Genomic DNA, 115,343 nt, shown 5'->3' with positions numbered 1-115,343 from the left:
ACGGGTGCGCTGGTCAGCACCCCGGCTCTCGGGAAGTCGCTCGCCGCGGCCCTCGGCGAGGCGCCCGCCGCCCTCATGCCCAAGCACGGGCTCGTCGCCGCCGGGCGCACCGTGGCGGCGGCCGTCATGCACGCCGTACTGCTCGAACGGGCCTGTGCCATCCAGCTCAGGGCCGAATCGGCCGGTCCTGTGTTCGTCCGCTCCGACGCCGCGGAGGCCCGCGCCAAGCGGGCCGAGTGCTGGCCCGACAGCCAGTTGGAAGCCGGATACCGCTATCTGGTCCGGCGGGCTGCCGGCACCCTGCCCTGAGCCCTGAGGGCCTGACGAGGAGCCCTTCCTGCTCGTCCCTGCCACTTACCCCCACCCCACTGATGAAGGAGCTCGCACCATGAGCGACCAGCACAACTCCGCCACCGCGACGACCGACTGGGTCAGCGTCTCCACCGCCGACGGGCCCATGCGCGTCTACGTGGCGCGACCCGCACAGCCCGCCGACCGGGCCGTGATCGTGCTCCAGGAGGCGTTCGGCGTCAACGACCACATCCAGGACATCGCCCGCCGCTACGCCGCCCGCGGTTTCCTCGCCCTGGCCCCCGACCTGTTCCACCGCAACGGCGTCGGCACCCTGGCGTACGAGCAGCACGCCGAGGCGATGCCGCTGATCGGTGCCATCGGACCGGACGCGATCGTCACCGACGTCGAGGCCGTCCTCGAGCACGTCGCGGAGCAGGAAGGCATCCCCACGTCTCGCACGGCGGTCAACGGTTTCTGCTTCGGCGGCCGGGCCGCTTTCACGGCGGCCACCGGTATCGGCGGTCTCGGCGCCACGGTCGTCTTCTACGGTCCCGGTATCGCCGCCGGCCCGCACGCGGTCGTGGACCGGGCCAAGAACATCGACGCTCCCATGCTGCTGCACGTCGGCTCCCAGGACCCCACCATTCCCGCCGAGCAGGTCTCGGCCATCGAGGGGGCCCTCACCGCCGCAGGAGTCGACTTCGAGAGCCACGTCTACGACGGCGCCGGGCACGCCTTCGCCTGCGACGCCCGCCCCCACATGTACGTGGAGGACAGCGCCCGTACCGCCTGGCAGCGCACCCACGCCTTCCTCGACAAGCACCTGCCTGCGGCCGTCTGACTCCCACCTTCCCGAACCATCCCGACGAAACAAGGACGTTTCATGGGCACCGTCACCGAAGTCATCGCGGTCGTCTGCTCCAACGAGCCCTCCCGCCTGGTCGAGCGCGACGAGCACCTCCTGCTCTCGCCCCCGCACCCCAACCCCTTCCCGGTGAAGCTGTGGAGGGACCACGAACCGCTGAGTGTGGTCCACTTCCCGGTCGAGTACGAGGCCGTGCCGTTCGCCCCGCCGCGGGGCGTCTTCGAGAGCGCTCAGGTGCGCGTCGAGTGGCAGACGATGGACAACCGCCAGCCCTTCTACCACCGCAACTGCGACGTCGACGAGATCTCCTATCAGATCGCCGGCGACCGGACGCTGATGACCGAACTCGGCGTCGTCGAGCACCGGCCGGGGGAGTTCTCCCGGTTGCCCCGTGGCGTTGCCCACGACAACTACGGGCGCCGCGAGAGCCATCTGCTCTTCTACACACCCGCCCCGGTCAGGGAGGAACGCGCCCCCGTCCGGCAGTCGGAAGCGGTCTTCCCCGCCTTCCCCGGCTGGGAGCCGGGGAAGATCAACGAGGCGGTCACCCAGTGCATGGGCAATCCCGGGCACGACATCACCGTCGCGCCCGTCGACGAACTGCGGCTGCTGGAGCAGGTGCACGCGGAGAAGGAGCGCCTCCAGGTCCTCACGGGTACGGACGAGGTCGGCATGACCTGGCTGTACCGCTCCGCCGGCTTCCGCCTCGGCACGGTCCGCCTGCGCCCCGGCGATCAGCGCGTCTACCGCCGCACCCTCGACGCCGACGAGATCCAGTACCAGGTCAGCGGGCGTCGCACCCTCGTCAGCCAGCGCGGCATCGTCGAGCTGGGGCCGGGCGACTTCGTCCGCATCCCGCTCGGCATCGCGCACACGAGCGTGTGCGGCGAGCAGAGCGACCACATCGCCCTGTACTCCGACCGTGAACTCCCGCAGATCGCCGGGACGACCAGGACCGCCGAACCGTACACCCCCGAACTCCTGGCCTCACTGCAGGCCTGAGCAGACGTAGGAGCCGCACATCATGACCGCCATGCTCGCCGCGCGCGCCCAGAAGGGCTCCGACGCGCTCCACCTGCACAAGATCGCCATCCCCGAGCCCGGGCCCCAGGACGTCCTGGTCAAGGTGGCCTCCGCCGGACTCGCCCCCGGCATGATGGCCCTGCTCGCCCAGGGGGCCTTCAAACACCTGCCGACCACACTCGGACATGAGGCCGCCGGCACGATCACCGCCGTCGGCAGCGAGGTCGACACAGTCACCACCGGCACCCGCGTGCGGGTGCACCCCAACCTCAACTGCCGTACCTGCGGCTACTGTCGCTCGGACCGGGACATGATGTGCCCGCAGCAGGCGATGATCGGGCACGCCGCGTTCGGCGACGTACCGATGCCGCTGTACGACCGCTATCACGACGGCGGTCTGGCCGAGTACATCCGCGTCCCGCACTGGCTCGTCGACCCGCTGCCCGACAACGTGTCCTTCGACGTCGGCGCCAAGGTCCACGATCTCGCCAACGCCGTACGCGCCCTCAAGTGCGCCGAACTGCCGCTGGGGGCCACCCTCGTGGTCACCGCCGCCACCGGCACGATGGGCACCGCCACCATCAAGCTGGCCCGGCACTTCGGCGTGTCCCGTCTGATCCTCGTCGGACGCAGTGCCGAACGGCTGGCCGCCGTCCGTCCGCTCGCCGGTGACGTCCGCACCGACGTCGTGGCGCTCGAAGAACTGCCCGCGAGCTGGGCCAAGGAGGGCGGGCTGACCCGTGCTCTGCGAGCCCTCGCCCCACAGGGAGCGGACGCGGTCCTCGACTTCGTACCGGACGGGCCGGCCACCTCCCAGGCGCTGGCCGCGCTCGCCACCGGCGGCACCCTCGTGCACATGGGCGCCAACCGCAGCCCGCTGATGCTCCCCATGATCGCCATCATGGTCAACTGCTGGCGCATCGTCGGCACCCGTGCCTGCACCCGCACGGACGCCCGTGAAGTCCTCACCCTGCTCGACCAGAACAGCCTCGACGCGGAGGACCTCATCACCCACCGTTACCCGCTCACCGAGGCGAACGAGGCAGTGGCCTCCATGCAGAGCCGGACCGAGCCGATATGGATGGCGGTGGTCAACCCGTGACGCCCGCGCGGCTTCCGGTACTCGTCGTGGGCGGCGGCCCTGTCGGCCTCACGGTCGCCAACCTCCTCGCGGCCCGCGGCGTTCCCCTCATCCTGGTGGAGCGCAACGCCTCCACCAGCGACGAGGCCAAGGCCATCAGCCTGGACGACGAGTCCCTGCGCACCCTGCAGACGGCCGGTCTCGCCGACAAGGTCCTGGAGATCGTCGTGCCCGGGACAGGCACCCGCTACTACGACCGCAAGGGCCGCCCCCTCTTCCACGCGCGTGGCCCGCAGCCCTACCGCCTCGGCTTCCCGTTCAAGAACCAGTTCGCTCAGCCCGAGCTGGAGAAGGTCCTCCTGGACGACCTGAAGTCCCGTCCCGAGGCCGATGTGCGGTTCTCCACCGAGTTGGTCACGGTGGAGGAAAGCCCCGACGGTACCGGCGTCATCGCCGCAGTGCGGACGCCCGGTGATTCCGAGGCCGAACTCCTCGAGGTCAGTTGGGTGCTGGCCTGCGACGGCGGACGCTCCACCGTGCGCGAACTCCGCGGCATCGGCATGACCGGCACCAGCCACCAGGAGGTCTGGCTGGTCGCCGACACCACCGGCGACCACCACGACGAGCGCTACGGCATGCACCACGGCACTCCCGACCGGCCCACCGTGATCGTGCCGGGCCGGGGCGGCCGCTGCCGCTACGAGTTCCTCCTCCAGCCCGGCGAGGGCGCGAAGGGAGACCGGCCCGAGTTCGAGACCCTGCACAAGCTCGTCGCGCCCTACCGCCCGCTCACCGAGGACCAGGTGGAGCGCTGCACGGCCTACACCTTCAACGCCGTCGTCGCCGACCGATGGCGTGACGGGCACGTCCTGCTGCTCGGCGACGCCGCGCACATGATGCCGCCCTTCGCCGGCCAGGGACTCAACTCCGGGATACGGGACGCCGCGAACCTCGCCTGGAAGATCGACGACGTGTGGCACGGCAGGGCCGGGGACAGCCTGCTCGACACCTATGAACCGGAGCGCCGTCCCCACGCCACGGCCATGGTCCGCTACTCCGAACGCCTCGGTGACGTCGTCATGACCACCGACCGGCGACGGGCACTGGTGCGGGACATCGCCGCCCGTACTCTGCTGCGTACGCCGCCGGGACGGCGCTACCTCACCGAGATGCGTTTCCGGCCCCACGCCCGGCACGAGGCCGGGCTCGTCGTGGGCGACCATGCTCTGACCGGTACGCAACTGCCGCAGCCGCGGGTCCTGGTACCGCCGAGTCTGCGCCCGCGGCTACTCGACGAGGTGCTCGGCGGGTCCTTCGCGCTGCTGGGCGTCGATGTCCCCGACGTGGCCTGGCGGCGTTTCGACGGGGCGCACTGGCCCGACGATGCCGTGGACATCAAGCGGATCGACGTTCTCCTGGGTGACCGGCTGCCGCCCGCGGCAGGAGCGCGCGAGGCCGTCGCGGACGCGGACGGTCACCTGGAGGAGGCGCTCGCGGCTGCCCGCAACCGGTTCGTCCTGGTCAAACCCGACCGCTACATCGCCGCAGTCATGGGACCCGGCGACATTCCCGCCGTTGCCGCGGCTCTGAGCAAGGAGACCATGTGACCACGCAAGGAGACCGAGTGACCACCCTCCCGACGTCCACGGCTGCTGTCTGGGTCCACGAACACGGTGGCCCCGAGCAACTGGTCCACGAACAGCGGCCGCTGCCGGCCCTCGGCCCCACCGACGTCCTGGTGTCGGTCGACAACGCTGCCGTCTCCGGGTGGGACCTGAAATACCGCCGCGGACTCCAGGCCGGCACGAAGCTGCCCGGCCGCAACCCCTTTCCCATGCCCCAGCAACTGGGACGTGAGGCCGCCGGGACCGTCGTCGCCACAGGGCCCGAAACCCAACTGCTGCACCCGGGAGACCGGGTCGTGGCCGTGGTCCACCCCGAGAACCCCTACGCGTCGGAGACCCACCGGGGCCTGGGCAACCTCTCCACCGGTATCGCGATCCCCGGCCACCAGACCCTGGGCTCCTACGCCGAATACGTGGTGCGGGACGAGCGTCTCTTCCTCCCGGTGCCCGACCACGTCGACCTGGAACAGGCCGGGGTCACCCTGTGGCCCTACGGCACCAGCCACCGCGTACTGCGTGACCGGCTGCGGGTCACCGCGGGGGACACTCTGCTCGTGACCGGAGCCGCCGGGCCGATGGGCCTGGCCACCATCCAGCTGGCCCGGATCTTCGGACTGCGTGTCATCGCGACCACCAGGCATGCCGAGCGAGCCGACAGCCTGCGGGCCACCTGCGGCACCGATGTCGAGGTCGTCGTCACCGAGGACCTCGGGGCCGCTGCCGAGGCCGTACGCGATCTCACCCACGGCCAGGGCGTCGACCATGCCGTCGACTACTCCACCAGCCGCGATCTGCTGCGCTTCGCCCTGGACGTCATCCGGCTCGGCGGCCGGCTCTGCCCGGCGGCCGGCGAGCAGAACCCGCCCGGCCCGATGCCGTTCACGGTCTTCGACCTCACCCGCCTGGAGGTCGACATCGTCGGCGTGCGCGGAGCCCGGCACGACGACGCCGTGCGCGTTCTGGCCCTCCTCGCCGACGGCCGACTGCAATCGCCGATCGCCGCGCGCTTCCCACTGGCGAAGGCTGCGGAGGCGCATGAACTCATGGAACAAGGAACCGACGTCGTCGGGCGCATCCTCCTCAAGCCCGGGGCCTGAAGCAGCGGGCCGGTGCTGAAGTCGGCACCGGCCACGCGCGCCATGCCGTTCTGACCGGACCGCCGTATCCGAGCCGGATCATCCCGCCCATGCTCCGTGATGGATGACGCCGTCCACGTCGCGAGCCTGCACGCCAGTGTCAGGTGTGGTCGCAGTCGCGGCAGATGCGGGGAATGCTGCTTCCGTCGGCGAGTTGGCTGCGGTGGTACACGAGGAAGCAGGCCGCACAGACGAATTCGTCGTCCAGTGCCGGGAGTACCCGGATGGCCAGCTCCTCGCCCGAGAGATCGGCGCCGGGCAGCTCGAGGCCCTCGGCGGCCTCGAACTCGTCGACGTCAATGGCGGAAGCGGATTTGGTGGTGCTCCGGGCCTTGAGCTCGTCGAGGTTGTCGATGACGCCGTCGTTGCGTGGGGCGTCGAAGTCGGTTGCCATGCCACCTTCTCTGTCTTGGCGCTTGCGGTGCTCGCGCATGCCTGTGGAGCATGCGCGAGCAGGGAGGTCGACGGTGATCCGTCAGGCGGGCTGGACGGTGATCGTGCAGAGCCTCTTGGTGGCCCGGGTCAGGGCCACGTACAGGTCCCTCTCTCCGCCGGGGCGGGCTGTGATGATCTCCTCGGGGCTCATGACGACGACCCCGTCGAACTCCAGCCCGCGCGCTTCGGATGCCGGCACGATGCGTGCGTGCTGGGCGATGCCCGCGGCTGTCAGCTCGCCCACCCTCGTGTCCGCGCAGATCACGCCGAGGAGTTCGCCCGGGTAGGCGGCGCTCTGGGCCCGAAGCTCCTGGGCGACGGTGGCGACCAGCCCGTCCACAGGTGTGGTCACGGTGCGAGGAGTCTCACCACGGCGCAGTGACCGTGTCGGCGTCTGGTCCGGTGCGATCCGCGCGAGCAGATCCCGCACACTGTCCAGGATTTCCTGCGTGGTGCGGTAACTGACGGTCAGGCTGTGCAGGTTGAACCGTGGGCCGACGTGCGGACTCAATGCCTCCTTCCAGTCGCATGCTGTCGCAACCGGGCCCGCCTGGGCGAAGTCGCCCACCAGGGTCATCGCCCTGGCCGGACAGCGGCGGACGATCATCCGCCACTGCATGGCGGTCAACTCCTGTGCCTCGTCGACGACGACGTGCCCGTACGTCCGCTCCGGCGGGCCGTCGATCAGGCTCGCCGCCTCGTCCAGCAGCGGCACATCGGCATCGGTCCACAGGTCGTCCGGGCCGCGCAGCAGGAGTGACCGCTCGTCCGTGGTCAGCAGGGGCAGATGCTCGGAGAGAGCGCCAGGGTCCGTCAGGAGAGCCCTCACGAGGTCACCGGGTACCAGTCGCGGCCACAGCACCTCTACGGCTCGGTCGACGCCGGCGTCGTCGAGGAGGTCGGCCCGGACGGCGTCCACGTCGAACTCGTCGGCCGGTCCCGAGTCGGCTGCGCCGTCGTGGCCGAGGTGGCGCAGGCCGGCGGCCGCGAATCGGTCGAGGTTCCTGCCCGTCAGCTGGGTGACCTCGGCATCGATCTGCTCCAGGAGATCGCTCATATCGCGTTCCAGCGTGTCGGTGACGGCGTCGACCAGGAGCTCCTTGAACACCTGGCGTGCGGGGTTGTGCCCCAGCTCGGTCGCCACGGCGGCGTCGCGTGCCGTGGCGACTCTCTCGCCCGGGAGGTGAACCAATTCCTGTCCGACCCGCACGGTGAAGTCGCCGTCCGGGGCTTGGTGGATGCGCAGCAGGCCGGCCAGAGCGTCTGCGAGGGCGGAACTGCCCTTGAGACGCGCCGCATCGAACGGCTCCACTGTTTCCGGGAACACTCCGGCCAGTTCCTGGCAGGTCGCCAGGACGACGTCGTTCTCGCCGAGCGAGGGCAGGACTTGGGAGATGTAGTCGAGAAACCGCGCGTTCGGCCCGACCACCAGCACACCCTGCTCGGCGGCCCGCGGGAACGCGTACAGGACATACGCCGCCCGGTGCAGGGCGACCACTGTCTTGCCTGTGCCGGGTCCGCCCTGCACCACCGTCACCCCGCGGTGTGCGGAGCGGACGATCTCGTCCTGCTCGGCCTGCAGTGTCGCGACGGCCGCTTGCATCCGACCCGTACGCCGTGCCGAAAGAGCCTCGGTCAACGGGCCGTCGCCCACTATGTCTTCGGCGGTGGGGGCGGAGCCGTCCAACAGTTCGTCGCTGACTGCGACAACCGTGCGCTCCTTCAGGCGCAGGTGCCGGCGCCGCCGCAGGTTCATCGGGTGAACCGGCGTAGCCTCGTAGAAGGGCCGCGCCGCGTTGGCGCGCCAGTCCACGAGCAGGGGCAGGTCGTCGTCCTCCGTCTGCAGTCCGATCCGTCCGATGCGCAGGGCGGTGCCGTCCGTCCAGTCGATGCGGCCGAAGACCAGCCCGTTCTCGGCGCCCTCCAGCCGGCCGATCTCCTTGGCCAGACGTTCAGCGGCAACCTCTCGCTCGTATGCCTCACCGGCACTCTCGGCCGGGGCCCTGAGCACCTCCGCCCGGTGTGCCCGTGTCTCGGAGAGCCGTTCGGTGAGCAGTTCGTACAAGGTGGACACATGAGTTCGTTCCAATTCGACCTGACGCACAGCGGGGTCGTTCACCTGCGACAACTGGGTGCTCCTCTCAATTCGATCCCCCACTTTGCGGTCGAAATTCCTGAAAAGTAAGTCTTGACTTATTTACATGGATCATGGCCCAAGAGAGAAAAGTGGGGCTTACCTGGGCAAATGCAGATACGCGTCTGACTGAGCCGCTTCCGTCACTCGTCGTTGAGGTAATCCCGCAGAACCTGCGAACGCGATGGGTGGCGCAGCTTGCTCATCGTCTTCGCTTCGAGCTGGCGGATACGTTCGCGGGTGACGCCGTAGATCTTTCCGATCTCCTCCAGCGTGCGCGGGCGGCCGCCGAAGAGGCCGTAGCGCAGGGAGATGATGCCGGCCTCGCGCGCGGTCATGTCGGCGAGGAGGCTCTTGATGGTTCGCTGGAGGAGGTCGAAGGTGACCGACTCCCAGGGCGAGGGCGAGTCGCTGTCCATGATGAGGTCGCCGAACTCGGTGTCGCCTTCGTCGGACAGTGCGATGTTGAAGGAGACGGGTTCCTTGGTGTAGGCGTTGAGTTCAGCCAGCCGTTCCACCGGGAGCTCCGCCTTCTCGGCCACTTCCTCCGGGGTGGGCTCGTGCCCGGTGTCGTGGAGCAGTTCGCGGCGGATCCGTGCCACACGGTTGATGATCTCGACGGTGTGGACCGGGATGCGGATGGTGCGGCTCTGGTCGGACAGGGCCCGGGTGACTGCCTGTTTGATCCACCAGGTCGCGTACGTGGAGAACTTGAAGCCCTTGGCGTAGTCGAACTTCTCCACGGCCCTGATCAGCCCGGTGTTGCCTTCCTGGATGAGGTCCAGGAACTGCAGTCCGCGTCCGGTGTAGCGCTTGGCGACGGAGACCACCAGGCGGAGGTTGGCCTCGGTGAGGTGGTTCTTCGCGCGGCGGCCGTCCTCGGCGAGAAGGCTCAGTTCCCGGCGGAAGTGCGGTTCCAGGCCGGGTTCTTCGGCTTCGGCGAGGAGATGCTCGGCGTACAGGCCGGCTTCGATGCGTTTGCCCAGGTCCACCTCCTGCTCGGCGGTCAGCAGCGGGACCTTGGCGATGAGCCGCAGGTAGTCCTTGACCTGGTCGACGGTGCCGCTGTCGGAGGAGAGCCGGGGCGCGGGGGCATCGCTCTCGTCGTGCTGCGCGAGCAGGAGCTCTTCCGGGTCCTGTACGTCCGTGGCGTTCACCTGTGCTCCAGCAGGGAGTTGAGGAACCGTCCGGTGTGCGACCGGGGTTGGGCCGAGACGTGTTCCGGGGTGTCTTCGGCGACGGCCGAACCGCCCCCGCAGGCCGCGCAGGGCACCTCGCGCAGGTACCCGGCGAACCGGTCCTGGCAGGCGAGTTGGAGCTGCCGTTCGGCACCGTGCAACACCATCTGCCGTACCCCGGGCCTGACGGCCAGCCGGTCCACGACCACGTCGATGGAGTGCTTCTTGCGCTTGTCCAGCTGCCCGAGAAATCGCCGCGCATATGCCGAAAGGGATTCAACATAACGTCGCTGACCTTCGACAAATATGGCGTCGAACGCCAGACTTGACTTTCCGGATCCGGACACCTCTGCGCATACGGTGAGCGCATCCCAAGGAAATTCTACGGACACGTCACGGAGATTGTGCCGGCGGGCACCCTTGACGACAATCCGATTTCTCACGGGGCCAACCGTAACACCGCAACTTCACTGGTTGGGGCCCCTGTTCAGCGTCGTGCAGGTGTGGGGAATATCGCCCTTGACAGAAGAGGTGGTCGCCTGCGCACGAAAACACGCATCCCGACGGAAAGAATGAGAAGGGCCCACGGGCATCGCTTGACTTCTCGCCGGCCGTGTGTGCAATTTCCCAGGGCGCGGTTGCGTACTTCCAGGACGGAGAGGACTTCCACAGTGTGAGGGAAGAGTTCGCCAAGTCTGGCTGGCGCGGGCGGCCATATGGTGCAATATGCTTGCCGTTGTGCCGTACTGCGCAACACTCGGAGCATGATTCGCTCACGTGCTGTTACTTCACTGGTTGGGCGAGTCCGTCCTGGAGGTCATTCATGTTCATTGCCACAGTTGTTGTCAGCTGTGTGCTCGCAGTCGCTTTGCTGGGCAGCGGCATTGCCAAGCTGACCGGTGATGCCGGCCAGACCGACTTGATGACCGAGGTCGGATTCCCTGCTGACCGGATGTGGATGCTCGGTGCATGTACTGTTGCCGGCGCCGTAGGTCTTCTTGTCGGGCTCTTCTGGTGGCCCATTGGCGTCGCGGCGGCTGTGGGAAGCCTGGCCTACTTCCTCGGCGCCCTCGGGTTCCATCTCAGGTCCCGGCGTCTCAACCAGTCGATGATCGGCGCTGTTTTCCTGACCGCCCTGTCGGTCGCCGCCCTGGCACTTCGTCTCGCGTCCGCCTGAGTGACCTTGCTTCGCAAGGCATGCGGGGGGACCGCGTTCCGTCGTCGCTGAAGTCCAGCATCATCCGCCACAGCAGCCGCCCCCGGTGGAAGGAAGATGGAGTGACCAGGTGCGGGGATGTCGCGATGAGGTGAGGACCGTGTCGCTGCACCCCCGTGTTCTCGGCGAGGCACTGGGGCAGACGGCCGAGGTTGCCGGCTGCCCGGTCAGTTGGCTGCCGTCTCTGTCCTGCAGTTCGCCGAGGCGCTGTCGGACCGTCAGGCCGCAGCCGCCGTCCGGGTCCGCATCGACTGGAAGTTCCTGCCGGGGCTGGAGCTGACGGATCCGGGGTTCGACCACTCCCCGCTGGGCGAGTTCCGCGATCGCGTCAGCAGCCGCACCGAGCCTCAACGGGCACCGGCTGAACCGGCTGGAGTTGACCGCTGAGCAACTGCGGGCCGCCCCCAACGCCTTGGCGTCCGCTGTCGGCGAGCACTTCGTCGACAGCGGCTACGTCAGCGCCGCGCTGTCGGCCGCCAGCCCCACCCTCCACCATGCAAGCCGGCCCTGGGCCCGCGCGAGGAACATGAAGCGTTACATGGCTGAGCACCATGCGCAGTTGCCTCAGCCCTGCATCGCCTCCCGCACGCACACGTTGCGGGTCTCACCGAGCCCCTCCACCACCGTCCGCAGGACCTGGCCCTCCTTGAGGTACACCTTGGGATCCCGTCCGTCACCGACTCCGCCGGGGGTCCCCGTGCAGATCAGGTCACCCGGCTGCAGCGTGATGATGTCGCTGAGGTAGGAGACGATGTCGGCGATACCGAACAGCAGGTCCGACGTGCGGGACCGTTGCATCACCTCGCCGTCCACCTCGCAGCGGATCTCCAAGTCCGGCTCCGCGCCCCCGAACTCGTCCGCCGTGACCAGCTCGGGGCCCACGGGCGTGGTCGCCTCGAAGGTCTTGCCGGCCAGGAACTCCCGCGTACGGCGCTGGTATTCGCGCACGGTCACGTCGTTGACGACCGTGTAGCCGGCGACGAAGTCCAGCCCCCTCTCCTTCGGGACGTGACGGGCCGCCCGGCCGATCACGAAGCCGAGTTCGGCTTCCCAGTCCACGCTGTCGCTGACCACGGGAAGCGTGACCGGGTCGTACGCCCCGATGAGCGATCCGTCGTACTTGGCGAACAGCGTCGGGTACTTGGGTGTGTCCCGCCCCATCTCCTTGATGTGCGTGGCGTAGTTCAGACCAAGGCAGATGATCTTGTTCGGGTGCGGCACCAGAGGAGCGAACTTGGCATCGGCGGCGTCGATGCGCTCGCCCTCGGCGTTCTCCGCCGTTCGCGTCCAGTCCTCGCCCGATCCGAGCAGGGCTCCCAGATCGGCGTACGGGAGCAGGGCGTAGGAGTCTCCGTCGCGTCGAGCCGCCCGCGTTCCGTCGCCCACTCGCAGAGTCGCAAGTCGCATGTGAGGTGCACCTCTTCCTTTATTGACCGATGCCAGACTCGATCGTACGCTAGTTGTGACATGCAGGATACATGTCCTGCAAAGTGAGACACTAGGAAATCCTAAGGGGTGGCAGCATGGCTATCACCGGACTCGGGCACACCGGGCTGTGGGTGTACGACCTGCCGAAGATGCGGGACTTCTACGAGCGCGTCATGGGGCTGGCCGTCACTGACGAGGACGAGGGCCTGGAGATCGTGTTCTTCAGTGCGCGGCCGGACGAGGAGCACCACGAGTTCGTGCTCCAGTCCGGGCGCACGTCTCCCATCGGCGACAAGCAGCAGCACCAGATCTCCTGGCGCGTGGAGTCCATCGAGGACCTGCGCGCCTTCCATCGGCGGTTTGAGGAGGAAGGCGTGAAGGTTCAGCAGGAGGTGACCCACGGCAACGCCTTCGGCATCTACTTCTTCGACCCCGAAGGCAATCGCAACGAGGTCTACCTGCGTATCGAGCGGGACGTGCGGCAGCCCTTCCGTAAGACCATCGACTTCAGCCTCTCCCCGGAGGAGATCTACGCGGAGGCTGAACGGCTGCTCAGCGACGGTGGCAGCGCCTACCAGCCGGTCAAGTAGTTCCCTCTGTCGACATCTTCCGGCCCCTGCTAAGTTTCCTGCATGTCAGGAAGTTCTTCTTGGAATACGGGAACTGGTCGAGAGCGTTCGGGTCGTAACTCAACTGCCGATCGGGCGCTGGACGTCCTGCTGATGTTCGACGACGACCGGCTCGTACTGCCCGCCGCCGAAGTTGCCTCCCGCCTCGGGGTTGCCCGGTCCACCGCCTACCGGTACCTGCAGAGCCTCACCGCGAACGGCTTCCTTGAAGAGAGCGGGGGTTCCGGCTTCCGGCTGGGGCCGCGCGTCATCGATCTCGCCCGACTCGCACGCAAGGGCGTCGGGCTGTCGGACCTGGCGCGGCCCGTCATGCGTCGGCTGGTCGAGCGCACCGGCATGCCGGTCCTGCTCACCCGCAGGGCCGGCTCCGCCGTCGTGTGCCTCGAACGCGAGGAAGCGGGCACAGCTCTGCGTCTCTCGTACGAGCGTGGGCAGGTGCTGTCCATCAATGCCGGGGCCGCCGCCTTGGCGCTGCTCGCCTGGGCTCCCGCGAAGGAACTCGACGAACTGCTGGCCGGGCCGCTGCCCCGCTACACCGACGCCACTCATGCCGATCCCGAGGAACTGCGCGCTCACCTTGCCGAGATACGGGAACAGGGCTATGCGGTGGGCCGCGGTGAACTGGACCCCGACGTTCTCGGTGTGGGCGCTCCGGTGAGAGGCGAGGGCGGTGCTGTCGTCGCCGCCCTGAGCATCGCAGCCTTCTCGCATCGCGTTCCGGACCGCGACATCCCGCTGTGCGTCGAGGCCGTGCGCGGCGCTGCAGAGGACCTCTCCACCCAGGCAGTGCGGATGGGGATCGGCTGAGCCGAGGACCTGCCGAGCTGGAGGGCTCGTCGAGGACGACGCTACCTGTCCGTCATCCGCTGCAGTCTGGCCTCCTCCTTGTCCAGCGCCCGTTGCGCTGTGGCGAGAACCGGCGAACTGTAGGTTCCGCGCGAGCGGGCGGTACCCAGCTGGGTTCGCTGTGCGTCCAGCGCAAGCAGGCACAGCTGTTGGTACTGCCGATGCAGCGGGTCTGCCCCGTCATCCGCCGCGTTGAGGTGATCGACGGCCAGGACATCGCTGTTGGCACTGAGGGCTCGCTCGACGGTGTCCGGGTCGAACGGCTTGCCGTCGGGGTCGGCGAGGCCGGGGCCGGCCAGCGCGGCGGCTCCGGCGGCGGCGAGTTGTGCGAACAGTTTCTGCTCTTCCTCGCGCAGCCGATCCTGGTCTTCACCGGGAACCTTCGCCACCCGGATGACCGTCGGCAGGGACAGGCCCTGGCACAGCAACGTGGTCACTGCGACGACGTAGGCGATCAGGACGAGTTGGGGGCGGTGCGGGGTGTCTTCGGGCAGGGTCTGCGCGGCGGCGACGGTGATCGCGCCGCGCATGCCAGCCCAGCCGAGCACGACGCCGCCGCGCCAGCCCAGGCTCTCGTTGAGGTGGAAGTCGAGGTCTGCCGCCACGCGCAGGACCCGCTCCCGCAGCCGTTCCTGACGGGCCGGTGTCAGGTGATCCGGCGGGGCCTGCTCGTCGAGCCGGGCGCGGAGCTCGTCCAGGCGTGGCTGCTTGGTGGCCGCTCGGCGCTCCTGGCTTCGAAGTCCCAGGACGAGCGGAGCCACGAAGATGATGCGCACGGCGATGACGAGCGCGGAGGCGGCCAGCCCGAGCAGGACCACGCTGCCCACGCTGGGGCCTGAGTCACTGGCTTCGTCGATCAGTGCCTTCAGGCTCAGGCCCATCAGCAGGAACAGTCCGCTCTCCAGCAGGAAGGCGACCGTCCGCCAGTTCACCGTTTCCGTGATCCGGTCCTGTACGCGCAGCCGCGCGGGACTCTGGTAGCCGGTCACCACGCCCGTGACCACGGTGGCCAGCAAGCCGGAGGCGTGCAATTCCTCGGCGGGCACGTACGCGATGAACGGTACGGCGAAGGACACCGCGGTACTGAGCACCGCGTCGTTCAGGCGGGCCTTGATGCGGACGTTCACATGACCGATCACCAGGCCGATGGCCACGGCGACCACCACGGAGTAGACGAAGCTTCCGGCGACGCTCCACAACGACACGGTCCCGGCCATGGCGGCCACCGCGGAGCGCAGCAGCACCAGCGAGGACGCGTCGTTGACGTGCCCTTCGCCTTCCAGCGTGGCCAGCAACCGGTGCGGCAGGCCCAGGCGCTTGCCCACGGAGGTGGCGGCCACCGCGTCGGTCGGGCTGATGACGGCGCCGAGCGCGAAGGCGACGGGCCAGCCGATGTCGGGGACGAGCGCGTGGAAGAAGACACCCGCCCCCAGCGTCGTGGCCACGACCAACCACACAGCCAGGGTGCTGATCGCTCTGAGGTTCCGCCGGAAGTCGTTGGCCGGCATGTTCACCGCCGCGGAGTACAGCAGCGGCGGCAGCACGCCGGCCAGGATCCACTCCGGTTCGACCGACACGTGGGGAACTCCGGGAACGAAGCTCAACGCCGCGCCCACGACGACGAGGCTGAGAGGTTCGGCCAGGCCCAGACGCTTGGAGAACATGGCGACAGCAACCATGCTGATGACGCCGACGACAGCTACGACGGTGGGTTCCACCTATCCTCCGCATCCCGTATGTGTAACGGTTGCATTTTGCGGCTCGTTCGCTCTTTTGGCTAATCTTCCGTCATGACGGAGCACCAGATCGGACGACGCGAGCGCAAGAAGGCACAGACCCGGAAGGCGCTGTCGGACAGTGCCGTGCGTCTGTTCATCGAGCGGGGCTACGACCAGGTGAGCCTGAAGGACGTGGCCGAGGCCGCGGATGTGGCGGTGAGCACCGTCTTCAAGCACTTCCCAGCGGGCAAAGAAGCCCTCATCTTCGACGAGGACGCCGACCGGGAGGCGGCCCTCGTCGCCGCGGTGCGTGAGCGGGACGCCGGACAGTCGATCCTCGATGCCCTGCGTGACTACCTCATCGCGCAAGGCGTGGAACGCACGGCCCACCCTGACTTCGCGCCCTTCCTCGCCCTCGTCGAGTCGACTCCGGCACTGAGCGATTACGCGCGCCGCATGTGGCGGCGTCACGAGGCCTCGCTGGCTGCGGCGATCGCCGAGGAGACGGGCGCATCGGCCGATGACATCGCCAGTCGGGCCTTGGCGCACTATGCGATCGAGGCGTTGTTCCTGGTCCGAGGCGACGGCTCTTCGGTCGAGGCGCAGATCAACACGGTCTTCGATCTGCTGCGACGGGGTTGGGGAGACCTCGGCAAGTAGCGCGGCGGCTCAGCCCTGTTGCAGGGCCCGACCGGATCTGGCCCTGCAACAGCGGGGTGGAGCGGGGGGTTACTGGCCCGCCGCTTCGTAGCGGCGCATCAGGGCGTCGAACTGGCGCGATCCGTCGGGTGAGACCGACAGATCGAGGTTGTCGGCGGACTCCTGGGCCAACTCGGTGGAGCGGGGGAACAGGGCCTTCTCGTATGCGGCCGTGGCGGTGGTGAAGTCGCCGTCGGCCGCGACGATGGCCAGGGCCAGCTCGGCCGCGTCGCGCATGGCGAGGTTGGCGCCTTCGCCGGCGAACGGGGACATCAGGTGGGCGGCGTCGCCCAGCAGCGTGACGCCGGGGGTGGGCTGCCAGGTGAGGCCGATGGGGAGCATGTAGATCGGCCGGGGCAGGATCACGTCGTCGCTGCGCAGGATGAGCTCCTGCAGCTGGGGTGCCCAGTCGGCGAAGTATCCGCGGATGGCTTCGCGAGCTTGGGCGGGCTGGTCGAACGGGATGCCGCTGGCGGTGGTGAGCCAGTCCTCGTCGCAGCGGAAGGCGACGTAGATGCGGATACGGCCGTCGCCGTTGCGCTGGGGCATGATGCCCTTGTCGTCCGCAAAAACGTACAAGGTGCCGTAGCCCACGAACGCGGAGATCTCCGGGTGGGCGTGGTCCGTGTCGGGGATGCCCAGTTCGATGAAACTCACGCCCGTGTACGAGGGGGTGGCGTCGGTCAGCAGCGGCCGCACGTGGGACCAGGCGCCGTCGGCGCCGACGAGAGTGTCGCACTGGGCTGTCGAGCCGTCGCTGAAGTGGAGCTCGTGGCGGCCGTCCTCCAGCGGCCGAACCTGCTTGAGGTGCTTGCCCCAGACGATGGAGTCGGGGTCGACGGAGTCCATCAGCACATCGCGCAGCGCGCTGCGGTCGACCTCGGGGCGGTCCATTTCCTCCTCGCCCGCGACCTCGTCGCGCAGCACGTCACCGTCCTTGGTGAGCAGGCGAAAGGACTGGCCTTCGGGCCGGGCGATGGCGAGGAACTCCCTCTCGAGGCGGGCCTGGTGCATGGCCCACTGCCCGGACTCGGGGTGCAGGTCGAGTGTGCCTCCCTGGCTGGGGCGCGCGTTGCGGGCGGCGTCGGCCTCGTAGAGGGTGACGCCGATCCCGTTGACCTGGAGGATCCGGGCGAGCGTCAGGCCGCCGAGGCCGGCGCCGACGATGGTGATGTGGGGCGTGGTCGTGTTCGCCATGACGTTCCTTGTTTCCTGTCGTGCGAGGGGAGCGGACGGATCAGTTGGCTGCCGGCGCCGTGGTCTTGGCGTGGGTGTCCTCGGACGGGGCGCGGCCGCCAAGGGGCACTTCCTTGATGAACCACGAGATGGCGAAGCCGACGGCGCAGATCACCGTGGTCGCAAGGAACACCTGTCCGATCCCTTGTGCGAAGGCGCTCAGGTACGAGTCCCGGTCGGCCGGGGAGTGTCCCTGCGTCGCCTGGGTGAAGATGGAGCCGAACACGGCCACACCGAGTGAGCCACCCAGGGTGCGGAAGAGAGTGGTGGCGGAGGACGCGGCGCCCATGTCCTTCAGCTCCACGCTGTTCTGGGCGACGGTCGTCGACAGTTGCATCGAGAAGCCGAGGCCCATGCCGAGCAGGCCCATGTAGATCCCGACCGGAAGGCGTCCGGTTCCCGCGTCGACGGTCGAGAGCAGTGCCGCGCCGAGGGTGAGGCAGATGGCGCCGAGGATGAAGAAGATCTTGTACTTGCCCGTATCGGACATCACCTTGCCCACGATCTGCGCGACGATGAGCAGCGGCAACATCATCGGTAGCAGGAGCAGACCCGACGAGGACGCCGACTGGCCTTGGACGGTCTGCTGGAACAGCGGCAGGTAGAGCACTGCGCCGAACATCACCACTCCGGTGACGAGGGCCGAGGCCGTCGCGAGAGTGAGGTTGCGGCTGCGGAAAAGCGTGAGCGGCAGTACGGGTTCCACCGTCCGGCGCTCGATGGCGATGAAGGCGGCGAGCGACACGGCGGCCACGGCGGCGAGACCGATGATCTGCGGGGAGACCCACGCATAGGTACTCCCGGCCCAGGTGGCCAGCAGAACCATGGAGGCGATCGTCATCGCCATGGTCAGGATTCCGGCGTAGTCGATCCGGACCTTCTGGCGCGTGGTCGCCGGCAGGGCGAGCGCCCACCAGCACCAGGCCAGGGACAGCAGCCCGAGGGGGATGTTGATGTAGAAGGCCCATCGCCAGCTCAGGTGATCGGCGATGACGCCTCCGAGGAGAGGGCCGCCGATCGTGCCGACGGCCATCGTCGTGGCGATCATGCCCTGGTAGCGCCCCCGCTCGCGCGGCGGCAGCATGGCGCCGATGAGCGCGAAGGCTCCGACGGTGATCCCGCCCGCGCCGAGTCCCTGCAGAGCCCGGAAGCCGATCAGCGTCGGCATCGACCACGCCGCTCCGGCGAGCAGCGACCCCGCGATGAACACTGCGATCGAGGCCAGGAATACGCCCTTGCGGCTGTAGAGATCACCGAGCTTGCCCCACACCGGCGTCGAGATGGCCGACATCAGGGTGTAGGCCGTCACGACCCAGGACATCTGGTCCAGGCCCCCGAGGTCGCGGACGATCGTCGGCATCGCCGTGCCGACGATCGCGTTGTCGAGCATGGCCAGCAGCATGGCCAGCAGGACGCCTGCGAGGACGAGGCGTATTGAGCGTTGCTGCTTGCTGCCGGGCACATCAACCGCGGTCATCACTGTCACCTCCGTGTGCGTGAGAAGCACCGACGAAGGTGCATCGCTTGCGAAAGTATAGCCATCACACTTTCGGAACGATTGCACTAAGCGGTGGGATGCCGGTCTCAGTGGCGTGGCACTTCGCTCGTGGGCGAGGTCCGTTGGCTCGATGTCTGTGGATGCAATGAAGTGATCAGCCCGCTGCGGGCTTCGGATTGTCATCCGGGTCGGCCAGGCCGGCGATCGACCAGCCGTGGCTCAGCAGGTCGAACAGCTCCCCGATGGCTGCGACGGGGTCGGCGCACCTGCGCGCGACGGCGGGGGTGTCCAGGGTGAAGCGGGCGAGGCCGGTGACGGCGACGGAATCGGCGGGAAGGCCGGTGGCCTCGGAGATGGCATCGCTCAGGGCCCTCTCGTGGCGCAACCACATGCGGTGCGCGTAGTCACGTAGTGCCGGAGTGGCCTCGATCAGGGTGAACAGGGGGTCGTTGGCGCGAAGGTGCGTGCGAGTGCGTATGAGGTGGTCGTGGAGCGCTTGCAGCACGGACTGTTCTTGGGGGCGGCTCCGCACGGCGTCCACCAGGGCGCTCTCGAGATCCTTGTCCTCCTCGAAGACCAGCGCCTCCTTGCTGGGGAAGTAGTTGAAGAGCGTGGTCAGAGAGACATCCGCAGCGTCCGCGACCTCCTTGACGCCCACATTGTCGAAGCCTCGCTCCGTGAACAACCGCAGTGCCGCACTGGCCAGCGCCTGCCGGGTCTGAGCCTTCTTCCGCTCGCGCCGGCCCGTCATCGTCTGAGTCACGGGATCCACCAACTCCAAGTACAAAGATTGAGTCGTTTAAGTGAACGACTGCAAAAAGCTAATTGTTCCACTTTTGCGGGTCGAGGTTGGGTGGGATCCGCCATCGGCTTAGGATGTCCTGCATGACAGGACGTAAGTCAGAAGACGCTGCTCCGGCGAGTCAGTACCGGGAGCGCAACTCGACCGCGGACCGGGCGCTGGACATCCTGGGGATGTTCTCGGAGGGCAAGCTGTCCGTTTCGGGTCAGGAGGTCGCCACGGCCCTGGGGACGGCACGCTCTACCGCCTACCGCTACCTGCAGAGTCTCGTCGGCAGCGGTTTCCTGGAGGAGGATCCGGGGGGCGGTTTCCGCCTGGGGCTGCGCGTTCTGGAACTGGCGCGCCTGGCCCGGCGAGGATACGGCCTCTCGGAGATCGCCCTGCCCGTGATGAGGGGTCTGTGTACCGAGGTCGGCGAGACGGTGCTGCTCACACGTCGCGCCGGAGGAGCCGCCATCTGTGTGGAGCGCTGCGAGGCGGAGCATCCGGTGCGGATCTCCTACGAGCGCGGCAGTGTGCTGCCGGCCAACGCCGGAGCCTCCGCCCTGGCGTTGCTCGCGTGGCTGCCCGAGGAGGAGTGCCGTGCGCTACTCGAGGGGCAACGACTGCAGCGGTTCACCGCACGCACCATGACGGATGTCGATGTGCTGATGGCGCGCCTTACGGAGATCCGCCGTGACGGGTACACCGTCAGCCGGGGTGAACTCGACGCGGACATCCTCGGTATCGCCGCTCCCGTGCGCGGATCCTCCGGTGCTGTGGTTGCCGCGTTGAGCGTGGCCGCGCTGGAACACCGGGTCCCCGACCGCCGGCTCGAGGAAGTGGTCGGAGCCGTGCGCGACGCTGCCGAGCTCATCAGCGGCCAGTTGGCGGTGACCGGCGACTGACCGGAGCGGCTACCACATCGCTCCGTGTCCTGCTTGGTGGGACGCATGCCTTGACTGTCAGGTCGATGGCTCTTAGTTTCAGAGTGATCAGGCATGCGCCGTGGCAGGACGCGGGATCGATCGTCATGCGTCGACTTGCTTGTGTACTGCCGGCGAGTAGCGATGGGGAGTTGCAATGGAGCAACGGGAAACCGGTCGGCTGTCGGTCGACATGGGCCGGTGCGAGGGCTACGGGATGTGCCAGCAGGCCGCCCCGGAGCTGTTGCACCTCAACGATGACGACGAACCAGTCATCGACGTGGCCGAGATCCCGCCGACGCAGAAGCCACTCGCTGATGCCGCGGTGCGCGCCTGCCCCGTAGCGGCTCTGAACATCTCCACCACTTCGGCACCGGCGTGACCGCGCGGCGCCACATCGTCGTCGCCGGGGCGTCGCAGGCCGGCTGCGCCTGCGCCGCCGCACTACGGGGCTTCGGCTTCGACGGTGAGATCACCCTGCTCGGTGACGAATCCCACCGGCCCTACACCCGGCCGCCGTTGTCGAAGGGCGTCCTGGTCGGTGCCGAACCCGACCACAGCGTCTTCCTGCCCGTCCTCGACGACGTCTCGATGCTCGGCGGTGTCGCCGCGGTCGGCCTCGATCGTTCGAAGAACGTCGTCGAGCTGGCAGGTCGTGAAAGCCTCCACTACGACGGTCTGGTCATAGCCACCGGCGCCCGCGCCCGCCGTCTCACCCATGGCGGACACAGCGAGCTCACTGTGCGCACCCTCGACGACGCCCTCGACCTGCGGCAGCGAATGGACGGCGCGCAGGAGGTCGTCGTGGCAGGTGGCGGCTTCCTCGGCATGGAGGTCGCTTCGTCGGCCGCAAGCCTCGGGAAGTCCGTCACCGTCGTCGACGGGGTCAGTCCGCTGGCCGGCCGTCTTGGCTCCCTGCTGTCCGGCATGGTGCTGACCGCAGCCGCGGAGCACGGTGTGCGGGTGCGTGTCGTCCCCGGTGGCGTCACTGTCGGGTTCAGCGACGGCACCCCCGACCGGCTGCTGTCGACCGACGGCTCGCTGCTCGCGGAAGGCGACATCGTCGTCACCGCGGTGGGCGACGTGCCCAACATGGAGTGGCTGCACGGCAGCGGCGTAGACCTCGACGGCGGAGTCGTGGTCGACGACGAGTGCCGAGTGGCTCCCGACATCGTCGGCGCCGGCGACGTGGTCTCCGTCCGCCGTGCCGACGGGCATTGTGTGCGCAGCCCGCACTGGTCGAACGCACTGTCACAAGCCAGGACCGCCGCGGCCACCTTGCTCGGCCTGAAGCCGGACGGCGGGGTGGCCGCCACCACCCCGCCGTTCTTCTGGACCGAGGCATTCGGCCTGAAGATCCGGCTGGCCGGTCACCTGCCTCCGGTCGGGGAGCCCACGGTCATCGACGGATCCATCGCCGACCGGCGTGTCCTGCTCGCCTGGCGTGCCTCCGGACAGACACACGGTTTTGGTACCGCGGCCGCGGTGAACTACCCCATGTCGGCGCCCAAACTCGCCAAAATCGCCCAGCAGGTGCTGGCTCACTGAAGGAGGCCGCAGTGCCCTCCCTTGCAACTTCGCCCCGCTCGGATGCCGACATCTTCTCCGAGAAGGTCATGGCCGATCCCTACCCCGTCTACCGTGAACTCCGCGACGCGGGACCGGTCGTCCACCTGGAACGATCCGACGTGTTCGCCGTCGCGCGCTACGAGGAGGCGCGCCATGTGCTCGGCGACTGGGAATCCTTCTCGTCCGCCGACGTCGCGCTGAACGAGCAGTTCAACCAGTACATCGGCGACGGCATTCTTCGCGCGGATCCGCCGCTGCACGACCAACTGCGCAACGTCCTGGCCGCCCGCCTGGCTCCCCGGGCGCTGCGCGATCTGGCACCCGACATCACCCGGCGCGCGGAGCTCCTCGTCGACCGCCTCGTCGCGAAGGGCTCCTTCGACGCGGTGACCGATCTCGCGCGCTGGTTCCCCGTCGAGGTCGTCGGCGACCTGATCGGTCTGCCGCGCGAGGGACGCGAGCGGCTGCTCCCCCTTCTCGACGCGAACTTCAACTGCTTCGGTCCGGAGAACGCCCGGACCCTGGCATCGGTCCCGCAGTTGCCCGAGCTGGCCGAGTACGTGATGACCAGTGCGACTCGCGGAGCACTGACCGAGGGCAGCATGGGCAAGGCGGTGTACGACGCCGTCGACGCCGGGGAGATCCCGGAGGCCGTCGCTCCATGGTTGGTGATGACCTATGTCACGGCCGGGATGGACACCACGGTGCACGCGATCGGCCACACCGTCTGGCTGCTGGCCGAGCACCCCGTCCAGTGGGACGCGTTGCGGGCGGACCCGGCCCTGGTCCCGCAGGCGTTCCGGGAGGTGGTGCGCTATGAGTCGTCGGTCCAGGTGTTCGGACGGACGGCGCGCGTCGACTGGAACATCGGAGACGTCACCGTGCCGGCCGGTTCCCGCCTGGCCGTTCTTTACGGATCCGCCAATCGCGACGAACGCAAATGGCCGGATGCCGACCGCTTCGACATCACGCGGAACAACCTCGATCACCTCGGCTTCGGCTACGGCCTGCACGGCTGTGCGGGGCAGGCGCTGGCCCGCCTGGAGGGCGAGGCGATCCTGCGGGCGCTGCTCCGCAGGGTGTCCCGCATCGAGGCCGGCGAGCCGGTCCGACACTTCAACAACATCCTGCGTGGCCTGGATTCGCTGCCGGTCACTGTCGTCACTGACTGAGTACGGAACGAGAGGCGACCTTCCCGGTGTGCCTCGGCCGCCTCGGGCGAGCATGCCCAGAGCTGAGTGTCTGGGCTGTCGGCCGTGCAAGAGGAGGATTCCATCCGTTCGTGGCCGAGCCGAACCCCTGCCTCGAGGTCCTGCCGGAGAGCAGGGGCTGCCCAGGCCGCGTGTCTGTCGGGCCGTAGGAATGCGGCCTTCGGACTGGTGGGGGTCTGGGGTCGGTGGCCGACGGGAGCGCCCGCCCAGGCGGCGGCATGTCCGGATGGCCAAGCCGCAGCGCGCCATACGGGGTGCTCGACGATCCCGGTATCGCCACCAGTGAGTTCATGCACGAGGCCGACGAGGCAGGCACGCTGCCGAAGGCCGTCCGACCCCAGCCCCCGGCACGGACCGCGCCGTGACCGCCGCCGGTACCACCCGGTCACGGTGACGACGCGACTTCGGCACTGGCGGGAGCACACGACCGAACTCAACGCGTCACTCCCGTCGGGCCCCGTGCCGTACGGACTGCTCGCCACCGGCATCAGAGCCACCCTCAGGCCGGTGGCGAACCGACGCAGGCCGCGTTGCAGGGCCTGGTGCACGGCGTCCGAGGGCGGATCCCTGTGTTGGCTGACGGCGCTATCGACCGTCGGTCGACGTCGTATTGTGCTCCCTGATCAGCCGCAGCGCGTCCTCGCGGTCGCGGCGGTCGAGCGCGTCGACCAAGTCGCGGTGGAGCTCATGCCGTTGGGCGATGTACTCACCCAACGGCTGCTCGCCACCCGGCAGCACCTCCAGGGTATGGGCCTCGATGAGGTCGAGCAGGTTCTTGTACAGCGAGCGCAGCAGCGCGTTCGGGCTGATCGCCGCGATGCGGGCGTGCAACTGCCAGTTGGCATGGACGAACGCGACCGGGTCGGCCGAATCGACCGCCGATGCCATGGCGTCGATCCGCAGGCGCAGCTCGGCGATGTCGGCCGGGGAGGCATGCCACAGGGCGTCTTCGATGAGGAGCGGGTCGAGGGCGTCACGGATGCGGACCGCGTCGCTGACGTCGGTCTGCTGGGCATCGAGGGCAAGGACGGAGTTGCCGAGCCGGACCATGGGCGACGGCTCCGCCTTGAAGATCCCGCCGCCGGGGCCCGGCCGCACGGTGACGAGGCCTCGGGACTGGAGCAGCCGCAGCGACTCGTTGAAGGTGCCGACCGAGACCGAGCACAGTCCCCGCAGCGCCTCCTTGGTGCCCAGCCGGGAGCCGGGTTCGGCCGCTTCCGCGAGCGCGCCAATACGCTCGGCGGCCTGCTCGGCCCGGCTTGGGGCGCCGGAGCGCGTGGCGTCGCGTGCGGGGTTCAAGACTCTCCCAGAGGGCTTCAGAGGCTTCGGATGAATTGATTATGGATGTTACCCCCGCTCACCCTTGACGTCACCGGTGACGGCGACGCAATATCAACGTAATCATCATGCTCAATTGGTCGGACTTGATCACGGAGCAGCTCCGATCCACCCGCACATGGAGTTCCCCATGCGTATCGCCAACCTCAACGGCCGACTGGCACTGATCTCCGACGGCCGCGCCGTCGACGTGGAGCGCGCCAGCGACGGGCGCTTCACCGCCGATCCTCAGGCCGTCTACGAGCGGTGGGACGAGTTCCGCGCCTGGGCCGCCGGTGCCACGCTCGCGGAGGGCGTCGCCTTCGACGCCACCGAGCTCGGATCCCCCGTGCCGGCGCCGCGCCAGCTGCTCGCCATCGGCCTCAACTACCGTGCGCACGCCTCGGAATCGGGCTTCGAGGCGCCTGAGGGCCTGCCGCCGGTCTTCACCAAGTTCGTCACCAGCATCACCGGCCCGGTCACCGAGGTCGCTCTCCCGAAGGACGGGCACACCGACTGGGAAGTGGAACTGGTCGTGGTGATCGGCGAGCGCGCGGAGCGCGTGTCCGAGTCCGACGCCTGGAACCATGTGGCCGGACTCGCCGTGGGCCAGGACATCTCCGAGCGTGTCTCCCAACTCGCCGGCCCCATCCCGCAGTTCAGCCTCGGCAAGTCCCTCCCCGGTTTCACGCCCATCGGGCCGTGGCTGGTGACTCCGGACGAGTTCGACAACCCCGACGACCTCGAACTGCGCTGCTCCATCAACGGCGAGGAGGTCCAGAAGGGCCGTACCGGCGACCTGATCTTCACCGTCCCCGCGCTGATCACGAAGCTCTCCGCCGTGCTGCCGCTGCTGCCCGGCGACGTGATCTTCACCGGCACCCCGGCCGGTGTGGGGCTGGGGCGCGAGCCGCAGCGCTGGCTGGCCCCCGGTGACGTCCTGGAATCCGCCATCGAGGGCATCGGCGAGCTGCGCCAGACCTTCGACGCCTGAGCCGAGCCGCCAGTACGGACGAAGGAGTCCCCGACATGGCACTGCACCGCCTGACCTCCATCACCATGGGGGTCCCGAACGTCGCCGAAACGGCCACGTACTACACGGATTTCGGCCTCACCCCCGACGGCGACGGCTGGTTCACCACACAGGACGCCGGACGCCAGCTGCACATCGTGCACGCTCCCACCCGCCGCCTGATCGAGGTGCGGGTCGGCGTCGACGACCCCGACGATCTGGCGGCCGCGGCCTCCCGGCTGGAGCGCATCGGAGTGCCGGGAGAGTCGAACGGCCCGTCGCTGACCGCGTACGACAAGGCCACCGGCGTGCGCGCCGTGCTGGAGATCGCGCCGCGCCTGGTCCAGCCGACCGTCCCCGCCACGCCGTACAACGGCCCCGGCCGCAGGGACCGTGTCGGCACGCGGGCCCCGGGCGTTCTGCGCTCCACCCCCGTCAGGCCGCGCAAGCTCGGGCACGCCGTGGTCGGCACCACCGACTTCGACGCCACCACCGCGTTCTTCCGCGACGGCCTCGGCTTCAAGGCAAGCGACTACATCAAGGACAACGGCGCATTCCTGCGCTGCTCCACCGACCACCACAACGTCCTCGTGCTCAAGGCGCCCGTCACCTTCCTGCACCACACGTCCTGGCAGGTCGACGACATCGACGACGTGGGGCGCGGCGCCACCGCGATGCTGGAGGGCCACCCCGAGCGCCACATCTGGGGCATGGGCCGCCACCACGCCGGATCCAACTTCTTCTGGTACCTCAAGGACCCGGCCGGCAACTTCTCCGAGTACTACTCCGACATGGACTGCGTCGTCGACGACCAGCTGTGGACCCCCGAAGTCCTCGAAGGCGCCAAGGGGCTGTTCAGCTGGGGCCCGCCGCCGCCCCCTTCCTTCCTCCACCCCGAGGACCTCGCCGCCCTCATGACCGGCACCCACAGTGCGGAGAGGTGACCCGATGACCAGACGCACAGAACCCAAGGCGCACACGTACGACGTGGCCGTCGTCGGCTTCGGGCCCGTCGGCCAGATGCTGTCCCTGCTCCTGGCCGGTGCCGGGCACGACGTCCTCGTACTCGAACGTTGGCCGGAGCCCTACGACCTGCCGCGCGCCGTGCACTTCGACGACGAGATCGGCCGGATCTTCCAGGCCGCCGGTGTCGGCGAGCAGGTCAGGGCCGTCACCGAGCCGGTGCCCGACCACTACGAGTGGCGCAACCGCGACGGCGACGCCCTGCTCCGCATCGACTGGTCCGGCACCGGCCCCTCCGGCTGGCCCACCGCCAACTTCTTCTCCCAGCCCGACCTGGAAGCCGTCCTCACCTCGGCGGTGGCAGAGCAGAGCGGCGTCACGCTGCTGCGCGGGCACGAGGTCGTCGCCCTGGACGAGGGCGACGACCACGCACGGATCACGGCGCGCACAGCCACCGGCGAGGCACGGACGTTCCAGGCCCGCTACGTCGTCGGCGCCGACGGGGCCAACAGTTTCGTGCGCTCCCACATGGGCACCACGGTCACCGACCTCGGCTACTTCTACGACTGGCTCATCATCGATGTCCTGCCGCAGGAGGCCGACGCCGTCTGGTCGCCGATGAACTGGCAGCTGTGCGACCCGAAACGGCCCACCACGATCGTCTCGGGCGGCCCCGGCAGGCGTCGCTGGGAGTTCATGCGCCTGCCCGGGGAAAGCGTCGAGGACCTCAACACCCTCGACACCGCCTGGAACCTGCTGGCGTCGTGGGGACGCACCCCGGACAACACCGTCATCGAGCGGCACGCCGTCTACACGTTCCAGGCCCGCTGGGCCGACACCTGGCGCGAGGGGCGGCTGCTGCTCGCCGGCGACGCCGCACACCAGATGCCGCCGTTCGCCGGGCAGGGCATGTGCTCCGGGCTGCGCGACGCGATCAATCTTGCCTGGAAGCTCGGCCTGGTCCTCGACGGCACCGCGTCGCCCGCCCTGCTGGACACCTACACGAGTGAGCGCCGCGCCCACGTCCAGCACGCCATCGGCATGTCGAGGGCTCTGGGTCAGGTCATCTGCGTCCCCGACGAACAGGAGGCCGCCCAGCGGGACGCCCGCATGATCGCCGCCGGGGCCGACCCGGCCCGGGTCCTGCCGGACATGCCCCCACCAGTACTCGGCGACGGTGTGCTGCAGCGTGGCCCGGACGGCGTCGGTCGAGCCGAAACCGTCGGACACCTCACCCCTCAGTACCGTATCGGGCGCCTGAGCGAGACCGCCCTGCTCGACGAGATCACCGGTGGCGGGTTCGTCATCCTGGCCGACGGCGATGCGGCGTGTGCCGAACTCGACTCCTCGGACCGGGAGTTCCTCGACCGCATCGGCGCGAGGGTCCTCCCGCTGTACTCCCCGGGCACCCCGGACGTGGAGTACACGGACATCGACGACGCCTACCTTCCGCACCTACGCGAGCACGCCCACGTCGCGGCCGTCATCCGGCCCGACTTCTACCTCTTCGGAGCGGCGGGGACACCCCTCGAACTCCACCGGATCATCGGCCAGTTGAGGGAACGCCTCCGTCTCCTCCCGCCCGGCACCACAAGCCTGCCGGCCGCCCCGCGCGAACAACTCGCCGCGGCGTCCGACAGCTGACCCGGCCCCACCCGGGATCACGTACCCCAGGGTCACGCACAAGGAAGACACACATGGACAAGACAGTGGCCACCGCCGAGGAGGCCGTCGCCGACATCGGTGACGGATCCTCCCTCGCCGTAGGGGGGTTCGGACTCTGTGGCATGCCCGAGACGCTGATCCGTGCGCTCCACGCGCAAGGGGCCGGCGCCCTGGAGGTCGTCTCCAACAACTGCGGCGTCGACGACCGCGGCCTCGGCATCCTGCTCACCGCCGGGCGCATCGCCCGAGTCACCGGCTCGTACGTGGGGGAGAACCAGGAGTTCGCCCGCCAGTACCTCAGTGGTGAGCTGGAAGTCGAGCTCACCCCGCAGGGCACCCTCGCCGAACGCCTGCGCGCGGGCGGCGCCGGCATCCCCGCCTTCTACACCCCGGCCGGCGTCGGTACCCAGGTCGCCGAGGGCGGACTGCCCTGGCGCCATGCCGCCGACGGGACCGTTGCCCTCGCCTCGCCGGCCAAGGAAGTTCGCGGTTTCAACGGCTCCTCCTACGTCCTGGAGCGCGGCATCACCACCGACTACGCCCTCGTACGCGCCGCGCGCGGCGACCGGCACGGCAACCTCGTCTTCGACAAGGCGGCCCGCAACTTCAACCCGCTCGTCGCCATGGCGGGCCGTGTCACGGTCGCCGAGGTCGAGGAGCTCGTGGAACCGGGTGAACTCGACCCGGCCGAGGTGCAGTTGCCGGGCGTGTTCGTCCAGCGGGTGCTGGCTCTGACCCCGGCGCAGACCGCCGACAAGCAGATCGAGAAGAGGACGGTGCGCGCCTGATGGCCTGGACCCGAGACGAAATGGCCGCACGTGCCGCCACCGAACTGCGCGACGGCGACTACGTCAACCTGGGCATCGGCCTACCGACCCTGGTGCCCAACCACGTGCCCGGCGACATCCACGTCGTCCTCCAGTCGGAGAACGGCATCCTCGGCGTCGGCCCGTACCCCGTCGAGGCCGATGTCGATCCGAACCTGATCAACGCGGGCAAGGAGACCGTCACGGTTCTGCCCGGTGCCTCGTACTTCGACTCCGCGCTCTCCTTCGGCATGATCCGCGGCGGCCACATCGACACCGCGATCCTCGGCGCCATGCAGGTCTCCGCAGGCGGCGACCTCGCCAACTGGATGATCCCCGGCAAGATGGTCAAGGGCATGGGCGGCGCCATGGACCTGGTGCACGGCGCCCGCCGCGTCATCGTGCTCATGGACCACACCGCCAAGGACGGCACCCCCAAGATCGTCCAGGAGTGCACGCTGCCGCTCACCGGCCGCGCCTGCGTCCACCGTGTCATCACCGACCTCGCTGTCATGGATGTGGGCGAAGAAGGCCTGGTCCTCGTCGAGACCGCGCCCGGTGTCACCGTCGAGAAGGTCATTGCCGCCACCGCTGCTCCACTGCGCGTGAGCGTGGGTGCCACCGCGCATCCCTGACTGCCCCCCTCGCAGCCTTGTGAGCATCGCCCCCAACTCCCACGGACGCACTGGCAACACCCCGCCGCCGGTGGGAAACCACGATCTCCGCCATGCCGAGCCAACCGAGCCTGGTGGCCATTCCGGCAAAGGCCGAGCAACGGAGGCGCCCGCTTCCTCTCTCCCCACCGATTCCCCCACCGAAATGAGGACGTTCATGCGTGCCGTGGTCATGGAGAAGTTCGGCGCCCCCTCTGTGCTGGTCCCGGCCGAGCTGCCGGTGCCCGAGCCAGGACCCGGACAGGTCCGGGTGCGTGTCGCGGCAGCGGGGGTCAACCCCATCGATGCCAGGATCCGCTCCGGCTCGATGAAGCACATGTTCCCCACCCCACTGCCCGCCGTGCTCGGTATGGACATCGCGGGCACCGTCGACGCCCTCGGCTCCGGCGTCACCGACTGGTCCGTCGGCCAGGAGGTACTCGGTTGGGCAGAGGGCGGCGGTTACGCCGAGTACGCCCTGGCCACGGCCGTGGTGGCCAAGCCCGGCGCCTTCAGCTGGGAGCAGGCCGCCGCGCTGCCCTCGGTGGGGGAGACCGCTCAGCGTGCTCTGCGGGTGCTGGCGCCCGAGCCGGGACAGACGCTGCTGGTACACGGGGCCTCCGGCGCGGTGGGAAGCCTGGTGGTCCAGCTCGCCAAGGCGCGCGGAATACGCGTGATCGGCACCGCGCGGGCGGAGAACCATGCCTACCTCACCGCCCTGGGCGCGGAGCCCGTCGCGTACGGTGAGGGGCTGGTCGACCGGGTGCGTGAGCTCTCGCCGCAGGGCGTGGACGCGGTGCTCGACGCGGCGGGAGCCGGTGTGCTGCCGGACTCTCTGAGGCTGTGTCCCGCTGAGCGCGTTCTCACCATCGCCGACATGACGTTCGCCGAACATGGAGTGCGCTTCTCCCGCGGCGGCGGCACCGAGGAACCCGATGTGGCCGCGCTCGGCGAAGCCGTACACCTTGTCGCGGCCGGAGAGCTGACGGTCCATGTGGCGGGTACCTACCCGTTGGCGGAGGCCGCGACCGCCCACCGGGACACGGAGAACGGCCATGCGCCCGGCAAGCTGATCCTGTTGCCCTGAGAGCTCCCCTGAGACGACGAGCCCGCCGGCAGGAGCGCCGGCGGGCTCGTCTCTTCCGTCTCCGTCCGCCGCTCCTTCTTGTCGCGTTGTGCCGATAGCGACTGCGGCAGTGCCTGGTGCCCGGAGTTGCGGGCCCTGGCCGGCGTGGCCTGCGGGACGGCACCGGCGCACGGCCATCACGTGCGCTTCGTGGCAGGCGTCCGGGCGGCAGCGCCTCAGCTGCCGCCCGGACGCCGCGCTCATGCCACGCAGATGCCTTCGACCGCTTCCTTGCTGAGCAGTTGTCGCGTGCAGTAGGTGCCGGGCGGGTAGTCCGACGCGATGGCCGCGAACTCGGGGGCGGTGACGGCCGCGAGGAGTGCGGAGGGGGATTCCCACACGGCCAGGTTGACGAGAGTGCGTCCGTCCCCGAGCGCCCTGTGCATCTGGGCGCCGATGCAGCCGGGCCGGGTCATCATGTACTCCGCGTGCAGCCGCCAGTGCTCGATGACCTCGTCCTGTGCGCCCGGCGGGACGACCAGGATGTCGAGGAGGGTGCAGGGGCCGCCGTCGAGGCCCACCTGGGTCGCGAAGTCCTGGCCGGGATCGAGTTCGGCGAAAGCGATGCTCGCCGGGTCCCTGGCATCGGATGTCATGCGACACACACTCCGGCCACCGCCACCTTGCGTACCAGGATCGGGTAGGCGAGGGAGCCGTCCGGGTAGAGCGTCAGCGTTTTCTGGAACTCCTCCTGCATGAACGCGTTCTTGAGGGAGGTCAGAGTCTCCCAGACGGCCACGTTCGTCAGGATGTGGCTGCCGCCGATGCCGCGGTGCAGCTGCGCGGAGATGAAGCCGGGCTGCGCCTTCATGACGAAGGAGTCCTGGCGCCAGACGTCGATGACCTTGTCGATCTGCCCTTCGGGGGCGAGGAAGGTGTTGATGATGGTGACGGGCTGTCCGTCGTCCGGGCCCATCAGCTGCCCCATGAACGGCGACGAGGGGTCGAGGTCCTTGAGCTCGATCATGTGAAATCCTTTGTTCAGGTGGCTAGTTGTTGTGGGTGTCGGTCATCAGTCCGGCCAGGTCGTCGGGCTTGATGAAGGACGGCGGCGGAGGCGGCCCCCAGTTGAACAGGCCCTTGGCGCCCTCGAAGACCTCCGGCTTCCACAGCTGGTCGTCGAGGATGCAGTCCAGGTCTGAGTAGTACTCGGAGAAGTTGCCGGCCGGGTCCTTCAGATACCAGAAGAAGTTGGACCCGGCGTGGTGCCGGCCAAGGCCCCACACATGCCGTTCGGGGTGGTCCTCCAGCATGGCCTTGGCACCTCGGCCGACCTCGTCCACGTCGTCGACCTGCCAGGAAGTGTGGTGCAGGAACGCCACTGGTGCGGAGAGCACGAGGACGTTGTGGTGGTCGGTGGAGCAGCGCAGGAAGGCGCCCACGTCGCCCATCAGGTCGGACACCTTGAAGCCGAGGCCGTCGCGGAAGAAACCGGTGGTGGCTTCGAAGTCGGTCGTGCCCAGGACCGCGTGACCCAGCTTCCGGGGCTGGACAGGTCCTTCGCGCAGGGTGCCGGGGGCGCGGGTTCCCCTGCGCTCGGTGCGGCCGGGGCCGTTGTAGGGGGTGGGCGGGGTCTCCGGCTGCGTGACGCGGGGCTCGACGCGAAGGACGGCGCGGACGCCGGTGATCTTCTCGTACGCGATGAGGGTGCCGGCCTCCTGCTGGGAGTGGATGCCGAGCCGGTCGAGCCGGGCGGCGACCTCGGCGAGGTCGTCGGGGGTGTCGACGCCGATGACGATCTCGACGAGGCGGCGGGTGGGCGTGTGGACGACGCGCAGCTGGCGCCCTCCGTCACGTGTGCTGAACCAGCCGTCCGACCCGGGGGTGAGCCCGAAGTCGGTGTAGTAGGCGGAGGTCTGGGTCGTGTTGGGGACTCCCATGACGATCGAGGACAGACGGTGCAGGGCCATTCGGAACTCCTGGACGCGGGAAGTGCGCGGGTGGGGGGTGGGCCGGGCCGGGCTCAGGCGCGGAAGGTCTGGCGCAGTTCGCCGATGCCCTGGACGTGGCTGACGAGGACGTCGCCGTCGGCGAGCCAGCGCTGCGGGGTGCGGCCCATCCCGACGCCCGCGGGGGTGCCGGTGAAGACGACGTCACCGGGGAACAGCGGGAGGATGGCCGACAGCCGGGCGATCAGGGCGGGCACGGAGAAGATGAGATCGCGGGTCCGGCCCTTCTGGACCTCTTCACCGTTGATCGAGCAGCCCAGTTCGAGGTCGTCGCTGTCTGCCAGAGCGTCAGGGGTGACCAGGTACGGGCCCATCGGGGAGAACCCCGGGAAGGACTTACCCAGGCCGAACTGGGGGGGGGCCGGACCGGTGAGTTGAGTGATGCGCTCGGAGATGTCCTGGCCCACGGTGAGGCCGGCGACGTACAACCAGGCGTCGTCCTCGCCGACCTGGTAGGCCGGCTCGCCGATGACGGCGACGAGTTCGACCTCCCAGTCCGTGTTTCCTCCCTCCGGCAACCGGACCTCGGTGATCGGCCCGGTGATGCTGGAGGCGTACTTGGTGAACACCGGCGGCAGGGTGTCGGGTACCTCGAAGCCGGACTCGGCGGCGTGCGCGCGGTAGTTGAGCCCCACCGCGAGCACCTGGCGCGGCGCGGGGGCGGGCGAGCCGAGGTCCTCGGCGGCGAAGGACCGACCGGCCGACAGGTCGGCACCGGCCGCCCACGCACGGAAGGCGCTCCAGCGCTCGTAGACGCCCTGGGGGTCGGGACCGAACCGGCCGTCGCTGGCCTGCTCGACGTCGACGGCGGTGCCGTCGTCCGTGATGATGACAAGACGCCCGGACAGATTGGCGGTACGCACGTGCTGCTCCTCTGGGGGATGGGGGTGCGGTGTGACCCGATCAGGTGACCTGGTCACACGAGGGGGGTGATCTTCTCGTCGATGCCGAGCAGGGCCTTGCCGTAGACCTCCATCGCGACGGTCGGCGCGGCGACCGCGTGGCGGCCGGCGGTGTTGGCGTCCCGCCAGATCCGCTGCAGGGGGTTGACCTCGGCGAAGGAGGCGGCACCGTGCACGCTGACGAGCGTGTTGATCGCTTCGAGCACGTTCTGGATGGCCCAGCCGGTGTCCGCGCGCACCCGGGCACGATCGGTGAAGTCGAGGTAGACACCGTCCTGTGCGGCCTGGTCGATCGACGCGGCGGCGCGCTCGGCGTGCAGCGTGGCGGTGTCGATCCGCAGAGCCGCCTCGGCGATCTGCATCTGCACGGCGACCGACTCGGCCTGGGTCTCGTAGAAGGTGTACGAGATCGGCTTGCGGGAGGCCTTCTCCGTCACGTACTTCAGCGCTGCCCGGCCCAGGCCCAGTTGGGGCCCGGCCAGGACGAGGGCGAGGACCGGGACGAAGGCCGAGCGCGACAGGACCTCGTCCGCGTGCTCCGTCGGGAAGTCGCCCTCGATGGCGGCGGGCACGGACATGACCCGGTGTTCGGGGACGAAGATGTCCTCGGCGATCAGGCAGTTGCTCGCGGTGCCCTTCATGCCCGCCACGAACCAGGTGTCCTCCAGGGAGAGGTGGGCGCGGGGCGCGAGGACCAGTCCCTGGTCGACCACGGTGCCGTTGTCGTCCGTGAGAGGTACGCCGAGCACGGCCCAGTCGGAGTGCGGGGAGCCGGAGTTGTAGTACCAGCGGCCCGAGACCTGCCAGCCGCCGTCGACCTTGGTCGACGTGGCGGTGGGGGTGAGCACGCCGGTGACCCGGGCGTCCGGGTTGGCGCCGAACACGTCGTCCTGGGCCTTGGAGGGGAAGAGGCTGGTGAGCCAGTTGCAGACGTTGACGAGGGCGACCACCCAGGAGGTGGAGCCGTCGCCCTCGGCCAGTGCGGCCGACACGTCGATCATCGTGCGCACGGACGTCTGGTGACCGCCGTACCGCTGGGGCGTGGCGAGCTTGAACAACCCGGCTTCGGCGATGGCGTCGATCACCGGGTCGGGCACCCGGCGGTCGGTCTCGGTGGCCGCGGCATGCTCGCGCAGCAGCGGCTGCAGGGACACGGCACGGGCGACGAGGTCTTCGTGAGTCGTCATCGGGGACGCTCTTTCTGTCGGACGGCGGGCTGTCGTGCGGCGGTACGGGAGTCCGGGGCCGGAGCAGGAGGGGAGTCAGCGTGCGAATGCGGCGACGTGTTCGCGGATGGTGTGGCGCGTGCGGTCGGCATAGGCCGAGTGGGTTCCGAAGGTGCGGTATCCGTAGACGAGCGGTGCCGCCTGAGTGGTCCTGGCATGCAGGACGGCGCCGAGCAGCAGCAGGTGATCACCGCCCTCCACGACGTCGCTCACCTCGCACGCCAGCCAGCCCGGCGCCGAGTCGAGGCGGGGCAGGCCGTGGTCGAAGTGCCAGTCCACGCCGGCGAACCGGTCGGCCCCACGGCGCGCGAACGTCACAGCAAGGTCGTCCTGGGCCTGGCCGAGCACGTTGACGCCGAAGCGTCCGGTCGTCGTGATGCGAGACAGGACTCCGGAAGCGCGGTCGAGAGCCACGGTGACCATGGGAGGCCGTAGCGACAGCGACGCGAAGGCACTGACCGTCGTGCCGTGGGGGAGACCCTCTGCCGTCGCGGTGACGACCGTGACCGGGGCGCAGACGCCTGCCATGAGATCACGGAACTCCTGCTGAGCAGGGGCGGCGACCATGTGGGATCTCCATTCATCATGATGATTATGGTGATGCTGCATGTTGGTTTCGCGGGACGTCAAGAGGTTGGGACGGTATTCGGCATGGTGAATTGGCCATGTTTGACGATGTTCGGTCAGAGGATGGAGGAGCTGTGACGGCACGGGGTGGGCGCGTTCGGCGTGGGGAGCGACGTGGCCGCTGCAGGCTGCACACCGCGCTGGTTGACACCCTCGACAAGCGCGACGAGGACGCCGTCATGTGGCTCGTCGCGGAACGCGACGGGACGGCCGTCGACCTGGATTGATTCCGGGATGTCGGCGGCCGCCGAAGCGACTGGGCGCACGTGTCTTGCATAGAAGGACCATTGTCCTATTTGATCGGTCGCGTGGCCAGAGTCCGGCACACATCCCTCACAGTGGAGGCGTCATGCCGCGGACCGAACCGAACCTGGAGCAGATCGAGGAAGCCGTCGTGGATCTTCTCCGTACGGAGGAGATCGCCACCCTGGCCGTCCTGGACGGACACGGGTCACCGTCCGCGTCCACGATGCACATCGCCGCCGACGGGCTGCGCGTCTACATGCACACCTTTGCCCGTACCCGCAAGCGCTCGGAGATGGTCGACGACGGGCGCGTCAGCTACGTCGTCAACCACCTCCCGCCAGGTGGCTACGACGATCGCTTCGAGACCCGCTCCCTCCAGATCAAGGGGCAGGCGACCCTGGTGGTCGAGCCGGACGAGCTCGCCTTGGCCGCACGACTCAGCCGCGAGCAGTTTCCGTGGGCTGCTGACTCGGGGATGTTCGACCACGTCAAGGGCCCGGAGGAAGGACAGCAGGCGTTCTTCCGCATCGACCCCGTTCAGGCCGTGTGGGCGGACCACCGGGTGGGGCTGATGTGGCGGGCGATCCTCGACTTCACCGCCGACGGCAGGAAGCTGTCCGCCATGCGGCCCTACGCGGAACTCTTCGCTCCCCAGGGCTGATGCCGGGCGGCGAGCCGGTGCCGGAGCGTAGCCCCATGGGTCTGTCGCGTTCGCGACCTGCGGGGTCTCTGTGCCGGGATCTCGCACGCTCCGTCTGTGTGGTGACCGGTGCGCCGCCACCCTGCATTGAGCCTGGGAATGAAGAGCGCTGGAACTCGCCGACCGTTGTGGCTCCTACTCGGACAGGCGCCGCAACGCCACGTACCCCGCAGGTCGACAGCGGCCCCCACCCGGGCCCGCATGGCTGCCGCGACAACGTGCGGCCTGTTGAGCATGTTCGCGATCCTGCCCCAGGAAGCCTCACGCTTACCTGGCCACATCCATGCTGCCGGCCCTCCAACTCATGTCACCGTTCGTGGACCCGAGGTGCTGCTGCGGACGACGAGGCGAGGTGTCATCGTCGTCTGCATGGCGCGGTCGCGGTGACCCTCGACCCGCTCGATGAGCATCTTCGCGGCGGCGGCCCCCATGGTGTGGCCGGCCTGGTCGACGCTGGTGAGCTGCACGGGCGTCAGTGCGGCGAGGGCGGTGTTGTTGTAGCCGGCGAGGGACAGGTCGTCCGGGACGGTCAGGCCCAGTTCGTGTGCCGCGCGATAGACGCCGAGAGCTGCGACGTCCGCGCCGGTCATGATGGCCGAGGGCGGCTCCGGGCTGGTCAGCAGGCGCATCCCTGCTTTGTAACCGCCGTCGTCGGAGTAGGCGGCGTGGAAGACCTGCGCCCGGTCCGCCAGGTCATGACGTTCCATCGCCTCCAGGTATCCCTCGGTCAGCACGATTTCGGGGGTGCGCTTCCACAGGCTCGACTTGGTTCCGGGCGACGCCACCAGGGCGATCCTGCGGTGGCCGAGGGATACGAGGTGGTCCACGACGAGCCCCGCTCCGATGCCGTCCGCGTCCACGACCGAGTCGTGGACGTCGGCGCTGTCGTGGTGGCCGATGACGACGGTGGGGGTCGTGGAGGCCATGGCGAGTACTTCGCTGCGCGGTGTGCCGGGGGCGATCAGGATCAGGCCGTCCATCTGACGGTCCGCCATGGCGCGGATGGTTCTGGCCTGGTTGTCCGCACCGAATCCGGCCGCCCCGATCAGCACGGTGTAGTCGCTGTCGTGCAACTGGTCGCGGATGCCCTCGAGGATGTCGGCGAAGAACGAGTTGCGGATGTTGTCCAGCAGGACGCCGATCGTGTAGGTACGACCTCGCATGCCGCGTGCGGCGGCGTGCGGCCGGTAGTCCAGCTCGGCCATGGCGGCCCGGACCCGCTCCTGCATGGCGGCGCTGACCCCGTAGGCGTTGCGCAGCACTCTGGAGACCACGGCGGTGGACACGCCGGCGTGCTGAGCCACATCTGTGATCGTCACGCGCTTCTTCGGCTTCGGCGCCGTACTCATGCCTGGCAACCCCCGAGTCTTCGGTCATCCGTATAACGGTCTCCATGATGGCATGTGCCAGCCGGATGGCCCGCAATTCTTTTCTGCGAGGTTACGGCCCCATGTCTTGACGGAGCAGTGGGTGGAGTGCAGTGTAGTCCCCACTTCTCATAGAGAACGTTCTCTAAAACTTCTCTTGTTCGGGCCCTCGGCCCTGGACCCTCCCCACCCAACACCTGAAGCGTCATTGCCCGAGAGGGAGCCAGCTGTGAACGTTGATTCGTCCCGTGCCGCCAGAGCACGGATCACCGGCCTGACCGCCAGCGCCGCCGCCGTGGTCGTGTTCGTCTCCGCATGTGGCGGCACGGGTGGAGGCTCCGCCTCGCCCAAGAACTTCAGCTATCTCACGAACGTCGAGAACACCACGGTGAAGACGGCCCTGGGTACGTTGTCGAAGGGTGCGTGCGCGGCGGAGAACAAGACGCTGCCGCTGAAGGTGGACACCGTCCCGCAGACGAGTCTGGACCAGAAGCTGCAGCTGCTGGCCGGCCAGAACGCCCTGCCGGTGCAGTTCGCGGCGGGGAACGCCCCGGCCCTGACCGATCAGCTCTACAAGTCCGGCAAGATCGCCGACCTGGAGAAGAAGCTGAAGGATCTTGGCGTCTACGACCAGATCGAGCCCTCCGCCGTCTCCACTATCAAGGCGCTCTACGGCGGCAAGCTCGAGGTGCTGCCGTACGAGTACAACATCGAGGGGATCTTCTACAACAAGAAGATCTTCAGCGACAACGGGCTGTCGGTGCCCGCCACTTGGGACGAGCTGGTGTCTGCCGCGGCCAAGCTGGAGTCGAAGGGCATTCAGCCGTTCTCCGCCTCCGGTCAGCAGGGCTGGCCGATCACCCGGCTGGTCAGCGGCTACCTGTACCGCAGCCTGGGCCCGGACGCGCTGAAGGACGTCGCCGACGGCAAGGCCAAGCTGACCGACCCGGCCTACGTCAAGGCAGCCCAGGAGGTCGCGGACCTGGGTAAGAAGGGCTACTTCGGCAAGGGCGTCGGGTCGATCGACTACGACACGTCGACGAACACGTTCCTCTCCGGCAAAGCCGCCATGTTCTACATGGGCAGTTGGGTGCTGACGAACATCGCCGACCCGAAGCAGAACAAGGTGGGCGCCGAGAGCATCGGCTTCATGCCCTTCCCCGCGGTGTCCGGCGGCAAGGGGTCCATCGACCAGTACCCGTCCAACGTCGGCCTGGCGATGACCTTGGGCGACAGGACCTTCGACAGCAAGGTCGGCAACTGGGTGAAGTGCATCGGCACGAACTACGGCAGCGTCGCGCTGAAGGACCAGGGTTCCATCTCGGGCTTCAAGGCCAATACGCCCGTCAAGGACCCGAACGAGCTGACCTCGCAGGTCCGCAAGACCATCGGCGACTCGAAGCAGAACGTGCTGTGGTTCGAGGCTCTGTTCGGCACCAAGGCCACGACCGTGAGTCAGACCAACGCGGCGAGCCTGCTGAGCGGCAGCATGAGCGCGGAGGACTTCATGCAGACCGTGCAGGACGCGCTGTCCAGTCAGTGAATCCGGCGCTGTCGGCTCAGGAGCACCGGACGCACCGCTCCTGAGCCGCCGCCTCACCCGACAGGCTCGGCTTCCCAAAGAAGTGGACACCACCCATGCACCGCGTACTCGGTGACCGCAGGGCCATCGCGATCCTGATAGGTCCCGCCCTCCTCGTCTACTCCCTCATCATGCTGATCCCGATGGTGTGGTCACTGGGCTACTCCTTCACCAAGGGCAACACCATCGACGGCTTCACCGGCAACGGCGTCGCCAACTTCACCCGCCTCTTCGACGACCCCGCTGTCGGCGACGCGCTCTGGTTCACGCTCAAGTACGCCGTCGTCGTGACCATCGGACAGGTCCTCGCCGGCTACCTGCTCGCCCTGCTGTACGTCTTCTTCCTCAAGCGCGCCTCCGCGCTCGTCCGCACCCTGGCGTTCTTCCCGGTCGTCCTGCCTACCGTGGCCGTCGGCCTGCTCTTCCAGAAGCTCTTCCAGGTCGCCCCGCAGACCGGCCCCGTCAACTCGCTGCTCAACGCCGTCGGCCTGGAGTCCATCGACTGGTTCGGCACGGCCGGACACGCCTTCTGGGTCCTGGTCATCATGGACGTCTGGCGGTCGATGGGCTTCTACGCCGTCCTGCTCTTCGCGGGCCTGGTCGACATCCCCGAGGAGGTCCTGGAGTCCGCCCGCCTGGACGGGGCCTCGGGGCTTCGGCTGGTTCGCCACATCGTGATGCCGCTGTCGTTCCCGGTGCTGATGTCGTCCCTGATCTTCAGCATCAACGGAACGCTGAAGGTCTTCGACTCCATCGTCGCCCTCACCAACGGCGGCCCCGGCAGCGGCACCACCCCGCTGACCCTCTACATGTTCCAGACGTCGTTCACGTACAGCGACTACGGCTACGGAAGCACCATCGCCCTGCTGCTGACCGTGGTGTGTCTGCTGGTGACCCTGGTCGTCTTCCGCATCTCGCGGCGCGACCTCACGAAGGGCTGAAGTCATGGCAGTCGACATGCCTCTCACGAGCACGGCGGCCCGGGGCAACCATGCGTCGGGCGACTCCCGGCCACGGCGTCGTCGCTCCGGACGGATCTGGGTAAAGCTCGTCCTCGGCCTACTGCTCGTCGTCGAGATCTACCCGCTGCTGTGGATGTTCCTGACCTCGCTCAAGTCCAACAGCGACTACCTGAACAACTCCACCTGGAGCCTGCCGACGACGTGGGAGTGGGGCAACTACAGCGAGGCCTGGAGCACCGGCCACATCGGCCTGTACGTCCGCAACAGCCTGCTGGCCGTTCTCCCCTCGCTCGCACTGATCCTCCTGCTCGGCACCGCGGCCGGATTCGCCCTGCAGATCATGGTCTGGAAGGGCCGCAGCCTCACCCTCCTCATCTTCCTCGCGGGCATCATGGTGCCCTCCCAGATGATCCTGCTGCCCCTGTTCACGGTCTACTTCCAGGCCGGGCTGTCGGGCACCCTGTGGCCGCTGATCCTCACCTACACCGGCACCGGCCTCCCCCTGACCGTGTTCATGATGGCCACGTACTACAAGACGGTGCCCCGCGAGCTGTTCGAGGCGGCCACCATCGACGGCGCCGGCATCCTGCGCGCCTTCTGGACCATCAGCATCCCCATGGTCCGCAACGCCATCCTGACCGTCGGCCTGGTGCAGTTCTTCTTCATCTGGAACGACCTGCTGATCGCGCTGACCTTCACCAACAACCAGGACCTGCGCACCATCCAGGTCGGCCTGCTCAACTTCACCGGTGACTTCGGCGCCACTCAGTACGGACCGCTGTTCGCGGCCATCTGCATCAACGTCTTCGGCACGCTCGTGATCTACCTGTTCCTGAACCAGAAGGTCATGAAGGGCCTGACCGGAGGGGCCGTCAAGGGCTGAACCCGCCCAACTCCCCGCCCTCTGCCGGTCGTTCCACCGCCCACATCACGGAAGGTTCCCCCCATTGATGTCCCTTCAGCCTGCCCCGGTGTCGTTCGAGCACCTGCCCGACGGCCTCGGTATCGGCGTCGCCGAACCGCGCCTGTCGTGGTCACTGCCGTCCGGCACGGGTGCTCAGGACGGGTACGAGATCGAGCTCGACCGCGACGGCCGAGTCCACCGCACGGGTCGCATCGACGGCGCAGACCAGGTCTTCGTCCCGTGGCCCGGCGAGCCCCTCGCCTCCCGCGAACGTGTCACCGTCCGGGTGCGGATGTGGACAGGGTCCGGGGAGCCGTCCGGGTGGAGCCCGCCCAGCGTCGTGGAGGCCGGCCTGCTGGAGCCGGCCGACTGGTCGGCCGTCCCGGTCGGAGCCCCCTGGCCCGAGAATCCGGACAGCGACCGCCGTCCGGCCCGCGTCCGCAAAGACTTCACCCTCGTACGACCCGTCGCGCGCGCCCGCCTCTACATCACCGCGCACGGCCTGTACGAGGCGGAACTCAACGGTCACCGGGTCGGCGACGACGCGCTGTCCCCCGGCTGGACCGTCTACGGCCATCGCCTGCGCTACTACACCTACGACGTGACCGACCACCTCACCGAGGGCGCCAACACCCTCGGCGCCTGGCTCGGCGACGGCTGGTACCGCGGCCTCCTCGGCTTCGACGGCGGCACCCGCAACATCTACGGCACCGACCAGTCCCTCATCGCCCAACTCGAAGTCACCCACGACGACGGCACCACCACCGTCATCGCCACCGACAGGTCGTGGACCGCCGCGTTCGGGCCGATCCTCACCAGCGGTCTGTACGAGGGCGAGACCTTCGACGCCCGCCTCGACGACCCCGACTGGGCGACCCCCCAAGGCATGGGGGGCGGCACTCCCGTCACCGTGGGAAGCCGCGACCCCCGAACCTTCGTGGCCCCGCAGGGACCTCCGGTGCGCTGCACCCAGGAGGTCGCCCCGGTAACGGTCACCCGCAAGGACGACGGCCGCCACCTGCTCGACTTCGGCCAGAACCTCGTCGGCCGACTGCGCATCACCGTCGACGGACCGGCGGGCACGACCATCACCCTGCGCCACGCGGAAGTCCTGGAGGACGGTGAACTGGCCACGCGCCCGCTGCGCGGAGCCCAGGCCACCGACACGTACATCCTCGCCGGCGACGGCCCCCGTACCTGGCAGCCGCGGTTCACCCTGCACGGCTTCCGCCATGCCGAGATCACCGGCTGGCCGGGCGACCTCGCCGAGGGCGCCGTCACCGCGCTGGTCCACCACACCGACATGCGCCGCACCGGCTGGTTCGAGTGCAGCGACGACCTGGTCAACCGCCTGCACGAGAACGTCGTCTGGAGCATGCGCGGCAACTTCGTCGACATCCCCACCGACTGTCCGGCCCGCGACGAACGCCTCGGCTGGACCGGCGACCTGCAGGTCTTCGCGCCCACCGCGAGCTTCCTCTACGACTGCGCGGGCATGCTCGACTCCTGGCTCGCCGACGTGGCGGTCGAGCAACTCCCCGACGGGACCGTGCCCTGGTACGTGCCGGTCATTCCCGGCGGCCCGCAGTGGACGCCCATCCAGCCGGGCGCCGCCTGGGGCGATGTCGCCGCTCTCACTCCCTGGGTGCTCTACCAACGCTTCGGTGACCGCGAACTGCTCCGCCGGCACTTCGCCACGGGCCGCGCCTGGGTCGACCTGATAGACCGGCTCGCCGGGCCCGATCGCCTGTGGGACTCCGGCTATCAGCTGGGGGACTGGCTCGACCCCAGCGCCCCGCCGGACGACCCGGCCGCCACCCGCACCGACCGCTACCTCGTGGCCACCGGCTACTTCGCCTGGTCCGCCCGTCATCTCGCCTGGTCGGCAGGGGAGTTGGGCGACACGGAGGCGGCGCAGCGGTACGGCACGCTGGCCGAGGAGGTCGCCCAGGCATTCCGCGGCCGCTACGTCCTGCCGTCGGGCCGCATGACGAGCGACAGCCCCACCGCGTACTCCGTCGCTCTGGCCTTCGGTCTGTTCGACGATCCCGCGCAGCGCCAGTACGCCGGTGACCGGCTCGCCGCCCTGGTCCTGGAGGACAACGCCCGCATCGCGACCGGCTTCGTGGGTACGCCGCTGATCTGCGACGCGCTCACCGACACCGGCCACCTCGACGTCGCCTACCGGCTCCTCACGCAGACCGAGTGCCCGTCGTGGCTCTACCCGGTCACCCAGGGGGCGACGACGATCTGGGAGCGCTGGGACAGCCTGCGCCCCGACGGCACCCTCAACCCCGGCGGGATGACCTCCTTCAACCACTACGCCCTCGGCGCCGTCGCCGACTGGCTGCACCGCGTCGTGGGCGGCATGTCCGCCACCTCGCCCGGCTACCGCACCATCGCCTTCCGGCCTCGCCCCGGTGGCGGCATCACCTGGGCCAACACCCGCCACGAGACCCCGTACGGCACGGCTGCCCTGTCCTGGGAACTGACCGCGGTCGGCATGACGGCCCGCGTCACGGTGCCCGAGGGATGCCGGGGGACGGTGGAACTCCCCGGCCGCGAGCCCCTGGACGTGGGCCCCGGCGATCACGTCGTCGACACCGGCGGCCTCCGCCGGGACGCCGCGTAGAGACCCGGTGCCGGGCCGACCTGACACGGCCCGGCACTGTTCCGGCCCACCGCTGAACCACGCCGCAGCACCCCCTGAGCACCTTCACCTCCCGTCCGAAGGAGTACGGAAGTAATGAATCGCTTCAGAGGTATGACCCGCCGTCAGCTCGTGACCGCCGCAGTGCTGGGTACCGCCGGCGCCATGGCCACCGGGACTCCCGCCTTCGGAGCCGCACGGACCGAGCGGACCGCCCAGCCGTGGCGCAACACCGCCAAGTCGCCGGACTGGCGTACCGATTCCCTGCTGTCGGCGATGACCCACGACGAGAAGGTCATCCTCGTCACCGCATCAGAAGTCGCCGACTCCGAGCCCCTTGCGTACCTGGGCATCCCGGCGATGACGCGCGTGGACGCCTCGGACGGCCTCCGCGGCGACACGGGCGTGACGGCCTTCCCCGCACCGAACGCACTGGCCGCCACCTTCGACACCACGCTCGCGGAGAGGTACGGGCGGGCGATCGGCGCCGAGGCCCGCGCCAAAGGCTGGAACGTCCTGCTCGGCCCGACCCTCGACATCGACCGCAACCCCCGCAACGGCCGTGAGCCGGAGTCATACGGCGAAGACCCCTTCCTCAACGGTGCGATGGGCGCCGCCGTGGCGAAGGGCTTCCAGAAGAACCACGTCATCGCCCAGCTCAAGCACTTCACCGTCTACAACCAGGAGGACGGCCGCAGCTCCCTGGATGTCAGGGTCTCCGAGCGGGCATTGCGCGAGGTGTACTACCCGGCCTTCGAGCAGACGATCCGTGAGGGCGGCGCACTCTCGGTCATGGGCTCGTACCCCAAGGTCAACGGCGTCCACGCCTGCGAGAACGAGCACATCATCACCGCGCTGAAGAGGGATCTCGGCCTCAAGGGGTACCTGGGCACCGACTACCTCCCGTCGGGTGACCGGGTGGAGGAGTTCAAGGCAGGTGTCGATTCCGGTGCGCTTGTTCCGGACACTCCGAAGGAGGCCTTCTCCGACGGCCGTATCCCCGAGGAGCGCACCCATGACGCGGCCCGCCGCATGCTGTACGCGCTCTTCGCCTCCGGCGCCTTCGACCACCCGCTGCCCGCACCAGCCGACGTCGTGACCACGCCCGAGCATCAGGCGCTGGCCCGCGTGACGGGGGAGCAGGCCACGGTGCTGCTCAAGAACCGTGGCGGCATCCTCCCGCTGTCCAGGCGGAAGACCGTCGCCGTGATCGGACCCGCGGGCAAGGACGCCATCACGGGTGTCGAGGGTTCCTCCTACGTCACCCCCGGCGACTTCACGACGGCCGTGGACGCGATCAAGGCCAAGACCGGTGCCGACCGCGTACTCGTCGCACAGGGCTCGTACGGCGACGTGGCGCTGCCGGTCATCCCCGCCGCGGTCTTCACCACCCCCGACGGACAGCCGGGGCTGCACGCCGAGTTCTTCGCCGGCGAAGCCTTCGAAGGCGACCCGCTCGCCACCACGACCACCCCGAACGTCGACTTCCGCGACGGCACCCCGGTCGACGGCCTGCCGGCCCAGTGGTCGGCCCGCTGGACCGGCACCATCACCCCGCCCACCACCGGCCTGGTGCGCTTCTCGACGCTGCTGTCCGGCGCGGCGAAGCTCGTCGTCGACGGGGCGACGGTCTTCGACGGCTCCCGCGCACTCTGGGACTTCTTCTTCGCGCCGCAGGAGTACACCGTCGGCGGTGTCACCCGCCTCACCGCCGGCCGGCCCGTCGAGATCACCGTGGAGTACTCCACCAAGGACGCCGGCTTCTTCGGCCCGAGCATGAAGCTGTGCTGGCAGCCCGACTCGCTCATCCCGGAGGCCGTCGAAGCGGCGAGGAAGGCGGACGTCGCCGTGGTGTTCGTCAACAACTTCGCCGGTGAGGGGGTGGACCGCGACAACCTGAACCTGCCCGGCGACCAGAACCAGCTCATCGAGGCCGTGGCCGCTGCGAACCCCGACACCGTCGTCGTACTCAACACCTCGGGCCCGATGCTGATGCCCTGGCTGGACAAGGTGAAGGGCGTCCTCCAGGCCTGGTACCAAGGCGCCGCGACCGGCACGAGTATCGCGCGCGTCCTGTACGGGGACGCCGAACCGGGCGGCCGCCTCCCGGTCACCTTCCCCGCCGACGAGGAGCAGGGCCCGTCCAGGTACACGGGCCCGAAGAGCGGCGGGGCAGGCACCATCACGTACGACGAAGGCATATACGTCGGCTACAAGTGGTACGACGAGAACCACCAGAAGCCGCGGTTCCCCTTCGGCTTCGGCCTGTCGTACACCTCCTTCGCGTACGACAGGCTGCGCGTTGAAGGCATTGATCTCGCCGACGGGCGGGACACCGCGACAGTCCGGGTCGAGGTGCGCAACACCGGGCGGCGCACGGGCTCCGACGTGGTGCAGGTCTACATCGGGCACCTGCCGACCAGGACGGCCACCCCGGAGAGGCAGTTGGCCGGCTTCGCCCGGGTGTACCTGAAGGCCGGGGAACGGGAGACTGTCAAGGTCGAGATCGACCGCCGCAGGCTCTCGTACTGGGACGAGTCCAAGAGCCGTTGGGCCACCCCGACCGGCAGGGTCCCTGTCCATGTCGGCCGCTCCGCCACCGACATCAAGCTCGCCGGCAGCATCACAGTCAACTAGCCCCTGGAGCGCCCCCACTTCCCGGGCCGGCCCCCACGTCACCGCCCTGTTCGGGCGCGGGTGCCGGCCGGAAGCTCGGGGAACGCCTCATCACGGGCGGCACGTCCGATGAGGGCATGAGCATGTGCTCTCAGGGCTCGCCCAGATCGAACATGCGCGCCCCGATCAGGCCACGCGCAGGAGGCGGGAAGCCGGATCGGCGTGCCCGCTCGGCGTGGTGGCCGGCGAACGGCCAGGACGGCGATGTCGTCGTGGCGGCGGTCGTCGCCGGCGAACGCGCGGGCGTCCTCGTGCAGTGCCTGGGGCAGTTCGGTGGGGGAGAGGTCGAGGTGCTTCGTCAGTCGCTCGTCGACCGGGTAGAACGTGCCGTCGGTAGCGCGGGTCTCGGTGAGGCCGTCGGTGGTCAGCAGCAGTGTCGAACCGGTCGGGAAGGCGAACCAGTCCACGGTCGCGGGTTCGGCGGCGAGTTCGGCGAGACCGAGCGGGACGCCGGAGCCCAGGAGAGGCGTGATGACGGTGCCGTCGTGCAACAAGTGGGGCGGAATGTGCCCGCAGTTGATGGCCTGGGCCTCGGTGCCGGAGTCGACGCCGATGATGAGCGCGGTGAGCGTGGGCTCCCGGTGGGCCGCCTCACGGAAGGCGCCGATGACGGCGAACGCGGCGCCCACGGCGGCCAGTCCCTCGCCCTGCACGTCGCCGATCAGTACCCGGGTGTACAGGAGGATCGGCTCGTCGGCGGCGACATCTACGACGTCGTCGACTCACCCTGGGTGTCTTGAGCGCCACGAGGCTGTCGCCGGCCTCATCAACGAGTACCGGCAAGCCGGCTGACGACAACCGGATCCCCGGCTCAGCACCAGTGAAGCCACTCCGAAGCGCTATGGGCGTCGAGCGCTGGACCCGCAGGAGGCACTCACGTGGCGGAGGACTCTTTGGCCAGCAGTGTCTGGGGGGCATACCGCAGCACGGTCTCGACCGCCTCGTGGCCCAGACGCCGAAGCAGCCGTGGGACGAAGTCCCTGCCGAGCACATCCATGCCCGGCCCGCCACCGTAGGAGATGAGCGAGGACTTGCGTCCGACGTCGGTCCCCAAGCAGATCTGGCCCAGTTTGCCTGCCTCGGCCATGCGCTCGATGAGGTCGAGGACAACCGAGTCCGGCCGGTACTTGATCCGCCCGATCGTGTCGTAGACGAGGTACGCGCCCCGGGCGATGAGGTCGAGGTGGAGTTCCGGATCGGGGTTGCGGTCGGTATGGGCCAGCAGGACCCGTCCGGCTGGGACGCCGTGCTTGTCCAGGAGGTCCAGCGCGGCGTGCGCGGCGGTCCCGATCTCGGTGTGCACCGCCACGGCCACTCCCGTGCTTCGGGCCGCCGCCGCTCCCGCGGCGAACCAGCGCTCCTCGTGGCGGTCGATCCGGTGGTACGAGGCTCCGAGTTTGATGATGCCGGCCTTGTGGGGGCTGGGTATGGGGCGCGGAAAGTCCCAGTCGTGACTGTCCATGCCGACCCGAAGGTCGTCCAGGAGTACGTCGAGAAGCGTCGCGTCGTCGGCGTGGCGGGCCCAGTGGAAGGCCGGATAGTGCGCGCTGCGGTGGAAGCCGGTCGCGGCGACGACGTGAATCCCGCTTGTGCGGGAGGCCTCGGCGAGTTGGCCTGGGCGGCGTCCCAGGCCGACCGGTGTCAGGTCGACGACGGTACGAATGCCGCTTGCCGCGACACGCAGGAGCTCGGCAGCCGCCTTGTCGGTGTCGAGGAACTCGTCACCGGGATTGACCGGGGTGCGCAGGAAGACGTGCTCGTGGGCATCCACCTCGCCGAGATCGTGAGCGGCGACAGGGCCCAGGACGGTCTCGACGACAGGCAAGGCTGTTTCTCCTTCGGGTACTGCCCTCTTCAGTCTTCGGTGCCCCTGCGAGGGAGTCCGGCACGCGACCGGCGGTCAGAGCCGAAACCGCTAGGCGAGTTCGATGTGGAACACGAACCGTGAACCCGCGTAGCGGGATTCGGTGAGTTCGACGGGTGTGCCGTCAGCGGTGGTGATCAGCCGGCGCTCGACGAAAATGGGCGCACCGATGGGCAGGTCCAGGAGGGCGGCGTCGTCTTCGGCGGCGATGGCCGCTATCTGCGTTCCGGTCGCGCGCGTGGGGGTCAAACCCTTGTCGGTGAGCGCCTGATGGAGCGAGCCACGGGCCAGATCCTCGCCCAACAGCCAGGCACAGGACGGTGGCAGTACGACGTTCTCGATCGCCATCGGCTGGTCGTCGGCCAACCGCAGCCGTCGTACGTGAACGACGTTGGACTGGGGCGCGAGCCTGAGCGCGGTGATCTCCTCCTGGCTGCCCACGCGCAGTTCACTCGTCAGGACGGTCGATGACACGGTCATGCCGCGCAGCGCCATCTCCTCGGTGAAGGAGCGCAGTTGGCCCATCTGGCGGTGGACCTGCGGTTCCCCGACGAAGGTGCCGACGCCGGAGATCCGGTAGATCACGCCTTCGGCGACCAGGCGCTGGGTCGCCTGCCTGACCGTCATCCGGCTGACTTGGAACAGGTCGCACAGTTCCGCGTCGGACTCGATCTGGTCTCCGGGGTTCAGTCCCGCGATCCGACTGCGGATGTGCCGTTCGACTGCTTCATGTCGCGGCATGGGCCGCCGAGCCACGTCTTCTCCTTTGTCTATACCGGTATACGCCTTGCAGCATAGGCCGTCCCTCGTCATGTGTCCACACCTGTCGCGCTCGGTCGGAACCGAAGATCAGCCAGTTCTGGTGCTTGACGTGATGCCGGTCGCCACCCTAGCGTCCGGCTTGTCTTACCTGTCTATACATACTCCGCCCCCTACTCAAATACATGGCCCGCATCGCGTCGGGCCAGTCTCTGCCCTCGCACCGAGAGGTTTCCGCACGTGCCATCGTGGATCCGTACCGCAGTCGGGATCGTCGAGCAGATTGCCGAGTCCCAGGCCGGCGCGATCGAGGCCGCGGCCCAGATCGCCGCCGGGTCGATCGCCGACGACGGCGTCGTCTACACCTTCGGCACCGGTCATTCGCGCATGCCGGTGGAGGAGTTCTTTCCCCGCTACGGCTCCTACCCCGGTTTCCAGCCGCTGGTGGAGCTCTCGATGACGTTCCACACCCAGGTGGTGGGGGCCAACGGACAGCGACAGGCGATGTTCATCGAGCGCGTCGAGGGGCTCGCCGACCAGATCCTGGCCAACTTCCGGCTGCGCCCTTCGGACAGCATGTTCATCTTCAGCGTCAGCGGACTCAACGCCGTCCCCATCGAAATGGCGATGGGCGCGAAGAAGGCCGGCCTGCCGGTCATCGCGGCCACGTCGCTGCAGGAGACGCACGCCGCCGAAGCGCGGCATCCGAGCGGATCCCGGCTCGCCGACCACGCCGATGTCGTGATCGATCTGGGCTCGCCGGTCGGCGACGCCATCTGCCAAGTCCCCGGCCTGGACGTTCCGGTCGGCCCGGTGAGTACCTTCACCGCGATCGCCGTGGTCAACGAGATCAAGGTCCGGGTCGCCGAGCTGCTGGCCGAACGGGGCGCCATGCCGCCGGTCATCACCAGTTCCCGCCTGGTCGGCGCGGACCGCAGCAACGAGTTGTTCGAGGGCGCCTACCTCGAGTTCGCCCGCCGCTCCGCCGCCGCTCTGCGCACCGCGGACGGTGCACGGTGAGGCGCCTGCTGGTGGCCGGAGCCCGGGGCGGGATCGGCGCCGCGTGCGTCAAGGCGGCGCGGGCCGCCGGTGCGCAGGTCTTCGAGGCCGACCGCGATACGTACGACATCACCGTGTCCGCGGGTGCCGATGCGGCGGTGGCGCGAGCAGCCGAGGCACTGGACGGTCTCGACGGCATCGTGCACGCGGTGGGTATGTCCGGCCGGCGTCTCGGCGACGGACCGGTGGACGAGTGCAGCGACGAGGCATGGCACGAAGTGCACCGGGTCGACCTCGACTCGGTGTTCTTTCTACTACGCGCCGGCCTGCGGCAGTTGTCCGGCTCGGGCGGGTCGATCGTCGTCATCGGCTCGGCCCTGGCGAGCACACTGGACGAGGACTTCCTCACCGCTGCCTACGCCAGCGCGAAGGGCGCCCTGGTCCCCCTGGTGCGCTCGGCCGCGTTCACCGGAGCTCCGAAGGGTGTGCGCGTCAACATCGTCGCGGCCGGCCTGGTGGACACCCCGATGGCCGCACGCGCCATGACCGATCCCGCGATCCAGGACCGGATGCCGCGGCTGATGCCGCTCGGTGCGCGGGCCTGCAGCCCCGACGAGATCGCCGACACCGCCCTGTGGCTGCTGTCGGACGCCTCCTCCCGCACGACCGGTGCGGTGGTCCCCGTAGACGGAGGGTGGCACCTGAGGTGAGCAGCGCATGCAACAGTCAGAGCGCACGCATCAGTCAGGCGGAGGCCGAGCGGCATCCGCTGCTGTGGGACGGCGATGTGGTGGTCGTCGGAGGCGGGTCGGCGGGCTCCGCTGCAGCCGTCGCGGCCGCCCGTCGGGGCGCTTCCACCCTGCTCGTGGAGGGCGCCGCTCACCTGGGCGGTACCGGGGCGAGCGTCCTGGACACCTTCTACGGCTTCTACGCGCCCGGCACGGGCGATCGCGTCGTCGGCGGCGTCGGCTGGGAGGTGTGCCAGACGCTCACCGATCGCAAGGCGGCCTTCGAACGCCCCAACACCTACGGTGCGGGCACCGGCATCACCTATGACCCCGAGACGCTCAAACTGGTGTGGGACGAACTCACCGGCTCTGCAGGGGTGCGGGTCCTGTTCCACGCCCGTGCGTCACGGGTGGTGATGGAGGGCGAGAACGTCCTCGGAGTGGTCGTCGAGACGGTCGCCGGCCCCGGGCACGTACGCGCCAGGGTGGTCGTCGACGCCAGCGGCGACGCCGACATCGCCTGGCGCGCGGGGGCGGCGCTGGAGCGGCCCGCGGAGGACCGCGTCGCACAACCGCTCACCCAGACCTTCCGGCTCGCCGGTGTCGACGCCGCGGCGACCCCGACGGTGGAGCTGCACCGCCTGATGGCCCTGCACGCGGACTCGGGAGCGTACGAGCTGCCCAGGCGTGAAGGGTCCGTCCACCGGACCACCGAACCCGGGGTCGTCCACACCAACGTGACCCGTGTGAGCGGCGTCGACCCGACCGACCCGTGGCAGCTTTCGGCAGCCGAGCAGGAGGGACGGCGTCAGATCGTCGAGTACACACGGTTCCTCAGAGAGCAGGTTCCGGGGTATGAAACGGCTTTCCTCATCGCGTCCGCACCGCGCATCGGTGTGCGGGAGAGCCGCCGCCTGATCGGCGAGTACGTCCTGGGCAGGGAAGACGTCCTGACGGCGCGCCAGTTCGAGGACGCCATCGCGCTCTGCGGCGCTCCGATCGAGGACCACTCCGCCGGGCAGAGGACGATCTGGCAGTACGTCGGCTCCGGTGACCAGACGCCCACCGGCCGCACCTACGGTGTGCCCTACCGATGCCTGCTCCCTCGCGGAGTCGACGCTCTGCTGGTCGCGGGCCGGTGTCTGTCGGCCACTCATGACGCCCACGCCTCGGTTCGTTCCATCGGACAGTGCATGGCGATGGGGCAGGCCGCGGGGACGGCGGCGGCGCTGACGGTCTCCGCCGGATCCCGGCCCCGCGATGTGGACGCAATCGAACTGCGTGAGCAACTCACGGCCGACGGCGCCCTGCTCGCACCTGGCTGAACCCACTTCTGACGTCAAAAGGCTAGACAGGTCGTCGGCCGCTGCCGTCGGCCCCAGTAGGGGCGCGGTTGCATCGAACCGAACAGCCAATCTTTCTGATTCTTTACGTCTCAACTGATTGACTGGACGATTTGCGCGGCCTAGCTTCCGATAAGTCTATACAGGCAGTACTGATCAGGGAGATCGCATGGTCGCGACCGGGATCGGTCCTCGCCCCCCAGATTCCGTCCTGGGGGTGGACATCGGGGGCACGAACATCAAATGGGTGCACCGTGCCAACGCGGCTGTCGTCGCGCGGGGCACGCTGCTCACCCCGGCCGCCGGGCCGGCGCAGGTCGCCGGGGCCATCGCCGAGATCGCCGCCGCGCGCACCGTCGAGGCCATCGGCGTAGCGCTGCCCGGCCATCTGAGCCCGGACCTGCGCTCCACCACCACCATCCCGAACATCGACGGCGACTGGCAGGGCTTTCCGCTGGCGGACACGCTCGAGCGTGCGACCGCGAATCCTGTCCTGCTGATGAACGACGCACGCGCGTTCGCCTCGGCGGAACTCGCTCTGGGCTCCGCGCGCGGCCACAGCGACGTGGTGTTCATGACCATGGGCACCGGGATAGGCGGTGCGATCGCCCTGGGCGGTACCGTCCTGCGTGGTCCCGGGGACAAGATCGGCGAGATCGGGCACATGACCGCCGCGCTCGGCGGTGACCGTTGCGGATGCGGGGCCCGTGGCTGCCTGGAGACGGTGGCGGGGGGCCGGGCGCTGGCGACCGCCTGGTCCCGGGCCCTCGCCTCTCGCGGGACCGGGAACGAGGACCGGTCGACCGGGAACCAGGACCGGTCGACCGGGAACCAGGACCGGTCGACCGGGAACCAGGACCGGTCGACCGGGAACCAGGACCGGTCGGCGACAGCCGAGGACCTGGTCCAAGCCGCCCGGTCGGGCGACACCACGGCCCGGAAGATCCTCGACACCGCCGCCACGGCCGTGGGCACGGCGCTGGGGAGCGTATTGGCCCAACTCGGCCTCTCGACCGTCGTCGTGGGCGGCGGCGTGGCGCCCGCCTTCGACATGATGCGGCCGGCCGTCGAGCAGGCCCTGCGTGACCGTCGGCTACTGATCGGGCCGGTGACGCTCCTCGCCGCCGCGCTCGGTCCGTACGCCGGCGCGATGGGGGCGGCCATGAACGCCACGGCGCAGCCCCTCGCCGCGCCTTCGGCACTGCCTCGGTTATCGGCGATCTGACGGCCTTTCGCACCCGTCGGCGGCCGTCACGCCCCGCGAACGGCCTTGCGTCCCCGTCGGCGGGCGCTCTCGTCCGGCGACGCTGCGGCGACACGGCTCCGTCCACCGAAGGCGTCCGTGCCCCTCGGCTCCATCGCCTCTCCTGCCAAGCCGCCTCCCCACGCGCCCCTCCGTAGCGCAGGATCCGGCGCTCTGCCCACCGGCCGTTGTCCTCCCCGCTCGGAGGCCGGTTTCCATCACGCCCATCCCAGGACGGTTTCCCGATGATCGACGCGTACGTCGACGACGGCCCGGTACAGAACGAACCGCGCCCCTCCGATCGGTCCGAGCACACCGTGCAACAGCAGTGGTGGCGCACGGCCGTCATCTACGAGGTGTACGTCCGTAGCTTCCTCGACAGCACCGGGGACGGCATCGGCGACCTGGCCGGTGTCCGTGCGGGCCTGCCGTACCTCAAGCGACTCGGTGTCGACGGCATCTGGCTCAACCCGTTCTATCCCTCGCCGCAGTACGACCACGGCTACGACGTCGCCGACTACTGCGACGTGGACCCGGTCTACGGAGACCTGACGGAGTTCGGCCGCCTGGTGGACGACGCGCACCGCCTGGGGTTCAAGGTCCTCATCGACATCGTCCCCAACCACTGCTCCAGCAAGCACCCTTGGTTCCTCCAGGCCCTGGCCCAGGGCCCGGACGGCCCGGCCAGATCCCGCTTCCACTTCGCCGATGGCCGTGGCACAGCCGGCGAACTGCCGCCCAACAACTGGCATTCCATGTTCGGCGGACCCGCCTGGACCCGGGTCACCGAGTCCGACGGGACGCCGGGCCAGTGGTACCTGCACCTGTTCGGGCCGGAGCAGCCCGACCTGAACTGGCGCAACCCCGAGGTCGGCGGCTACTTCGAGCAGGTGCTGCGGTTCTGGCTGGACCGCGGCGTCGACGGGTTCCGCATCGACGTGGCCACCGGCCTCTTCAAGCATCCCGAACTGCCGGACTCCCCGGACCCGGCAGCCGACGCGCGAGCCCGCGACACGGTCAACCCCCTGGCATGGAACCAGCCCGAGACGCACGGTGTCTGGCGCACTTGGCGCGCCGTCTGCGAGGAGTACACCGCGCGGGACGGCATCGACCGGCTGCTCGTCGGAGAGGTGTCCGTACGCACCCCGGCCGAGCAAGCCGCCTATGTCCGCCCGGACGAGCTCCATCAGGCGTTCTTCTTCCACATGCTGACGGCCCCGTGGGACGCCGCCACCTTCCGCCGGGTCATCCAGGACGCCCTGCGGGACATCGCCGACACCGGCTCGACCATCACCTGGGTGCTCAACAACCACGACCAGGTCCGCACCGTCACCCGCTACGCGGCCGCGGCCCGTGCTCGCGCCGCCGCGCTGCTGATGCTCTCGCTGCCCGGCGCCGCCTACATCTACCAGGGCGAGGAGCTCGGCCTGCCGGAGGTCGTCGACCTGCCGGACGAGGTGCTCACCGACCCGATCTTCTTCCGCAGCGGCAGCCGCGTGGGAATCCGCGACGGCTGCCGCGTACCACTGCCGTGGTCGGGGCACATGTCCCCGTTCGGTTTCACCTCGGGCGAAGGCATCGCCAAGCCGTGGCTGCCCCAGCCCGCCTGGTTCGGCGCGCACACCACCGAACGGCTCATGGCCGACCCCGGTTCCTTCTGGCACCTCTACCACGACGCGCTTCGGCTGCGTACGAGCCTGCCGTCGCTCGGCAACGGGACGCTGCGCTGGCTGGAGTCCCCGCCGCAGGTCCTGGCCTTCGTCCGTGGTGACGGGCTGGTGTGCGCCGTCAACTTCGGCGACGTCCCTTGTCCCGCCCCGGTCCCCGGCACGCCGCTGCTCGCGAGCGGGCCCTGCCCGCCCGGGACCCTCCCCGGATCCACCGCCGCCTGGTGGGCGGCCGACGGCCCCACGGGCTGACCCCGCTGTCCCTCCCCACAGGTTCCGTCCGTCGTCACATCTTCCGTTTCCGTCGCTACACGTTCCTTCCGTCTTTCACAAAGGAGTGACCCGATGAATGGCAGAGCGGCAGCACTGACGGCCGTGGCCGTCCTGGTGATGGGGGCCGCCGGGTGCGGCTCCTCGGACAACGACGCCGCCGGCACCCCGGCGACCACCGGTGCCGAGGACGCCTCCACGCTGACCCTGCCGAAGCTCGACGGGCAGGAGCTGCAGGTGGCCGGCGTCTGGACGGGCGCCGAGCAGAAGAACTTCCTCAAGGTACTGGCCCGGTTCGACAAGCTGACGGGAGCGAAGACCACCTTCGTGCCCACCGGCGACAACGTGTCGACCTTCGTCGGCAGCAAGATCCAGGGCGGCTCTCCGCCGGACGTGGCTCTGCTGCCCCAGCCCGGTGTGCTCCAGCAGTTCGCCAAGGCAGGCTGGCTCAAGCCGCTGCAACCGGCCGTGACCAAGGAGTTGGACCAGAACTACAGCCAGGCCTGGCGCGACCTGGGCACGTACAAGGACAAGCAGTACGGCGTGTTCTTCAAGGTCACCAACAAGTCCCTGTTCTGGTACAACACCGCGGCCTGGGAGCAGGCCGGACTGACCGAAACCCCCACCACCTGGGAGCAGTTGCTCAAGGACGGTCAGACACTCTCCGACTCCGGCACGCCTCCGTTCTCCATAGGCGGCGCCGACGGCTGGCTCGTCACCGACTGGTTCGAGAACATCTACCTCAGCCAGGCCGGCCCGGCCATGTACGACAAGTTGACGAAGCATCAGATCAAGTGGACCGACCCCTCGGTGACCAAGGCGCTGACCACGCTGGGCCAGATCTTCGGCAGGCCCGATCTGATGGCCGGAGGCACCCGGGGCGCGCTGCAGACCGACTTCCCGACCTCGGTCGGCCAGGTCTTCGCGAAGCCGCCCAAGGCCGCGCTGGTCTACGAGGGCGAGTTCATCGCGACCAACATCACGCAGGAGACCACGGCCAAGGTCGGCACCGACGCCAAGGTCTTCCCCTTCCCTGCCGTGGACGGCGGTAAGGCACCAGTGCTGAGCAGCGGCGACGTCGCGGTCGCCCTCAAGGACGGCGAAGGCGCACGGGCGCTGATGCGCTTCCTCGCCTCCCCGGAGGCGGCAGAGATCGCCGTTCAGCAGGGCGGTTTCCTGTCACCGAACAAGGCGGTCGACTTCTCCAACTACCGCGACGACACCGTACGGAACATCGCGAAGAACCTGATCAAGGCCGGTGACGACATCCGGTTCGACATGTCCGATCAGGCACCGGCCGCCTTCGGCGGAACAAAGGGGCAAGGAGAGTGGAAGGACCTGCAGGACTTCCTCGCCAAGCCCTCCGACGTCGCGGGCGCGCAGAAGCAGCTCGAAGCGGACGCCGCGAAGGCGTTCGCCAAGGCGGGCTGAGGCAGCCGTCATGTCACAGACTCTTTCTCCTCCGTCCCCCGCCGCCCCCGCGGCGGCGGGGGCCCCCGCCCGCCGCAGGACGAGGACACCCCGAGGCCGTAAGTGGATCGCGGCGTTGTTCCTGCTGCCCGCGCTGATCCTGCTCGGCGCGCTCGTGGTGTATCCGATCGTGTGGTCGGTGGTACGCAGTCTCTTCGGCCCCGACGGCTTCACCGACTTCGTCGGGCTGTCCAACTACACCGGTGTCTTCACCGACCACCAGACCCTCGTCGCCATCAAGAACAACGCGATCTGGGTCGTGGTCGCACCTGTCGCGGCCACCGGACTCGGCCTGATCTTCGCTGTGCTCACCGAGCGGATCCGCTGGGGCACCGCTTTCAAACTGGTCGTCTTCATGCCGATGGCCATCTCCATGCTGGCCGCCGGCATCATCTTCCGGCTGGTCTACGACCAGGACCCCGGCAAGGGCGTGGCCAACGCGGTGGCGACCGGCGTCCACGACACCTTCTTCAAGGCATCGGCATACCCCGGGGCCCATCCGAGGGTGGCGGGCCCCGGCAGCAGTCTGGCGGGCCCCGTCGGCGGCCCTTACACCGGCAAGTCCGTCAGCCCCGGTGACGGTCCGGCCGCGCTGGCTCTGGTCGGAGTGCAGCCCAGTACCCTGACCGGCGCGGCGCAGGCCGCCGCGCCGGGTTCGTGCCCGTCGGGCGCCTTGTGCGGCACGGTCTGGCTGGACTTCCAGCCGGGCGGCGGCACTCCCGGGAAGATCGACCGGGGAGAGAAGGCTCTGGCCGGCATTCGGGTCGAGGCTGTGCGCGACGGGCGCGTCATCGCCACGGCGACGGCCACCAAGGACGGCACATTCGCTCTGCCCGCTGCCCGTATCGGCGCCTCGCCGGTTCAACTGCGCCTGCCCGCGACGAACTTCACCGCCCAGTACGCGGGCGTCAACTGGCTCGGTCCGACCCTCGTCACCTGGTCGATCATCGGCGCCTACGTGTGGATGTGGACCGGCTTCGCCATGGTCCTGATCGCTGCCGGGCTGGCCGGGATCCCCAGGGAACTGCTGGAGGCCGCACGTGTCGACGGCGCGGGGGAGTGGCAGGTCTTCCGCCGCATCACGGTGCCGCTCCTGGCGCCCGTGCTGGGTGTCGTGCTGGTCACGCTGGTGATCAACGTGCTGAAGATCTTCGACCTGGTGTACGTCATCGCACCCGGCGCCAGCCAGCAGGACGCCAACGTGCTCGCCCTGCAGCTCTACCTGTCCTCCTTCGGCGGCGGCAACGACCAGGGCACCGGCAGCGCGCTCGCCGTACTCCTGCTCGCCCTGGTCGCGCCGGTCATGTTCCTCAACATCAAGCGGTTCCGAAAGGAGAAGTCACGGTGACATCCCTGCAGACCGCCCGGGCCCCGCAGACCGCGGCCCCAACCGCCTCCGGCCGCACGGCACCCGGCGCTGCCGCCCGTGCGGCACGCCGTATCGCCGGCGGATCCACACGGCTCGTCCTGCTGGCTGTCGCCCTCTTCTGGCTGCTGCCCACCGTCGGCCTGCTGTTGTCCTCGCTGCGCGGGCCGCTGGACATCCAGTCGTCCGGCTGGTGGACGGTCCTCACCAAGCCCGCGCAGCTGACCCTGCACAACTACACCAGCCTGTTGGACAACTCGACGATCACGCATTCGTTCCTGAACAGTCTGCTGATCACCGTCCCTGCCACGCTGCTGGTCGTGGTCGTCGGCTCACTCGCCGGATATGTCTTCGCGTGGGTCGAATTCCCGGGCCGGGACTGGGTTTTCCTGCTCATCGTCGGCCTGCTCGTGGTCCCCCTGCAGATCGCGCTGGTGCCCATCACCAGTCTGTTCGGGAAGCTCGGGATCTTCGGCAGCATCAGCAGCGTCGTCCTCTTCCACGTCGCTTTCGGCCTGCCGTTCGCGATCTTCCTTCTGCGGAACTTCTTCGCGGGTATCCCACGCGAACTGCTGGAGGCCGCCCGTCTCGACGGGGCGGGCGAGTTGTGGCTCTTCCTCCGAGTGGTGGTTCCGCTGGGCGGGCCCGCGATAGCTTCGCTCGGCATCTTCCAGTTCCTGTGGGTCTGGAACGACATGCTCGTCGCGCTCATCTTCGCCGACCCCGGCTCGGCCCCACTCACCGTGGCCCTGCAACAGCAGACCCGCCAATTCGGCACCAATATCGACGTCCTGTCCTCCGGCGCCTTCCTCTCCATGATCATCCCGCTGGTGGTTTTCTTCGCCTTCCAACGGCAGTTCGTCAACGGCGTCATGGCGGGAGCACTGAAGTAACCCGTGCCGCTCGAATTACCGATGAACGCGGCCGGCTCGGCCGCCGCAGCCTCTCCAACTCGGCGCGCTCGGCCTCCCGCAGACGTCCGCCAGGCGCCCGGCGAAGCGATCGGCCGCCGCCGACCCGTTGCGGCGGCAACGCGAGACCCAGCTGTGCAGCGTGCCGGGATTGACCCCGAGTTCCTCGGCGACCTCCGGGATCGGCTTCCCCGTCTCGGTACAAGTGCATGCCCACCACTGGCGCGATACGTTCGCCCACGAATGGAAACGGACCGCCGGCGACAGCGGCGATCTCATGCCGTTACCCGGTTGGGAGTTCGAGTACATGCTCCGGCTTGCCCGGCTTTCGGCCGAAGAGCGTCGACGCAACCGCCACGCTGGACACTGACCGCGAAGAACGACCCGTCGTACGCCGCTCATGGACCACCCAACTGGGGGTCAAGGGGGCGCAGGTTCAAATCCTGTCGTGCCGACGGTGCGAAGGGTCTTCGCAGGCGAGAGCCTGTGGGGGCCCTTTTCGTATGGGTCGTTTCCGATCTACGAGGTTGAGCATGCCGCGTATTGATCCGAAATGGTGGGTGTTCCGGGGCGTTGATCCCTGTGTGAATGAACTGGTGGGGGACGCACGGCAGTTGTTGCCGGCAGGCACCTGCGCCGGTGGGGACTGTCGTTTCAGCGGCCGGACGAGCGGGCTGTCGGACCGTCCCGCGCACGTCGAACCTCCGCAGCACTCCCCACGCGAGGCCGTTGAGCAGCAGGAATACAGAAGTCCGGCTGGAGTACCGAGCCAGCGCCCGGGAAGCCGTCACATCCCGGGCGCCGGCGTCGTCTCGGCGGTGTCAGGCGGCCCCGTCCGTCCCGTCGAGCACGGTCTCGGGGATCTGTACGTTGATGAGTTCCCCGGAGCGCGGGTCGACGGTGAGGCCGCGGCCGGGTCTGCGACCGCGCAGATGGGCGTGGGCCAGGCGAGCCCCGACGAAGTCGCCCTCCAGAATGCTCTGCGGGCCGAGGAGGACGCCCTTGCGGTGCCGTTTCAGGGCGCTGAGCCAGCCCATCGCGCCCGTCATGGTCTCCGCGGTGGCGGCGATGACGATGCCGATGCCGTGGTCTCTGCCGGACTGGGCCAGGGAGCGCAGGTTCTGGTCGATGTCCGGAAGGACGAACAGGTCGGCGTCGTCCACCATGACCACTCGGGGTCCGCTGCCGGCTTCCAGGGCCTCGGTGAACTCCTCGACCGTGGGCTCGGTCGCGGTGATCAGCCGTACTCCGGGATGGCTGCCGAGGGTGCGCAGCGGCGATTCGCGGGGAGCGAGGATCACCAGGCGGGTGCCGGCGGCGAGCAGCGAGACCGCCAGGGACGCCAGGGTGGTGCTGCGGCCGGAGCCGGGCGGGCCGACGACCGAGAAGGTCGGCGCGCCGGCCGCGAAGTCCACGCCCACGGGCGAGACGTCGTCGCCCCCGAGGCCCAGCAGGCCCCACATCGGGCGGCGGAACTCCTCCCCGACTTTGTCGTACGCGTCCGTGAAGGTCACCTTCACCGGCAGCGTGCCGATGCGGGCGGGCCTGCGGTCCGCGGGGAGTCCGGCGTCGCGCCGGGTCGCCTCGGCGCCGATCCGGCGCAGCGCCTCGGCCTGCTCCTGCCCGGCGGCACCGGGTGCGAGCAGCGCCACCTGGATCTCGGTACCGCCGTCGGAGGTCCAGCCGCGGCCGGGCTGGATGATGTCGGGCATGTCGCGCGAGCGCTTGCCGACGGCGTGGTAGTCGGTCCGGTCGTTCAGGCGCAGCAGCAGCTTGTTGTCGTTGAGCGCGGTGGCGCGTCCGGACAGCAGGGCGCGTTCGGAGGTGGCGACGACATGCAGGCCCGCGGCGGCGCCCTCTCTCAGCAGCCGGTTGAGCAACTCCACCAGGCGGCCGCCGTTGTGGTCGGCGACGGCCTCGATCAGTGCGTCCCAGCCGTCGATGAACAGCATGATGTGCGGCGGGCGGGCACCGGCACCGACGATCTCGCGCAGCTCGGTGAGGTTGCTCGCGTGGTGCTCGGTGAGGCGTTCCTGTCGCCGTTCCAGCTCCGCGTCGAGTCGGGCGAACAGCCGTTCCAGCCGCTCGATGTCACCACGGGGCACCACGGCACCGCAGTGCGGGAGCACGCCCAACGCCGTCAGCGCACCACCGGCGAAGTCGATGCCGTAGAGGTGGACGTCGGCGCTGGAATGGCCTTGGGCCAGGGCTCCGGCCATGCTGCGCAACACCTGGGAGCGGCCGGAGCGCGGGATTCCGATGACGTACAGATGGCCGAACTCGGCGAAGTCCAGGCGGACAGGCAGCTGTGCCTGTGCTTCGGGCAGGTCCGACAGGGCCCACGACACCGGGGCGAGGCGGGCGCTCCCGGACTCCTCGGGCTGCGGCAGGTCGTCGATCAGGACGTCCGTGCCGAGGGCCGGCAACCAGGGGCTGGGCTGGGGGGCGCACCCGATGAGCTGTGTCGCCTCGGACAGCGCCTCCACCAGCGCGTTGAGGTCGGTGGGGACGTCGTCGGCCGCCATGTCCGCCGAGGTCTCGCCGCCGGGCTCCGACTCGGACGTGCCGGGCAGGCCTGCGGCGCGGCCGAGGCGCTGCCAGTGGAGTTCGGTGCCCCATATGCGGGACTCCTCCACGGGCTGCTGCTCCTTGGTGTCCAGGGAGGGCTTCGCGCCGGGCAGGGGAGTGCTGGCGTAGGCGGTCTGGAAGGGTACGACGGTGCCGTGGCCGAGGCGGGCGAGCGCGCGGCCGGGGGTGGCCGCGGAGATGCTGACGGCGTCCTTGGTGTCGATGACGTCCTGGCTCTCGGAGGAGTCCGTGACCCGCAGCGCGATCCGTAGATTGGTGTTGGCCCGGATGTCGGAGTTGACCACTCCGGCCGGGCGCTGGGTGGCCAGGATCAGATGGATGCCCAGGGAACGGCCGCGCTGGGCGATGCTCACCAGGCCGGGGATGAAGTCCGGGATCTCCCGGTACAGGGTGGCGAACTCGTCGATGATGATCACCAGCCGGGGCATGGGCACCAGCTCGGGGCTGCGGCGGCGCATGCCCTGGTACTCGGGCAGGTCCTTGGCGCCGGCATCGGCCAGTATGTGCTCGCGTCTGGTGAGTTCGGCCGCCAGCGAGGTCAGCGCGCGCTGCACCAGATGGCTGTCGAGGTCGGTGACCATGCCCAGGGTGTGCGGCAGGTCCACGCAGTCCTTGAAGGCGCTGCCGCCCTTGTAGTCGACCAGGACGAACGTCAGCTCGTCCGGCCGGTTGACCGCGGCGAGCGCGGCCACGAAGGTCTGCAGCAGTTCGGACTTGCCGGATCCGGTGGTTCCCGCCACCAGGCCGTGCGGACCGTCCTTCACCAGGTCGAAGGCGACCGGTCCGTCATAGCCGGCGCCCAGCAGGACGCCGGTGGACGCCGGCCGCTGTGCCCAGCGGGCGGCGACGTGCTCGGCGCTCGGCTGTGGCAGACCGAGGAGTTCCAGCAGTCCCACCTTGGCGGGCAGACCCTCGGAGGCGTCCGGGGTGACGTCGCGGATCGGGGCGATGCCCCGGGCCACGCGCTCGCACCAGTCCGGCTCGACCAGGTCCGGCCGGATGTCGGGGACGTCGGGCTGTCCGGTGCGGCACAGGGTCAGCCGGTGGTTCTCGTGGCGGACCACGGCGCTGCACTCCTCCGGCAGGAGGCGTTCCTCCTGGTCGAGGCAGAGCGGGAAGATCCGGACGGCCGGGCCTTCCTTGAGGATCGAGACCACGCCGGGTACGTCACGCAGGCGCCGGGCGCCGTCCATCACCACCAGGACGTCAGGTTCGCTCAGCAGCGCCTTGCTCATGGTGGACTCGGCCGCCCGCTGGCGGGTGCGCAGGGTGGAGACCAGTTCGGCAACCCGGTTGGCCACCGTCTCCGGGTCGTTGCCGATCAGGGTGACGGCGCCGCCACGCGTGCCGGGCAGGCCGTCCCGGGAGTGGGGCAGCCAGCGCGCCCAGTGCCAGGAGTCCTGCGAGGCCTTGTCGGTGAGGATGACGATCCGCAGGTCGCGCGGGGTGTGCAGGACCGCGGCCTGGGCCGTCATCCAGCGGGCCAGGGCCTGGACCGGGCCGGTCGCGCCGGCCAGACCCACCACGCCGCTGTCGACCAGGTCCACGCCGACCGGGGCGTCCGGGATCGTCCAGTGCACGGCGGTGTGGTTGTCCTCGCGGGCGGTGTCGTCGATACCGAGCAGGGACGGCTGCGGTGCGGTGCCGATGCGCAGCGCCAGGTGGTCCGGGTCGCCGCGGCGCCGTTCCCACAGCCGGCGGCCGGGGCCGACCGCCCACAGCCCGGCCACCGCCGGGTCGGGCGCGCTGTCGGTGCGCAGCTGCCGCTCGGTGGCGATCTTCTGCCGGACGTCCTCCTCCAGCGAGGCGCGGCGCTGCCGGTAGACGCTGGACTTCTCCTCGTAGTCCTTGCGGGCCTGCCGTCGCCCGCTGACGTAGTTCGCGGCCATCAGCGCGGGCGACATGAACATGAAGATCAGATAGAAGTACGAGTTCATGAAAAGCATCATGGAGACGCCGAAGACCATCGGGGCGAGGGCCACCAGCAGCGGGATCGGCCTGCGCGCGGGAGGGTCGGGCGGTCCGGGCAGTCGGAACCGCTCGGGCGCCAGATGCGGCAGCATGCGCGGCGGCCGGTTGTAGTCCAGGCTGCCGCCGCCCTCGGACGGCACCACCGCGGCGTCCCTGGGGGTCGGCTCGGCCAGCCGCAGCAGATACTCGCCGACGGACAGCTCCGCACCGACGGACCAGAGCCCCCAGCCGTCGGGGAGTTCCGCGCTGCCGTCGGACACCTCCTCGGGCTCGGCGTCTTCCTCGTCCTGTTCCGCGAGCGGCAGCAGCGGGGTGTTGGGCCTGCCCCGGTGCTCCGGCGGCTCCGGTACGGACAGCCGCGCGGGGCCGCCCTCGGGGAGTTCCACGATGGCCGATCCGTCCGGGCGTACGGTCACCCGGATGCCCTCGCCCGGCATGCCCCGGCCTTCGAGCGGGACGGCCGCGTCCTGAAGCGGGCCGACGCCGTGGGTGCCGAGGCCGAGCGGGTACACCCGTCCGGCGTCCGGGCCGCCCACCACCTGGAGTTCCACCACCGGTGAGTGGTCCACCCGGTGCGGCTGCGGCATGGCGTCGCGCTCGGGGCCGTAGGCGGTGGGGGAGGGGGGCCGCGGGGCGCCGAGGGCGAGGACGCTGCCGTCCATGAGGCGGGTGGCGGCCAGCGGGGTGCCGGGGGCGAGGGGCTCGTCGCCCAGATAGCAGGCCGGGGCCGGTCCCGGGAGGGGCAGTGGCGTCCCGGTCTCGTCGGTGTCGCCCGTGCGCAGCTGGGCCAGGTGCGCGGCGACGTCCTCGACGGGGGTGCCGCCGGACGCGGAGAGCAGTACGTCCTGGCGGCCGGCGGGGTCGCCGTCGGCGACGGTGGTGATGAGGAGTTTCACGTCTCGCCTTGGGGGTGGTCCGGGGACGGGTGGTTGGAGGCGGTGTTCGCGGTGCGTTGTGGAGGGCGGGCGTCGGTTCAGGGCCCGGGGCCCGAAACCGACTTCAGGGGCTCGGGGGCTTGGGCCCCTCCTAGACGCCCGGGTCCTCTCGTGTGCCGGAGGAGGCCGCGGTGGTGCGGTCCCCGGCGGCGGTCGGTTCGGCGAGCAGGTCGGATCCGGCGATGGTCCGGGTGGGGGCCGTGGCCTGGAGGGTGGGCTCCGGCACCTCCTCCCGGAGGGCCTCGGCTTCCTCGAGTGCCCAGGTCTCCTCGAGTTCCCGCGGCCCGCGTTCCGGGATGCGGGGCCGCGGCGGAGTGGGTGCGCCCCGGCGCGGGGCCGATGCGCGGCGCAGCCGGCGGCGGTCCGCGCGGACGGCGGCGGCGACGGCTCTGCCCAGCGGAGCCGAGTCCGCGTCAAGGCCCAGCTCGGGCGCGACCACCCGGCCGCGTCCGTCGACCCGCAGGGCCCAGCTGTGGCCCGCCACCCGGCCGTCGGCCAGGCAGACGACGGCACCCGAGGCGGCGAGGGCGCTCAGCCGCCGCGCCTGCTCCGGGCCCGGGGCGGCACAGATGACCACGGTCGTGGCGGCGTGGCCGGACTCGTCGAACTCACCGCCCCCTCCGGTCTCCCGGTGCTCCTCGGCCGCCTCTTCCAGCTCCCGCAGGACGGTGTCGAGCCGCTCTCCCCGGTACTGCGGATGGACCCCGTCCGCGACGGTGACCGAGGCTCCGCTGCCGGGCCGGTCCAGCTGTGCGGCCAGCGCCTGGAGCAGCCGGGCCCGGGCGGCGGTGTCGCCCTCGACGGTGATCAGCCGTGGTCCGGCGGTCAGATCGAGGTGGACGCACGCGTCGTCCGCCATGCCGACCGCGACCGGCAGCGGACGGACGTGCGCACCGGCACGGGGCTGTGCGTGGGGCAGCGCGTCCTCCTCCGTCAGGGGAAGCTCCCAGCACTGCGGGCCTGCCTCGTCGGACGTCTCCCAGGGGGCGGGCGGTTCGGGCAGCGGGCGGGCGGCGATCTGCACGGCGGCGAGTCCGGGTTCCGTCCGTACGGTGTGGGGAACGGCCCCCGGGGCATCGGCCAGAGCTGCTGCCGCCGCGTCCAGCAGCCGTCGTACGAACAGGCCGCCCCGGGGGTCGGACAGTTGACGGGTCAGGGCGCGTACGCCGCGACGGTGGCGGCGGTAGGTGCGCAGCGGTTCGCCGAACGCCCGCCGGGTCAGGGTCAGTTCACGGCCGACGCCGCGCCGGAAACGCCGCCAGCCGCCCCGCTTGCGGATCACGTGCCGCAGCAGCAGAAAGAGCAGCAGCAGGACGACCACGGCCACGATGATGACCGTGAGCAGGGAGTCGTCGGGCTTCCCGAGCGCGATGACGGAGCCGTGAGCCGGGCCGGGGCTCGTCGCGGTCGCCCCGGTCATGCCGCTGCCAGGGTGTGCTCCGGGTGCCGGCGGCGCAGCTCCCGTATCGCGTGATGGGTCCGGGACTTCACCGTTCCTGGCGGAATGCCCAGGGCGTTGGCGGCGTCGGCACCGGTCCAGCCGAGGACGTAGACGTAGAAGAGCACTTCACGGTGGGGGTGCGAGAGCCGGGAGAGGGCGTGGACCATGAAGCGGCGCTGGACGGCCTGGCTCATCGGGTCCACGGGTTCGATGTGCTTGTCCAGCGAGTGTTCGTGCTGGATCTCGGTGTGCACCCGTTCGCGCCGGGACCAGTCGATCACCAGATTGTGTGCCACCCTCATCAGCCAGGCCCGGGACGGTGACCAGCCGGGGGGCTGGTTCGCGGTGTTCAACCAGGCGCGTACCAGGGTTTCCTGGACGAAGTCCTCGGCCCGCTGGCGGTCGCCCCGGATGAGGCTCGACACATAGCGCAGCAGGGGACCGTGGTGTTCCTCGTAGAGCCTGCGGATGGATCCGTCGTGGGAGGGCGGGGCCTCACCGGTGTCCGGAGCTCTCCCGGACACGTCGGTACTGGGCGTGGGCGTTCTCATAGTTCCCCCAGGGCCGGCATGGATCTTCTGAGCCGGTCCGGTCGGGCGCCGCGGCGGCGGCGTTGGCTGGGCAGGGCTGAGCACGGGTACCCGGGGTGGAACTCACGGTTCATGGGTGGAAGGTGAGGTTCCGCTGGGAGTCTATGAGCGGTTCTGAAGGTTTCAAGACTTTCTGAGAAGAACCTGAGGTTACTGATGAGGATGAAACCTTGCCGGTAGATGTCCTGGAGGAGTCACAGGCGGCTGACAGCCCTCGGACATTTGGGCACACCCCGGAAGCGGACAGGGGCGCCGGTCCGGGGGGAAGGACCGACGCCCCTGCACAAGGGATGCCGACGGAGGGGGAGTTGGGGGCCGGCATCCCGCTCTTGCGGATGGATCAGGTGGGGATGCCGCCCGCGATCTGCGAGTCGAGGTTGTTGACCGCGTTGCAGACGTCCCGGAACTGCTTGGAGAACTGCGTGATGTTGTTCACTGCCTCCGTCAACGACTTGTTGAAGTTCGCGTAGGACGTCTGCATCTTCGGGCTGGTGGCCGTCAGTAGCAGGCCGCCCTGGAGCAGGTTCTCGACCTCGGCCTGCAGCGAGGACAGCTGGGGGACGAGGGTGTCGCTGACCGCGGAGTCGAGCTTCTTGGCGGTGGCTTCGATTTCCTCGTCGTTGATGACGTTCTTGGGCATGGTGCACCTCGATCTCTGTTGATGGACCCGGCGGCGCCGGAAGAGCGCGCGGGAGCTTCGGGGCGGGGCGCCTGGGCGCCCGCGTGGGGGGTCAGCGCCAGTTCTCGCCGAGGGTTCCGAGAGGCGGTTCGGCGCTGCTGCGTTCGTGCTGGGTGACGGACTCCCTCAGGTACCAGCTGCCGTCCTCGGCGCGCTGCCAGATCTCCTGGATCTCGTTGCTGCCGTCGGCGACGAAGCGGGTCCCGGTGTTCTCGTTGGTGACGACCTTGGTGACGGAGCCGTCGGCGCCCGTGTAGTCGGTCCGGGTCACGCCCTCCTGCACCGTGGTCGTCGTCCCCGGAGCGGTGGAGCCGGAAGGATGGCCGCCCGCGTCGACCAACGGGTTCTCAACCGTGAGATACGCGGGGGGCCTGTCCAGCCGCTGCTGGGGATCCTCCTTGCCCGCAGCGGAGTTGAGGTACTCCTCCTTGTCCATGGTCAGTTCCCAGTCGCCGTCCGGGCGCTTGGTCCAGATCTGGAGGGTGTCCTGGCCGGTCCCGTCGGTGACGTAGCGCTTCATCCACCCGTCGGGCGACCCCTCGGGATCGGAGTCCATGTAGATCTTGGTGACGGAGCCGTCGGAGCTGCGGATCGTCGTCACGGAGTCACCGTCCCGCGTCAACTGGTGGTACGTCTCGGAGTAACTCAGCCCCGTGTTCTTGTTGGTGACGGTGGTCGTCGTCTCGACGGGGTCGCCGTTGCTGTCGACCTTGATCTCACCGTTCGCGTCGAGCTGGTACGACACCGTGGTGGTGCTGTTGGCGTCCTCGATGGTGTAGCCCTTGGGCACGAATGCCTCGTCGGGCAGATCGTCCAGCTGACCGCGCATTCCCCTGAGCCGGCCGACGTCGGCGTCGCGATCCGGATCCCACTCGCGCAGCTTGTCGTACTCCTCGCCGAAGCTGTCCTGGAGGTCCTGCTGCCGTTGCTGGACGGGCTTCTCCTCCTCGGTCAGCTCGGTCTGCGCCTTGTCGGTCTCCGACTGGTCGTCCCACAGCTCCTTCTGGCGGGCCTGGAGGTCCTCGGACTCCTGGTCCAGGGGGTCCAGCCGCGTCTGGAGGCCGGCGCGTTCGGCGTCGAGGGCGTCCTGCTTCCCGCTCAGGGCGTCCTCGACCTCCTTCTGCGTCGACCGCTCCAGGGCCCAGAGGTCCTTCTGCTTCTGCTGCAGTTCGTCCTGCCGTTCGGAGAGGGGCTGCTGGGCGCGACTCAGCGCATCCCGCTCGTCGTCGAGTTGCCGCTGCCGCTCGTTCAGCGGGTCGAACGCCTTCTCCTGATCGCGCTGTTCCGCCTCCAGGGCGTCCCACCGTGCCGCGAGCCCCTTGCCCTCGGACTCCCACAGGGCGTCCCGCTCCTTGCCCAGGGCGTCCTGCTTCCGCTGCCAGGCGTCGAGGTCCGCCTGGGTGGCATCGTCCTTGCTCAGCAGGGTCTCGCGTTCCCGCCAGAGGGCTTCCTGCCGTTCCTGGAGGGCGTCCTGCTTGCCGTCGTAGGCCTGCTGCTCCTGCTCGAGGGCGGTGACCTTCTTCTCCATGGCCGCGTCCTGCTCCGCGCGGAGGGCCTTCTCGTCCGCCCAGAGCTGCTGCTGCCTGCGCACGAGTTCCTCCTGCTGCTTCAGCAGGGGCTCCTGTTCCTTACGGAGGGCCTCGTAATCCTTCTGCAGCTCGTCGCGCGCGACCTGGAGCTTCTCCTCGCGCTGCCTGAGGAGTTCCTTCTCCTCCTGCCAGAGCTGCTGCTGCCTGGCCTGGAGTTCGTCCTGCTGCTTCAGCAGGGGTTCCCGCCTCCCGGCGAGCTCCTCCTGCTCCTTGTTGAGCTCTTCCTGTCTCTTCTGCTGGGCCGCGGTCTGTTCGTCGATCTTCCGCCGCTTCTCGACCAGGGCGTCCTGTTCCTTCTTCAGGCGCGCCTGCTGGGTCTTGTAGCGGGCCTCCAGTCTTCTGGCCTCGTCCGCGCGGAGTTTGCCGTCCAGCGCCTGCTTGCGTATCTCGTTCTGCCGGGTGGCCTCGTCGCGGACCTGGGACGTGACCTGCTGGGCCGCGCCGGCGGCGTGGGAGGCGTCCTGGTCGTAGAAGGCCTTGCCCGCCTTGTCGAGCAGGTTGCCGAGGTCGGTCATGGCCTGCCAGCCCTCTTTGAACGAGCCCTTCCAGGCGCCGTAGAAGTCCTCCAGCGCCTCGGCGGTCTCCCGGCGGGGGCCGATGTCACCGGCGGCGAACGTCTTGTCCGACTGCGAGGTGACGTCCAGTTCGTCGCGGAGGTGCCAAAGATGGCGGGCGAGGAAGGTCATCAGGTCGTAGTCGTAGGAGATGCGCACCATGTCTGCCGTCCTTCCTCGAAGCGGGCGGGTCCCGTGTCGGTGCCGAGCCGCCCTGTAGACGAGCAGTCGGGTCCGGATGGTTCAAAGAGATTTCGTCCGCACCCCGCTGACCGGCGAAAGCTGTGGCGTGTGCCACTTTCTTGAACTCTCGGCCCACCCCAGTACGTCTGCTTCCGGTACCCCAAGTCCCGGACCGCGTGGAGGACTCCTTGGCCACCTCCGACGAGTGGAGCAGAGTCGGATTCACCGGCAATCCGGTGACCGGGAATCCGAGCGTCGTCGAAAACGTCACCAATGAGCTGCGCGGCCTCGGCGATCTGGCCGGACGGGTCAGCAGCGGCCTCGACACCCTGCTGACCAAGGCCGAGGACGGGGGCTTCGAGGGGCGGACCGCGGACGCGCTGCGGACGTATGTCAAGGACGAGCTCAAGACGTTCATGGCGAACATCAACCGCTCGTTCGAGATGGCGGCCGACGCCACGGCCCGCTATGCGCGCGCCCTCGGGGACTCGCAGGACAGGGCCGAGAACGCCGCCGACACCGTCGCCGCGCTGGAGCGGGTCGGCGGTCAGCCGCTCGCCGAGAACGATCCGGAGCTGACCCGCGCCCGGGGCGAGGTGGACGCCGAGACCGACGTCATCCAGGCCGAGGCGAAGATCCTGGAGGACGCGCTGCACGAGGCGTCACGACTGGTGTCGCGGCCCGTGAAGAAGCCGAAGAAGAGCTTCTGGAAGCGGTTCGTGTCGACGTTCTTCAAGGTCCTGGAGATCGTCGCGCTGGTCATCACCCTCGTTGCGGCCGTCATCGGCGGCCCGTTGGGCCTGGTGGCCTTCGGACTGGGCGCGGTGCTCTTCGCCAAGGCCCTCGTCGACTACGCCACGGGCAACGGCAACGCGCTCAGCCTGGGCCTCGCCTTCCTCGGCATCCTGTTCCCCTCGACGAAGGGCCTCACCACCCTCGGCGGACTGGCCCGCATGGCCTCGGCGGGCACGAAGGCCCTCAGCGGCGCCCTCTCCGCGAGCGGGCGGCTGCTGTTCCGGGGCGGCAGGATGCTGTTCTCCTCCCCCGGCAGACTCCTGTCGCTGGCCGGACAGGGGCTGGCCAGGTTCGGCGGGGGGCTCGCCGGCCGGACCGCCAGCGGGTTCATGGCGCTGCCCCGGGTCCTCTCCAAGACGCCCGCGATGCTGGGGTCGGCCCTGCGGTTCATGGGTGGTTTCGCCCGGAGCACCTTCCGGCAGGGCTGGTCCTCGCTGACCCGCGACTTCGTCGAGTCGACCGCGTTCGTCGGCGGCAACACGGCCGGACGGCTCGGCGTCTTCACGGTCATGAGCCTGGGCCGGCTCACGATGACGGCGCTGCTGCCCATGCGGTACTCCGAGATCGCCCGGTTCGGCTACCGGGGCGCCTTCCGCATGGGGTTCATCGACCGAGGCCTGCACTTCACCTCGCGGCCCCTCGGCACACTCGGCAGGACGGGTTCCCTGGCCGGGGACCTCGCGGAGCTGACGGGGCGGAACCTCGACCGGGGCGGAAACCTTCGCCCGTTCGACGCCACGAACACCGACCGGCTCGCTGTCCCCGGGACCCCGGAGTTCAACGACACCCTCGATGAACTGGCCGAGATCTCGGTGACGCCGGTGGCGACGCCCCGTACCCCCGGATTCAGCTCCCTGACCGGCTCGGGCACCCCCCGGATGCCGGGCCGCCTCGACGACATGGGCGGCCGGCTGACCACCCTGGACACCCTGGACACGGTGGGGCTGCCGGTCGGCACGTTCCCCGGCGGACAGCGGCTCGGCATGCTGAACCCCGTGACCGGCCGGGTGGGCGACGACCTGATGCCCCCTCGGCTGCGCACCACGCTCACCGTGTCCGACCAGGTGGACGAGTTCGGCGTCCCCCTCACCCCCGGCTCTGCCACCACCCTGCTGCCGCCGCGCAGCACGGTCGACCAGCTGCGGGACCTCGACGAACTGACGGGCCTGGAGCGCACCGGGACCGGGCTGCTCAAGCCGCTCGACGATCTGACGGACCTGGCGGAACTGAGCCTCGACGGCAGGATCGGCGGGCTGACCGAGTTCCAGGTGCGGCAGATCCTGGACGGCGAGATCGACCTGGTGAACGTCGCGCCGGACGGGGTCGTCCTGCGTGTCGGGAAGACCGATCCGGTGGACGTCCGGGTGCAGTTGAAGGACGGGGTGAAGGTCGACGTCCTCGGCCCGGCCGACACCCGGGTCCCGACCTGGAACACGACGACCGGCACCGACCGCCTCGACGAGCTCGGGATCAGGCTCGACGACCTCACCAAGCTGATCCCCGACACCACCGACGGCTCCCGCGCCGCACGTGATCTGCTCGGCCTGGGACCGGCCCGGACGGACCTGACCTCCCCGGTCACCAAGAGCCCCGCCTTCACCCCGATGACCCTGCGGGACATCGTCACCGGCGGAACCACCGGCAAGCTCGCCACCGAACGCTTCCAGGCCTGGGTGCGCACCCAGGCCACCCAGCTGCAGCTGGACACCGCCGGGCGCAAGCTCTCCGAGATCGACGGACTGACCGACGTACCGCCGCTGGGCCGCGCCCGGGCCGAGCTGGATCTGAGCGCTGCGAAGATCGACTTCAACCAGGCCCGGAGCGCGTTCGACCGGCTCGGGATGAACCTGGACACCGTCCGCCGGGACATCACGGTGATGATGACCCGCGTGGACGGACCGGTGGGCGCCATGCCCACCGGTGAACTGCGGCTGCTCGACGACCTCGGGCGGCCCACCGGTCAGTGGATCACCATGGAGCCCGGGCCGACCGTCACCTGGGTGCTCAGGTCGGACGCCGGGATCGTCCCCGACGTCAAGGTGCAGATGGCCGACGGGGTCTTCACGGTCACCACCCCCGAGGGTGTCGTCACCCGATTCGGCGCCGACGGCCGTCCGGCGGTCCTCGGCGATCCCGGATCGGTCGCGCTTCCCCGGCTGCCGGGGACGGGCCTGGACGAGGTGGTGCTGCCCGCGCCACGCGAACTGGACCGGCTCGCCTTCGCCGCCGACCGCTCCGTCGACATCCAGGCCATCACGCCGGCGCCGGTGTGGCGCGCGACCGACGAGACGCTGTGGCGCATCGGCGGCAAGCGCCCCCTCGACCAGATCTTCAACGAGGGGTTCACCGTCCGCGACCCCCTGGAGACCAACCTGGACGTCATGGTCAGGACCGGCCAGCCCTCGGCGTTCGTGAGCACCACCACCGACCAGAACCTCATCTGGGACGGCATCTTCAAGTTCGAGATCGAGGCCTCCGGCGGGATCGACGTCGGCAAGAGCTTCGAACGCTCCATGGGCCCGGACGCCTGGCGGGCATCGGGCTGGGCGACGGAGAACGAGATCGCCTTCCCCGGCGGCATCGCCTCGGAGTTCATCCGTGGCGCGTACCGGATGGACGCCCAGCACAACCTCCTCGAATGGATCCCCAACCCCAACTTCGGGGGCAACAACCCCCTCCCCGAGCTGGCGGTGGATCTGAAGGGCGCAGGGGAAGGCACCTCGGGGATCAGCGCGCTGGACTTCCAGGGGCTGTCCCTCGACGACCAGCTGCGGCTGCTGGACCAGCTCGATCTGGGTGAGGCCAGGGCCTTCGACGACATCGGCTCCCTGAACGGGAGCAACGCCCTGGACGAGGTCGGAAGCCAGCTGGACGATCTCGGGTATCTCTCCGACGAGTTCCAGTTCGACCGCTTCGACGCGCCCGCGCCCCGGGCCGAGACCGTGCTGGTGGACCCGCAGGAGTTCCCCGGGGTGACCGGCTTCCGGACGGAGTGGCAGCGCACCCCGCTGGACGAGGGCGGGTTCATGTTCACCGACCAGGCCGGGGACATCCGGCTGGTGTTCGACGCCGGCGAGGTCCTCCGGTTCAGTGATGTGCGGCTCCCGATCGGCGACGGCTTCGTCCGCTTCGACGCCGACGCGGGGCCGGGGTCCCTGCCCCGGATCGTCGGGCAGGACGGAGTGCCGCTGCCCGGCGGTGCGACGATCGAGCCGGTCAGGGGCGCGCTGGGCGTGGTCACCGGTGTACGGGTGCAGTCTCTCGACGGCGCCTGGATCGGCCGGTTCGACCTGGACGGCACGCGGCTGTCCGAGCAGCTGACCCTGTCCGGCCCCGTCGGCGGGCCACTGACCGGGGCCTGGCTGACCACGACGTTCACACAACTGCCGGGCGGCGCGCAGTCGGCGACGTACCGGCTGACCGTGCCGGGGCTGGGTGACGGTGCCTTCAATGTCGTACGACTGGACGGGGATCTGGCCCAGCGGCTGCCCGGCGGGTTCTCGGTGACCGACACGGCGACCGGGGGGCGGTTCGTCCTCGACCGGGGCGGACGGTTCGTGGACCTTCCGGCGGAGGGGGCGTCGCCGATACGCCTGGACGTGTCCGGTGCGACGGTGCCGGACTCGACGGTGGACCTGTCCTCGACCCTCGACGACCTCGGCGACCTCGGTCGACTCGGCGATTCGAGCAGCCTCGGTGACCTGGGGCGCCTTGGCGAGTCGGGCGACCTCGGCGATGCCGCCCGACTCGGTGACCTGGGCGATGTCGGTGACCTCGGCCCCCTGGGTGAGCTCGGTGAGGTGGGCTCGCTGAACCGGCTTGCGCTCCCTGACCTGCCACGTACGGATCTCACGCAGCAGCCCGCCGGTTTCGACGCCCGGTTCGCGTCGACGCCGACCGACGGCGTCCCGACGCCGGTGAATCCGTCACGGTTCGACGGTGTGCGCCTGTCCGGGGCGGACGAGCTGGCGGATCTACGGCTGCGGGTCACGGAGTTCCCGGCGACCGATCTCGCGCCGGCGTCGTTCCGGATCGATGTGATGGACTTCGGTGCCCCGGGTGGTCCGGTGCGGCTGGAGAACGTGACGGTGACCCTCCGCGAGGGCGGTGGGCTGAGCATCACGGGTCCGCAGGGCGGCGTGCGCTGGCAGTTCGACGGGCTCGGGCAGCTGGAGTACCGGGAACTGCCGCTGACCGGCACCGACTTGGCGCTGCGCTTCACCGACGACGCGGTGAACCCGATGCCGAGGGTGGTCGGCCCGGACGGGGTGCCCGTCCAGGGTGCGACGCTCACGCCGGTCCGGGACGCGACCGGAACGCTGAGCGAGCTGACCGTGCGCGTGCCCGTGCCGGACACCGACGGGCTCACGGCGGTGTGGCGGTTCGAACCCGGCGGCGCCCTGCGCCAACAGGAGCTGCCGCTCACGCTGCCGGGCATCGACGGCCCGGCCGGCCTGGGCGTCAAGGTGACGATCACCCCCGGACCGGGCGGCACCATGACCAGGGTCCTCGAACTGACCGGGCCGTCGAACCTCACCGGTTCCTTCCGGCTGGGCCCGATGGACGGCTCACTCGCCGGACGGCTGCCGAACGGCATCACGGTCACCGACACCGTCACCGGCGCCCGCTTCCACTTCGACGCGAACCGCCGCCTCGCGATATGGGACGTACCCGCCCGGGACGGCTCCGGCTTCCTCCGCTTCACCGGGGACGCCGCGCCCGGCACCCCACCGGTACGGCTCGACGAACTCGGCGATCTCGGCGACTTTGCCGGCGACCTGGGCGACGTGGCAAGGATCTTCGACCGTACGCTCGACGAGGCGGGCGGCCTGCGTGGCCCCCTCGACGACCTCAACCGCCTGACGGGTCCGGACGCGCCTCGCACCGACGCGCTCCCGGCCCTGGACGAATTCGCCCCGGGGGAACGTGAGCTCTTCGACGACCTCTGGAACAGCGTGGTCCAGGACGTACGGACTCTGACCCCAGAGGAACTGAACCGCGTCTGGGGTCCCGACTCGCCGCGCACCGACACGCTCGCGGAACTCGACGACCTGTCGGACACCGAACTGGCGGACCTCCAGGCGCGCCTCGACAACATCAGGCGGATGGACGACGGGCCGCTGGGCGCGGACGAACCGCTTCGCGTCCCTCTGTCCGGTGTGGACGAACTGGCGGACTTCGACCTGCGGGTGACCCGCCTCCCGGCGACCGACGAGGCACCGCAGGGCTCGTACCGGCTCGACCTGACCGACCGCACGCCCGGCGGGACCGGACCGGTGCGCGCATCGGACTTCAGGGTCGAACTGCTCGACGACAGCGGCAGGTTCGCCGTCATCGACCCGACCGGTACCACCCGGTTCACGCTCGGGCCGGACGGCCGTTTCCTCGGGCGGGAGACCCTTCTCACCGTCGACGGACTGCCGGAGGGCATACGGCTCAATGCGACGGTCGTTCCCGGAGCGGACGGCACCGGGCGGATCGCGGTCGATCTGCTGGTCCCCTCCGGTGCCGCCGGCTCCGTCCGGTTCACCCCGACGACCGGCACGCTCGCTACCCGCCTGCCCGGCGGTTCCACCCTCACCGACACCATCACCGGCTCACGCTTCCACTTCGACCACACCGGCCGCCTCGCCCTCCGCGACCTGCCCGACCCGGACGGCTCCGGGTTCCTCCGCTTCACCGAGGGCGCGGGGCCCGACACCCCGCCCGTCCGGCTCGACGAATTCGGCGAGCTCGGCGACTTCGGCGGCGATCTGGGCGAACGCTTCCCGTTCGGCTCCATCCCGGAGAACGACGCCCTGGACGACGCCCTGGACACCATCGACCTCGCCCACGTGTTCGACCGTACGCTCGACGAGGCCTCGGGCATCCGCACGCTGCCCGACGGCGCACAGGTCGACCTGTCGGGCGTCGCCGGAGCCATGGACTTTCTGCGGGTCGCGCCCGACTCCCACGCGGTCCAGGCGCTCGGCCTGACCGGCCTCCAGCGCCTCGCCGACGACGCGACCGCCTCGCTCGACCGGTTCGGCCTGCGCCCGGAGCTGCTGAACGACCAGCTGCGGCAGATGACGGGTCAGGCCCGGCAGACGCTGCGGCAGCACGCAGTGACCACCCTCGGCGACTATCTCGACCTGCCGTTGGCGACCCGTCTCGACGACCTCCAGTCCGTGGCCCAGGGCGCCGGCGGCCGCGTCCTCGGCGACTTCACCGTCACCCCGACACCGCACGGCGGCCCCGGCGGCAGCCGCTACACCGTCCACCACAACCCGTCGGACATCACGCTGAGCTTCGGCCCGAACCGCGAACTCCGCTACCAGGAGGTGTTCCTCCGCGGCGGCCCGGAGGACCTGGACGGGCTGAAGATCGGCGTCACCGGCCGCTCGGCCGACGGCGGGCCGTGGACCCCCGGCTCGCTCGACTTCGTGGGCACCCGCACGGCCGACGGCTTCACCCTCACCCCCGGCACCGAACCGCGCGGCGGTCTCACCCTCACCGACGCGGCGGGCACGACCAGTTGGCACTACGGCCCCGAAGGCGTGCACACCCTGACGGACGTAAAGCTGCCCGGCGACCGGGGCGTCCTTCGCTTCGACGCCGACGTCCCCGGCGGCGTACCGCAGGTGCTGGACTCGGCGGGCCATCAACTTCCCGGGATGCGCGCCGAGTTGCTGGACGACGGCCGGATCGCGCTGGTCCCCACCGGAAAGGCGGCCCAACCGATGGAGCGGGCCGTCTTCAGCCGCACCGGCACGCTGCTGGAGGAGACGGTCGCCGTACGGATCAAGGGCGGAAAGGCCAACGGCGAATACTGGAAGATCGACCACGCCACCAGCACCGCCGTACGAGTCGACGCGTCAGGCACCCCGCTCACCGGGCGCTTCTCCACGGCCAAGATGGAGATGTCGGGAACCGGCCGGTTCAAACTGACCGGCGAGGGCAACGTGACCCTCTTCGAACGCGAGGTACTCGGCAACGGCAACGTCCTCCACATCGACCTGGACCGGGTCGGCCGGGCCCGCTGGACCGAGTTCGACCCGGCGGGGACCAGAGTGCGGGCCGGCGAGCGGATCTGGGACAGCGACCGGAGGACCATCCACGACACGCTCTCCTACCGCTGGGCCCCGGTGGACGTCCTCGACGTACGGACGTACACCAAGGCCGTCGACGGCGGCCTGATCCGGGCGGAGAAGGGCGCGGCCGGCGACTGGAAGTGGACGCGCTTCGGCTCCGACGGCGCCGAGACGCTGTCCGGTACCCGCGAGTGGTCCTGGAACCACATCGGTTTCAAGGACACCTACCTCGACCCGGCCACCGGGCAGCGAACCATCGCCCAGCAGCGCGGCAACATGTGGCCGCTGGACGGCTACCACGGCTCCCGCCAGTACCTGGAACACCCCGTACTGCCCGGTGAGAGCCCCGCGGGCCTGCGGGTGAATCCCGAACTGCACTCCGCCGTCGGCCCGGCCAACAAGCAGATCGACGTCATCGAGCACCTCGCGGACGGCGGCACCCTGCACGTCGTACGCATCTCCGACCAGCGCATGCCCGCGGGCCTCTGGCAGACGCGTACGGGCGCCGGCCGGTTCGACGGGTTCTTCGGGAACCTCGTCACCGGGGACTCCATGTTCACGGTGTCCAAGTGGACCGAGACCGCCGCCGACGGCACCCGGCTGAAGGGTGTCCGGCTCGTCTCGCACGCCGGTCACAGCTGGCGGGACGTCGACCAGTTCGGCCGCATCGTCCGCGAGACCCGCAAGCTGGAGAACGGCAACGTCGTCGAGGTCGGCCGCAGTCTCGACGATCCCACGCAGTGGGCCCCGGCCCCTAAGTGGAACGGTTCCGCCGACTCCTACGAGCTGCCCTGGCTGGACACGAAGAGCGGGATCTCCGGCACCCGCCATGTCGCCGGCGACGGCAGTTTCGAGGACGTGTTCACCAACGCCGCCGGCGACGAGCTGCTGTCGATGCGCTCGCAGGGCACCGGCGTGCGCGAGTACCTCGGCGAGAACCCGGCACGCGGCATCGGACGCGACGACGTCTCCGGGGCGTGGGTGGACAAGAACACCCAGCTGCAGATCACGGGACGGCGCGACCACTGGGGCGACCTCCACATCGAGTCGCACGGCAACCCCCGCCACCGCACCTGGGAGTGGAAGGCCACCGGCCCGGACGGGACGGTCACCGAGGGCATCCGCATGCAGAACCGCGGCTCGCTGTACTCCCGGACCTGGGACGACTCGTTCACCGACTTCGAGCGGCTGGAGAACGGCCGGCCGGGACAGGCGCTCCGGGAACGCAACGCCACCGACGACGGCACCGTCTGGATCGACACCACCCGGCAGCCCGACCACACCTGGACCTGGCAGAAGACCGACGCCGACGGCACGGTCCACTCCCAGGGCGTCCGCGAGTACCAGGACTTCGCGAAGGGCCGCTGGACCGACCGCATCGGCGACGACGTGGTGAGACAGCGCACCGGCGGCCGGGTCCGCGAGTACGCGTACACGGTGCAGGAGACAGCCCCTCCGGTCCTCACCCCGCCGCCGGAAGCCGGCCCGACCACCCTGGCGGATCTGCTCTCCCGCTCCGCGCGCCACTTCGAGCCGACCACGACGGTCACCGTCGACCGGGAGGTCTGGCGGGAGTTCGACATGGGCAAGGTGCTCCACCGCCGTGACGCGGTGGAGGGCGTCCCGGGCCGGTACCGGGAGTCGGAGTCGCTGTGGGGGCAGTGGCGGGAGTACCAGGGCGACCGGCTGGTGGCCCAGCGCACCATCACCGGACGGGTCTGGGCCACCGACGCCTTCGGCCGCTGGTCGGCGTTCGACGTCGCCAAGCTGCCGGAGATCAGCAGCCTGCCGTCGGTCGGCGGACAGGTGGGCCTGGACGGCCACCGCGCCTGGCGGCTCATCGGCCGCGAGGCCGACTTCCGCGGCTACACCAACGAGTTCCGCGGCCTGAACCGCGAGTTCCGCGACCCCTTCCACGAGATCTGGACCGGCGTCCGGGACGGCTCCTCGGCCGCCATGCCGCTGTGGCGCCATGCGGTGCGCAAGGCGGCCACCGAGTTCGCCACGGGCTTCCTGATCGAGTTCGGCACCAGCTTCGCGGTGTCGGCCATCGTCTCCGAGTTCGCCAACACCCGCTTCGACCCGTTGGTGGCCTTCGAGCGGGCTCTGCTCAACGGCGCCGTCGGCGGCAGCATCCGGGCCGGCTTCAACGTGGCCCAGGACGTGACCGCACTCGGCAAGATCAAGTACGGCCTGACCAATCTCGACCAGGGCCAGAACTGGAACCGCCACCCCCTGGCCTCCGTCGACGACTGGGCCACCGAGTGGTCGTCGTACGAGAACCCCGCCCGCTGGCGGTCCGGTACCTACGCCTTCTTCGACGGCCTCACGGTCAGCGCGCTCACCGGGTTCGTCAACAACGCCCTCAACTCGGCCATCTGGGGAGTGGGCGGCCAGAAGCACACCGGCCTCGAAGCCCTCGAAGCGGGCGCCTGGGGCGCGGCGGGCTCGCTCTTCACCGGCGTCACCAGCGGACTGGGCAGGTACACCCTCCACACCACCTCGGGCTCGCGGATCTTCCATCGTGGCGGCCCCGGCGAGCTGATCTGGCAGAGCGCCGAGTCGCTGACCACGGGCATCCTCAACTACTGGATCAACACCAGGGGCGCCCACATCGACTCGACCCACCCGTTCCCGCCGTCGACCACCACACCCACGACGCCGTCCACGACCACGCCCACGACGCCGTCGCAGGCGACCCAGCAACCGGCCGTCTCGCCCATCGAGGGATTGGAACTCACGTGACCCCCACCGCCACCGTGCACCGGGTCGCCCCCAAGGGACGCGGCGCGCACCGCAGCATCGCCTCTGCCCTGCGCGCCGCCCGCGACGGCGACGAGATCCGTATCGCCCCGGGCGAGTACGTCGAACAGCTGCTCGTCGACCGCACGGTGCACCTGCTGCCGGAGGACGGGCCGGAACACGCCGTACGGCTGCTGGCCGCGTCCCCAGGGCGGCCCGTACTGGAGGTTGCCGCCCCCGGCGTACGGGTCGAGGGCATCGCCCTGACCGGGCAGGACCCGGCGCTGCCCGCAGTCCTGGTCGGCGCCGGGGACCTGGAGCTGGACGCCTGCGAGATATCCGGTGGCCGTGTCGAGGCGGGCGGCGACTCGTCGCTCGCCCTGACGGACTGCCGGGTGTCGGGGGCGGGGCTGGCCGCGGTGCACGTCAACACGACCGGCTCGGCGCGGCTGACCCGGGTCGTGGTGGAGGACGTCCAGGGAACCGGCGTCGTCATCGGCTCCGGGGCGGACGCCGAGGCCACGGAGCTGACGGTACGGCGGGTCACCGGGTCCGGTGTCCGGGTACGGGGCGACGCCCGGGCCGTGCTGCGCGACTGCCGGATCTCCGGACCCGGCCGCAGCGGGCTGCTGGTGGAGGACGAGGCGGCTCTCACCGCGCTGGACTGCCGGGTGGAGGAGACGGCCGGCGAGGGCATCCGCGTACTCGGCAGTTCACCACGTCCCGAGGACCGGGAGAGTACGGACGGCGGGGTCCTGCTCGCCCGCTGCGATGTCCTGCGCACCGGCACGGACGGGGTCGCCGTCTCCGGAACCGGGGACGTGACTCTGCTCAACTGCCGTCTGCGGGACGGTTCGGGCCCGGGTGTGAGCGCGGACGGCGAGAGCCGCGTGGAGCTGGTGGACTGCCAGGTGGACCGGGCGCACGGTTCGGGTCTGGTGGCCCGCGGCTCCGCCCGGCTGACCGCCGGGGGCACATCGGTGACCGGCAGCCGGGCCAACGGTCTGCTGGCGGGCGACCGTTCCGAGGTCCACATGGCCGCCGGCGACGTGACGGCGTGCTCGTTCAGCGCGGTGCACGCCTGCGACGACTCCCGGGTGACGCTCACGTCGTGCCGTATCGGATCGACGGCGGAGCACGGGATCCGGGCCACCGACCGCGCCGGGCTCACCGTCGAGGGCGGCCGCATCACGGACTGCGGACTGTCCGGGGTGCAGATCGACAGCGCGGCCGAGGCACGGATGCGCGGCCTTTCCGTGGTGCGCGGCCGGGCCGGGATCACCACCGAGTCGACCGGGACGGTGGTCCTGGAGGAGTGCGACGTCACGGACGCCGAGCGGGCCGGGATCTCCTGCGGCACCGGGACGACCCCGGTGCTGCGGGACTGCCGGATCAGCGGCACCGGCACGGCCGGCCTGGTGATCGGGGAGCGCGCCACGCCCAGCGTCGAGGGCTGCACGGTACGGGACGCCGCCGGCTCCGGCCTGGTGGTGGGCCCGGGGGCCGAACCCCGGGTCAGGTCCGTCACGGTGGCCCGGACCGGCAAGAACAGCCTGTTCGTCGGCGAGAAGGCCCGCGGCACCTTCGAGGACTGCGTCTTCGCCGGCGCAGGCAGAGACGGCGCGGCCTTCCCGGCGCTGCACGTGTCGGCCGGCGGCGCACCCGTACTGCGCGGCTGTCTGGTCCGGGACACCGAGGAGGACGTGGCCCTGGAGAAGGGCGCCCGGCCGGTGTTCGACGACTGCCTGTCCCGGGACGTGAAGAACCCGTCCCTGCCGACCGGCGCGGACCAGTCCCTGGCGGCCGCCGGAAGCCCGGGCGGGGACCCGCAGTCGACCGCGCGGGAGACCGAGGCACCTTCCGAGGACACCATCGAGGACCTGCTCGCCGAACTCGACGGCCTCGCCGGCCTGGACCGCGTCAAGCAGGACGTCTCGTCCCTGGTGAAGCTGATGCGGATGGTGCGCCGCCGCGAGGAGATGGGCCTGGCCCCGCCCCCGCTCAGCCGCCACCTCGTCTTCACCGGCAACCCGGGTACCGGCAAGACCACCGTCGCCCGGCTCTACGGCCGGATCCTGGCCGCCGTCGGCCTGCTGGAGCGCGGCCATCTGGTCGAGGCCGACCGCTCCGCCCTGGTCGGCGAGTACGTCGGCCACACCGGCCCGAAGACCTCACGCGTCTTCCAACAGGCCCGGGGCGGGGTGCTGTTCATCGACGAGGCGTACTCCCTCACCCAGTACGCCGGCTCGAACGACTTCGGCCAGGAGGCGATCGCCACCCTGCTGAAGCTGATGGAGGACCACCGCGACGACGTGGTGGTGATCGTCGCCGGATACCTCAAGGAGATGGAGACGTTCGTCCGCTCCAACCCCGGTCTGGCCTCGCGCTTCAACCGCACGCTCCTCTTCGAGGACTACGGCAGCGCCGAGCTGGTCAGCATCGTGGAGCACCAGGCCGCACAGCACCAGTACGAACTCGGCCCCGAAGCCCGTGAGGTGCTGACCGCGCGCTTCGACGCGATGCCCCGGGAACGCGGGTTCGGCAACGGCCGTACCGCGCGCCAGCTGTTCCAGGCCATGACGGAGCGTCAGGCGTACCGCGTCGCCGAGCTGTCGGACGTCTCGGAGTCCGACGTGATGACGCTGAGGCCGGAGGACGTCCCGCAGACACCGTGAGCGCAGACCTCCGACCCCGCAGCACCCACTGACTTCCCACTGACTTCCCGCAACTTCCCACAGCGGACGACCGCGTAAGGACCGACTTTCATGCCGCACACGCCCGACCCCCAGCAAGGTGACCGCCAGGAAGGCGAGTTCGCCGATCTGTTCGCCCGCAAGGCCCGCACTCCGCTGCGGGGCTTCCTGCCCGGCCGCCGGGTCTGGAACGCGGTCGGCGGCTCCGCGGCCGCGGTCCTGGTGATCGCCGGGTCCGCCTCGGTCGTCTCCGCCATCGACTGGAGTGCCGGCGACTCCGACAAGGTGACCACCGCGGCCGACAAGGAGGCATCGCAGAAGAAGGAGCACACCGACACCGCGAAGAATCCGTCAATCGCCCCGTCCAAGAAGGAGAAGGACGAGGACAGCGGCGAGAAGAGCCCCGGGGTCGTCTACGTGCCCGTGTCCGGCGGCGCAGGCGCAGGTGCGGGGGCGGGGGCGGGCGCGTCGACGCCGAAGTCCGACCCGACCGACAGCGCCGAAGGCACCTCCGGCTCGACCGGCAGCAACGAGGATCGGAGCTCCTCGTCGACGACCAGCTACCTGTGGTCGGACGGAAGCGTGGACACGTCCGAGGACAACGCCTATTGGGACCAGAGCATCGTCACCGTGAAGTCCACGAAGCCCCTCAGCAGCCTCAAGGTGGTCGTCAAGATCGTCCAGACCGGCGGTGTCTCCAGCACCGGGACCTGGAGCAGCCTCGGGGACAAGGTGTCGGTGGCCACGGGAGGGAGCAGCAGCGAGCTGGACTACGTGGTGACGCTGAAGTCGGGCAACACGCTGGACCCCGGTACCTACCTCTTCAAGTTCCAGTACAACCACGACCAGGGCAGCCGTGGCGTGGGCGGCGACCGCTACAACGTCACCGCTGTGGCCACGGACTCCGACGACGAGTTCCGCTCCGGCGGCTTCTGACTCCGTATTTCTCTGTCGGTATTTCTCTGTCGGCCCGGAAAACGCTTGGACGCCGCGGATGCCGTCGCGGGACACTCCCATTTCCTTGCCTGCCCGTACGAACACACAGGATCGGGATGGGATTACCCGAATCACCCAAGATTCCGCCGCGCAGGGGCTCGGTACTCCTCGCGCTTCGTTACTACGGACGGGAGTTGGCCCGGCTCCGGTGGCTGACGCTGCCCGCGATGCTGCTCCCGGCGCTGGGCAACATCGGCCTCAACTACATCGCGCCGCTGGTCGTCGCGAAGCTCATCGGACGCATCGCCGGCGACGCCGACATGAGCATCGATTCGACGCTGCCCTACGTCCTCGGTTTCGCCGGCGTCCTGCTGCTGTCGGAGGGCGTCTGGCGCATCGGGCTGCACTGTCTGAACCGCCTCGACGCCCACGGCATCGAGCACCTTTACGTGATCGGCATGGACGAGCTGTTCGCCAAGGACGCCGGGTTCTTCCACGACAACTTCGCCGGGGCGCTGACCAAGCGGGTGCTGAGCTTCGCCTCCCGCTTCGAGGACTTCATCGACACACTGACGTTCAACGTCATGGGCAGTGTCGTACCGCTGCTGTTCGGGTCGGTGGTGCTGTGGCACTACGAACCGCTGCTCGTCGTAGGGCTGTTGGTGATGATCGCGCTGACGGCGCTGTGCGTCGTGCCGCTCATCCGGCGCCGCCAGGCACTCGTCGACCAGCGCGAGGAGGCGATCGCCCGGGTGTCGGGCCATGTCGCCGACAGTCTGATGAACATGGAGACGGTCCGGGCGTTCGCCGCCGAGGAACGCGAGGCCGCCGAGCACCGGATGCGCGTCGCGCACTCGCGACGGCTGATGCTGAGGTCGTGGGACTACGGCAACCTGCGCATCGACACGCTGGTCGCGCCGATGTCCGTGCTGACCAACGTCCTGGGCCTGCTGCTCGCGGTCGCGATCGGCGGGGGCGAGCACGGTGTGGAGGCGGTCGTGGTCGCCTTCACCTACTACACCAACGCGACGAAGATCATGTTCGAGTTCAACCAGATCTACCGCCGCCTGGAGAGCTCGATGACGGAGGCCGCACAGTTCACCGAACTGCTGAGGGTGCCGCCGACCGTGCTCGACCCGGCGTCGCCCGAGCCGTTGCTACAAGGGCCCGCCGACGTCCGCTTCGAGCGGGTGACCTTCGCGCACCGGGGAGGAAACCCGCTCTTCGAGGGCCTCGACCTGGCCGTGGCCAGCGGCACGAAGATCGGTCTCGTGGGCCGCTCCGGCGGGGGCAAGACCACGCTGACGCGGCTGCTGCTGCGGATGACGGACATCGACGGGGGCCGGATCCTGATCGGAGGGCAGGACATCAGCAGGATGCGCCAGGCCGACCTGCGCGGCCTGATCGCCTACGTCCCCCAGGACCCGGCGATGTTCCACCGCACCCTGCGGGACAACATCGCCTTCGCTCGGCCGGACGCCACCGACGCCGAGATCCGCCGCGCGGCCGAGGCGGCGCACGTCACGGAGTTCGCCGACGCACTGCCGGAGGGTTTCGACACCATGGTGGGTGAACGCGGCGTCAAGCTGTCCGGCGGACAGCGCCAACGGGTCGCCCTGGCCAGGGCCATCCTGCGCGACGCGCCGATCCTGCTGCTCGACGAGGCGACCAGCGCCCTGGACTCCGAGAGCGAGATCCTCGTCCAGGAGGCGCTGTGGCGGCTCATGGAGAGGCGGACGGCGCTGGTGGTGGCGCACCGGCTGAGCACGGTCGCCGGCATGGACCGCCTGGTGGTCCTGGACCGCGGACGGATCGTCGAGCAGGGCACGCACCAGGAATTGCTCGCGTCGGACGGCGCCTACGCGAAGCTCTGGCAGCACCAGTCGGGCGGCTTCCTCGACGAGGAGGCAGTCGCCGACAGTCCCGTCGTCGACAGCCCCGCCGGCGCCGACCTGCACTGAAGAGGCAGGCCCTCGTGCCTGGTGCGGGCCGTCATCCGCCACCGTCGAGGTCGGCCCGCCGACGCAGGACACGGAGTTCGTCCCCGTGGAACTCCATCTCGTACAGCTTCCCCCGGGCGTTCTCGAAGGGGCGGTGGAGGATCATCATCAGGTGGCCGTCGAAGGTGTGGAACAGCATGCCGTGACCGCTGTCCTCGCGGACCAGGGGCCGGCGCTGCTGCCAAGGGCCTTCGACGGCACCGGACTTGGAGACGGCGTAGGTCTGCACATAGCCGCCGCTGATGCTGCCGTCCTCGCCGGCCACGTTCTTCTCGTACGTCGACCACAGCATGAGCAGCGAGCCGTCAGGGGTGCGGTAGAGCTGTGGGCCGTCGGTGATGTAGGGCGCGAGTTGGTGCGGTACGCCGCCGGGGATCTGCTCGCCGAGCCAGGGCGCGTCCGAGGCCTTGAAGAGGAAGACCGGATCCCCGATCGTCCCGGACAGGTCGGGAGCGAGCCGGATCGCTTCCATGGTTCCGTCGATGGTCTGGAGCCACTCGTGTGCGTACACCATCCACGGCTGTCCTGACTCGTCGACGTGGAGCGTCCCGTCGAGGGTCATCAGGTTCGCGGGCGGGGTGGGGCGGGACGGATCGACGACGGTGAAGGGGCCAAGGAGTGAGTCCGACACGGCGGTGATCGTGCCGCGCATGTGGTTGGCGATCTGGAACGGTGTGCCCCACTGATCGGCGGGTGGCACGGGAAGCGGCTTGTCCTGGTCGTGCAGCGTGGTGAACAGGTAGTACCTGTCGCCGTATTGGTGCACCTCCGGTGCCCAGCCGCCGTCGGCCGCCCAGATCCCGTTCTGCTCGGCGGTCAGGAAGACCACGACGGGGCGCGTCCAGTCGCGCAGGTCGTGGCCGCGGTAGACCATCGTGCCGACGCCGTCCACGCCCGACACGGTCGGGTCGTTGGACGTGTAGAGGTAGTAGGTGCGGGTCCTGTCGTCGGCGACGACGAACGGATCGTGCAGCGGCATGTCGGGAAGCTGCATCAGCTCGGTCTCGGGCACGGTCGAAGAATACGTCCACGTGATCTCGGCGCGGAGTCCTAGAAGCGGAGACCTAGAGGCGGACGGTCATCCGCACGCTCACGTCGTCCCCCGCGGCGATGCCCTGCGGCTTGCGCACGGCGTTCTTGAGGGGCAGCAGGTAGCCGCCGTCCTTGGGGAACAGGGACGTCTCGAAGGAGGTCTCGCCGATGCGGGCCTCGACCGGGATCACACCCCAGCCGTAGGTGGCCATCGCGGCCACCTCGCGGATGTCGTCGGACTCGGCGTCCGGCACGGGGACGAAGTAGTACGGCGCGGGCCCGCGCCATTCGATCACCCGGCCGGTGAAGGCGAGTCGCATGAGGTCGGTCCCGTTTCTCGAGGACGGCCAAGTCGCGTTCAGCGTACATGCGGTGGCACCACTCCTCGTTGAGAACAATCTTCGACATCGCCGGGTTGCCGGCGGTGCGCGGCCACGACCTGGTGGCGCACCTGGTCGGGCAGGCCGAGTCGTACGGACCGCACTACCTCCTGGGCCACCGGGTCGTCGAACTCACCCACGGGCCCGCCCTCCGCCCGGTCGACGCGCTCGGCCTGGACCGCTTCCACCTCGTCGGCCACCACACCGGCGGTGTGATCGCCGTGGAACTCGCCGCCCGCCTCCAGGACCGCGTCGCGAGCCTCCTCCTCTCCGCCACGCCTTTCATCGACGACGAGAAGAGGCGTACGGCGGCAGAGCGCAAGCCCGTGGACGAGGAAGCCGCGCTCACCCGGTTCATGGTCGACGCGCTGACTGTCCTGGACCGCGTGGAGGAGGGCCATGTGGCCGTGCGGGGCTATGAAACCCGGGTCCTGTCGGGCGGACTCATGCCACTCCCCGAGCAGTTGCCCGGGGAGTTCGCCAAGGTCGTACTGGAATGGACTGCGGCCGCGTAACCCGCTCACTTGAGGCTGATGTGGGCGCCCGGACCGAGCGGCAGATCGAAGCCGTAGAAGATCCCCAGGATCGCCAGCCAGACCACCAGGAACGGCACCGTGAAGATCGCCAGCCGGGAGATGAGCGTGCCCAGGCGGGCCTCCGGTTCGTACCGGCGCAGCAGGGCGAGGAGCAGGAAGACGTACGGGTTCATCGGCGTGATGATGCCGGTGGCCGAGTCGCCGATGCGGAAGGCCGCCTGGCTGAGGGCCGGGCTCATGCCGAGCAGCATGAAGGCCGGCACGAACACCGGTCCGACCAGCGACCACAGGGCCGACCCGGAGACGATGAACAGGTTGAGGCAGGCCACCAGGAGGACGAACGCGACCAGCGCCCAGAAGCCGGTCAGGCCGATGGCGTCCAGGCCCGCCGCTGCCTTCACGGCCAGCAGGACGCCCACGTTGGACCAGTTGAACAGGGCGATGACCTGCGCGGCGACGAACATCAGCACGATGTAGCCCGACATGTTCTTCACCGAGTCGGACATCGCACCGACCACACCCTCGGAACCGGTCAGCGACTTGACCGTGAAGCCGTAGGCCAGCCCGGCCAGCAGGAACGCCCCGAACAGCGCCGGGACGATGCCGGTGAGCAGCGGCGAGGGCACGAGCGCCCCGCCCTCGCCGCGCAGCGGGGCACCGTCGGGCAGCCACAGGGACAGGACCGCGCCCGCGTAGAGCACGACGACCAGCGCGGTGAGCAGCAGCCCCCGACGCTGGACCGGAGTCAGGGTGAGGTCCTCCGACTCGGGTTCGTCGGCGGAGGACTCGTACGTACCGAGGCGCGGTTCGAGGACGCGGCTGATGAGGAAGCCGCCCAGCAGGCCCAGCACCAGGCTGCTCGACGCGGTGAAGAAGTAGTTGATCAGCAAGTTCAGGTCGAGGTCCTGGGCGGCCGGCAGGACCGAGGCCGCCTGCTGGGTGATGCCTATGTAGAGGGCGTCCAGCGAGCCGATCGTGAACCCGGCGGCATAGCCGGCGCCGACGCACGCGAAACCGCCGATCAGACCCGCCACCGGATGGCGCCCCGCGCTCTTGAAGACCACGGCCGCCAGCGGCGGGAGCACGATCGAGGCGACGTCACTGATCATGTGCGCCTGACAGGCGACCAGCGCCACCAGATACGGCAGCAGCGCACGCGGCGCGCGGGCCAGCGTGGCCCGCATGACGGTCTCCAGGAGCCCGGCCTTCTCCGCGACCCCCACCGCCATGATCATCAGCAGTACGGCGGCGATGGGCGGGAAGGTCGCGAAGTTGGTGACGAGGTTCTCCGTCAGCCAGCGCACGCCTTCGCCCGTGAACAGCCCGGTGATGGCCTTGGTGTCGTCGGTGCCGGGGACCGTGACGGTCACGTCGGCCAGCGCGAGCGCGGTGGAGATGACGGCCAGCAGCACGAAGAGGGCGGTGAACAGGACGATCGGGTTGGGCAGTGCGTTGCCCGCCCGCTCGATCAGGGACAGCACCCGGTCGATGCGGCTCGACGTGCGTTTGTCCGGGGACTCGGTGTCCGGGAGGTCGGTCAGTGAGGACATCAGGGCCGCCCATCGGTTGGCAGAAGGTCCTTGCGTACGACGCCGTCCTGGACGACGCAGACGATGTTCGCGGGGTCGCCCAGGACGCCGATGTCCTGCAGCGGGTCTCCGTCGCAGATGACCAGGTCCGCCGTGCGACCGGCGGCGAGGGTGCCCAACTCGTCGGCCACACCGAGGAGTTCGGCGGAGGTTCGGGTGCCGGCGACGATGGCGGCCATGGGGTCCATGCCCAGGTCCACGAGATAGCTGAGCTCCATCAGGTTCACCCCGTGCGGGCCGACGGCGGCGTCGGTGCCGAGCGCGATCCGGGCGCCGTACTCGATGGCCCGGGCGATGTTCTCCTTGGTGACGCCGGACCAGCGGGTCTTCTTCTGGTAGTGGTAGTCCGGCATCGTGTCCTTGTTGATGCCCGCGTACACAGTGGACAGTGTCGGCACGACGAACACCCCGCGCTCGCCCGCCATGTCCAGCGCCCGCTCGTCCAGGCCGTATCCGTGCTCGATGCTGGTGACGCCGCCGCGGATCGCGTTGAGGATGCCCGCGTTGCCCTGGGCGTGCGCGGCGACCGGCTTGCCGCCGTGGCGGCGGGCCTCGTCCACGACGGCCCGGATCTCCTCCTCCAGCAGGCCCTCGTCGTCGGGGTCGTCGTACGGGCTGCCCATGCCGCCGGTGGCGCAGACCTTCACCAGGTCGGCGCCGTCGCGCAGCACCCGGCGCACCGCGAGCCGGGCCGCGTCGGTGTCGTCGGCGATCTCGGACATCCCGGCGCTGAGGTCCGTGCCGTCGGGCATGCGGACGTCCGCGTGGCCGCCGGTGTGGCTGATGATCCGTACGGCCGTGTGCAGGCGGGGACCCGTGACGCGCCCGGACTCCACGGCCGTACGGAAGCCCGCCGACAGGCCGCCCAGGTCGCGTGCGGTGGTGATGCCGGCGTCCAGGGTCTGCCGCAGGCGCGTGGCCGTGTCCAGGGTGACCAGGACCGGGTCGAGCTCGGCGCGACGGCCGGGCGGCGAGCCGTGGGCGTAGGCGAGGTGGACGTGGCAGTCGAAGAAGCCGGGGAGTACGGTGCGGCCACCGGCGTCGACGACCTGGTCCTGACCGGCGGGGGGAGCGGTCGCGGCCGGGCCGGCGTAGGTGATGGTGCCCTGGGCATCGATGGTGACTACGCCGTCGTCCACGGGGGACGCACCCGTGCCGTCGATCAGCCGGGCGTTGTGGACCCGAAGGGCGGTCCGGGTGGTGGTATCCGTCATGGGGTGCGGTCACTCCTCCGTCGTCGGCAGCAAGCGAAGGGAGTGTGGAATGCGGAAGAAAACCCGGTGTGACGATGCAGGCTTCCCGCCGGATTCCCCCGGCATGCGCAGAGAAGCGCCGCCCATGGGCGTGCAGGATTGTGCCGCCGTGGAAGGCGTGGAAGGCGTGGACGCCACGGAAGCCGTGGAACTCGACGAGCTGGACCGGGGTGTCGTCCACGCCCTGCAGATCCACCCCCGGGCCCCGTGGACGCTCGTCGGCGAGGTGCTCGGCGTCAACCCGGTCACCGCGGCGCGGCGCTGGCAGCGACTCGAAGCGGCGGGCCTTGCCTGGGTGACGGCCTACCCCCGGCTGTCCGACCCGCGGATCGTGGTCACCGGGATCGTGGAGGTGGACACCGAGCCGGGTGCCGCCGAGGACGTGGCGCGGGCCTTCGCGAAGGACCCGTCGGTGCCCAACATCAAGCTCACGGCGGGCGGCCGGGACCTGGTGGCCGCCGTACAGGCCCGGAGCCTGGACGAACTCGCCCGGCTCACCGCGTCGTTGTTCCGGGGGACGCCGGGCGTGCGGGTGACGCGGACACATGTGTACACCGGGGCCCCGACCGAGGGCAGCCGGTGGCGACTGCGCAGCCTGGACGAGGCGCAGGTCGCGCGCGTCGAGGCGTCGGTTCCCCCGGCCTCCCGGCCCGCGCCCCGGGCCGAGGCCCGCTGGGACGACCTCGACGCGCGCCTGCTGGAACTGCTGAGCGTGGACGGGCGGATGTCGCTGCGCGACCTGTCGGCGGCGACCGGCACGAGCCTGACTACGCTCCGCCGCAGAATGCAGTCGCTGCTCGCCTCACGGCTCAGCCTGCGCTGCGACCTGGCCCGGCCGCTGTCGGGATGGCCGCTGTCCGCCGTCTACTTCGCCTCGGTGCCGGGGCAGCACGTGGAGCAGACCACCAGGGTGCTCGCCGGGGTCCGAGAGGTCCGCTCGTGCGCCATCACGGCCGGCCCCTACAACCTGGTGATCGACGTCTGGCTGCGCGACCTGCGCGACGTGCACGCCTTCGAGGCCCACCTGTCACGCAAGATCCCGCACCTCATCGTCGCCGACCGGTCCGTGGTGCTGCGCACGTTCAAGCACATGGGCCGTCTGCTGGACCACGACGGGCACTGCATCGGCGTCGTACCGCTGCGGACCTCGGAGATACCGGCCGCCCGCGGCTAGTGCGGTGACCACATAGGCGCGCCGGGTTGGGCGTGTGCTCACTGCTTGCCGATCCGCTGCTGATGATGCGTGGAGATCGGCGCAAGGTGACACCTTCGTGATCCATACTCTGTGGCGGCAGCTTCGGGGAGGGCATGTCCATGCAGCACAGCGGTGGGATTGCACGAGCGGTCAAGCGAGCAGCGGCCGTTGTCGTTGCCGCTGTCGTGATGAGCGGTTGTTCGTCGGACGATCCAGCGCAGGCCCAGGAGTGGCAACGGGATTACTGCACCAAGCTGGGGTCCTGGCAGGACGCGGCGCACGCCACGACGACCAGCGAGGCAGACGCCGATGCCGGTGACGGACAGAGTGTCCAGTCGCCCGAGTTCGACAACACCGAATCGGCAGGGCATGCGGTCATCGAGGCCTCGAAAAGGCTTGACCGGGCAGGCCTGGAACACGGTGGCACCCACATCCTCGATGACACCGTCAACGCGGTCGGCGGCGACACCGGGGCTGAGGGTCGTGCAGTGTCCTACTGCGACAGCTCAGGCTTCGAGACCTTGGTCAGTTCGGCCGGCTAGTGCTCTGAGCGCGTGGGTTCGCCGGGTCGTTCAGGCCGCGGCGGCGAGGGGGCGGTCCTGTACCTGCTGACCTACCGGCGGAAGCCGCTCGGGGTGCGGGGTAGCCTCCGGCGGTGCACCGTTCGCCAACCAGGCCTCCGCCACTGTTTCTTGATGACTCGTCAGAACCTGGCCCCGCCTCTTCCGAGGTGGTGCCCGGCTCGCCTGGGCTTACGGGGACCTTGCCTCGCGGAAACGCCTCCGTAACTCCACGAGTGTCTACTCATATGCAACGTTGATTCCTCGTAGTAGACAGCAGGGAGAGGCCCATGAGGACCGACCCGGAAGCGGACACACCCGACCTCGCCGAACTCGTCCGCGCCGACGGTATCGAGTTCGTCCTGGCCGTCTTCGTCGACCTGACCGGCAAGCCGTGCGCCAAGCTCGTCCCGGCCCAGGCCGTCGAGGAGCTGCGCGACGAGGGCGTCGGCTTCGCCGGGTACGCGGCCGGTGCGCTCGGCCAGCAGCCCAGCGACCCCGATGTCATCGCCCGGCCCGACGCCTCCTCGTACACCCCGGTCCCCTTCGTGAAGCCCGGCCTCGCCCTCGTGCACTGCGACCCGTATGTGGAGGGGAAGCCCTGGCCGTACGCCCCGCGCGTCATCCTGCGTGCGCTGCTGGAGCGGGCCGCGGCCCAGGGGCTCTCCCTGGCCGTGGGGGCCGAGGTCGAGTACTTCCTGGTCAACCGTGACGAGCACGGCGTGCTGAGCGTCGCCGACACCAAGGACACCGCGGCTCAACCCTGTTACGACGCCCGCGGGTTGACCCGGATGTACGACCACCTCACCGCCGTCTCCAGCGCGATGAACAGCCTCGGCTGGGGCAACTACGCCAACGACCACGAGGACGGCAACGGCCAGTTCGAGCAGAACTTCAAGCACGCCGACGCCCTCACCACCGCCGACCGGGTCATCACCATGCGGTACCTGGTCTCCGTACTGGCCGAACAGCGGGGTATGACCGCCACGTTCATGCCGAAGCCGTTCACCGACCGCACCGGCACCGGCATGCACATGCACATGTCGCTGTGGCGGGGGAGTGAGCCCGCGTTCCCGGATGCTGCGGACGCGCGCGGGCTGGGTCTGTCCCCGCTCGCCTATTCGTTCGTCGCGGGCATCGTCGAGCATGCCCGGGCCTTGCAGGCCGTCATCGCGCCGACGGTCAACTCCTACAAGCGGACCGGCGCCGTCTCGACCCGTTCGGGTGCCACCTGGTCGCCGCGTGTGGCGAGTTACGGCGGCAACGACCGCACCCACTTCGTACGCGTCCCCGACGGCAACCGCATCGAGCTGCGGGGAGGTGACGGCGCCGCCAACCCGTATCTCGCCGCGGCTGCCGCTCTCGCCGCAGGGCTCGACGGCATCGAACGCGGCCTCGACCCGGGTGAGCCGGGCGCGGCAGGCAAGGGGCCTGAGCTTCCGCCCACCCTGCTGCACGCCGTGGAGGCTCTCCAGGCCGACGACGTGATCAGCGGCACCCTCGACGCGGCCGGGGCCGGGGTGAGCCAGTACTTCGCGGACCTCAAGCGCGAGGAGTTCTTCGACTGGCACTCCACGGTCGGCGCGTGGGAGCTGGACCGCTATCTGACCGCGTTCTGAAGGGAGTCGACATGTGTGGAATCGTCGGGCTCCATCTGCGGGAGCCCTCACTCGAACCCCGGCTGGGCGAGCTGCTGGCCGCGATGCTGGGCCAGGTCGTCGAGCGCGGCCCGGACTCCGCGGGCGTCGCGGTCTACGGCGACCCGTGGCTGTCTCCGCCGGGACAGGCCGTCGTCTCGCTGCTCGGGACCTCGAAGGCCGAGGTGGCGACCGCGCTGCCGGGCACGGTGGCCATCGACGCCGATGCCACCACCGTGGTCCACGCGGGCGTCGACCAGCTCGCGGCCGCACTTCCCGAAGCCACTGTCATCGGCTCCGGCGAGGGGTTCGCCGTACTCAAAGGCGCCGGAAATCCTGTCGCGTTGGCCGAGTCCTTCGGGCTGGCCGACGTGACCGGCTGGCAGGGGATCGGCCACACCCGCATGGCCACCGAGTCGGCCGTGACGCCCGAGGGCGCCCATCCCTTCTCCGTCGGCGCCGGCCAGTGCCTGGTGCACAACGGCTCCTTCGCCAACCACGCCACCATCCGCCGTGAACTGCGCGCCCAGGGTGTCGAGTTCGACAGCGAGAACGACTCCGAGGTCGGCGCGCGTTTCATCGCGCACCACCTCGCGCAGGGCGCCGATCTGGAGAAGGCGCTGAAGCTGCTGTGTGAACGCTTCGACGGCTTCTACACGTTGCTCGTGTCCACCGGCGACTCCTTCGCGGTCGTCCGGGACGCCATCGCCTGCAAGCCGGCGCTGGTCGCCGAGACCGACGCGTGGGTGGCGATGGCCTCCGAGTACCGGGCGCTGGACGTCCTGCCGGGTATCGAGAACGCCCGCATCTTCGAACCCGAGCCGGAAGAGGTGTACGTATGGCGACGCTGATCGACCTGGCGGAGTCCCCGGTGCGGGAGCTCAACCAGGCGCTGCACGAGGCGCCTTCGGCGAGTTGGCGGGTGCTCAATCCGCGCGGTGCGCACGCTGTCGCCTGCGGCATCCGCGACAACCTCACCGTCGACGTCGAGGGTCACGTCGGCTACTACTGCGCCGGCATGAACCAGCACGCCACGGTCACCGTCCACGGCAACGCGGGCACGGGGGTTGCCGAGAACATGATGTCCGGGACGGTGCGGGTGCGGGGCAATGCGTCCCAGTCGGCGGGGGCCACCGGCCATGGCGGACTACTCGTGATCGACGGGGATGCGTCTGCCCGCTGCGGGATCTCCATGAAGGGGGTCGACATCGTCGTCGGCGGCAATGTCGGGCACATGAGCGCGTTCATGGGGCAGGCCGGGCGGCTGGTCGTGTGCGGGGATGCGGGCGAGGCCCTCGGTGACTCCCTCTATGAGGCTCGGATCTATGTGCGGGGCACGGTCAAGTCCCTTGGGGCGGACTGTGTCGAGAAGGAGATGCGGGCGGAACATCTTGCTGAATTGGCCGAGTTGTTGAAGGCGGCTGAGCGCGACGAGGACCCTGCCGGATTCCGCCGGTATGGCTCGGCGCGCCAGCTGTACCACTTCAAGGTTGACAACACCGCTGCGTATTAGCGCCGTTTCTGGCTGCGGGTCCGCTGTGGCTGGTCGCGCCCGCGGCGGAGCCGCATATCGATACAGCCCCGCGCCCCTAAAAGAAGGGGCGCTACACCTCGCCCTACTAGAGGAGCTGAACGTTGGAACCCGCATCCCACGGCCTGCGCGAGTCGGCGACCTTTGATCGCGCCACCATCCATGCCATCCAGCGCGCCGCCGAGACCGGCATCTACGACATCCGCGGCTGGGGCGCCAAGCGACGGTTGCCCCACTTCGACGACCTGTTGCTGCTCGGCGCCTCCATGTCCCGCTACCCGCTGGAGGGCTACCGCGAGCGCTGCGACACGGACGTGGTCCTCGGCACCCGGCACGCGAAGAACCCGCTGCGCCTCGCGACCCCTGTCACCATCGCCGGCATGAGCTTCGGCGCCCTGTCCGCCCAGGCCAAGGAGTCCCTCGGCAGGGGAGCCTCCGAAGCCGGTACCTCCACGACGACTGGGGACGGCGGCATGACCCCCGAGGAACGCGGCCACTCCAAGCACCTCGTCTACCAGTACCTGCCGTCCCGCTACGGCATGAACCCCGACGACCTGCGCGCCGCCGATGCCATCGAGGTCGTCCTCGGCCAGGGCGCCAAGCCTGGCGGCGGAGGCATGCTGCTCGGGCAGAAGATCACCGAACGGGTCGCCGGCATGCGGACGTTGCCCGTCGGCATCGACCAGCGCAGCGCCTGTCGCCACCCGGACTGGACCGGCCCCGACGACCTCGCCATCAAGATCCTCGAACTGCGCGAGATCACCGACTGGGAGAAGCCGATCTACGTCAAGGTCGGCGCGACGCGGACGTACTACGACGTGAAGCTCGCCGTGCACGCGGGCGCCGACGTCGTGGTCGTCGACGGCATGCAGGGCGGCACGGCCGCCACCCAGGACGTGTTCATCGAGCACGTCGGCATCCCCACTCTGGCCGCGCTGCCCCAAGCGGTGCAGGCGCTCCAGGAGTTGGGCGTCCATCGTGAAGTTCAGCTGATCGTCTCCGGCGGTATCCGGGGCGGCGCCGACATGGCCAAGGCGCTCGCCCTCGGGGCGGATGCGGTCGCCATCGGCACGGCGGCGCTGATCGCGCTGGGCGACAACCATCCCAAGTACGACGCCGACTACCGCGAACTAGGGTCCGCCGCAGGCTACTTCGACGACTACCAGGACGGCCGCGACCCGGCCGGTATCTCCACCCAGGACGAGGAACTCTCCGCCCGCCTCGATCCCGTCGAGGGCGGCCGCCGGCTCGCCAACTTCCTCCGCGTGATGACCATGGAGGCCCAGACCCTCGCCCGCGCCTGCGGCAAGGCCCACCTCCTCCACCTCGAACCCGAGGACCTGGTCGCCCTCACCATCGAGTCCGCCGCGATGGCCCGCGTCCCGCTCGCCGGCACGCAGTGGATCCCCGGGGCGGGCCTGTGATCGCCGTCGTCGGCGCCGGGCTGATGGGCGCGGCCACCGCCTGGCAGCTCGCCCGACAGGGGTACGAGGTCACCCTGATCGAGGCGTACGACATCGGCCACAAGCACGGGAGCTCGCACGGCACCTCGCGGATCTACCGACGGGCGTACGCCGACCCCTTCTACGTCGGCCTCACCGGGCGGGCGTACGAGGAGTGGCGCGAGCTGGAGAGCGACAGCTCAACTCCCTTGCTGCGTCTCACCGGTGGCGTCGACCTGGGGGAGGAGCGTGACCCGGTGGGCCTGGCCGCCGTACTGGACGGGGCGGGAGTGCCGTACGAACTCCTCGGTGCGGAGGCCGCCGCCGAGCGATGGCCGCACATCCGCTTCACCGGGCCGGCCCTGTATCACCCGGACGCCGGGGTGATCGACGCCGACGAGACGGTGGGCGCGTGTGTGCGGCGGGCCGTCGAGCACGGCGCGGACGCGTGGATCGGCGTACGCGTCACGGGTATCGACGTGCGGCAGGACGTACAGGAGAAGGCGATACTGCGGACGGACGACGGCCGCGAGCTCATGGCCGACACGGTGGTCGTCGCGGCCGGGGCGTGGCTGCCCGACCTCGAACTTCCCGCCCCCCTGCCGCCGTTGCGCGTGACGCAGCAGCAGGTCTTCCACTTCCGGCAGCGCGAGCCGTCCGTGCGGTGGCCGATCCTGGTCTCCAAGGACGCGTCGATGCAGGTCTTCGGACTGCCGTCCGGCGGCGACGGCGGTCCGCTGCCCGCCGTCAAGGTCGCCGAGCACGACCGCGGCACCCCCACCACGGCCGGCGCCCGCAGCGGGGTCGTCGACCCGTCGTCGCGCGCACGGGTGAGCGACTTCGTCCGCGACCGGCTTCCCGGCCTCGACCCGCAGCCGGTCACGGAGGCGACCTGTCTCTACACGACCACCCCGGACGAGGACTTCGTCCTGGACCGCCACGGACCCCTCGTGATCGTGTCCCCGTGCTCAGGTCATGGCGCCAAGTTCGCCCCGCTCATCGGTGCCATGGCCGCCGATCTCGCCACCGGCCGCGCCGAGCCCCACCCCCGGTTCCGGCTGGAACGCACGGAATAGGATGCGCCGGTGACCGAGCACGCCGAACACCCCGAACCCGCAGCGGAGGCGGACGACTCCGACGACAAGGCGCTGGAGCGCATCATCGCGGTGCGGGCCCGCGAATACCGGCAGGCGGCCGGGCTGTCGGTCGGTGAGATGGCTGGGCGGGTCGGCATCTCCAAGGCCATGCTGTCGAAGATCGAGAACGCCCAGACCGCGTGCAGCCTCACCACGCTCTCCCGGCTCGCGCGCGGTCTCGACGTCCCCGTCACCGCCCTGTTCCGCGGCATGGACGACGAACGCGAGGCGGTCTTCGTCCCCGCCGGACACGGCGCCTGCATCGTCCGGCGCGGCACCCGCGTCGGCCACGAGTACGCCCAGCTCGGCTCGCTGCGCGGCGCCCACAAGCGGATGGACGCCCTGCTCGTCACCCTGACCGAACAGAGCGAGGTCTTCCCGCTCTTCCAGCACGCCGGCACCGAGCTCCTCTACATGCTGGAGGGCGTCATGGTCTACGGCCACGGCAAGTCCAGCTACACCCTGCGTCCCGGTGACGCTCTCCAGTTCGACGGCGAAGCCCCGCACGGCCCCGAGAAACTCGTCGAGTTGCCGATCCGATTCCTGACGGTGACGGCGTTCGGCGCCGGCCCGCCACACTGAAACCCGGCTTTAATCGGCCATGGGAGTGTCCTGTAACGCACGCCGGGTCTACTGCGGTGAAACAGAGTTTCCTTCTGCTGGACCTCTCCGCGGAGCGTACGCATGGACACCGGAAGTACCGCTTGGATGCTCGCGAGCACGGCACTCGTCTGTTTGATGGTGCCGGGCCTCGCCCTCTTCTACGGCGGCATGGTCGCCGCCAAGAGCGTCCTCAACATGATCATGATGACGTTCGGGGCCGTGGCCCTGGTCGGCTGTATCTGGGTCGTCTACGGCTACTCGGCCTCGTTCGGCGACTCGATCGGCGGCGCCGGGATCCTCGGTGACGTCACCGAGTACTTCGGCCTGAGCGGCGTGATGAAGGACGACCCGAAGGCCGTCATCCCGCTCTCGGTCTTCGCCGCCTTCCAGGCGCTGTTCGCGGCTCTGACCGCCGCCCTGATCTGCGGGGCGATCTCGGACCGCATCAAGTTCGGGGCCTGGATGGTGTTCACCGGGATCTGGGTCACCCTGGTCTATCTCCCGGTCGCCCACTGGGTGTTCGCGTTCGACGGCGAGAACGTCGTCGGCGGCTGGATCGTCAACAAGCTCGGCGCGATCGACTTCGCGGGTGGCACCGCCGTCCATATCAACTCGGGTGCGGCGGCGCTGGCGATGATCCTGGTGCTGGGCAAGCGCATCGGATGGGAGAAGTCCGCCAAGAACGGCGAGCGGCCCCACAACCTGCCCCTGGTGATGCTCGGCGCGGGCCTGCTCTGGTTCGGCTGGTTCGGCTTCAACGGCGGCTCCGCGCTGACGTCCTCGAACGCGGCCTCGGTCGTGGTCCTCAACACCTTCACCGCGACGTGTTCCGCGATGCTCGGGTGGCTGCTGGTCGAGAAGCTCCGCGACGGGCACCCCACGAGCCTCGGCGCCGCGTCCGGCGCGATCGCCGGCCTCGTCGCCATCACCCCGTCCTGCGGCGCTGTCTCCCCGCTCGGCGCGCTCGCCCTCGGCGCGATCGGCGGAGCGGTCTGCGCGCTCGCCGTAGGCCTCAAGTACAAGTTCGGCTACGACGACTCGCTCGATGTCGTCGGCATCCACCTCGTCGGCGGCCTCACCGGCACCCTGCTGGTCGGCATCCTCGCCACGTCGGAGGCGCCCAACGGCGTCGACGGCCTCCTCTACGGCGGCGGCCTCTCACTGCTCGGCAAGCAGGCGGTCGGCGCCTTCGCCGTACTGGCGTACTCCTTCGTCGTGACCTGGGTCATCGCCAAGGCGCTGGACAAGACGATGGGGCTGCGGGTGCGGCCGGAGGTGGAGCAGGGCGGGGTCGACGCGCATCTGCACAAGGAGAGCGCGTACGACCTGGAGCAGGCGCCGGCAGCCGAGCCTGCCGCTGTCGGCTAGCTGGCCTCGATCTCCCGGCGCAGGCGGCGCGTCCACGGGTGGTCGTCGCCGAACACCCGGGTGAAGACGGGGAGCAGCCCGGTGAGTTCCGCGGTCCCGGCCGACGCGTCCTCGTGGTGGCGCGTCAGCCGGGCCACGTGGAAGGCGTTGAGGAGGGTGTGGGGGTGTTCGCGGCCCAGGGCGGTGGTGCGGTCGTGAAGGAGGGGGGTGAAGAGGCCGAGGGCTTCTCGGGGATCGCCCTTCGCCTCGGTCCAGTAGGCGATGTTGTGGCGTACGGCGAGGGTGTGCGGGTGGTCGGGGCCGTTGATCCGGGTCTGGTCCGCCAGCAGGCCCGCGAAACGGCTCAGGACGTGCGCACGGGCGCCCTGGACCGCGGTCCAGTAGAGGGTGTTGTGACGGGCGAGCAGGGTTTCCGGATGGTCCGCACCCAGCAGGAGGTCGGTGTCGCGGCGGAGGTCGGCGTATCGCCGCACCGCCTCTCCGGGGTCGCCCGACTCCCCGCTCCAGCGGGCGAGATCGTCGCGCAGCAGGCGCATGGCACGGTGCTCGTTCCCGAACAGATCGTGGTAGACGCGCAACAGCCGCAGTGACAGCTGTTTCGCGTGCGGGGCCCGCCCGCAGACTCCCGTCCAGTACGCCACGTTGTGCCGCGCGCGGAGGGTGAGCGGGGCGTTGTCCCCCAGCCGGGTCCGGCACTCCGACTCCAGCCGGGCGAACAGGTCCAGTGCGGCGGACGCGTTGCCCGCGTTGCCGATCCGGGACGCGATCCGGTGGCGTTCGCCGAGGATCCCGGCCGTCGCGAGGTCCAGAGCGGCGGACTGCGGGGACACGAGTTCCTCGTCGGGGTGCCATGGATCGGAGACCACTGTCCTGATCAGGGTCACGGTGGTACCACGACCGTCCGGCTCGGTCGGGTCGCTTCCGGCGGTCCGCAGCCGGTGTCCGGCGCGTGCTGTCCCCGCTGCCAGGACCGAGAGGGGGTGCTGAGACCCCAGGACGGCCTGAGAGTGCTGTGTCGCCACGTCCAACTGCCGCAGTGCCTCTTCCAGTTGTTCCTCGGACTGTTCGGCCCGAGCGGACTCGAGACTGGCGGTGGCATGGTTCGTGAGCGCGGAGACGGCCACGGGGTGCTCGGCGCCCAGGACCGACGCCGCCACGTCGGCTGTGGCCCGGAGCCCGGCCACGCAGCTCAGCATGCGGTGCGTGTCGCCCGTGCGCCGGGCCCACTCGAACTCGGCGCAGGCCAGGTTCACCCGGGCGACGACGGTCTGCGGATGCTCGGCGCCGAGGGAGGCCGCGGCCCGGCACACGACGATGTGCAGGACGTCGATGACCTCTCGCATGCGTCGGTGGTCCGTGCCCTGCCGGGCCTCCTCGAAGGCCAGGACGGCACGTCCGGTCAGAGCGGCGAGCGAGGCGACGGTGTCGCCGTCGGGCGGAACGACGGACCGCATGACGTCCGCCGCGTCCTGTACCGAGGACACGCCCGCCCCTGCCCGGGCGAGGGCGAGGTCGACCCCGCCCAGCAGCGAGAGGACGTCGCGGGCCACCTCGGGACTCTGGCCGGCGAGGAAGGTGCGCGCCCGCCGGGCCGCCTCCCACGCCGCGTCGAAGTGCGCCGCACGCACCTCGACGGCCGCGAGATCGGCGTAGGTCCGTGCGCACAACAGCGGCCGCGATTCGGGGCACGCGCGGACCGCGTCGAGCAGCAGTTCCCTGGCCGCATTCCAGGCGCCGAGGGAGGTGAGGGTCACCGCCAGCCGGTTGAGGGCGGGGACCTTGAGGAGGGCCGGGACGGCGCCGGATCGGCCCAGGGAGGCACCCGACGTCTGCAGAAGGCCGACCGCTTCCCCGCGCTGGTGCAGTCGTGCCAGGAGCACCGCGAGATAGCACAGCCGGTCCACGGTCTCCGGAGCGGCGACTCCCAACACCTCGTCGAGGGGGATCCGGGAGATCGACGGCGACGGAGTTCCGGTCGGCCTGCCCTCGAGAACCTGCTGTTCGGCCTCGGCCACGACATCCTCCAGGACGCTGGTCATCCGGCCTCCTTCCGCAGGGCGAGCTCGATCACGCTCTTCGCCACATGCACCTGCAGTTCGGAGAGCTGTGACGGGTCGATGAGGTCCTGGGCGGACCACGCATTGAGACGGGCGAGCAGGGCGTCGCCCGTGGCGAGGAAGACCTCGACACCGGTTCGGGCGCTGTCGGTGGCGGTGAGGACGGGCAGGGCACGGCCCGCCACGCCGACCGCCGCCGCGCGCCCTGCGTGCAGCTCGGTCGCCGCCACCGTACCGCCGCCGGGAACGATCTCCTCCCGCCCCTCCAGCACCCGCAGTAGATGCTCCGTCCGGAACTGTGCGAACCGGACCAGCACCTCCCGGATCGTCGCCGCGAACAGCACGTTGGCGCTTCGGCTCGGGTCCGCCCGGTCGGGGTACTGCTCGATGAGCATGCCCAGCACGGCGAGCTCACGGTCGGGTGTGGTGCGTTCGACGGGGCTTCCCGAGTAGCCGGAGTAGTCGCCCAGCTCCTGCTCGGTGAGCAACTGGACGGCCTCGATGCGGCCGCCGCCCTCGGTGTCGTACCACATGGAGGGGAGGTTCACGTGCCCGCTCAGCCGCGGATCGTTGTGGGAGGGCCGGTACAGGCCGTGCCACAGGTCGCCGGGCTTGGCCAGATCCGGGAACGGTACCGTCGGTGGCACCAGCTCGGGCTCCAGGAGCTGCACGAGCGCCAGATCGGCCGACCCGTCCCGCTGGCAGACTCGGCCCTCGACGGTGAGCTCGTTGTCGAACAGCACCAGGACGTGGTCGTCCCCGGCGGTCATGGCGCGCAGACAGTGCTCCGCCGTCAGTACGTAACACGGCGCGATCAAGAACCCCGCGCCCAGGGCGGTCCCGCCCTGCCGCAGGTCGACGGCGTAATCCATACCGGGCACGACCCGCTCCTCAGCCCCGGTCCACAGTCAGCGTCACCTCGAACGAGGCCTCCGCGGACGCCTTGGACAGGATGACCCCCGCCTCCGCCGCCAGCGTCACCCCGAAGACCACCTGCAAACTGCTCACCCGCCACCCGTCCCGAGGCTCGACCTGGGCAAGCGAGTCCTGGGCGATGGCCGATGCCGAGACGATGGCTGCGCGCAACTCCGCGGCGCGCTCCTCCAGGGGCACCGTGGGTCGCGCCCTGCTGCCGATCTGGCGTGAGCCCCGCGCGTCCAGCTCGACCGTCTCGACCCGTACCACCGCATCCGCCATGGAGCCCGCCCCCGCCCGGTTCGTCGGCCGCGTTCCCAGAGTAGCCAGCGCGGACGTTCCCCAGAAGGTGGACGGCCGCACACGGAACCCTTGTTCGGAGCGGTTGCGGCCGGACCGCCGTGACCGTCCTGTGGACGCCCTCTTGACGCAGGCCGGAGGCGGATCGACACTCCAGATGGGAATCCTAGTGAACAGGTAGGGAAGCATGGGGCGCCTTGAGACGGTCATCGGCCTAGTGAGCCGTACGTCGCCGTCGTCCCCTCTTCTGACCTCCCGCCGTCACATCGATCTGCTGCGCGTCTGCAGCGCGATCAGGCCCCTGGGCTGAGCCCGGCCGCCGCCCGAGTGCTGTGACCGAAGGGCACACCCCTGCCGCCGCGCACGGGGAACGGCCGCCTGCTCCTTGCCCGACGACGCTTCCGCCGCGCGTACGTCTGCGCACCGACACCCCGGGGAGACCCATGTCCGTCACACCGCTCGCCTCCGTCCCCTTCGCCCAGCCCGCAGCCTCCGCCTTCCGGGGCCGGATCGGCCGGGACGCGCGCAGCGGGCACTACGCCGTGCCGCGCCGCTACCGGCTCCATCTCGCCCCCTCCTGTCCCGACGGCCTGCGCATCGCCGTCGTGCACAGCCTGCTCGGGCTCGACGACGTGTGTCCGGTGACCTTCCTGGACGCCGTGCCCGACTGTCCCGACGGAGGGCACTCCGCGCTCCGGCCGCTGTACGAGGCGAGCGCGCACCGCTACACCGGCGCGGCCGCCGGGCCGGTGCTCAGCGACGACTGGTCGGGGCGGATCGTCAGCACGCACGCCCCCGACATCACCCGCGACCTGGCCCGGCACTTCGGCGGCGGCCGTCCGGCGCCGTACCCGTGCGGGGCGGAGTCGGAGATCGAGGCCGTCGAGCGGCTGTGCGGGCAGGACATCGAGCAGGCGGCGCAGCGGGCCGGCGCGGCGGGCACCGGGCCGGCGGAGCGTGCCGCGGCGCTCCACAAGCTGCTGGAGACGCTGGGGTCGCTGGAGCGGTGGCTCGTCGGACGGGAGTATCTGATCAGGGATCAGGTCACCGCGGCCGACGTCGAGTTGTGGGTCACGCTGGTCCAACTCGACACCGTGCACCGGCATCACCTGGACGCCGCCGCGGTGCACCGCATCGCCGGCCACCCCACCCTGTGGGCCTACGCCCGCCGCCTGGCCGCCCACCCGGCCTTCGGCACCCACCTCGACCTCGACGGCATCGCCCGCCGGCACCACGCCCACTGCCGGGGCCTGGAGGCCGCCGGTTCGGCCGTACAGATCCTGGACTGGGCGTCCCACGCCGCCCGCACCTCCTAGCCGTTCCAACTGATGGACCGGCATTGACATTCGTTCGGGCATTTGTCTTAACTACGGCCCAGAACGGTCATGAGTGTCAGCGACAAGCCCTGGCTTGCTGACCGGCAACCCTCGCACCGCGGTGGGGTGCCCCAGGTGACGACCGGACCGACGGCGATTCGGTAAGCGCGAGGCCCACAGGGCCGGAACAGAGACGGTGACGCCATGTACGCAGCTCCCAGGACGGCCGCGAGCCGCCCCCAGGGCTGCGTACTGCCGTACGCGAATCCGCTCGTCGCCGACCGGGCCGTCGATCTGCTCCGCGTGAGCAGCGCACTGTGTACCGCACCGGGCCGTGCCCGCTGTCGGGGCTGACGTTCTTCCCCAGCCCCCGCGTTCCTGACGAACACCGCCCGCTCGGTGTGCCGTTGTCCGCCCAGCCCCCGGTTCCCGTGCGTCCCCGTGTGCCACGTCCCGCCGCCGCAGCGCGGCCGCCGTAGCGACACCGCGTGCGCCGCGTCCGGGGGGTCCCGACTCCGCCGGAGCCCTCCATGAGTGAACCCCCAGGCGCCGCCGTGTCCCTCGCCGAGGCACCGCCGCCCGCCGACACACCGTCAAAACCGCTCGCCGCTCAGCGAGTTCTGCCGCTGCGGCGACCCGGCCGCTGGATCGCCACCGCGGTCGTCCTGGTCCTGGCGGCCCAGTTCGTCCACGGCCTGGTCTCCAACCCCTTCTACCAGTGGGACCGTTTCGGCTACTGGTTCCTGCGGCCGACCATTCTCGACGGGCTCCTCATCACCCTCGAAGTCGCCGCCTACAGCGCGGTGTTGGGGCTCCTCGGCGGCATCCTGCTCGCCCTGGCCCGGCTCTCGAAGAGCCCGGTGCTGCGCGCGGTCAGCTGGACCTACGTGTGGGCGCTGCGCTCGATCCCGCTGATCGTGGTCCTGCTGTTCCTGTACAACTTCTCCGCCCTGTACCAGACGCTCAGCGTCGGCGTCCCCTTCGGGCCGGCCTTCTTCACCTTCGACGAGTCCAGGCTCGCCACCGACATGGTCGTCGCCGTCATCGGCCTCAGCCTCAACGAGGCGGCGTACGCGGCCGAGGTCGTCCGCGGCGGCATCCTCTCCGTCGACCAGGGCCAGCACGAGGCGGCCTCCGCGCTCGGCCTGCCGAAGGGCTACCAGTTCAGGAAGATCGTCTGGCCACAGGCCCTGCGCTCCATCACCCCGAACTACGTCAACCAGCTCATCGGCCTCATCAAGGCAACCTCGCTGGTCTTCTACGTCTCCCTGCTCGACCTGTTCGGCACCGCGCAGACCATGGGCGCCACCTACCCCGGCGACATCGTGCCGCTGCTGCTGGTCGTCACCGTCTGGTACCTGATCCTCACCAGCGTGGTGTCCGTCATCCAGTTCTACGTCGAGCGGTACTACGCCCGGGGCGCCACCCGCACCCTGCCGCCGACGCCGTTGCAGAAGCTGCGGACCGGTCTCACCGACCTGCGGGCCCGCATCCGCCGGGAGGCCGCCGTATGACCGCCGAGACGCTCGACAACGCGGCCGCCACCGTCGAGGTGCACGACGTGCACAAGTGGTACGGCAGCCACCGGGTGCTGGACGGGGTCGACCTGACCGTGCGGCCCGGCGAGGTCACCGTGATCCTCGGCCCGTCCGGCTCCGGCAAGTCCACGCTGCTGCGGGTCATCAACCACCTGGAGAAGCCGGAGATCGGCTACGTCAGCGTCAACGGCGAGCTGATCGGCGTACGCCGACAGGGCGACCGCCTGAAGGAGCTGAGCGAGCGGGCCATCCTGACCCAGCGCAGCCGCATCGGCTTCGTCTTCCAGAACTTCAACCTCTTCCCGCACCTGACCGTGCTGGACAACGTGGCCGCCGCCCCGGTGGCGACCGGGAAGCTCGGCAAGCCCGAGGCGCTGGAACTGGCCCGCGAACTTCTGGGCCGCGTCGGCCTGGCCGACAGGACCGCCGCCTACCCACGGCAGTTGTCGGGCGGCCAGCAGCAGCGCGTGGCCATCGCCCGCGCCCTGGCGCTGCGTCCTGGAGTCATCCTCTTCGACGAACCCACCTCCGCCCTCGACCCCGAACTCGTCGGCGAGGTCCTCGCCGTCATCAAGGACCTGGCGAAGAGCGGCACCACCCTCGTGATCGTCACCCACGAGATCGGTTTCGCCCGCGAGATCGCCGACCGGGTCGTCTTCATCGACGCCGGACGCATCGTCGAGCAGGGCCCGCCCGCCGAGGTCCTGGACAAGCCGCAGCACGAGCGGACCCGGGACTTCCTCAGCAAGGTCCTCTGACAACCACCCCTTCTGCACCCGCCCTCACCGAGCCACACGACAAGGACAGCCATGCCCAGCAACCTCACTCGACGCAGCCTGATACGCGGCATCACCGCGGCGACCGCCGTCACCGCCCTCGCCGCCGGGCTCGCCGCCTGCGGAGGCGAGAGCGACGCCGCCACCAAGACCGACGCCGCCGGCACGGTCACCGTGGGACAGCTGTCCAACGGTGCCGCGAAGGAGACCGAGTTGAAGGTCTCCGAGGTGAAGTCCATCAGCGCCGAACTGCCCGCCGCCCTCAAGAAGAGCGGCAAGCTGGTGATCGGATCCGGCACGCTGCCCTCCGGCAGCCCGCCGCTCGGCTTCGTGGGAGACGACCAGAAGACGATCACGGGCTCCGAGCCCGACCTCGGCCGACTGGTGGCCGCCGTCTTCGGTCTCGAGCCCGAGGTGCAGCGGTCGACCTGGGAGAACCTGTTCATCGGCCTCGACAGCGGCAAGGTCGACGTGGCCTTCTCCAACGTCACCGACACCGAGGAGCGCAAGCAGAAGTACGAGTTCGCCTCCTACCGCAAGGACGACCTCGCCTTCGAGGTGAAGAAGGACAACACCTGGAAGTTCGACGGCAATTACGAGAGCCTCGCCGGCAAGACGGTCTCCGTCGGCAACGGCACCAACCAGGAGAAGATCCTCCTGGAGTGGAAGGCGAAGCTGGCCAAGGAGGGCAAGAAGCCCCTCACCGTCAAGTACTTCCAGGAGACCAACAGCCTCTACCTGGCGCTGAGCAGCGGCAAGATCGACGCCTACTTCGGCCCCAACCCGAATCTCGCCTACCACGCCGCGAAGACCGCCGGCACGCCCCAGGCGACCCGTATCGCGGGCCAGTTCTCCGGTGCCGGTGAGTCGCTCCAGGGCCTGATCGCCGCGACGGCGAAGAAGGACAGCGGACTCGCCAAGCCCCTCGCCGACGCCATCAACTACCTGATCGAGAACGGTCAGTACGCCAAGTGGCTCGCCGCCTGGAACCTCTCCAACGAGGCCGTCGCCAAGTCCGAGGTCAATCCCCCCGGACTGCCGCTGACCAACTCCTGATCGATCGTCATCTGGCCGACAGCACATGCAAGTTGAGTTAAGAGAGGACTCCGCCTCCGTGGCCCATCAGACCGAAGTCCGCGGAGGCGGAGCACCCACGGCCCCGTCCGTGGCCGACGTACCCATCCTCGACAACGCCGTCTGGGCCGCCCTCGACGGCCCGCACGCCCACCTCGCCGAACGCGTCGGCAGGGCGGCCCGCTACCCGGCCGACGTCTACGCCTTCGCGGCCCTCGCCGATCCCGGGGACCCGGCCGCCTGGGCCGACCTGCGCACACTCGTCGGCCCGGAGACCGTCGTACGGATCAAGCCCGTCGAGAAGGTCCCCGACGGCTGGGAGGCGGTCGGCGGCGGGACGGGTGTGCAGTTCGTCGACACCGCGCTGCGGGCCGAGCCCGCCCCCGAGGCGGTACGGCTCGGACCCGACGACGTCCCCGAGATCCTGGACCTGGTCGCGCGCACCCGGCCGGGCCCGTTCCTCGAGCGGACGGTCGAACTCGGCACCTACCTCGGCATTCGTGAGCGGGGACGGCTGATCGCCATGGCCGGAGAGCGGATCCGCCCGCCCGGCTGGACAGAGATCAGCGCGGTCTGCACCGATCCGGAGCACCGCGGCCGGGGCCTCGCGACCCGGCTGATCCGCGCGGTCGCCGCGGGCATCCGGGAGCGCGGCGACACCCCGTTCCTGCACGCCGCCGCGGACAACACCGCCGCGATCCGGCTGTACGAGTCGATCGGTTTCACCCTGCGCCGCCGGTCCACCATCCTCCGAGTACGCACACGACGAACGGGAACATCGCGCGAGGCCACGGCGTTGTGACTCACGACGAGATCCGCGAGGCGCCGTCGCGCGCCCGGAAGAAGGAGGTGACGGCCGTGACGCACACCTTCCACGCCGTCCACCTCCACACCCGGCCCCACATCGATCTCCAGCGCGTGGCCGGCGCGCTCTGTTGCTCCTGACCCGTTGCTTCACCGCCGTGCCCTGCCCTTCTGCGGGCCGGTGATCTCGTACGGACCTCCAGGAAGGCACCCATCCGTGTCCCCTTCTTCTTCGCTGCACCTCGCCGTCGCCCTGGACGGCACCGGCTGGCACCCCGCCTCCTGGCGCGAGCCGGTCGCCCGCCCCCGCGACCTGCTCACCGCCGGCTACTGGGCCGACCTGGTCGCCGAGGCCGAACGCGGCCTCCTCGACTTCGTCACCATCGAGGACGGCCTCGGCCCGCAGTCCTCCCACTTCCTCGACCCGGACGAACGCACCGACCAGGTGCGCGGCCGCCTGGACGCCGTCCTGATCGCGGCCCGCATCGCCCCGCTGTCCCGACACATAGGCCTGGTCCCGACCGCGGTGGTCACCCACACGGAGCCCTTCCACCTCTCCAAGGCCATCGCCACCCTCGACTACGTCAGCACCGGCCGGGCAGGCCTACGGGTGCAGATCACCGCCCGCCCGAACGAGGCCGCGCACTTCGGCCGCCGCACCATCCCGCGCATCGAGGCCTACGACAGCCCGGACACCCGGGACCTGGTGACCGACCTCTTCGACGAGACCGCCGACTATGTCGAGGCCGTGCGCCGCCTCTGGGACAGCTGGGAGGACGACGCGGAGATCCGGGACGTCGCCACCGGCCGCTTCGTCGACCGGGACAAGCTGCACTACATCGACTTCGAGGGCAGGCACTTCAGCGTCAAGGGCCCCTCCATCACGCCCCGCCCGCCGCAGGGCCAGCCCCTCGTCACCGCTCTCGCCCACGACACCGTGCCGTACCGCCTGGTGGCCCGCGCGACCGACGTCGGCTACGTCACGCCGCACGCCGCCGACCAGGCCCGCGCGATCGTCGCGGAGATCCGCGCCGAGCAGGCCGGAGCGGGCCGTGCCGACGAACTCCTGCACGTCTTCGGCGACTTGGTGGTCTTCCTCGACGACGACCCGGCCGAGGCCGCGGCCCGCCGGGACCGTCTCGACGCCCTCGCGGGGGAGCCGTACACCAGCGACGCCCGTATCTTCGCCGGTACCCCCGCCCAACTCGCCGATCTGCTCGTCGAGTTGCAGGAGGCCGGGCTCACCGGCTTCCGGCTGCGGCCCGCCGTCCTCGGCCACGACCTCCCGGCGGTCACCCGGGGCCTGGTCCCCGAACTCCAGCGCCGTGGCGCCTTCCGCCGCGCCTATGAGGCCGACACCCTGCGCGGACTGCTGGGCCTGCCCCGCCCCGCCAACCGCTACGCCGCCGCCTGAGCCGGAAGGACCTCAAGACCCATGACCAAGCCCCTGAAGCAGATCCACCTGGCCGCGCACTTCCCCGGCGTCAACAACACCACCGTGTGGAGCGACCCCGCGGCCGGCAGCCACATCGAGTTCAGCTCCTTCGTGCACTTCGCGCAGACCGCCGAACGCGCCAAGTTCGACTTCCTCTTCCTCGCCGAGGGCCTCAGGCTGCGCGAACAGGGCGGAAAGATCTACGACTTGGACGTCGTCGGCCGCCCCGACACCTTCACCGTCCTTGCCGCGCTCGCCGCCGTCACCGAGCACCTCGGCCTGACCGGCACCATCAACTCCACCTTCAACGAGCCCTACGAGGTGGCCCGCCAGTTCGCGAGCCTCGACCACCTCTCCGGCGGCCGCTCCGCCTGGAACGTCGTCACCTCCTGGGACGCTTTCACCGGCGAGAACTTCCGCCGCGGCGGCTTCCTCCCGCAGGACGAGCGCTACTCCCGTGCCAAGGAGTTCCTCGCCACCACGAACGAACTCTTCGACTCCTGGCACGGCGACGAGATCCTCGCCGACCAGGCGACCGGCACCTTCCTGAACGACGCGAAGGCCGGCTCCTTCGTCCACACCGGCCAACACTTCGACATCCACGGCCAGTTCAACGTCCCGCGCTCCCCGCAGGGCCGCCCCGTCATCTTCCAGGCCGGCGACTCCGACGAGGGCCGCGAGTTCGCCGCCTCCAGTGCCGACGCGATCTTCAGCCGGTACGCCACCCTCGACGACGGCCAGGCCTTCTACACGGACGTCAAGAACCGCCTCGCCAAGTACGGCCGCAGCCACGACCAGCTCAAGATCCTGCCCGCCGCCAGTTTCATCCTCGGCGACACCGACGCCGAGGCGGAGGAGCTGGCCAAGGAGGTCCGTCGCCAGCAGGTCAGCGGGGCCACGGCCCTCAAGCACCTGGAGTTCGTCTGGAACCGGGACCTGTCCTCGTACGACCCGGAGGGCCCCCTGCCCGACGTCGACCCGGACGTCAGCGGCACCCATATATCCCAGGGCCGGGCCCAGGTCCGGATGTACCGCGACCCGCTGGCCACCGCCCGCGAGTGGCGCGAGCGCGCCGCTGCCAACAACTGGTCGATCCGCGACCTGGTCATCGAGACCGGCAACCGGCAGAACTTCATCGGCTCCCCGGCCACCGTCGCGAAGACCATCAACGACTACGTCCAGGCCGACGCCAGCGACGGCTTCATCCTCGTCCCGCACATCACCCCGACCGGCCTCGACGTCTTCGCCGACAAGGTCGTCCCGCTGCTCCAGGAACAGGGCGTCTTCCGCACCGAGTACGAGGGCCCGACCCTGCGCGACCACCTGGGCCTGGCCCACCCCGACGCCGAGGCCGCGGGCGCGCGGGTGGCGTCGTGAAGTTCCTCGCCATCACGCTGATCGTGCACCGCCCGGACCCGATCACCGGCGTACAGAAGCCGACCCACGACCGCTTCCGCGAGGTGCTCGACAACGCCCTGCTGGCCGAGGAGTTGGGCTTCGACGGCTTCGGGGTGGGGGAGAGGCACGAGCGGCCGTTCATCTCCTCCTCGCCGACCGTCGTACTCAGCCACATCGCCGCACTGACGAAGCGCATCCGCCTCTTCACCGCCGTGACGACGCTGAGCCTGCTGGACCCGGTGCGCGCCTACGAGGACTACGCCACCCTCGACCACCTCTCCGAGGGCCGCCTGGACCTGATCGTCGGCAAGGGCAACGGGGCCGCCCAGCGCGAGCTGTTCCAGGTCACGCCCGAGGACCAGTGGGACCGCAACGCCGAGAGCTACGAGGTGTTCCGGCAGATCTGGCGGCAGGACAAGGTCAGCGCGAAGACCCGTTTCCGGCCGGAGCTGAAGGACGCCGAGGTGTGGCCGCGGCCGTACCAGCGGCCGATCCGGGTCTGGCACGGCAGCGCCACCAGCAAGGAGTCGGTGGACCTGGCCGCGCGCTACGGCGACCCACTGTTCTCGGCCAACGTCACCAACCCGATAGAGCCGTATGCCGAGTTGATCCGCTACTACCGCGAGCGCTGGGAGTTCTACGGCCACGACCCGGCCGACATCGCGGTCGGCGCCGGCACGGCCGGGCTCCTGGTGACCCGCACCTCCCAGGAGGCGCTCAAGGTGTACCGGCCGATCTTCGAGGCGACGCTGGCGTTCCAGAAGCAGTTCGGTCTGCCGGTGGTCTTCGACACCGTGGAGGACTTCGTGGAGCGGAGCTCCGCCCTCATCGGCAGCCCGCAGCAGATCGTTGAGAAGGTGCGGCGCTATCACGAGCAGTTCGGGCACACGGTCCTGCATCTGCACGCCGACGCAAGCGGGTTGACCGACGCTCAGCACCGGGACTCGCTGGAGCGCTTCCAGGCCGAGGTCGCCCCGGTGCTGCGGCGGGAGATCCCGGATCCGCCCTTCCACTGGGGACCAGTACTCGGGGAGCCCGCCCATGTCTGACATCCCCCTCGGCGTCCTCGACCTGGTCCCGATCTCGTCCGGTTCCACGGCGGCAGAGGCGCTGCGCAACTCCATCGACCTCGCCCGGCAGACGGAGCAATTCGGATACGCCCGCTACTGGTTCGCCGAACACCATCTCAACCCGGGCGTCGCGGGTACGTCCCCCGCGGTCGTCCTCGCGCTCACCGCCTCCGCCACCTCCACGATCCGGCTCGGCTCCGGCGCCGTACAACTCGGCCACCGCACCGCACTGTCCACGGTGGAGGAGTTCGGCCTGCTCGACACGCTGCACCCCGGCCGGTTCGACCTGGGCCTGGGCCGCTCCGGCGGCCGCCCGCCGGGACAGCCCAAGGCGCCGCTGCCGACCGCGACCCCGGTAGTCGACGGCCGCGCCCCGAACGGCCTGCGGATCCCGCCCCGCTTCTCCTTCGAGTACCTGCTGGGCTCGCCCCGCATCGCCCTGCAGCGCAGACTGCTCCTGCTGCCGGGCGCCGAGTCGCAGGACTACGCCGAGCAGATCGACGACCTCCTCGCCCTGCTCGCGGGCACCTACCGCTCCGCGGAGGGCGTCGAGGCGCACGTCGTACCGGGCGAGGGCGCCGACGTCGAGGTGTGGATCCTCGGCAGCAGCGGCGGCCAGAGCGCCGAGGTCGCGGGCGCCCGCGGGCTGCGGTTCGCGGCGAACTACCACGTCAGTCCGGGCACGGTCCTGGAGGCGGCCGAGGGCTACCGCGCCGCCTTCCAGCCGTCCGACGTCCTCGACAAGCCGTACGTCAGCGTCTCCGCGGACGTCGTCGTCGCCGAGGACGACTCCGGCGCCCGTGAGCTCGCCACCGGCTACGGCCTGTGGGTCCGCAGCATCCGCACCGCCGAGGGTGCCATCGAGTTCCCGACCCCCGAGGAGGCCCGGTCCCACGTCTGGTCCGACGCGGACCGGGCGCTCGTCCAGGACCGTCTCGACACGCAGTTCGTCGGCTCCCCGGGCCGGGTCGCCGACCGCCTGGAACAGCTCCAAGAAGCCACGCAGGCCGACGAGTTGCTCATCACGACGATCACCCACGACCACGCGGACCGGGTCCGCTCCTACCAACTGCTCGCGCAGGAATGGCGCAGGCGAGGTCACTCCTTCCAGTCGAGCTGATGCTCCGGAGTACCCACCGACCGTCCGTACGCGATCGCCTCGGCGCGGCCCGCCTCGTCGCCGCGCCGATGGCGGAAGACCTTCCCGGCGAAGACGACAACGCGCTCGTCCCCGGCGGTGAAATCGGCGTACCAGCCGTTCGCCGGCTCCAAAGCCTCGGCGAACGCGTCCGCGAGCCCGGCGACGTCCTCACCGTCGGTCTCCCACTCGACGAGCGTCCACAGCTGCGGCTGCGCGGCGGTGGCGCTCGCGCCGACGTCGAGCCGGCTGACTTTCCGCAGCCGCAGTCCGCGCGGCTCGAACACCGCGCCGGGGCGGAGGCTCTCGCCGATGACGTATCCGGTGATCACGTGGTGTCTCCCTGGAGGTCGGGGCCTTGCGCGCAGATGACGCTACGACCCCATGGCTGACACCCTGTGTCAGTCACTCCGCCGCAAGTTCGCAATTTCTGAAGGCGCAGCGCGGTGAACTTGCGGGTGTGCGGTCGGGATACCGGAGGTCGGGGACGTGGGTTCGAGCGGGTGAGCGCAGAGTGGGGCAAGGAGTGGACACCAATCGGCGAGGAGGGATGTCTGGCTCGTCGGGCCCGGCCCCGTCGGTGAGGGTGAGGCCCCGGGCCGGTGGGTCGATCGGTCGGCGAGTCTTGATCGCTTCTGAGCCTGCTGGTTAGGTTGGCCGGCATGACCGACCCCAGAGCCCTCGCCTGGCCACCTGCCCCGATCAAGACCGGGCGGCTCGTACTCCGCGAGTCCGAGGCCCGGGACCGCGCGGCGGTCATCGAGCTGAACGCCTCGCCAGAGGTGGGCACCTACCTCGGTGGCCCCCGACCGCGTGCCGAGCTCGAACGCACGGTGCCCGAGGTGCCCGGGCGGCGCCCTGGCTTCTTCGTGGTCGAGCTCGACGGAACGACGATCGGCACAATCCAGCTCGACCCGCACGACCCCGAGCGTCCGGGCAACCGCCGGGAGGCCGGGGAGACCGAGCTCGGCTACTTGTTCCTGCCGGAGGCGTGGGGACGCGGGTACGCCAC

General features: G+C 69.8%; 95 protein-coding genes, 2 pseudogenes and 1 riboswitch (1 of these 98 running past the window's edge). Of the genes and pseudogenes, 64 read left to right on the top strand and 33 right to left on the bottom strand.

The genetic code is table 11. The features are described from left to right. The 6 genes from IG08_RS0110595 to IG08_RS0110570 form a co-directional block, all read left to right on the top strand. A protein-coding gene (locus tag IG08_RS0110595) for a class II aldolase/adducin family protein (RefSeq protein ID WP_030599304.1) crosses the window boundary here: on the top strand, window positions 1-309 show its 3' end. It extends 393 nt beyond the left edge of the window; 309 of the gene's 702 nt are visible here — the last part of the coding sequence; its start codon lies beyond the left edge, outside the window; it ends in the stop codon at window positions 307-309. Between the two features lie 79 nt (window positions 310-388). Beyond that, complete coding sequence (locus IG08_RS0110590) at window positions 389-1,135, top strand: dienelactone hydrolase family protein (protein WP_043453897.1); 747 nt, start codon at window positions 389-391, stop codon at window positions 1,133-1,135. A 42-nt stretch (window positions 1,136-1,177) separates the two neighbouring features. After that, window positions 1,178-2,161 (top strand): cupin domain-containing protein, encoded by a 984-nt coding sequence (locus IG08_RS0110585; protein ID WP_030599300.1) that lies wholly within the window; start codon window positions 1,178-1,180, stop codon window positions 2,159-2,161. Window positions 2,162-2,183: 22 nt separating this feature from the next. After that, window positions 2,184-3,284: an alcohol dehydrogenase catalytic domain-containing protein gene (locus IG08_RS0110580; RefSeq protein WP_030599298.1), complete on the top strand. Its 1,101-nt coding sequence runs from the start codon at window positions 2,184-2,186 to the stop codon at window positions 3,282-3,284. Continuing rightward, window positions 3,281-4,870, top strand: a complete 1,590-nt coding sequence (locus tag IG08_RS0110575) for a bifunctional 3-(3-hydroxy-phenyl)propionate/3-hydroxycinnamic acid hydroxylase (RefSeq protein ID WP_043453893.1) — start codon at window positions 3,281-3,283, stop codon at window positions 4,868-4,870. The genes IG08_RS0110580 and IG08_RS0110575 overlap by 4 nt, the downstream gene beginning before the upstream one ends. A gap of 17 nt (window positions 4,871-4,887) precedes the next feature. Then, window positions 4,888-5,985, top strand: a complete 1,098-nt coding sequence (locus IG08_RS0110570; RefSeq protein WP_030599294.1) for a quinone oxidoreductase family protein — start codon at window positions 4,888-4,890, stop codon at window positions 5,983-5,985. 139 nt (window positions 5,986-6,124) lie between these two features. Here the strand turns inward: IG08_RS0110570 and IG08_RS0110565 are convergent, their stop codons facing one another. The 4 genes from IG08_RS0110565 to IG08_RS62990 all read right to left on the bottom strand — a co-directional run bounded on the left by IG08_RS0110565 (window position 6,125) and on the right by IG08_RS62990 (window position 10,214). Then, the gene (locus IG08_RS0110565) at window positions 6,125-6,418 is read right to left on the bottom strand and encodes a DUF4193 domain-containing protein (protein ID WP_030599293.1); all 294 of its coding nucleotides are present in this window, start codon (window positions 6,416-6,418) and stop codon (window positions 6,125-6,127) included. Between the two features lie 81 nt (window positions 6,419-6,499). Further along, window positions 6,500-8,533 (bottom strand): HelD family protein, encoded by a 2,034-nt coding sequence (locus IG08_RS0110560; protein ID WP_030599291.1) that lies wholly within the window; start codon window positions 8,531-8,533, stop codon window positions 6,500-6,502. Window positions 8,534-8,736: 203 nt separating this feature from the next. After that, window positions 8,737-9,750 carry a sigma-70 family RNA polymerase sigma factor gene (locus tag IG08_RS0110555; protein WP_030599289.1) on the bottom strand — a complete coding sequence of 338 codons (1,014 nt, stop codon included), beginning with the start codon at window positions 9,748-9,750 and terminating at the stop codon, window positions 8,737-8,739. After that, on the bottom strand, window positions 9,747-10,214 hold the full coding sequence (locus IG08_RS62990) for a hypothetical protein (RefSeq protein WP_420823285.1): 468 nt from the start codon (window positions 10,212-10,214) through the stop codon (window positions 9,747-9,749). Before IG08_RS62990 ends, IG08_RS0110555 begins: the two co-directional genes overlap by 4 nt. A gap of 380 nt (window positions 10,215-10,594) precedes the next feature. Between IG08_RS62990 and IG08_RS0110545 the strand changes: the two genes are divergently transcribed. Beyond that, the gene (locus IG08_RS0110545) at window positions 10,595-10,948 is read left to right on the top strand and encodes a DoxX family protein (protein WP_030599284.1); all 354 of its coding nucleotides are present in this window, start codon (window positions 10,595-10,597) and stop codon (window positions 10,946-10,948) included. 204 nt (window positions 10,949-11,152) lie between these two features. Continuing rightward, window positions 11,153-11,317 (top strand): annotated as a pseudogene (locus IG08_RS62985) (transposase); the annotation flags it as partial. 234 nt (window positions 11,318-11,551) lie between these two features. Here IG08_RS62985 and IG08_RS0110535 read toward each other — a convergent pair. Next, on the bottom strand, window positions 11,552-12,394 hold the full coding sequence (locus IG08_RS0110535; RefSeq protein ID WP_030599279.1) for a fumarylacetoacetate hydrolase family protein: 843 nt from the start codon (window positions 12,392-12,394) through the stop codon (window positions 11,552-11,554). Window positions 12,395-12,510: 116 nt separating this feature from the next. Here IG08_RS0110535 and IG08_RS0110530 point away from each other — a divergent pair, with 116 nt between their 5' ends. Further along, window positions 12,511-13,005 (top strand): VOC family protein, encoded by a 495-nt coding sequence (locus IG08_RS0110530; RefSeq protein ID WP_030599276.1) that lies wholly within the window; start codon window positions 12,511-12,513, stop codon window positions 13,003-13,005. 42 nt (window positions 13,006-13,047) lie between these two features. Next, window positions 13,048-13,851: an IclR family transcriptional regulator domain-containing protein gene (locus tag IG08_RS0110525; protein WP_043453890.1), complete on the top strand. Its 804-nt coding sequence runs from the start codon at window positions 13,048-13,050 to the stop codon at window positions 13,849-13,851. Window positions 13,852-13,892: 41 nt separating this feature from the next. Here the strand turns inward: IG08_RS0110525 and IG08_RS0110520 are convergent, their stop codons facing one another. Next, entirely contained in the window at window positions 13,893-15,608 is a 1,716-nt protein-coding gene (locus tag IG08_RS0110520) for a cation:proton antiporter (protein WP_030599271.1), read from the bottom strand. Window positions 15,609-15,680: 72 nt separating this feature from the next. On the opposite strand from IG08_RS0110520, the gene IG08_RS0110515 reads away from it, so the two are divergent. Continuing rightward, window positions 15,681-16,268, top strand: coding sequence for a TetR/AcrR family transcriptional regulator (locus tag IG08_RS0110515; protein ID WP_030599269.1), 588 nt, complete (start codon window positions 15,681-15,683; stop codon window positions 16,266-16,268). Window positions 16,269-16,337: 69 nt separating this feature from the next. Here the strand turns inward: IG08_RS0110515 and IG08_RS0110510 are convergent, their stop codons facing one another. The 3 genes from IG08_RS0110510 to IG08_RS0110500 form a co-directional block, all read right to left on the bottom strand. Beyond that, window positions 16,338-17,504, bottom strand: a complete 1,167-nt coding sequence (locus tag IG08_RS0110510) for an FAD-dependent oxidoreductase (protein WP_030599267.1) — start codon at window positions 17,502-17,504, stop codon at window positions 16,338-16,340. 40 nt (window positions 17,505-17,544) lie between these two features. After that, complete coding sequence (locus IG08_RS0110505; protein WP_052424588.1) at window positions 17,545-19,020, bottom strand: MDR family MFS transporter; 1,476 nt, start codon at window positions 19,018-19,020, stop codon at window positions 17,545-17,547. A gap of 175 nt (window positions 19,021-19,195) precedes the next feature. Further along, window positions 19,196-19,804 (bottom strand): TetR family transcriptional regulator, encoded by a 609-nt coding sequence (locus tag IG08_RS0110500; RefSeq protein WP_030599262.1) that lies wholly within the window; start codon window positions 19,802-19,804, stop codon window positions 19,196-19,198. Between the two features lie 122 nt (window positions 19,805-19,926). Between IG08_RS0110500 and IG08_RS0110495 the strand changes: the two genes are divergently transcribed. The 5 genes from IG08_RS0110495 to IG08_RS60030 all read left to right on the top strand — a co-directional run bounded on the left by IG08_RS0110495 (window position 19,927) and on the right by IG08_RS60030 (window position 23,893). Then, window positions 19,927-20,730: an IclR family transcriptional regulator gene (locus IG08_RS0110495; RefSeq protein ID WP_030599258.1), complete on the top strand. Its 804-nt coding sequence runs from the start codon at window positions 19,927-19,929 to the stop codon at window positions 20,728-20,730. A gap of 175 nt (window positions 20,731-20,905) precedes the next feature. Beyond that, window positions 20,906-21,130: a ferredoxin gene (locus tag IG08_RS0110490; protein WP_030599256.1), complete on the top strand. Its 225-nt coding sequence runs from the start codon at window positions 20,906-20,908 to the stop codon at window positions 21,128-21,130. Further along, window positions 21,127-22,296 (top strand): NAD(P)/FAD-dependent oxidoreductase, encoded by a 1,170-nt coding sequence (locus IG08_RS0110485; RefSeq protein ID WP_030599253.1) that lies wholly within the window; start codon window positions 21,127-21,129, stop codon window positions 22,294-22,296. Before IG08_RS0110490 ends, IG08_RS0110485 begins: the two co-directional genes overlap by 4 nt. A gap of 11 nt (window positions 22,297-22,307) precedes the next feature. Beyond that, window positions 22,308-23,489 carry a cytochrome P450 gene (locus tag IG08_RS0110480; RefSeq protein ID WP_030599250.1) on the top strand — a complete coding sequence of 394 codons (1,182 nt, stop codon included), beginning with the start codon at window positions 22,308-22,310 and terminating at the stop codon, window positions 23,487-23,489. 257 nt (window positions 23,490-23,746) lie between these two features. Further along, the gene (locus IG08_RS60030) at window positions 23,747-23,893 is read left to right on the top strand and encodes a hypothetical protein (protein ID WP_158812206.1); all 147 of its coding nucleotides are present in this window, start codon (window positions 23,747-23,749) and stop codon (window positions 23,891-23,893) included. Between the two features lie 220 nt (window positions 23,894-24,113). Here the strand turns inward: IG08_RS60030 and IG08_RS0110470 are convergent, their stop codons facing one another. After that, window positions 24,114-24,827: a FadR/GntR family transcriptional regulator gene (locus IG08_RS0110470; protein ID WP_030599248.1), complete on the bottom strand. Its 714-nt coding sequence runs from the start codon at window positions 24,825-24,827 to the stop codon at window positions 24,114-24,116. 169 nt (window positions 24,828-24,996) lie between these two features. On the opposite strand from IG08_RS0110470, the gene IG08_RS0110465 reads away from it, so the two are divergent. The 6 genes from IG08_RS0110465 to IG08_RS0110440 all read left to right on the top strand — a co-directional run bounded on the left by IG08_RS0110465 (window position 24,997) and on the right by IG08_RS0110440 (window position 31,031). Continuing rightward, window positions 24,997-25,839, top strand: a complete 843-nt coding sequence (locus IG08_RS0110465) for a fumarylacetoacetate hydrolase family protein (protein ID WP_030599246.1) — start codon at window positions 24,997-24,999, stop codon at window positions 25,837-25,839. A gap of 35 nt (window positions 25,840-25,874) precedes the next feature. Next, the gene (locus IG08_RS0110460) at window positions 25,875-26,801 is read left to right on the top strand and encodes a VOC family protein (protein WP_030599245.1); all 927 of its coding nucleotides are present in this window, start codon (window positions 25,875-25,877) and stop codon (window positions 26,799-26,801) included. A 4-nt stretch (window positions 26,802-26,805) separates the two neighbouring features. Further along, window positions 26,806-28,464 (top strand): bifunctional 3-(3-hydroxy-phenyl)propionate/3-hydroxycinnamic acid hydroxylase MhpA, encoded by a 1,659-nt coding sequence (gene mhpA, locus IG08_RS0110455; RefSeq protein WP_052424587.1) that lies wholly within the window; start codon window positions 26,806-26,808, stop codon window positions 28,462-28,464. 53 nt (window positions 28,465-28,517) lie between these two features. Then, window positions 28,518-29,273: a CoA transferase subunit A gene (locus IG08_RS0110450; RefSeq protein ID WP_030599241.1), complete on the top strand. Its 756-nt coding sequence runs from the start codon at window positions 28,518-28,520 to the stop codon at window positions 29,271-29,273. Next, window positions 29,273-29,926: a CoA transferase subunit B gene (locus IG08_RS0110445; protein ID WP_030599238.1), complete on the top strand. Its 654-nt coding sequence runs from the start codon at window positions 29,273-29,275 to the stop codon at window positions 29,924-29,926. The genes IG08_RS0110450 and IG08_RS0110445 overlap by 1 nt, the downstream gene beginning before the upstream one ends. Window positions 29,927-30,122: 196 nt before the next feature. Continuing rightward, a complete protein-coding gene (locus IG08_RS0110440; protein ID WP_030599236.1) occupies window positions 30,123-31,031 on the top strand; it encodes an NADP-dependent oxidoreductase in 909 nt (302 codons plus the stop codon). Between the two features lie 239 nt (window positions 31,032-31,270). On the opposite strand, the gene IG08_RS54050 is transcribed toward IG08_RS0110440, so the two are convergent. The 6 genes from IG08_RS54050 to IG08_RS0110410 form a co-directional block, all read right to left on the bottom strand. Then, the gene (locus IG08_RS54050) at window positions 31,271-31,666 is read right to left on the bottom strand and encodes an antibiotic biosynthesis monooxygenase family protein (protein ID WP_052424586.1); all 396 of its coding nucleotides are present in this window, start codon (window positions 31,664-31,666) and stop codon (window positions 31,271-31,273) included. Continuing rightward, the gene (locus IG08_RS0110430) at window positions 31,663-32,037 is read right to left on the bottom strand and encodes an antibiotic biosynthesis monooxygenase family protein (protein WP_030599232.1); all 375 of its coding nucleotides are present in this window, start codon (window positions 32,035-32,037) and stop codon (window positions 31,663-31,665) included. Before IG08_RS0110430 ends, IG08_RS54050 begins: the two co-directional genes overlap by 4 nt. Before the next feature lie 22 nt (window positions 32,038-32,059). Then, window positions 32,060-32,980, bottom strand: a complete 921-nt coding sequence (locus IG08_RS0110425; RefSeq protein ID WP_030599230.1) for a VOC family protein — start codon at window positions 32,978-32,980, stop codon at window positions 32,060-32,062. Window positions 32,981-33,033: 53 nt separating this feature from the next. Next, a complete protein-coding gene (locus IG08_RS0110420) occupies window positions 33,034-33,882 on the bottom strand; it encodes a fumarylacetoacetate hydrolase family protein (RefSeq protein ID WP_030599228.1) in 849 nt (282 codons plus the stop codon). Between the two features lie 53 nt (window positions 33,883-33,935). Continuing rightward, the gene (locus tag IG08_RS0110415) at window positions 33,936-35,108 is read right to left on the bottom strand and encodes an acyl-CoA dehydrogenase family protein (RefSeq protein ID WP_030599226.1); all 1,173 of its coding nucleotides are present in this window, start codon (window positions 35,106-35,108) and stop codon (window positions 33,936-33,938) included. 75 nt (window positions 35,109-35,183) lie between these two features. Next, window positions 35,184-35,714 (bottom strand): flavin reductase family protein, encoded by a 531-nt coding sequence (locus tag IG08_RS0110410; RefSeq protein ID WP_043453884.1) that lies wholly within the window; start codon window positions 35,712-35,714, stop codon window positions 35,184-35,186. 134 nt (window positions 35,715-35,848) lie between these two features. On the opposite strand from IG08_RS0110410, the gene IG08_RS60025 reads away from it, so the two are divergent. Both IG08_RS60025 and IG08_RS0110395 read left to right on the top strand, forming a co-directional pair. After that, window positions 35,849-36,001, top strand: a complete 153-nt coding sequence (locus IG08_RS60025; protein ID WP_158812205.1) for a hypothetical protein — start codon at window positions 35,849-35,851, stop codon at window positions 35,999-36,001. Between the two features lie 122 nt (window positions 36,002-36,123). Then, window positions 36,124-36,681 (top strand): pyridoxamine 5'-phosphate oxidase family protein, encoded by a 558-nt coding sequence (locus tag IG08_RS0110395; protein WP_030599222.1) that lies wholly within the window; start codon window positions 36,124-36,126, stop codon window positions 36,679-36,681. A gap of 341 nt (window positions 36,682-37,022) precedes the next feature. Here IG08_RS0110395 and IG08_RS0110390 read toward each other — a convergent pair whose 3' ends face one another. Further along, window positions 37,023-38,069, bottom strand: coding sequence for a LacI family DNA-binding transcriptional regulator (locus IG08_RS0110390; protein ID WP_030599219.1), 1,047 nt, complete (start codon window positions 38,067-38,069; stop codon window positions 37,023-37,025). A 247-nt stretch (window positions 38,070-38,316) separates the two neighbouring features. Here IG08_RS0110390 and IG08_RS0110385 point away from each other — a divergent pair, with 247 nt between their 5' ends. The 5 genes from IG08_RS0110385 to IG08_RS0110365 all read left to right on the top strand — a co-directional run bounded on the left by IG08_RS0110385 (window position 38,317) and on the right by IG08_RS0110365 (window position 46,822). Continuing rightward, window positions 38,317-39,630, top strand: coding sequence for an ABC transporter substrate-binding protein (locus tag IG08_RS0110385; protein ID WP_030599217.1), 1,314 nt, complete (start codon window positions 38,317-38,319; stop codon window positions 39,628-39,630). A gap of 95 nt (window positions 39,631-39,725) precedes the next feature. Continuing rightward, window positions 39,726-40,610, top strand: a complete 885-nt coding sequence (locus tag IG08_RS0110380) for a carbohydrate ABC transporter permease (protein ID WP_030599216.1) — start codon at window positions 39,726-39,728, stop codon at window positions 40,608-40,610. A 16-nt stretch (window positions 40,611-40,626) separates the two neighbouring features. After that, a complete protein-coding gene (locus IG08_RS0110375; protein ID WP_030599214.1) occupies window positions 40,627-41,514 on the top strand; it encodes a carbohydrate ABC transporter permease in 888 nt (295 codons plus the stop codon). A gap of 67 nt (window positions 41,515-41,581) precedes the next feature. After that, the gene (locus IG08_RS0110370; RefSeq protein ID WP_030599212.1) at window positions 41,582-44,167 is read left to right on the top strand and encodes an alpha-L-rhamnosidase; all 2,586 of its coding nucleotides are present in this window, start codon (window positions 41,582-41,584) and stop codon (window positions 44,165-44,167) included. Between the two features lie 114 nt (window positions 44,168-44,281). Further along, window positions 44,282-46,822, top strand: coding sequence for a beta-glucosidase (locus IG08_RS0110365; protein WP_078655527.1), 2,541 nt, complete (start codon window positions 44,282-44,284; stop codon window positions 46,820-46,822). 209 nt (window positions 46,823-47,031) lie between these two features. Here the strand turns inward: IG08_RS0110365 and IG08_RS0110360 are convergent. The 3 genes and pseudogenes from IG08_RS0110360 to IG08_RS0110350 form a co-directional block, all read right to left on the bottom strand. Then, a pseudogene (locus tag IG08_RS0110360) lies at window positions 47,032-47,577 on the bottom strand (PP2C family protein-serine/threonine phosphatase); the annotation flags it as partial. A gap of 158 nt (window positions 47,578-47,735) precedes the next feature. Beyond that, a complete protein-coding gene (locus IG08_RS0110355) occupies window positions 47,736-48,686 on the bottom strand; it encodes a phosphotriesterase family protein (protein ID WP_043453881.1) in 951 nt (316 codons plus the stop codon). A 90-nt stretch (window positions 48,687-48,776) separates the two neighbouring features. Then, on the bottom strand, window positions 48,777-49,481 hold the full coding sequence (locus tag IG08_RS0110350; protein ID WP_158812204.1) for a GntR family transcriptional regulator: 705 nt from the start codon (window positions 49,479-49,481) through the stop codon (window positions 48,777-48,779). A 243-nt stretch (window positions 49,482-49,724) separates the two neighbouring features. Between IG08_RS0110350 and IG08_RS0110345 the strand changes: the two genes are divergently transcribed. The 8 genes from IG08_RS0110345 to IG08_RS0110310 all read left to right on the top strand — a co-directional run bounded on the left by IG08_RS0110345 (window position 49,725) and on the right by IG08_RS0110310 (window position 59,463). Next, window positions 49,725-50,504 carry a sugar isomerase domain-containing protein gene (locus tag IG08_RS0110345; RefSeq protein WP_043453878.1) on the top strand — a complete coding sequence of 260 codons (780 nt, stop codon included), beginning with the start codon at window positions 49,725-49,727 and terminating at the stop codon, window positions 50,502-50,504. After that, complete coding sequence (locus IG08_RS0110340; protein WP_052424583.1) at window positions 50,501-51,193, top strand: SDR family NAD(P)-dependent oxidoreductase; 693 nt, start codon at window positions 50,501-50,503, stop codon at window positions 51,191-51,193. Before IG08_RS0110345 ends, IG08_RS0110340 begins: the two co-directional genes overlap by 4 nt. Then, window positions 51,190-52,536, top strand: coding sequence for an FAD-dependent oxidoreductase (locus IG08_RS0110335; RefSeq protein ID WP_199820842.1), 1,347 nt, complete (start codon window positions 51,190-51,192; stop codon window positions 52,534-52,536). Before IG08_RS0110340 ends, IG08_RS0110335 begins: the two co-directional genes overlap by 4 nt. Window positions 52,537-52,723: 187 nt before the next feature. Further along, window positions 52,724-53,779, top strand: a complete 1,056-nt coding sequence (locus IG08_RS54045; RefSeq protein ID WP_043453875.1) for an ROK family protein — start codon at window positions 52,724-52,726, stop codon at window positions 53,777-53,779. A gap of 263 nt (window positions 53,780-54,042) precedes the next feature. Beyond that, window positions 54,043-55,716, top strand: coding sequence for a glycoside hydrolase family 13 protein (locus IG08_RS0110325; protein WP_043453871.1), 1,674 nt, complete (start codon window positions 54,043-54,045; stop codon window positions 55,714-55,716). Between the two features lie 93 nt (window positions 55,717-55,809). Then, complete coding sequence (locus IG08_RS0110320; RefSeq protein ID WP_030599184.1) at window positions 55,810-57,165, top strand: ABC transporter substrate-binding protein; 1,356 nt, start codon at window positions 55,810-55,812, stop codon at window positions 57,163-57,165. Window positions 57,166-57,175: 10 nt separating this feature from the next. Next, entirely contained in the window at window positions 57,176-58,552 is a 1,377-nt protein-coding gene (locus IG08_RS0110315; RefSeq protein WP_030599182.1) for a carbohydrate ABC transporter permease, read from the top strand. Next, complete coding sequence (locus IG08_RS0110310) at window positions 58,549-59,463, top strand: carbohydrate ABC transporter permease (RefSeq protein WP_030599178.1); 915 nt, start codon at window positions 58,549-58,551, stop codon at window positions 59,461-59,463. The genes IG08_RS0110315 and IG08_RS0110310 overlap by 4 nt, the downstream gene beginning before the upstream one ends. An 839-nt stretch (window positions 59,464-60,302) precedes the next feature. Here the strand turns inward: IG08_RS0110310 and IG08_RS0110305 are convergent. The 5 genes from IG08_RS0110305 to IG08_RS0110285 all read right to left on the bottom strand — a co-directional run bounded on the left by IG08_RS0110305 (window position 60,303) and on the right by IG08_RS0110285 (window position 69,991). Beyond that, window positions 60,303-64,937: an FtsK/SpoIIIE domain-containing protein gene (locus tag IG08_RS0110305; RefSeq protein ID WP_030599176.1), complete on the bottom strand. Its 4,635-nt coding sequence runs from the start codon at window positions 64,935-64,937 to the stop codon at window positions 60,303-60,305. Window positions 64,938-65,067: 130 nt separating this feature from the next. Beyond that, the gene (locus IG08_RS55750) at window positions 65,068-66,396 is read right to left on the bottom strand and encodes a hypothetical protein (RefSeq protein ID WP_052424582.1); all 1,329 of its coding nucleotides are present in this window, start codon (window positions 66,394-66,396) and stop codon (window positions 65,068-65,070) included. Continuing rightward, window positions 66,393-66,941 (bottom strand): sigma-70 family RNA polymerase sigma factor, encoded by a 549-nt coding sequence (locus IG08_RS0110295; protein ID WP_052424581.1) that lies wholly within the window; start codon window positions 66,939-66,941, stop codon window positions 66,393-66,395. The genes IG08_RS55750 and IG08_RS0110295 overlap by 4 nt, the downstream gene beginning before the upstream one ends. Before the next feature lie 406 nt (window positions 66,942-67,347). Beyond that, entirely contained in the window at window positions 67,348-67,647 is a 300-nt protein-coding gene (locus tag IG08_RS0110290; protein ID WP_030599166.1) for a hypothetical protein, read from the bottom strand. Between the two features lie 91 nt (window positions 67,648-67,738). Continuing rightward, window positions 67,739-69,991 (bottom strand): coiled-coil domain-containing protein, encoded by a 2,253-nt coding sequence (locus IG08_RS0110285; protein ID WP_030599164.1) that lies wholly within the window; start codon window positions 69,989-69,991, stop codon window positions 67,739-67,741. Between the two features lie 209 nt (window positions 69,992-70,200). On the opposite strand from IG08_RS0110285, the gene IG08_RS54040 reads away from it, so the two are divergent. The 4 genes from IG08_RS54040 to IG08_RS0110265 all read left to right on the top strand — a co-directional run bounded on the left by IG08_RS54040 (window position 70,201) and on the right by IG08_RS0110265 (window position 86,209). Continuing rightward, the gene (locus IG08_RS54040; protein ID WP_043453867.1) at window positions 70,201-80,622 is read left to right on the top strand and encodes a scabin-related ADP-ribosyltransferase; all 10,422 of its coding nucleotides are present in this window, start codon (window positions 70,201-70,203) and stop codon (window positions 80,620-80,622) included. Then, window positions 80,619-83,294 carry a right-handed parallel beta-helix repeat-containing protein gene (locus IG08_RS0110275; protein WP_030599159.1) on the top strand — a complete coding sequence of 892 codons (2,676 nt, stop codon included), beginning with the start codon at window positions 80,619-80,621 and terminating at the stop codon, window positions 83,292-83,294. Before IG08_RS54040 ends, IG08_RS0110275 begins: the two co-directional genes overlap by 4 nt. Window positions 83,295-83,384: 90 nt before the next feature. Beyond that, the gene (locus tag IG08_RS60020; protein ID WP_052424580.1) at window positions 83,385-84,248 is read left to right on the top strand and encodes a hypothetical protein; all 864 of its coding nucleotides are present in this window, start codon (window positions 83,385-83,387) and stop codon (window positions 84,246-84,248) included. A gap of 116 nt (window positions 84,249-84,364) precedes the next feature. Further along, window positions 84,365-86,209 carry an ABC transporter ATP-binding protein gene (locus IG08_RS0110265; protein WP_030599153.1) on the top strand — a complete coding sequence of 615 codons (1,845 nt, stop codon included), beginning with the start codon at window positions 84,365-84,367 and terminating at the stop codon, window positions 86,207-86,209. 31 nt (window positions 86,210-86,240) lie between these two features. Here the strand turns inward: IG08_RS0110265 and IG08_RS0110260 are convergent, their stop codons facing one another. Both IG08_RS0110260 and IG08_RS0110255 read right to left on the bottom strand, forming a co-directional pair. Then, window positions 86,241-87,242, bottom strand: coding sequence for a glycoside hydrolase family 43 protein (locus tag IG08_RS0110260; RefSeq protein WP_030599150.1), 1,002 nt, complete (start codon window positions 87,240-87,242; stop codon window positions 86,241-86,243). A gap of 70 nt (window positions 87,243-87,312) precedes the next feature. Continuing rightward, window positions 87,313-87,600, bottom strand: a complete 288-nt coding sequence (locus IG08_RS0110255; protein ID WP_030599147.1) for a DUF1905 domain-containing protein — start codon at window positions 87,598-87,600, stop codon at window positions 87,313-87,315. Window positions 87,601-87,668: 68 nt separating this feature from the next. Between IG08_RS0110255 and IG08_RS0110250 the strand changes: the two genes are divergently transcribed. After that, window positions 87,669-88,175 carry an alpha/beta fold hydrolase gene (locus IG08_RS0110250; RefSeq protein ID WP_234342845.1) on the top strand — a complete coding sequence of 169 codons (507 nt, stop codon included), beginning with the start codon at window positions 87,669-87,671 and terminating at the stop codon, window positions 88,173-88,175. A gap of 5 nt (window positions 88,176-88,180) precedes the next feature. On the opposite strand, the gene IG08_RS0110245 is transcribed toward IG08_RS0110250, so the two are convergent. Together IG08_RS0110245 and IG08_RS0110240 are read right to left on the bottom strand one after the other, a co-directional pair. Next, window positions 88,181-89,746 carry an AbgT family transporter gene (locus tag IG08_RS0110245; protein ID WP_030599141.1) on the bottom strand — a complete coding sequence of 522 codons (1,566 nt, stop codon included), beginning with the start codon at window positions 89,744-89,746 and terminating at the stop codon, window positions 88,181-88,183. Further along, window positions 89,746-90,999, bottom strand: coding sequence for a metal-dependent hydrolase family protein (locus tag IG08_RS0110240; RefSeq protein WP_030599140.1), 1,254 nt, complete (start codon window positions 90,997-90,999; stop codon window positions 89,746-89,748). The genes IG08_RS0110245 and IG08_RS0110240 overlap by 1 nt, the downstream gene beginning before the upstream one ends. A gap of 124 nt (window positions 91,000-91,123) precedes the next feature. Between IG08_RS0110240 and IG08_RS0110235 the strand changes: the two genes are divergently transcribed. The 9 genes from IG08_RS0110235 to IG08_RS0110195 all read left to right on the top strand — a co-directional run bounded on the left by IG08_RS0110235 (window position 91,124) and on the right by IG08_RS0110195 (window position 100,510). Continuing rightward, window positions 91,124-92,212 (top strand): Lrp/AsnC family transcriptional regulator, encoded by a 1,089-nt coding sequence (locus IG08_RS0110235; protein WP_052424577.1) that lies wholly within the window; start codon window positions 91,124-91,126, stop codon window positions 92,210-92,212. A gap of 134 nt (window positions 92,213-92,346) precedes the next feature. Beyond that, on the top strand, window positions 92,347-92,775 hold the full coding sequence (locus IG08_RS0110230; protein WP_030599136.1) for a hypothetical protein: 429 nt from the start codon (window positions 92,347-92,349) through the stop codon (window positions 92,773-92,775). A 308-nt stretch (window positions 92,776-93,083) separates the two neighbouring features. Continuing rightward, window positions 93,084-94,412, top strand: a complete 1,329-nt coding sequence (glnT, locus tag IG08_RS0110225) for a type III glutamate--ammonia ligase (protein ID WP_030599133.1) — start codon at window positions 93,084-93,086, stop codon at window positions 94,410-94,412. Between the two features lie 11 nt (window positions 94,413-94,423). Next, window positions 94,424-95,281, top strand: coding sequence for a class II glutamine amidotransferase domain-containing protein (locus IG08_RS0110220; protein ID WP_030599132.1), 858 nt, complete (start codon window positions 94,424-94,426; stop codon window positions 95,279-95,281). Further along, a complete protein-coding gene (locus IG08_RS0110215) occupies window positions 95,269-95,943 on the top strand; it encodes a GltB/FmdC/FwdC-like GXGXG domain-containing protein (protein WP_030599130.1) in 675 nt (224 codons plus the stop codon). Before IG08_RS0110220 ends, IG08_RS0110215 begins: the two co-directional genes overlap by 13 nt. A gap of 122 nt (window positions 95,944-96,065) precedes the next feature. After that, window positions 96,066-97,385 (top strand): FMN-binding glutamate synthase family protein, encoded by a 1,320-nt coding sequence (locus IG08_RS0110210; protein WP_030599127.1) that lies wholly within the window; start codon window positions 96,066-96,068, stop codon window positions 97,383-97,385. Beyond that, window positions 97,382-98,479: an FAD-dependent oxidoreductase gene (locus tag IG08_RS0110205; protein WP_030599126.1), complete on the top strand. Its 1,098-nt coding sequence runs from the start codon at window positions 97,382-97,384 to the stop codon at window positions 98,477-98,479. Before IG08_RS0110210 ends, IG08_RS0110205 begins: the two co-directional genes overlap by 4 nt. A 9-nt stretch (window positions 98,480-98,488) precedes the next feature. Next, a complete protein-coding gene (locus IG08_RS0110200) occupies window positions 98,489-99,121 on the top strand; it encodes a helix-turn-helix domain-containing protein (RefSeq protein ID WP_030599124.1) in 633 nt (210 codons plus the stop codon). Between the two features lie 102 nt (window positions 99,122-99,223). Then, window positions 99,224-100,510: an ammonium transporter gene (locus IG08_RS0110195; protein ID WP_030599121.1), complete on the top strand. Its 1,287-nt coding sequence runs from the start codon at window positions 99,224-99,226 to the stop codon at window positions 100,508-100,510. Here IG08_RS0110195 and IG08_RS55740 read toward each other — a convergent pair. Genes IG08_RS55740 through IG08_RS0110180 form a run of 3 tightly spaced genes read right to left on the bottom strand, consistent with a single transcriptional unit; the run spans window position 100,507 to window position 103,764 of the window. Beyond that, window positions 100,507-102,549: a tetratricopeptide repeat protein gene (locus tag IG08_RS55740; RefSeq protein WP_030599119.1), complete on the bottom strand. Its 2,043-nt coding sequence runs from the start codon at window positions 102,547-102,549 to the stop codon at window positions 100,507-100,509. The two genes, IG08_RS0110195 and IG08_RS55740, sit on opposite strands and share 4 nt — an antisense overlap. Then, window positions 102,546-103,439 carry a S1 family peptidase gene (locus IG08_RS0110185; protein WP_030599117.1) on the bottom strand — a complete coding sequence of 298 codons (894 nt, stop codon included), beginning with the start codon at window positions 103,437-103,439 and terminating at the stop codon, window positions 102,546-102,548. Before IG08_RS0110185 ends, IG08_RS55740 begins: the two co-directional genes overlap by 4 nt. A gap of 19 nt (window positions 103,440-103,458) precedes the next feature. Next, on the bottom strand, window positions 103,459-103,764 hold the full coding sequence (locus tag IG08_RS0110180) for a CU044_2847 family protein (RefSeq protein WP_030599114.1): 306 nt from the start codon (window positions 103,762-103,764) through the stop codon (window positions 103,459-103,461). 205 nt (window positions 103,765-103,969) lie between these two features. Between IG08_RS0110180 and IG08_RS62780 the strand changes: the two genes are divergently transcribed. From IG08_RS62780 to IG08_RS0110130, 12 genes are all read left to right on the top strand, one after another. After that, window positions 103,970-104,092, top strand: coding sequence for a putative leader peptide (locus IG08_RS62780; RefSeq protein WP_338060146.1), 123 nt, complete (start codon window positions 103,970-103,972; stop codon window positions 104,090-104,092). Window positions 104,093-104,225: 133 nt separating this feature from the next. Then, the gene (locus tag IG08_RS0110175; RefSeq protein ID WP_030599112.1) at window positions 104,226-105,098 is read left to right on the top strand and encodes a glutathione S-transferase C-terminal domain-containing protein; all 873 of its coding nucleotides are present in this window, start codon (window positions 104,226-104,228) and stop codon (window positions 105,096-105,098) included. Window positions 105,099-105,163: 65 nt separating this feature from the next. Next, a riboswitch (SAM riboswitch) is annotated at window positions 105,164-105,272 on the top strand. 30 nt (window positions 105,273-105,302) lie between these two features. Then, entirely contained in the window at window positions 105,303-105,452 is a 150-nt protein-coding gene (locus tag IG08_RS60015; RefSeq protein ID WP_158812202.1) for a hypothetical protein, read from the top strand. Between the two features lie 176 nt (window positions 105,453-105,628). Further along, window positions 105,629-106,612, top strand: a complete 984-nt coding sequence (locus tag IG08_RS0110170) for an amino acid ABC transporter permease (protein ID WP_030599110.1) — start codon at window positions 105,629-105,631, stop codon at window positions 106,610-106,612. Next, window positions 106,609-107,394 carry an amino acid ABC transporter ATP-binding protein gene (locus IG08_RS0110165; RefSeq protein WP_030599109.1) on the top strand — a complete coding sequence of 262 codons (786 nt, stop codon included), beginning with the start codon at window positions 106,609-106,611 and terminating at the stop codon, window positions 107,392-107,394. The genes IG08_RS0110170 and IG08_RS0110165 overlap by 4 nt, the downstream gene beginning before the upstream one ends. A 51-nt stretch (window positions 107,395-107,445) precedes the next feature. Continuing rightward, window positions 107,446-108,468: an ABC transporter substrate-binding protein gene (locus tag IG08_RS0110160; RefSeq protein ID WP_030599108.1), complete on the top strand. Its 1,023-nt coding sequence runs from the start codon at window positions 107,446-107,448 to the stop codon at window positions 108,466-108,468. A 25-nt stretch (window positions 108,469-108,493) separates the two neighbouring features. Further along, window positions 108,494-109,288, top strand: coding sequence for a GNAT family N-acetyltransferase (locus IG08_RS0110155; protein WP_420823284.1), 795 nt, complete (start codon window positions 108,494-108,496; stop codon window positions 109,286-109,288). Beyond that, on the top strand, window positions 109,285-109,431 hold the full coding sequence (locus IG08_RS60620) for a putative leader peptide (RefSeq protein WP_199820841.1): 147 nt from the start codon (window positions 109,285-109,287) through the stop codon (window positions 109,429-109,431). The genes IG08_RS0110155 and IG08_RS60620 overlap by 4 nt, the downstream gene beginning before the upstream one ends. 76 nt (window positions 109,432-109,507) lie before the next feature. Then, window positions 109,508-110,704, top strand: a complete 1,197-nt coding sequence (locus IG08_RS0110145; protein ID WP_030599105.1) for an LLM class flavin-dependent oxidoreductase — start codon at window positions 109,508-109,510, stop codon at window positions 110,702-110,704. 21 nt (window positions 110,705-110,725) lie between these two features. Then, entirely contained in the window at window positions 110,726-112,102 is a 1,377-nt protein-coding gene (locus tag IG08_RS0110140) for an NtaA/DmoA family FMN-dependent monooxygenase (RefSeq protein WP_030599104.1), read from the top strand. After that, window positions 112,099-113,172, top strand: coding sequence for an LLM class flavin-dependent oxidoreductase (locus IG08_RS0110135; protein ID WP_030599102.1), 1,074 nt, complete (start codon window positions 112,099-112,101; stop codon window positions 113,170-113,172). Before IG08_RS0110140 ends, IG08_RS0110135 begins: the two co-directional genes overlap by 4 nt. After that, window positions 113,165-114,313 carry an LLM class flavin-dependent oxidoreductase gene (locus IG08_RS0110130; RefSeq protein ID WP_030599100.1) on the top strand — a complete coding sequence of 383 codons (1,149 nt, stop codon included), beginning with the start codon at window positions 113,165-113,167 and terminating at the stop codon, window positions 114,311-114,313. The genes IG08_RS0110135 and IG08_RS0110130 overlap by 8 nt, the downstream gene beginning before the upstream one ends. Here IG08_RS0110130 and IG08_RS0110125 read toward each other — a convergent pair. After that, window positions 114,292-114,663, bottom strand: a complete 372-nt coding sequence (locus IG08_RS0110125) for a hypothetical protein (RefSeq protein ID WP_030599098.1) — start codon at window positions 114,661-114,663, stop codon at window positions 114,292-114,294. The genes IG08_RS0110130 and IG08_RS0110125 overlap by 22 nt on opposite strands. A 330-nt stretch (window positions 114,664-114,993) precedes the next feature. On the opposite strand from IG08_RS0110125, the gene IG08_RS0110120 reads away from it, so the two are divergent. Next, the coding region (locus tag IG08_RS0110120; protein ID WP_030599524.1) for a GNAT family N-acetyltransferase at window positions 114,994-115,343 on the top strand (350 nt) is incomplete at its 3' end.

The sequence above is a fragment of the Streptomyces fulvoviolaceus genome (assembly GCF_000718165.1).
Lineage (GTDB): Bacteria > Actinomycetota > Actinomycetes > Streptomycetales > Streptomycetaceae > Streptomyces > Streptomyces fulvoviolaceus.
The sequence above is the reverse complement of the archived record's forward strand: the minus strand, read 5'-3'. Positions and strand labels throughout refer to the sequence as shown.

Coding starts and splice junctions, on each gene's coding strand:
- IG08_RS0110590 (WP_043453897.1), top strand. CDS start 389: ATGAGCGACCAGCACAACTCCGCCACCGCGACGACCGACTGGGTCAGC.
- IG08_RS0110585 (WP_030599300.1), top strand. CDS start 1,178: ATGGGCACCGTCACCGAAGTCATCGCGGTCGTCTGCTCCAACGAGCCC.
- IG08_RS0110580 (WP_030599298.1), top strand. CDS start 2,184: ATGACCGCCATGCTCGCCGCGCGCGCCCAGAAGGGCTCCGACGCGCTC.
- IG08_RS0110565 (WP_030599293.1), bottom strand. CDS start 6,418: ATGGCAACCGACTTCGACGCCCCACGCAACGACGGCGTCATCGACAAC.
- IG08_RS0110545 (WP_030599284.1), top strand. CDS start 10,595: ATGTTCATTGCCACAGTTGTTGTCAGCTGTGTGCTCGCAGTCGCTTTG.
- IG08_RS0110535 (WP_030599279.1), bottom strand. CDS start 12,394: ATGCGACTTGCGACTCTGCGAGTGGGCGACGGAACGCGGGCGGCTCGA.
- IG08_RS0110530 (WP_030599276.1), top strand. CDS start 12,511: ATGGCTATCACCGGACTCGGGCACACCGGGCTGTGGGTGTACGACCTG.
- IG08_RS0110525 (WP_043453890.1), top strand. CDS start 13,048: ATGTCAGGAAGTTCTTCTTGGAATACGGGAACTGGTCGAGAGCGTTCG.
- IG08_RS0110515 (WP_030599269.1), top strand. CDS start 15,681: ATGACGGAGCACCAGATCGGACGACGCGAGCGCAAGAAGGCACAGACC.
- IG08_RS0110510 (WP_030599267.1), bottom strand. CDS start 17,504: ATGGCGAACACGACCACGCCCCACATCACCATCGTCGGCGCCGGCCTC.
- IG08_RS0110505 (WP_052424588.1), bottom strand. CDS start 19,020: ATGACCGCGGTTGATGTGCCCGGCAGCAAGCAGCAACGCTCAATACGC.
- IG08_RS0110495 (WP_030599258.1), top strand. CDS start 19,927: ATGACAGGACGTAAGTCAGAAGACGCTGCTCCGGCGAGTCAGTACCGG.
- IG08_RS0110490 (WP_030599256.1), top strand. CDS start 20,906: ATGGAGCAACGGGAAACCGGTCGGCTGTCGGTCGACATGGGCCGGTGC.
- IG08_RS60030 (WP_158812206.1), top strand. CDS start 23,747: ATGTCCGGATGGCCAAGCCGCAGCGCGCCATACGGGGTGCTCGACGAT.
- IG08_RS0110465 (WP_030599246.1), top strand. CDS start 24,997: ATGCGTATCGCCAACCTCAACGGCCGACTGGCACTGATCTCCGACGGC.
- IG08_RS0110460 (WP_030599245.1), top strand. CDS start 25,875: ATGGCACTGCACCGCCTGACCTCCATCACCATGGGGGTCCCGAACGTC.
- mhpA (WP_052424587.1), top strand. CDS start 26,806: ATGACCAGACGCACAGAACCCAAGGCGCACACGTACGACGTGGCCGTC.
- IG08_RS0110450 (WP_030599241.1), top strand. CDS start 28,518: ATGGACAAGACAGTGGCCACCGCCGAGGAGGCCGTCGCCGACATCGGT.
- IG08_RS0110445 (WP_030599238.1), top strand. CDS start 29,273: ATGGCCTGGACCCGAGACGAAATGGCCGCACGTGCCGCCACCGAACTG.
- IG08_RS0110440 (WP_030599236.1), top strand. CDS start 30,123: ATGCGTGCCGTGGTCATGGAGAAGTTCGGCGCCCCCTCTGTGCTGGTC.
- IG08_RS54050 (WP_052424586.1), bottom strand. CDS start 31,666: ATGACATCCGATGCCAGGGACCCGGCGAGCATCGCTTTCGCCGAACTC.
- IG08_RS0110430 (WP_030599232.1), bottom strand. CDS start 32,037: ATGATCGAGCTCAAGGACCTCGACCCCTCGTCGCCGTTCATGGGGCAG.
- IG08_RS0110425 (WP_030599230.1), bottom strand. CDS start 32,980: ATGGCCCTGCACCGTCTGTCCTCGATCGTCATGGGAGTCCCCAACACG.
- IG08_RS0110415 (WP_030599226.1), bottom strand. CDS start 35,108: ATGACGACTCACGAAGACCTCGTCGCCCGTGCCGTGTCCCTGCAGCCG.
- IG08_RS0110410 (WP_043453884.1), bottom strand. CDS start 35,714: ATGGTCGCCGCCCCTGCTCAGCAGGAGTTCCGTGATCTCATGGCAGGC.
- IG08_RS0110395 (WP_030599222.1), top strand. CDS start 36,124: ATGCCGCGGACCGAACCGAACCTGGAGCAGATCGAGGAAGCCGTCGTG.
- IG08_RS0110390 (WP_030599219.1), bottom strand. CDS start 38,069: ATGAGTACGGCGCCGAAGCCGAAGAAGCGCGTGACGATCACAGATGTG.
- IG08_RS0110380 (WP_030599216.1), top strand. CDS start 39,726: ATGCACCGCGTACTCGGTGACCGCAGGGCCATCGCGATCCTGATAGGT.
- IG08_RS0110375 (WP_030599214.1), top strand. CDS start 40,627: ATGCCTCTCACGAGCACGGCGGCCCGGGGCAACCATGCGTCGGGCGAC.
- IG08_RS0110370 (WP_030599212.1), top strand. CDS start 41,582: ATGTCCCTTCAGCCTGCCCCGGTGTCGTTCGAGCACCTGCCCGACGGC.
- IG08_RS0110365 (WP_078655527.1), top strand. CDS start 44,282: ATGAATCGCTTCAGAGGTATGACCCGCCGTCAGCTCGTGACCGCCGCA.
- IG08_RS54045 (WP_043453875.1), top strand. CDS start 52,724: ATGGTCGCGACCGGGATCGGTCCTCGCCCCCCAGATTCCGTCCTGGGG.
- IG08_RS0110325 (WP_043453871.1), top strand. CDS start 54,043: ATGATCGACGCGTACGTCGACGACGGCCCGGTACAGAACGAACCGCGC.
- IG08_RS0110320 (WP_030599184.1), top strand. CDS start 55,810: ATGAATGGCAGAGCGGCAGCACTGACGGCCGTGGCCGTCCTGGTGATG.
- IG08_RS0110315 (WP_030599182.1), top strand. CDS start 57,176: ATGTCACAGACTCTTTCTCCTCCGTCCCCCGCCGCCCCCGCGGCGGCG.
- IG08_RS55750 (WP_052424582.1), bottom strand. CDS start 66,396: ATGACCGGGGCGACCGCGACGAGCCCCGGCCCGGCTCACGGCTCCGTC.
- IG08_RS0110290 (WP_030599166.1), bottom strand. CDS start 67,647: ATGCCCAAGAACGTCATCAACGACGAGGAAATCGAAGCCACCGCCAAG.
- IG08_RS0110285 (WP_030599164.1), bottom strand. CDS start 69,991: ATGGTGCGCATCTCCTACGACTACGACCTGATGACCTTCCTCGCCCGC.
- IG08_RS60020 (WP_052424580.1), top strand. CDS start 83,385: ATGCCGCACACGCCCGACCCCCAGCAAGGTGACCGCCAGGAAGGCGAG.
- IG08_RS0110265 (WP_030599153.1), top strand. CDS start 84,365: ATGGGATTACCCGAATCACCCAAGATTCCGCCGCGCAGGGGCTCGGTA.
- IG08_RS0110260 (WP_030599150.1), bottom strand. CDS start 87,242: ATGCAGCTTCCCGACATGCCGCTGCACGATCCGTTCGTCGTCGCCGAC.
- IG08_RS0110255 (WP_030599147.1), bottom strand. CDS start 87,600: ATGCGACTCGCCTTCACCGGCCGGGTGATCGAATGGCGCGGGCCCGCG.
- IG08_RS0110245 (WP_030599141.1), bottom strand. CDS start 89,746: ATGTCCTCACTGACCGACCTCCCGGACACCGAGTCCCCGGACAAACGC.
- IG08_RS0110240 (WP_030599140.1), bottom strand. CDS start 90,999: ATGACGGATACCACCACCCGGACCGCCCTTCGGGTCCACAACGCCCGG.
- IG08_RS0110235 (WP_052424577.1), top strand. CDS start 91,124: ATGGGCGTGCAGGATTGTGCCGCCGTGGAAGGCGTGGAAGGCGTGGAC.
- IG08_RS0110230 (WP_030599136.1), top strand. CDS start 92,347: ATGTCCATGCAGCACAGCGGTGGGATTGCACGAGCGGTCAAGCGAGCA.
- glnT (WP_030599133.1), top strand. CDS start 93,084: ATGAGGACCGACCCGGAAGCGGACACACCCGACCTCGCCGAACTCGTC.
- IG08_RS0110220 (WP_030599132.1), top strand. CDS start 94,424: ATGTGTGGAATCGTCGGGCTCCATCTGCGGGAGCCCTCACTCGAACCC.
- IG08_RS0110215 (WP_030599130.1), top strand. CDS start 95,269: ATGGCGACGCTGATCGACCTGGCGGAGTCCCCGGTGCGGGAGCTCAAC.
- IG08_RS0110195 (WP_030599121.1), top strand. CDS start 99,224: ATGGACACCGGAAGTACCGCTTGGATGCTCGCGAGCACGGCACTCGTC.
- IG08_RS55740 (WP_030599119.1), bottom strand. CDS start 102,549: ATGACCAGCGTCCTGGAGGATGTCGTGGCCGAGGCCGAACAGCAGGTT.
- IG08_RS0110185 (WP_030599117.1), bottom strand. CDS start 103,439: ATGGATTACGCCGTCGACCTGCGGCAGGGCGGGACCGCCCTGGGCGCG.
- IG08_RS0110180 (WP_030599114.1), bottom strand. CDS start 103,764: ATGGCGGATGCGGTGGTACGGGTCGAGACGGTCGAGCTGGACGCGCGG.
- IG08_RS62780 (WP_338060146.1), top strand. CDS start 103,970: ATGGGGCGCCTTGAGACGGTCATCGGCCTAGTGAGCCGTACGTCGCCG.
- IG08_RS0110175 (WP_030599112.1), top strand. CDS start 104,226: ATGTCCGTCACACCGCTCGCCTCCGTCCCCTTCGCCCAGCCCGCAGCC.
- IG08_RS60015 (WP_158812202.1), top strand. CDS start 105,303: ATGTACGCAGCTCCCAGGACGGCCGCGAGCCGCCCCCAGGGCTGCGTA.
- IG08_RS0110170 (WP_030599110.1), top strand. CDS start 105,629: ATGAGTGAACCCCCAGGCGCCGCCGTGTCCCTCGCCGAGGCACCGCCG.
- IG08_RS0110165 (WP_030599109.1), top strand. CDS start 106,609: ATGACCGCCGAGACGCTCGACAACGCGGCCGCCACCGTCGAGGTGCAC.
- IG08_RS0110160 (WP_030599108.1), top strand. CDS start 107,446: ATGCCCAGCAACCTCACTCGACGCAGCCTGATACGCGGCATCACCGCG.
- IG08_RS0110155 (WP_420823284.1), top strand. CDS start 108,494: ATGCAAGTTGAGTTAAGAGAGGACTCCGCCTCCGTGGCCCATCAGACC.
- IG08_RS0110140 (WP_030599104.1), top strand. CDS start 110,726: ATGACCAAGCCCCTGAAGCAGATCCACCTGGCCGCGCACTTCCCCGGC.
- IG08_RS0110130 (WP_030599100.1), top strand. CDS start 113,165: ATGTCTGACATCCCCCTCGGCGTCCTCGACCTGGTCCCGATCTCGTCC.